87 protein-coding genes and 3 riboswitches (1 of these 90 running past the window's edge) are annotated in these 115,343 nt (G+C 55.2%); of the genes, 45 read left to right on the plus strand and 42 right to left on the minus strand.

The window, feature by feature from the left end:
- Window positions 1-639: 639 nt before the first annotated feature.
- The 5 genes from B7444_RS06820 to B7444_RS06840 all read left to right on the plus strand — a co-directional run bounded on the left by B7444_RS06820 (window position 640) and on the right by B7444_RS06840 (window position 9,926).
- A complete protein-coding gene (locus B7444_RS06820; protein ID WP_048855141.1) occupies window positions 640-3,741 on the plus strand; it encodes a TonB-dependent receptor domain-containing protein in 3,102 nt (1,033 codons plus the stop codon).
- 373 nt (window positions 3,742-4,114) lie between these two features.
- Window positions 4,115-4,381 (plus strand): metal-sensing transcriptional repressor, encoded by a 267-nt coding sequence (locus B7444_RS06825; protein WP_007283305.1) that lies wholly within the window; start codon window positions 4,115-4,117, stop codon window positions 4,379-4,381.
- Between the two features lie 19 nt (window positions 4,382-4,400).
- Window positions 4,401-5,684 (plus strand): TolC family protein, encoded by a 1,284-nt coding sequence (locus B7444_RS06830; protein ID WP_016737990.1) that lies wholly within the window; start codon window positions 4,401-4,403, stop codon window positions 5,682-5,684.
- On the plus strand, window positions 5,681-6,835 hold the full coding sequence (locus B7444_RS06835; RefSeq protein ID WP_007283307.1) for an efflux RND transporter periplasmic adaptor subunit: 1,155 nt from the start codon (window positions 5,681-5,683) through the stop codon (window positions 6,833-6,835). The genes B7444_RS06830 and B7444_RS06835 overlap by 4 nt, the downstream gene beginning before the upstream one ends.
- A gap of 10 nt (window positions 6,836-6,845) precedes the next feature.
- Window positions 6,846-9,926 (plus strand): efflux RND transporter permease subunit, encoded by a 3,081-nt coding sequence (locus B7444_RS06840; protein ID WP_007283308.1) that lies wholly within the window; start codon window positions 6,846-6,848, stop codon window positions 9,924-9,926.
- A gap of 94 nt (window positions 9,927-10,020) precedes the next feature.
- Here B7444_RS06840 and B7444_RS06845 read toward each other — a convergent pair whose 3' ends face one another.
- The 8 genes from B7444_RS06845 to B7444_RS06880 form a co-directional block, all read right to left on the minus strand.
- Complete coding sequence (locus tag B7444_RS06845; RefSeq protein ID WP_007283309.1) at window positions 10,021-11,193, minus strand: FAD-dependent oxidoreductase; 1,173 nt, start codon at window positions 11,191-11,193, stop codon at window positions 10,021-10,023.
- A gap of 66 nt (window positions 11,194-11,259) precedes the next feature.
- Window positions 11,260-13,695, minus strand: a complete 2,436-nt coding sequence (locus B7444_RS06850) for a TonB-dependent receptor plug domain-containing protein (protein WP_007283310.1) — start codon at window positions 13,693-13,695, stop codon at window positions 11,260-11,262.
- Window positions 13,696-13,841: 146 nt separating this feature from the next.
- Window positions 13,842-15,128, minus strand: coding sequence for a cation:dicarboxylate symporter family transporter (locus B7444_RS06855; RefSeq protein ID WP_048855142.1), 1,287 nt, complete (start codon window positions 15,126-15,128; stop codon window positions 13,842-13,844).
- A 211-nt stretch (window positions 15,129-15,339) separates the two neighbouring features.
- Window positions 15,340-16,971 (minus strand): S10 family peptidase, encoded by a 1,632-nt coding sequence (locus B7444_RS06860; protein ID WP_007283312.1) that lies wholly within the window; start codon window positions 16,969-16,971, stop codon window positions 15,340-15,342.
- A 153-nt stretch (window positions 16,972-17,124) separates the two neighbouring features.
- The gene (locus B7444_RS06865) at window positions 17,125-18,531 is read right to left on the minus strand and encodes an 8-oxoguanine deaminase (RefSeq protein WP_007283313.1); all 1,407 of its coding nucleotides are present in this window, start codon (window positions 18,529-18,531) and stop codon (window positions 17,125-17,127) included.
- 106 nt (window positions 18,532-18,637) lie between these two features.
- Window positions 18,638-19,132: a nucleoside deaminase gene (locus tag B7444_RS06870; protein WP_007283314.1), complete on the minus strand. Its 495-nt coding sequence runs from the start codon at window positions 19,130-19,132 to the stop codon at window positions 18,638-18,640.
- Complete coding sequence (locus B7444_RS06875; protein ID WP_007283315.1) at window positions 19,126-20,475, minus strand: amidohydrolase family protein; 1,350 nt, start codon at window positions 20,473-20,475, stop codon at window positions 19,126-19,128. Before B7444_RS06875 ends, B7444_RS06870 begins: the two co-directional genes overlap by 7 nt.
- Window positions 20,472-21,311 carry an aromatic ring-hydroxylating oxygenase subunit alpha gene (locus tag B7444_RS06880; RefSeq protein ID WP_007283316.1) on the minus strand — a complete coding sequence of 280 codons (840 nt, stop codon included), beginning with the start codon at window positions 21,309-21,311 and terminating at the stop codon, window positions 20,472-20,474. Before B7444_RS06880 ends, B7444_RS06875 begins: the two co-directional genes overlap by 4 nt.
- A gap of 128 nt (window positions 21,312-21,439) precedes the next feature.
- On the opposite strand from B7444_RS06880, the gene B7444_RS06885 reads away from it, so the two are divergent.
- The 8 genes from B7444_RS06885 (at window position 21,440) to B7444_RS06920 (ending at window position 28,823) form a co-directional block, all read left to right on the plus strand.
- Window positions 21,440-21,667, plus strand: coding sequence for a hypothetical protein (locus tag B7444_RS06885; protein WP_007283317.1), 228 nt, complete (start codon window positions 21,440-21,442; stop codon window positions 21,665-21,667).
- Window positions 21,664-22,275: a Rieske (2Fe-2S) protein gene (locus tag B7444_RS06890; protein ID WP_048843169.1), complete on the plus strand. Its 612-nt coding sequence runs from the start codon at window positions 21,664-21,666 to the stop codon at window positions 22,273-22,275. The genes B7444_RS06885 and B7444_RS06890 overlap by 4 nt, the downstream gene beginning before the upstream one ends.
- Window positions 22,272-22,832 (plus strand): glutathione S-transferase family protein, encoded by a 561-nt coding sequence (locus B7444_RS06895; RefSeq protein WP_007283319.1) that lies wholly within the window; start codon window positions 22,272-22,274, stop codon window positions 22,830-22,832. Before B7444_RS06890 ends, B7444_RS06895 begins: the two co-directional genes overlap by 4 nt.
- Window positions 22,823-23,932 carry a BMP family ABC transporter substrate-binding protein gene (locus B7444_RS06900; protein ID WP_007283320.1) on the plus strand — a complete coding sequence of 370 codons (1,110 nt, stop codon included), beginning with the start codon at window positions 22,823-22,825 and terminating at the stop codon, window positions 23,930-23,932. The genes B7444_RS06895 and B7444_RS06900 overlap by 10 nt, the downstream gene beginning before the upstream one ends.
- Window positions 23,925-25,511 (plus strand): ABC transporter ATP-binding protein, encoded by a 1,587-nt coding sequence (locus B7444_RS06905; protein ID WP_007283321.1) that lies wholly within the window; start codon window positions 23,925-23,927, stop codon window positions 25,509-25,511. Before B7444_RS06900 ends, B7444_RS06905 begins: the two co-directional genes overlap by 8 nt.
- Entirely contained in the window at window positions 25,508-26,554 is a 1,047-nt protein-coding gene (locus tag B7444_RS06910; protein WP_007283322.1) for an ABC transporter permease, read from the plus strand. The genes B7444_RS06905 and B7444_RS06910 overlap by 4 nt, the downstream gene beginning before the upstream one ends.
- A 2-nt stretch (window positions 26,555-26,556) precedes the next feature.
- Window positions 26,557-27,492, plus strand: coding sequence for an ABC transporter permease (locus B7444_RS06915; protein ID WP_007283323.1), 936 nt, complete (start codon window positions 26,557-26,559; stop codon window positions 27,490-27,492).
- Window positions 27,493-27,605: 113 nt separating this feature from the next.
- Window positions 27,606-28,823, plus strand: a complete 1,218-nt coding sequence (locus B7444_RS06920; RefSeq protein ID WP_007283324.1) for a cation:proton antiporter — start codon at window positions 27,606-27,608, stop codon at window positions 28,821-28,823.
- Window positions 28,824-28,870: 47 nt separating this feature from the next.
- On the opposite strand, the gene B7444_RS06925 is transcribed toward B7444_RS06920, so the two are convergent.
- Entirely contained in the window at window positions 28,871-31,504 is a 2,634-nt protein-coding gene (locus tag B7444_RS06925) for a M1 family metallopeptidase (protein WP_007283325.1), read from the minus strand.
- Window positions 31,505-31,706: 202 nt separating this feature from the next.
- Between B7444_RS06925 and panS the strand changes: the two genes are divergently transcribed.
- The gene (panS, locus tag B7444_RS06930; RefSeq protein ID WP_007283326.1) at window positions 31,707-32,642 is read left to right on the plus strand and encodes a ketopantoate/pantoate/pantothenate transporter PanS; all 936 of its coding nucleotides are present in this window, start codon (window positions 31,707-31,709) and stop codon (window positions 32,640-32,642) included.
- Here panS and B7444_RS06935 read toward each other — a convergent pair.
- A complete protein-coding gene (locus B7444_RS06935) occupies window positions 32,624-33,529 on the minus strand; it encodes a LysR family transcriptional regulator (protein WP_007283327.1) in 906 nt (301 codons plus the stop codon). The genes panS and B7444_RS06935 overlap by 19 nt on opposite strands.
- A 118-nt stretch (window positions 33,530-33,647) precedes the next feature.
- Here B7444_RS06935 and B7444_RS06940 point away from each other — a divergent pair, with 118 nt between their 5' ends.
- Window positions 33,648-34,538, plus strand: a complete 891-nt coding sequence (locus B7444_RS06940; protein WP_007283328.1) for an NAD-dependent epimerase/dehydratase family protein — start codon at window positions 33,648-33,650, stop codon at window positions 34,536-34,538.
- A gap of 38 nt (window positions 34,539-34,576) precedes the next feature.
- Here B7444_RS06940 and B7444_RS06945 read toward each other — a convergent pair whose 3' ends face one another.
- Window positions 34,577-36,295, minus strand: a complete 1,719-nt coding sequence (locus tag B7444_RS06945; protein ID WP_007283329.1) for a M20/M25/M40 family metallo-hydrolase — start codon at window positions 36,293-36,295, stop codon at window positions 34,577-34,579.
- A 138-nt stretch (window positions 36,296-36,433) separates the two neighbouring features.
- On the opposite strand from B7444_RS06945, the gene B7444_RS06950 reads away from it, so the two are divergent.
- Window positions 36,434-36,985 (plus strand): histidine phosphatase family protein, encoded by a 552-nt coding sequence (locus tag B7444_RS06950; protein WP_007283331.1) that lies wholly within the window; start codon window positions 36,434-36,436, stop codon window positions 36,983-36,985.
- Here the strand turns inward: B7444_RS06950 and bluB are convergent.
- From bluB to cobT, 5 genes are all read right to left on the minus strand, one after another.
- Window positions 36,975-37,613 (minus strand): 5,6-dimethylbenzimidazole synthase, encoded by a 639-nt coding sequence (gene bluB / locus B7444_RS06955; RefSeq protein WP_007283332.1) that lies wholly within the window; start codon window positions 37,611-37,613, stop codon window positions 36,975-36,977. The genes B7444_RS06950 and bluB overlap by 11 nt on opposite strands.
- Window positions 37,610-38,353: a CbtA family protein gene (locus B7444_RS06960; RefSeq protein WP_007283333.1), complete on the minus strand. Its 744-nt coding sequence runs from the start codon at window positions 38,351-38,353 to the stop codon at window positions 37,610-37,612. Before B7444_RS06960 ends, bluB begins: the two co-directional genes overlap by 4 nt.
- A 15-nt stretch (window positions 38,354-38,368) precedes the next feature.
- Entirely contained in the window at window positions 38,369-38,593 is a 225-nt protein-coding gene (locus B7444_RS06965) for a CbtB domain-containing protein (protein WP_035730313.1), read from the minus strand.
- Between the two features lie 36 nt (window positions 38,594-38,629).
- Window positions 38,630-38,768, minus strand: a riboswitch (cobalamin riboswitch).
- Entirely contained in the window at window positions 38,765-39,532 is a 768-nt protein-coding gene (cobS, locus tag B7444_RS06970; RefSeq protein ID WP_007283335.1) for an adenosylcobinamide-GDP ribazoletransferase, read from the minus strand. It overlaps the preceding riboswitch by 4 nt.
- Entirely contained in the window at window positions 39,529-40,590 is a 1,062-nt protein-coding gene (gene cobT / locus B7444_RS06975; RefSeq protein ID WP_007283336.1) for a nicotinate-nucleotide--dimethylbenzimidazole phosphoribosyltransferase, read from the minus strand. The genes cobS and cobT overlap by 4 nt, the downstream gene beginning before the upstream one ends.
- Window positions 40,591-40,593: 3 nt before the next feature.
- Here cobT and cobU point away from each other — a divergent pair, with 3 nt between their 5' ends.
- The 8 genes from cobU (at window position 40,594) to cobJ (ending at window position 49,681) form a co-directional block, all read left to right on the plus strand.
- Window positions 40,594-41,181, plus strand: coding sequence for a bifunctional adenosylcobinamide kinase/adenosylcobinamide-phosphate guanylyltransferase (gene cobU, locus B7444_RS06980; protein WP_007283337.1), 588 nt, complete (start codon window positions 40,594-40,596; stop codon window positions 41,179-41,181).
- A 37-nt stretch (window positions 41,182-41,218) separates the two neighbouring features.
- A riboswitch (cobalamin riboswitch) is annotated at window positions 41,219-41,452 on the plus strand.
- A 121-nt stretch (window positions 41,453-41,573) separates the two neighbouring features.
- Window positions 41,574-41,966, plus strand: coding sequence for a DUF1636 family protein (locus B7444_RS06985; RefSeq protein ID WP_007283339.1), 393 nt, complete (start codon window positions 41,574-41,576; stop codon window positions 41,964-41,966).
- Entirely contained in the window at window positions 41,963-43,015 is a 1,053-nt protein-coding gene (gene cobW, locus B7444_RS06990) for a cobalamin biosynthesis protein CobW (protein WP_007283340.1), read from the plus strand. Before B7444_RS06985 ends, cobW begins: the two co-directional genes overlap by 4 nt.
- 7 nt (window positions 43,016-43,022) lie before the next feature.
- Entirely contained in the window at window positions 43,023-46,391 is a 3,369-nt protein-coding gene (gene cobN, locus B7444_RS06995) for a cobaltochelatase subunit CobN (RefSeq protein WP_007283341.1), read from the plus strand.
- Entirely contained in the window at window positions 46,388-47,572 is a 1,185-nt protein-coding gene (cobG, locus tag B7444_RS07000; protein WP_007283342.1) for a precorrin-3B synthase, read from the plus strand. Before cobN ends, cobG begins: the two co-directional genes overlap by 4 nt.
- Window positions 47,569-48,210 (plus strand): precorrin-8X methylmutase, encoded by a 642-nt coding sequence (locus tag B7444_RS07005; protein WP_007283343.1) that lies wholly within the window; start codon window positions 47,569-47,571, stop codon window positions 48,208-48,210. The genes cobG and B7444_RS07005 overlap by 4 nt, the downstream gene beginning before the upstream one ends.
- Window positions 48,207-48,932 (plus strand): precorrin-2 C(20)-methyltransferase, encoded by a 726-nt coding sequence (locus tag B7444_RS07010; RefSeq protein WP_007283344.1) that lies wholly within the window; start codon window positions 48,207-48,209, stop codon window positions 48,930-48,932. The genes B7444_RS07005 and B7444_RS07010 overlap by 4 nt, the downstream gene beginning before the upstream one ends.
- Complete coding sequence (cobJ, locus tag B7444_RS07015; RefSeq protein WP_007283345.1) at window positions 48,929-49,681, plus strand: precorrin-3B C(17)-methyltransferase; 753 nt, start codon at window positions 48,929-48,931, stop codon at window positions 49,679-49,681. The genes B7444_RS07010 and cobJ overlap by 4 nt, the downstream gene beginning before the upstream one ends.
- On the opposite strand, the gene B7444_RS07020 is transcribed toward cobJ, so the two are convergent.
- A complete protein-coding gene (locus B7444_RS07020) occupies window positions 49,654-50,415 on the minus strand; it encodes a cobalt-precorrin-6A reductase (RefSeq protein WP_035730279.1) in 762 nt (253 codons plus the stop codon). The two genes, cobJ and B7444_RS07020, sit on opposite strands and share 28 nt — an antisense overlap.
- Window positions 50,416-50,444: 29 nt before the next feature.
- On the opposite strand from B7444_RS07020, the gene B7444_RS07025 reads away from it, so the two are divergent.
- Genes B7444_RS07025 through cobM form a run of 3 tightly spaced genes read left to right on the plus strand, consistent with a single transcriptional unit; the run spans window position 50,445 to window position 52,812 of the window.
- Window positions 50,445-51,665, plus strand: coding sequence for a bifunctional cobalt-precorrin-7 (C(5))-methyltransferase/cobalt-precorrin-6B (C(15))-methyltransferase (locus B7444_RS07025; RefSeq protein ID WP_007283347.1), 1,221 nt, complete (start codon window positions 50,445-50,447; stop codon window positions 51,663-51,665).
- A complete protein-coding gene (locus B7444_RS07030) occupies window positions 51,662-52,048 on the plus strand; it encodes a cobalamin biosynthesis protein (RefSeq protein WP_007283348.1) in 387 nt (128 codons plus the stop codon). Before B7444_RS07025 ends, B7444_RS07030 begins: the two co-directional genes overlap by 4 nt.
- Entirely contained in the window at window positions 52,045-52,812 is a 768-nt protein-coding gene (gene cobM / locus B7444_RS07035; RefSeq protein ID WP_007283349.1) for a precorrin-4 C(11)-methyltransferase, read from the plus strand. Before B7444_RS07030 ends, cobM begins: the two co-directional genes overlap by 4 nt.
- On the opposite strand, the gene B7444_RS07040 is transcribed toward cobM, so the two are convergent.
- Window positions 52,776-53,948 carry a cobalt-precorrin-5B (C(1))-methyltransferase gene (locus B7444_RS07040; protein ID WP_007283350.1) on the minus strand — a complete coding sequence of 391 codons (1,173 nt, stop codon included), beginning with the start codon at window positions 53,946-53,948 and terminating at the stop codon, window positions 52,776-52,778. The genes cobM and B7444_RS07040 overlap by 37 nt on opposite strands.
- Between B7444_RS07040 and B7444_RS07045 the strand changes: the two genes are divergently transcribed.
- The 3 genes from B7444_RS07045 to B7444_RS07055 are packed head-to-tail and all read left to right on the plus strand — an operon-like array spanning window position 53,942 to window position 57,341.
- Window positions 53,942-55,264 (plus strand): cobyrinate a,c-diamide synthase, encoded by a 1,323-nt coding sequence (locus B7444_RS07045; protein ID WP_007283351.1) that lies wholly within the window; start codon window positions 53,942-53,944, stop codon window positions 55,262-55,264. The genes B7444_RS07040 and B7444_RS07045 overlap by 7 nt on opposite strands.
- Window positions 55,261-55,869 (plus strand): cob(I)yrinic acid a,c-diamide adenosyltransferase, encoded by a 609-nt coding sequence (gene cobO, locus B7444_RS07050; RefSeq protein ID WP_035730282.1) that lies wholly within the window; start codon window positions 55,261-55,263, stop codon window positions 55,867-55,869. The genes B7444_RS07045 and cobO overlap by 4 nt, the downstream gene beginning before the upstream one ends.
- Window positions 55,870-55,898: 29 nt before the next feature.
- Window positions 55,899-57,341, plus strand: coding sequence for a cobyric acid synthase (locus B7444_RS07055; RefSeq protein WP_007283353.1), 1,443 nt, complete (start codon window positions 55,899-55,901; stop codon window positions 57,339-57,341).
- 6 nt (window positions 57,342-57,347) lie between these two features.
- Here the strand turns inward: B7444_RS07055 and cbiB are convergent, their stop codons facing one another.
- Window positions 57,348-58,340, minus strand: a complete 993-nt coding sequence (gene cbiB / locus B7444_RS07060; RefSeq protein WP_007283354.1) for an adenosylcobinamide-phosphate synthase CbiB — start codon at window positions 58,338-58,340, stop codon at window positions 57,348-57,350.
- 36 nt (window positions 58,341-58,376) lie between these two features.
- Between cbiB and cobD the strand changes: the two genes are divergently transcribed.
- From cobD to B7444_RS07085, 4 genes are all read left to right on the plus strand, one after another.
- Window positions 58,377-59,414, plus strand: a complete 1,038-nt coding sequence (cobD, locus tag B7444_RS07065) for a threonine-phosphate decarboxylase CobD (RefSeq protein ID WP_007283355.1) — start codon at window positions 58,377-58,379, stop codon at window positions 59,412-59,414.
- A gap of 580 nt (window positions 59,415-59,994) precedes the next feature.
- Window positions 59,995-61,128 (plus strand): acyl-CoA dehydrogenase family protein, encoded by a 1,134-nt coding sequence (locus B7444_RS07075; protein ID WP_035730288.1) that lies wholly within the window; start codon window positions 59,995-59,997, stop codon window positions 61,126-61,128.
- Entirely contained in the window at window positions 61,125-61,862 is a 738-nt protein-coding gene (locus B7444_RS07080; RefSeq protein ID WP_007283358.1) for a PIG-L deacetylase family protein, read from the plus strand. The genes B7444_RS07075 and B7444_RS07080 overlap by 4 nt, the downstream gene beginning before the upstream one ends.
- Window positions 61,852-62,466: a class I SAM-dependent DNA methyltransferase gene (locus B7444_RS07085; RefSeq protein WP_035730290.1), complete on the plus strand. Its 615-nt coding sequence runs from the start codon at window positions 61,852-61,854 to the stop codon at window positions 62,464-62,466. The genes B7444_RS07080 and B7444_RS07085 overlap by 11 nt, the downstream gene beginning before the upstream one ends.
- Here the strand turns inward: B7444_RS07085 and B7444_RS07090 are convergent.
- Both B7444_RS07090 and B7444_RS07100 read right to left on the minus strand, forming a co-directional pair.
- Window positions 62,354-63,445: a glycosyltransferase gene (locus tag B7444_RS07090; RefSeq protein WP_007283359.1), complete on the minus strand. Its 1,092-nt coding sequence runs from the start codon at window positions 63,443-63,445 to the stop codon at window positions 62,354-62,356. The genes B7444_RS07085 and B7444_RS07090 overlap by 113 nt on opposite strands.
- 720 nt (window positions 63,446-64,165) lie before the next feature.
- Entirely contained in the window at window positions 64,166-71,629 is a 7,464-nt protein-coding gene (locus tag B7444_RS07100) for a GH36-type glycosyl hydrolase domain-containing protein (RefSeq protein WP_231502949.1), read from the minus strand.
- A gap of 2,026 nt (window positions 71,630-73,655) precedes the next feature.
- Between B7444_RS07100 and glgP the strand changes: the two genes are divergently transcribed.
- The 3 genes from glgP (at window position 73,656) to B7444_RS07115 (ending at window position 78,016) form a co-directional block, all read left to right on the plus strand.
- The gene (gene glgP, locus B7444_RS07105; protein WP_007283364.1) at window positions 73,656-76,163 is read left to right on the plus strand and encodes an alpha-glucan family phosphorylase; all 2,508 of its coding nucleotides are present in this window, start codon (window positions 73,656-73,658) and stop codon (window positions 76,161-76,163) included.
- Between the two features lie 49 nt (window positions 76,164-76,212).
- Window positions 76,213-77,706, plus strand: coding sequence for a CHAD domain-containing protein (locus B7444_RS07110; RefSeq protein WP_231502956.1), 1,494 nt, complete (start codon window positions 76,213-76,215; stop codon window positions 77,704-77,706).
- A 109-nt stretch (window positions 77,707-77,815) separates the two neighbouring features.
- A complete protein-coding gene (locus B7444_RS07115) occupies window positions 77,816-78,016 on the plus strand; it encodes a hypothetical protein (protein ID WP_007283366.1) in 201 nt (66 codons plus the stop codon).
- An 8-nt stretch (window positions 78,017-78,024) separates the two neighbouring features.
- On the opposite strand, the gene B7444_RS07120 is transcribed toward B7444_RS07115, so the two are convergent.
- The gene (locus B7444_RS07120; protein WP_007283367.1) at window positions 78,025-80,301 is read right to left on the minus strand and encodes a TonB-dependent siderophore receptor; all 2,277 of its coding nucleotides are present in this window, start codon (window positions 80,299-80,301) and stop codon (window positions 78,025-78,027) included.
- 340 nt (window positions 80,302-80,641) lie between these two features.
- Window positions 80,642-80,843: riboswitch (cobalamin riboswitch) on the plus strand.
- Window positions 80,844-80,937: 94 nt separating this feature from the next.
- Between B7444_RS07120 and B7444_RS07125 the strand changes: the two genes are divergently transcribed.
- The 4 genes from B7444_RS07125 to B7444_RS07140 are packed head-to-tail and all read left to right on the plus strand — an operon-like array spanning window position 80,938 to window position 85,863.
- Window positions 80,938-83,163, plus strand: coding sequence for a TonB-dependent receptor (locus B7444_RS07125; protein ID WP_007283369.1), 2,226 nt, complete (start codon window positions 80,938-80,940; stop codon window positions 83,161-83,163).
- A 2-nt stretch (window positions 83,164-83,165) separates the two neighbouring features.
- A complete protein-coding gene (locus B7444_RS07130) occupies window positions 83,166-83,924 on the plus strand; it encodes an ABC transporter ATP-binding protein (protein ID WP_007283370.1) in 759 nt (252 codons plus the stop codon).
- A complete protein-coding gene (locus tag B7444_RS07135; protein ID WP_007283371.1) occupies window positions 83,921-84,871 on the plus strand; it encodes an ABC transporter substrate-binding protein in 951 nt (316 codons plus the stop codon). Before B7444_RS07130 ends, B7444_RS07135 begins: the two co-directional genes overlap by 4 nt.
- A complete protein-coding gene (locus tag B7444_RS07140) occupies window positions 84,868-85,863 on the plus strand; it encodes a FecCD family ABC transporter permease (protein WP_231502957.1) in 996 nt (331 codons plus the stop codon). The genes B7444_RS07135 and B7444_RS07140 overlap by 4 nt, the downstream gene beginning before the upstream one ends.
- Before the next feature lie 6 nt (window positions 85,864-85,869).
- Here B7444_RS07140 and B7444_RS07145 read toward each other — a convergent pair whose 3' ends face one another.
- A complete protein-coding gene (locus tag B7444_RS07145; RefSeq protein WP_007283373.1) occupies window positions 85,870-86,625 on the minus strand; it encodes an SDR family oxidoreductase in 756 nt (251 codons plus the stop codon).
- Window positions 86,626-86,665: 40 nt separating this feature from the next.
- Window positions 86,666-88,006 (minus strand): GntT/GntP/DsdX family permease, encoded by a 1,341-nt coding sequence (locus B7444_RS07150; protein WP_007283374.1) that lies wholly within the window; start codon window positions 88,004-88,006, stop codon window positions 86,666-86,668.
- A gap of 410 nt (window positions 88,007-88,416) precedes the next feature.
- Here B7444_RS07150 and B7444_RS07155 point away from each other — a divergent pair, with 410 nt between their 5' ends.
- On the plus strand, window positions 88,417-89,415 hold the full coding sequence (locus B7444_RS07155; RefSeq protein ID WP_007283375.1) for an LLM class flavin-dependent oxidoreductase: 999 nt from the start codon (window positions 88,417-88,419) through the stop codon (window positions 89,413-89,415).
- Here B7444_RS07155 and B7444_RS07160 read toward each other — a convergent pair.
- Genes B7444_RS07160 through B7444_RS07200 form a run of 9 tightly spaced genes read right to left on the minus strand, consistent with a single transcriptional unit; the run spans window position 89,407 to window position 98,709 of the window.
- Window positions 89,407-90,624, minus strand: a complete 1,218-nt coding sequence (locus B7444_RS07160; protein WP_007283376.1) for a tetratricopeptide repeat protein — start codon at window positions 90,622-90,624, stop codon at window positions 89,407-89,409. The two genes, B7444_RS07155 and B7444_RS07160, sit on opposite strands and share 9 nt — an antisense overlap.
- Window positions 90,621-91,484, minus strand: coding sequence for an alpha/beta fold hydrolase (locus tag B7444_RS07165; RefSeq protein WP_007283377.1), 864 nt, complete (start codon window positions 91,482-91,484; stop codon window positions 90,621-90,623). The genes B7444_RS07160 and B7444_RS07165 overlap by 4 nt, the downstream gene beginning before the upstream one ends.
- Window positions 91,477-92,514: a P1 family peptidase gene (locus B7444_RS07170; RefSeq protein ID WP_007283378.1), complete on the minus strand. Its 1,038-nt coding sequence runs from the start codon at window positions 92,512-92,514 to the stop codon at window positions 91,477-91,479. The genes B7444_RS07165 and B7444_RS07170 overlap by 8 nt, the downstream gene beginning before the upstream one ends.
- Before the next feature lie 14 nt (window positions 92,515-92,528).
- Window positions 92,529-93,302 (minus strand): ATP-binding cassette domain-containing protein, encoded by a 774-nt coding sequence (locus B7444_RS07175; protein ID WP_007283379.1) that lies wholly within the window; start codon window positions 93,300-93,302, stop codon window positions 92,529-92,531.
- Window positions 93,299-94,132 carry an ATP-binding cassette domain-containing protein gene (locus B7444_RS07180; RefSeq protein WP_007283380.1) on the minus strand — a complete coding sequence of 278 codons (834 nt, stop codon included), beginning with the start codon at window positions 94,130-94,132 and terminating at the stop codon, window positions 93,299-93,301. The genes B7444_RS07175 and B7444_RS07180 overlap by 4 nt, the downstream gene beginning before the upstream one ends.
- A complete protein-coding gene (locus B7444_RS07185; RefSeq protein ID WP_007283381.1) occupies window positions 94,129-94,962 on the minus strand; it encodes an ABC transporter permease in 834 nt (277 codons plus the stop codon). The genes B7444_RS07180 and B7444_RS07185 overlap by 4 nt, the downstream gene beginning before the upstream one ends.
- Window positions 94,959-95,906, minus strand: a complete 948-nt coding sequence (locus B7444_RS07190) for an ABC transporter permease (protein WP_007283382.1) — start codon at window positions 95,904-95,906, stop codon at window positions 94,959-94,961. Before B7444_RS07190 ends, B7444_RS07185 begins: the two co-directional genes overlap by 4 nt.
- Window positions 95,906-97,384 (minus strand): ABC transporter substrate-binding protein, encoded by a 1,479-nt coding sequence (locus tag B7444_RS07195; RefSeq protein WP_186810560.1) that lies wholly within the window; start codon window positions 97,382-97,384, stop codon window positions 95,906-95,908. Before B7444_RS07195 ends, B7444_RS07190 begins: the two co-directional genes overlap by 1 nt.
- Window positions 97,381-98,709, minus strand: a complete 1,329-nt coding sequence (locus B7444_RS07200) for an LLM class flavin-dependent oxidoreductase (protein WP_007283384.1) — start codon at window positions 98,707-98,709, stop codon at window positions 97,381-97,383. The genes B7444_RS07195 and B7444_RS07200 overlap by 4 nt, the downstream gene beginning before the upstream one ends.
- Window positions 98,710-98,861: 152 nt before the next feature.
- On the opposite strand from B7444_RS07200, the gene B7444_RS07205 reads away from it, so the two are divergent.
- Window positions 98,862-101,219, plus strand: coding sequence for a TonB-dependent receptor (locus B7444_RS07205; RefSeq protein WP_007283385.1), 2,358 nt, complete (start codon window positions 98,862-98,864; stop codon window positions 101,217-101,219).
- A 42-nt stretch (window positions 101,220-101,261) separates the two neighbouring features.
- On the opposite strand, the gene B7444_RS07210 is transcribed toward B7444_RS07205, so the two are convergent.
- The 3 genes from B7444_RS07210 to B7444_RS07220 form a co-directional block, all read right to left on the minus strand.
- Window positions 101,262-103,952, minus strand: a complete 2,691-nt coding sequence (locus B7444_RS07210; RefSeq protein WP_007283386.1) for a TonB-dependent receptor plug domain-containing protein — start codon at window positions 103,950-103,952, stop codon at window positions 101,262-101,264.
- Between the two features lie 100 nt (window positions 103,953-104,052).
- Complete coding sequence (locus B7444_RS07215; RefSeq protein ID WP_007283387.1) at window positions 104,053-104,991, minus strand: FecR family protein; 939 nt, start codon at window positions 104,989-104,991, stop codon at window positions 104,053-104,055.
- A complete protein-coding gene (locus B7444_RS07220) occupies window positions 104,988-105,476 on the minus strand; it encodes an RNA polymerase sigma factor (RefSeq protein WP_231502958.1) in 489 nt (162 codons plus the stop codon). The genes B7444_RS07215 and B7444_RS07220 overlap by 4 nt, the downstream gene beginning before the upstream one ends.
- Window positions 105,477-105,649: 173 nt before the next feature.
- Here B7444_RS07220 and B7444_RS07225 point away from each other — a divergent pair, with 173 nt between their 5' ends.
- Window positions 105,650-107,245: an alkaline phosphatase D family protein gene (locus B7444_RS07225; RefSeq protein ID WP_007283389.1), complete on the plus strand. Its 1,596-nt coding sequence runs from the start codon at window positions 105,650-105,652 to the stop codon at window positions 107,243-107,245.
- Window positions 107,246-107,259: 14 nt separating this feature from the next.
- Here B7444_RS07225 and B7444_RS07230 read toward each other — a convergent pair whose 3' ends face one another.
- The 6 genes from B7444_RS07230 to B7444_RS07255 all read right to left on the minus strand — a co-directional run bounded on the left by B7444_RS07230 (window position 107,260) and on the right by B7444_RS07255 (window position 114,383).
- Complete coding sequence (locus B7444_RS07230; RefSeq protein WP_007283390.1) at window positions 107,260-108,480, minus strand: Bcr/CflA family efflux MFS transporter; 1,221 nt, start codon at window positions 108,478-108,480, stop codon at window positions 107,260-107,262.
- Window positions 108,473-109,219 carry a DeoR/GlpR family DNA-binding transcription regulator gene (locus B7444_RS07235; protein WP_015074222.1) on the minus strand — a complete coding sequence of 249 codons (747 nt, stop codon included), beginning with the start codon at window positions 109,217-109,219 and terminating at the stop codon, window positions 108,473-108,475. The genes B7444_RS07230 and B7444_RS07235 overlap by 8 nt, the downstream gene beginning before the upstream one ends.
- A 126-nt stretch (window positions 109,220-109,345) precedes the next feature.
- On the minus strand, window positions 109,346-110,791 hold the full coding sequence (locus B7444_RS07240) for an outer membrane beta-barrel protein (protein ID WP_007283392.1): 1,446 nt from the start codon (window positions 110,789-110,791) through the stop codon (window positions 109,346-109,348).
- A 51-nt stretch (window positions 110,792-110,842) separates the two neighbouring features.
- Complete coding sequence (gene eat / locus B7444_RS07245) at window positions 110,843-112,207, minus strand: ethanolamine permease (protein ID WP_007283393.1); 1,365 nt, start codon at window positions 112,205-112,207, stop codon at window positions 110,843-110,845.
- Window positions 112,204-112,998, minus strand: a complete 795-nt coding sequence (gene eutC / locus B7444_RS07250) for an ethanolamine ammonia-lyase subunit EutC (protein WP_035730293.1) — start codon at window positions 112,996-112,998, stop codon at window positions 112,204-112,206. Before eutC ends, eat begins: the two co-directional genes overlap by 4 nt.
- Window positions 112,999-113,000: 2 nt before the next feature.
- Window positions 113,001-114,383, minus strand: coding sequence for an ethanolamine ammonia-lyase subunit EutB (locus tag B7444_RS07255; RefSeq protein WP_035730295.1), 1,383 nt, complete (start codon window positions 114,381-114,383; stop codon window positions 113,001-113,003).
- A gap of 182 nt (window positions 114,384-114,565) precedes the next feature.
- Here B7444_RS07255 and qhpR point away from each other — a divergent pair, with 182 nt between their 5' ends.
- On the plus strand, window positions 114,566-115,343 hold the 5' portion of the coding sequence (qhpR, locus tag B7444_RS07260) for an AraC-like transcriptional regulator QhpR (RefSeq protein ID WP_035730301.1). Its footprint extends 284 nt past the window's final position; 778 of the gene's 1,062 nt are visible here — the first part of the coding sequence; the start codon lies at window positions 114,566-114,568; the stop codon falls past the right edge of the window.

Genomic DNA, 115,343 nt, shown 5'->3' on the forward strand with positions numbered 1-115,343 from the left:
CATGCGCAGAAATGCTCACCCGTGATTTTCCAAACAGGCTCTAATATTTGTCCACGCACCGTTGTGCCTTTGCAGCTTTTCGGCATTCATCTTTTGGGGGCGTTAGACTGAGTAGCGGAGGGCAGGATCGTGGCGTTGAATCTTCACGATCGTTGCATCATCCATGGCTGGCTCGTCTGATAGTCGTTAATATTAAGTAGGAAGAGACACTCGCAGTTAGTATTTGAGGTATAGGAGCGCCGTCATGTTCCGATGAAGCTTGATGATATTGAAATGAAATGAAATCAATAAAAACTCATTATACTAGCAAATGTAAAAACTGGAGTGCTTTCCGCTCAACAGTTTTGATACATGCGCATCGGACTTAATTTTTCCAAAATTTTTGCATTATTTTTGATCTGCTCAGATCTTTGTAGCAATCGGGAGTAAATGTTTGGCAAATGTTTTTGTCGTGTTGATATGTAATCCGAAACAATACGGTGCGGAACCAAGTGTGTCGAATTAACAACGAATTTTTCAAAGAATCTCAAAGCTGTGTCGTTTTGCAATAATATAATTGTCAGAGATTGAAACGTTAAGCATCATCTTGGAAGTCGCGGATACGGTCCGTAATCCCAGAATGCAAAGATTAACAATGCCATGCTAATCCATTCGAAAACGCATCGAGCACTGCTGCTGCTCGGAGCAACAGTGCTGTCTACCCAATCTGCGTTGGCGGCAGCCACTGCGTCTCAGGCAACAAGCCATAAAAAAACGCATCATCGTACACCCTCAACGCCTGCTCCTGCGGCAAGCGCCAATCCCTTGGTAACGACCCAGAGTTCGACAGCGGTACCTGATTCTGGAGTGGCATATCCAGGTCGGAAAACCACAATTACCCAGGCGCAAAGTGATACGGCGCAGCTTCCTGCTGCCCCTTCTGGGAACGAAAGCATTGTCGTCACTGGTACGTTGTTTCGCGATCCAAACACGCACAGTTCTTCGCCAATCACGCATCTTACGCGTCAGGATATGCAACAGCGTGGTTTGAAGACAGCGACCGATGTTGTGCAGCAGCTCTCTTCAAATGGTGCAGGCAACCTGACCAATGCCTGGTCTGCTGGTGGTGGCTTTGCTGCTGGTGGCTCAGCGCCTTCGCTGCGTGGTCTCAGTACCGACTCAACGCTGGTCCTCATGGATGGTCAGCGAAACTCGTACTATCCTCTGGCGGATGACGGCGTTCGTAACTTTGTGGATACGAACTGGATTCCGCAGTCGATCATCGAAGCTGTTGACGTGCAGCAGGACGGCGGCTCAGCAACATATGGTGCAGATGCCGTCGCCGGCGTCGTGAACTATATTACCCGCAAGGAAATCAAAGGCTTCGAAGGCAACGCGGAAGGGGGACTTTCGCAGCGTGGAGACAGCGGTCACCAGCGCCTTTACGCAACATTCGGCCACGGTGATCTGCACCGTGATGGCTATAACTTCTACATCAATGGTGAATATCAGCAGGACGATCCACTTTATTATCGCCAGCTTCAGTCTCCGTACAATAATGGCGATCTTACTGGTCTTGGTGGCGTCAACGGAAATACCAACGCCCTTTCACCCGACGGTACAATTAACTCTACTTTCTTTAGTGCGACGCCTGCCGCTGTCGTACGACCCGTAACACCAGGGGCCACGCGGGGAACCGGGCCATACACCCTACTTAATCAGTCCGCAGGGTGCAGTTCCGTGGGACAGCTTGTTTCCGGAAATCTGGTGAGTGCTCCAGGCGGTGCTACCCAGACATGCATGCAGAATTCGCAGCAATATGCACAGGTCGCGCCTGACCAGCGCCGTATCGAAGGCACGGCGCACTTTACGGCGAATGTCACGGACCGCTCTCAGCTGGTTGCAATGTTCAACTGGTCCCAGACCCGCACAATCACCACCGATAGCCCGTCAGCCATTGGTGTCTACACACAGGGTCGCCTGGCAACATCCAGCCTGACGCTGCTGCCCGTAACAATCAATGGACAGCTAAATCCGAATAATCCTTATGCGGCTCAGGGGGAACAGGCCCAGATTCTCGGAACGTTCGGAAACGTCATTCCTACTACGACACAGACAACACAGAACTATCGTGGATCTGTCCGTTATTCGGGATGGGAGCCTTCCAAATGGGGTTCTGACTGGAACTATGACGTCAATTTTGTCGGCATGAATTCCCTGCTGGATCAGACCTACACAGGTGTTCCAACCATTAATGGCATCAACAACGCCATTAATAATGGAACCTATAATTTTGTGGATCCCTCTCAGAATTCCCGTGCAGTCCTGAATTCAATTTTTCCTGTAAATACCATTCACGCGCGAACACAGGAATATTCAGGTGAAGCGACAGCAAACAAGGGTCTGTTTAAGTTGCCCGGTGGTATGGTGAAGCTTGCCATCGGTGGAAATATCCGTTGGGAATCCCTAAACGATCCAAGTGCAAACCCCATCAATTACAGCGATCTTGGGGCTCAATACACCAGTAAGATCAATCCGGTCAGTGCACAGGGGCAGCGTTGGGTCGAGGCGGGATTTTATGAGCTCGACATCCCGGTTGTGAAGATGTTGGATATCAACACGTCTGGTCGTTACGACAACTACTCTGAAGGTTTCCATCATTTCTCTCCAAAAGTTGGAGTTCAGTTCAAACCGTTCAGGGAGCTGACCCTGCGTGGTACATTCTCCAAGGGCTTTCGTGTTCCGAGCTTTGCTGAAACGGGCGGTAAGACTGTCGGGTACACAGGTTGGACCGTTGATAATCCAGCGTGGCAGGCCTCTCATGGTAACAATGCGTATTCGCAGGGTACTAGCATTGGCCTTCAGAATGTCGGAAATCCTAACCTGAAGCCTGAAACTTCCACCAATATTTCAGCTGGGCCAATCTTCAAGCCTACCAGTTGGATGACACTGGATTTTGAATACTGGTATATCAAGAAAAACAACTATATCACTGGCAATACACTGGCTGCAAGTTCAGTTGCGAATTCCTGGCTCAACTGCGGTAACACGTGCCTGCCATCAGGAATTACTGTTACTCCCAATCCAGTTGACCCACAGTATCCGGATGCCCAGCCATCTCCAGGTATTATTAGTGCCCAGTACGTTAACGCCCGTAGCCTTATGACGGATGGTTTTGATTTCGGTATCGAGGTTCATCACCGTCTGCCGGGTATTTTTCACGATGTAATGTGGTACAGCAAGGGGCAGGGAACGTACGTACGTCGTTTCAACCAGACCAATCCTGACGGGACGGTCTATCGTTTCGCGGGAACGCTTGGTCCGTATTCTGCGGTGTCTGCATCTGGCACGCCTCACTGGCGCGCAAACTGGTCTAACACCCTGACCTGGAAGAATTTGGCTGTCACTCCGACCGTCTACTACACCAGTGGCTATAAGACTGTTGCTGATGACTCAGGTTCTTCTGCGCTTAATGCAAATGGTGTTACCTATAGTCGTTCTTGCGCAGGTACCTTGTCGGGAAGCACTAATAATAATGCGCCGACGACGCAGTGCAAAGTTAAAGGATTTTGGGACGTTGATCTGACTGTCAACTACAAGGTCAACCAGAGGTGGTCTGTTTACGCAAACGTGTACAATCTGCTCGGCTTCCGTGCTCCGCTCGACTATGCGACGTATGGTGGCTATCTTTATAACTCGTCATGGACACAAAAGGGTATAGTTCTCCGTTCCTTTCAGTTCGGTGTAAATGTGGCGCTGTAAAATTGCTGCATAATTGATATGGAAATGCAGGAGTTGGCGCTCCTGCATTTTTTTTGCTCAGCGCCTAAATGCTTCCGAAATCGATTGGAATGCAGATGGTAGCCAGAAAATTCATTTTCCTTCATTATTTATCCAAATAATAAAAATAATAAATATTTATAATATATAATTTACACTTATTATATTTTTTATTGTTAATATGTTTGTTTTAATACTGTATTGTATATAAAAATATAATTACAACCATCCGTTGCTATCTTGAAATTTCTTGACAGACAAGACTAATATGTTCCTGTTTCGTACCGAAATATGCAGGTGTATTCGTTAAGATGGTCGACTTGACATACCCAGTCCCCTAGGGGATAGGGGGTTCATGGTACACGAAACACATGTTCAGATTCTTCAACGTCTGAAGCAGGCCCATGGGCATCTGGCCAAGATCCTTGAAATGATGACAGACGAAAGGCCGTGTGGAGAGCTCGTACAGCAGATTCAAGCGGTTGAAAGCACGATTCATAACGCCAAGCGTCGTTTGATCCAGGATCATCTTGAACATTGTGTGGTGGATGAAGTCGCAGACGGAAACATGAGCCGTGAGACCGCCATACGAGAATTTGCCGCTCTCGCAAAATATCTCTGATCGAGGAATGTTCGTGCTTATGTTCGGTCTCACATCGAACTTTTTCCTTGGTAATCTCAGATGCATTGGTAGCGCTCTTAGCTTTGCAATACTGCTTCTGTGCTCCCCGGCGCTGGGGCAGACGTCAACTGGAGAGATTTCGATATCAGTTCATGAAGCCATCGCGATGGCTTGGAAGAACGACCCTGTTCGGACTGAACTTCAGACCAATCAGCAGTCAGCGGACGCACGTGCCAAAGCCGCTCAGTCCTGGTTTGCCGGCGGCCCTACTTTGAGCGCCGATTATTACGATGATCGCATTGGCGGTTCCCATTTAGGGTACATTACCTGGCAAGGAAGCGTCTCTGTCCCGCTTTGGCTTCCTGGGCAGGGGACGGCGACAGAAAATGTGGCTCATGCCGATGCTCGTACTGCGCTGATGAGGCTTGACGTAGAAAGAATGGCTGTAGCAGTCCGTGTTGTGGACGCGGCAGGGGCAGCCAGTCTGGCGAGAAAGAGAGAAACTGCTGCGTTATCAACGCTTTCGGCACTTAAACGGGTCTCTGATGTTGTATCTCGTTCGGTTCGTGCAGGAGAGTCTGTCTCCGTAGATAGTCAGGCGATAATGGCGCAGCTTGCGGATGCGCGGAGTGAACTCGAGAGTGCAAGGGAAGAAATTTCCACCTCTCGTACTGCCCTCCAAACCCTGCTGGGTATTGATGGTATTCCCGACATTACGCAGGCCGATCGTCGTTGGCTGGTGTTGACGCGCGCCAACAACCTGCGCTGGGTGGAAGACGACGATCCTCGGGTCCGTGCCGCACATCAGGAAGTTATCGCTGCGCAGGCGCAGGTCCATTTGGCACGTGCCAGCTTCATGCCGAACCCTGAAGTGGGTGTGGAAGCGCTTGATCAGGCACAATATGGAAGCCCCTGGGACACGCAGGTTGGCTTTAATGTCCGCGTTCCGTTGCCGAATGCGGTTACCACCACGCCTTTAACATCCGCTGCACGAGACCGTCTTGCCGCTGCCAGCCGACAGGAAATCCAGGCCCGTCGGGCTGTTCAGAATGAAATGGCACAGGTCCGGGCTCGTTTAGAAGCTGCGACCATAACGCTGGATGACGCTCGTGTTTCTGCCAGCGCCATGCTCCGCCGTGCGGATGCAATGGAACATTCCTGGCGGTTGGGAGAAAGTCCTTTGATTGAAGCCCTTAGAGCCCGCACCGATGCTTATCGCAGCATTCTGGCTCTCAACCGCGCCGAAATCGCGTGGCATGGGGCCATCATCCGTATCGGAATTGCGACAGGAACGATGCCATGAAGAAGATCACCTGTCTGGCAGGACTGCTGATGGCTGGCTTTGTCCAGCCCGTCAGAGCAGAAACACCCTCTTGGCTACTTCCTTTAAAGGTTGATCCTGCTGCGCAGAAAAACGCAAATTTTCTGATTTCTCCAGCAAGCTTTGGCGATGTGCATGCCACCATAGCCGCAATGGCTACTGTCACCGCAGACATGTCACGTGTCGTGGTGATCCGCCCGGCAGGTAGTGGAAAGGTCACGGATGTTCTGGTCACTCCTGGCCAACGTGTTCATCAGGGACAAACCCTGATAAATTATACGGATCACACCCTTCATGAACTCCACTTGCAACGCATGCAGGCGCAGGCGGCTCTCGCCTCCGCAAAAGCCGCAGTAGTTGAAGCAGATCAGGCTTACAGACGCGGGCTAACCCTGGCTGGAACAACGGTTTCGACCGGAGAGGTCAAGCGGCGACTGGCTGCTCTTCAGCAGGACCGCAGTGTTGTCGTTGCGCGTGAAGCCGATATGGGAATAATCAGACACAGGGTGAAAGAAGAGTTCACATCCGTTACGGAGAAAATTGTTCAGGATGAAGCCTCCAGTCTGATTTCACCTGTTGATGGTGTTGTGCAGACCGTCAATACATCTGCGGCATCTGATATCAATCCTGGAGAAGCGCTCGCTACTATCGTCGATCTTTCGACTGTCTGGATCGTGGCCCAGGTCCGCCCTCAGGAGGCTTCCCAACTGGCGATTGGTGACGCTGTCTCTGTAAGGCCTTCAGGGGATGCATTTGCCAAACCATTCATTGTGCGAATTACAACCATTGATGGTCTGACGGACCCGGTGACAGGACTGGTGCGTGTCGTCTGTGTGGTAAAGTCTTCGGAGGGGCAACTGCGACCGGGAGGTATGCTGGATGCTTCGATTAACACAACCCGGACAGTTCATGGCCTTGTTGTGCCGGCTTCTGCCATCGAGCGGGTGGATGGTCACACTGTTCTCTATGTCAAAACTGGCCAGCAGGCGTTTCAACCTCATGAGGTAAAGCTACTGCTGGAAAATGATGAACAGGCCGTCGTGGAGGGGGATGTGCCGGAAGGCGCCTTGATCGTGGGCAATGGAAGTTTCATGCTGAAAAGCATGGCTCTCCTTGGAAGCGACGAGGACTGAACGCACTGTCATGCTGAAATTTTTTCAGACGAACCGTTTCGTCCTGCTGGGGCTTGTCTGCGCCATGCTTGTTGGGGGACTGCTAACGATCCCCGGGCTGCCTGTTGAGCCAGAGCCTGAAATATCTCCAAAGCAGGTTCTCGTGTCCGTCACAGCTCCTGGGCTTGCAACGGAAGAAGTGGAAAAACTCATCACGTTTCCCCTTGAAGCCAGCATGACCGGGATACCTGGCGTGACGGACCTCAGATCTGTTTCCCGCAACGGTGTTTCCGTCGTCTATCTTCAGTTCGACGATCATACGGATATTGACCTTGATCGCACACGCGTCAGTGAGCGGATGCAGACTGCCCGCGAAACGATCACGGTCCCAAACATCTCCGTCTCCATGGGACCGCTTGCCACAGGCATGGGCGAAATCATGCAACTCCAGATCAAGGGGGAAGGTTATTCTCCCATGGATCTTAACCGCCTGATGCGGTGGACTGTGGTTCCACAGCTCAAGCTGGTTCCGGGTGTTGTGGACGTCAACGTCAATGGGGGCTCGGAAGAAACATATCAGGTGCTTCTGGACCCTGCGCTGCTTCGTGCCTTTGGTGTCACTGTGAGTGACGTCTACAAGGCGGTCGACGAGAATAACGCCTCCGCCGGAGGCGGCTGGATTGCGCACCATGCGGAACAACAGGTCGTGGTTGGTCGCGCTCTTGTCGGAAGTCTGGAGGGCTTCGGGGCTATTCCCGTGCGTATGGGTCCCAACGGCAACGTCGTTCGTCTGAGAGACGTGGGACAGATTACCAAAGGGCCTCGGACAAGACTTGGTGCCGTGACCCGGGACGGGCAGGGCGAAATCGTCATTGGTGTGGTTCTCATGCAGAATGGCGCCAGTTCCAATGCCACACTTGCGGCGATCAACGAAGCCTTGCCGGGGATCCGTCAATCGCTTCCGGCAGGTGTAATCCTCGATCCGTTCTATACGCGCTCGACCCTGACCGGTGAAACGATTGATACGGTCAAGGAAAACCTTGCCGTCGGCGCGGCACTGGTGCTGTTCGTACTGATCGTCGTTCTGGGTGACTGGCGCGCAGCGCTTGTCATTGCCTCAGTCATTCCCGCTGCCCTGATCTGTGCTATGGCAGGCATGAGGTACTTCGGTGTTTCTGCCAATCTTCTGAGCCTCGGGGCAATCGATTTTGGCATGATCGTTGACAGTTCCCTGGTGGTCGTTGAGCATCTTCTTGCCATCCGTGGAACGAACAGGGATCGGGCAGCCCTGCCTGATCTGGCGACAGAAGCTCTTCGCGCTGTCATTCGTCCCGTGACGTTTGCGATTTTCGTGATCATCATGGTGTATCTGCCCATCCTGACGCTTCAGAGCATCGAAGGGCGCATGTTCATCCCGATGGCGCAGACCGTCATCATGGCACTGCTGGCATCGCTGGTTTACTGCGTGATCTGTATCCCGGTTCTGGCTGCACTCGTCATGCACCGAAGCCCCCTCAACCATGAAACACGCTTTATCCGAACCCTGCGTCGCTACTACGAGCCAGCGCTGGCATGGAGCGAAAATCATGGCAGAACCCTGATTGCCATTACTGGCGGAGCGTTCTTGGTCTCAGTGTTTCTCGCCAGCCGTCTCGGCGGAGAATTCGTGCCGCAACTGGATGAGGGGGCATTGCTGGTGACAACTACTCGCCTTCCCAGCGCTTCGCTTGCGACTGTCCTGGCTGGCGTGACGCAGCAGGAAAGAATTCTCAAATCCTTCCCGGATGTTGAGACTGTTGTCAGTAACACTGGTACGTCCGCCATCCCGACAGACCCAATGGGGACGGCAGAGACGGACACCTTTGTGTTTCTCAGGCCTCGCTCTCAATGGACGACGTCCTCCACCGAGGCCGGGCTTGTCGAGAAGATGAGTGCGGAACTGAGCAGACAGATGCCTGACGCCCAGTATTCCTGGACACAGCCGATTCAGATGCGTATGGACGACCTTCTGTCGGGCGTTCGCACCCAGCTTGCCATTTCGATTTATGGCGATGATCTGGATGTTCTGAACCGGCTGGCCCAGAAAGTCACGACCGTGGTGCGGGGCATACCGGGAGCGGCAGATGTCGCGTCAGAGAGCGAGGGAACGGTTCCTTACCTCCATGTGGATGTGGATCGGGATTCTGCGGCGCGCCTGGGTGTTTCCGTTGGGGATATTCTTGCCGAAGTTGAAGCGATCGGCGGTCATATCGGTCGACCTGTCACAGTTGAAAACGCCATTATCCCAACGCAGGTCCAGTTCCGGAACGGCGCCGTAAATTCTCAGGACAGGATTGCCCACCTTCAGGTCCGGCGTGCGGATGGTGCGGGTTGGGTGCTTCTGGCAGACGTCGCCCATATTTCCCTTGTGGACGGGGCGTCCCGCATCGACCGGGATGGGACGCATCGGCGCGTGATCGTTCAGGCTAATGTGCGTGGCCGGGATGTGAGTTCATTCGTGGCAGAAGCTCAGGCTGCGGTTACGAAGCAGGTCAAGCTGCCTCATGAATATCGCATGAGCTGGGCAGGTCAGTTCAGGAACCTCCAGTCCGCCATGAAGCGTCTGGAAATTGTAGTTCCGATTGCTTTGGCTCTGATTTTTGGCCTGCTGATCGCAGCACTCGGCTCGTTCGGTGCAGCGGCGCTGGTGTTCATCAATCTGCCTGTGGCCGCGACAGGAGGTATTCTGGCGCTTGTTCTGCGCGGGCTGCCATTCAGCATTGCCGCCGGCATCGGGTTCATAGCGCTCTTTGGAGTGGCGATCCTGAATGGCGTGGTGTTGCTGAGCCAGATCCAAACCTTTCGTCGGCAAGGCATGGGGGCCGCCATGGCTGCGTTTTCCGCAGCGCGTGCGCGCTTCCGGCCGGTGATTGCAACAGCCTCCGTTGCAAGTCTGGGGTTCTTTCCGATGGCGTTTTCCGGGAGTGCCGGGGCAGAAGTCGAACGTCCTCTGGCGACCGTAGTGATCGGCGGCCTGATATCCTCGACACTTCTTACGCTTCTCGTTCTTCCAACGCTCTATGCACGGTTCTTCAAGAACAAATCCGAGCAGCCGACAGACCCGCAGGTCTGAGGGCAAAAAAAAGAGGGATACCCAGTATTTCGCCTGGGTATCCCTTCCTCCGGGTCATTATGAATATTTCTATGGGTTCGGAGCAGAAACCCGATCAGACAGTATAGCCCATATTTCTATACAGCCCGTTGATGACCAAAACACTGCGATGGGCTTCCGTCAGGTCAGGTGTTTCGTCGGTGCGGTTGTATCCAAACCCCATATCATCACCCATCGATTGAACAACAATTCCATCCCGCCGAGAGACGACATAGACGTTCCCGAAGCTCATACTGCACAAGGCTTCCGGCTGTGGGATCAACCACGCGATCTGGCCGCGGACAGGAACAATGCTGTTGTCGTTCCAGAGCGCACGTGCCCCATATCCTGTACAGTTAATGAAAACAGGCTCGGGAAGGGCGGTCAATTCGGAAGGATGATGCAAGGTCATGGTCTTGATCTTGCCGCCACGTTCCAGAAACTGGCGTAGCAGATAGTCCGAATAGCTTGTGACGTTGAAAATCAGATTGGGTTTCTTGTGGACTTCTGAATAGGGGAGCCGAGTGTCATCAACCTTGATCAGGTTCCCCTGAGGTTCAATGTCCTGAATGCGGTCATCCAACCTGGCAAAGCCGATAGGGTCTGCGTGCACAGGAGCAGGGTCTCGGGACTTCATGCCATAAAATGTATCCCACTCGATGGGATTTCCGGGCAGCCCCTGTAGGTTCTGGTAACAGGAGAACGAATACCGCGCCATGGTCTCCCATCTGGCGGAAAATTCCGGTGTCATCGCATCTTTCTGGGCGATACGGGAGGAAGGTGTCCAGCTTCCCGAAGCCCGTGCTGAGCGAACGAAAGGCGGAAGAGCGTCTGCATAGATCGTGACCTGCGCTCCAGCTTGCTGAGCCACAATAGCAGTCGTGAGACCAATGGCGCCGCAGCCTATAACGCCGATTTTCCGGGAACTGACTGGTAACGCCCGTTCGACAGCCAGCTTGGCACTCCCCCAGGAAAGCGACCATCCGCTTCCTCCGTGTCCATAGTTATGGACCACGGTTTTGTGCCCGACCTGTTCGACGCCTAGACGGGGGCCCGCCGCACGGAACGGACGAAGACAGACCGTAATGCGGTCAATCCTGTCAGTGCGTGCCCGGATGACCGGTATAGAACGAACATCCGCATCCAGATCCAGATTGCGAACACTTCTGTTCACACATCCCGGCAGGCTGAAAAGACCTATCAGGGATGCGGCACTGGTCAAAGCATGACGACGGGAGAGAAGATGCATTGAGGCAGAATTCCAGTCAGGAAGGGGAGTGGATCATGATCCCGGATTGATACGGGATCAGAATTCTCAGAAGGACGCAGCGGCCTGAAGATAGTAATAGGCGCCGTTGAAATCCATTTGGGAGGACGAGACATAATAGCGCGTGATGCCATACAGCGTATTCATGGCCGGAACCTTGCTGGGGCGGACATTGAAGATATTGTTGGCCCCAAGCGAGATATGCCAGTGGTCATCCGGGCGATATCCGACTTCGAGATCCGTCGTCCAGCGCGGTGCGTTAGTGAATTCGTTAAAGATCGTGTTGGAGTAACGCAGTTCCGGCGGGGCTTCGTTGGAATAGCCCAGGAGAACCTTGGAAGATCCCCAACGGCTCTGACGGATGTTCACGTCCCATTGGCCCAGTGTCCAGTTTGCGTTCAGGATGATTTTGCTTCGGGGAGAGCCGGTCGTCAGGGTGGAAACACCGCTTGTGCTCAAAAGTGAGTTGCCGAGCGTGTCTTTTCCAAGATGATGCATGCGGACGCGGTTCAGGTTGATGGCTGCCGTCCAGAGAATCTTTCCGTATTGGTGGAAGTCCGTTCTGTAATCACTCGTGATGTCCATGCCCTGGGTACGGGTTGAGACACCGTTTGAAAAGTACTTTGCACTGACGCTGCTGGTGATGATTCCGCCCGGCAGAGTAATGCCTTGGGATTCAATAGCATCAAGCGCGGCCTGACCCGTATAATTGCCCCCGGCGATGATCTGGTCCCGAATATTGATCTGATAGACGTCAACAGCCACATGCCAGTTGGTGAGGGGGGTGAGAACGATGCCGCCGCTGGCATTGGTGGACCGTTCAGGTTTAAGGGCGCTGGCTCCAAGATTGCGGGCGGCAATACTGTTGACGGCAAGCTGCCCGCTTGCACTCGTAGGGGCGATGTTGAGGTTGCCGTAATATTCCTGGGCAAGAGAAGGGGCACGGAAGCCATTACTGATGGCTCCGCGAACGGCAATCCGCTTCGTAAAGTCGTAGCGGGAGGCGATCTTGCCGTTAAATGTATGTCCGAAATCGGAATAGGTTTCGTATCGACCAGCCAGATCGACGTCGAGTTTCTTTACCGGGTGCACGTCAAGATCGACATAGCCTGCATAAACATTACGATGCGAAGACCCTGCGTTAACAGGCTGAAGCCCTACGAACCCGGCCGCGCCCCCATAACTGTAGGACGCCTCATCGCCCGGAACGATCGTGTAATCCTCGTACCGATGCTCCGCGCCGAGTGCGATGTTGACCGGCATGTTCCACATCTTGAAAAGACGATGCAGATCGAAGTTGTTCGTCCACTGTGAGTCCCTGTACCCAGCAGCATAGAATGTCGTCGGTGTAGAACCGGTTGCGGCGTACAGACCAAGATTGGCAGTGCTGACATTGTGAATATCCACAATATCGCGACCGTAAGTCGAGCTCAGATCGTAATTAAAACCGAGAAACGTCTGCCCTTTAATACCAATCGTGGCGCCGTAATCATCTTCATCGTTGGTCTCAACGGGAGAAAAACCATTCGGATAGTAGGATGGGAGTGCACTCGGGAGACGGAAATACTGGAAAGACTGTGCATGGCGATGCGCGTAAGTTGCGTTGCCGTAAAGCTCGATGTTGTCCGTCAGACGCTTTCCAAATTCCAATCCCATCGTGCCGCGTGTCTGCTCGGGGCGACCAAGCATCTTGGTGCTGACCTCGCCGGTTCGGTCATCGGGGGAGGAGCGATTGGTCATATCCGTATGGATATACTGCCCGCTGAGATGAATATAACCGTCACCCAGGAACTTGAAACCACCATCAAGGTTCACATTGCTCTGCCAACCATCGCCTTTGTAAGCATAGGCGCCTGTCTGGCCGGAAATATTGAAGCCGTGGGGAGTTTTCTTAAGGATGATGTTTACCACGCCTGCGATGGCATCAGAGCCGTACTGCGCGGCAGCTCCATCTCGCAAAACTTCGATATGATCAATCGCCCCAGCCGGGATCATGTCTATGTCTACGGGAGTAGAACCCTGCTGGAGCCCAGCATTCGCGTAGATATTGGACGTCGTATGGCGACGTTTTCCATCAACGAGCACCAGGGTGTAGTTAGGATTCAGGCCGCGCATACGGATTGAATCCGTCAAAGCGCCCGTATCATACCCCATGGACTGAACACTGATCGACGGTACGGTTCTTGCAAGTGCGTCCCGGAGGTCGACCTGACCTGTCCGCTTCAGGTCCGCCGCGCTGATGACGTCAATCGGGCTGGTGCTAGAGCGTGCGGAGACATGGGCCGCACGGGTTCCCGTCACGATCATGTTCTCATCCTGAGCAGCCGCGGCATGAGAATGGCGGGATTTCAGGGCACTGGCTTTTTGGACCTGCTTTTTCTCTGTTTTTACGGTGGGAGAGGCTGCCGTATCCTGACCATAGGCCGAACTGGCCATCAGGGCGATACAAGCTACAGATCCAAGAAGACCACGCGCAGTCTGCATCACAATAAAACCCTCTGTTTTTTCGTGGTTTCGAGGGAAACCATCACATTCATTCCGACGTCATACTGACAATCACCGAAACGGACCAGAAATGAAATTCTTAAAAATCACATGACTCATAACCCTGGGTTAAGGGTGGGATGGATCTAGTGCATCCCCAGCACACGCTTTGCCTGCTCCAGATCAATCTTCTTCTCCCAGCGACCTATCACCACCGGCGCCACACAATTTCCCGCAAAATTTCCCAGCGCTCGAGCAATCCCTATGAACCAGTCGACCGCTAACAGCATCACAAGACTGGCGACTGGAATGGAAGGAACCGCAGCAAGCGTTGCCGCTAGAACCACGATCGCAACACCCGGCACGCCATGAGCCCCTTTGGATGTGAACAGTGCCGTCACAAGCATGGTCCCAATCTGCCAGAAAGTAAGATGAGTTCCCGTAGCGTTCGCAAGAAAGATGACGGCCAGGCCCAGATAGATGGAAAGGGCATCCAGATTGAAAGAGTAGCCTGCGGGAACGACCAGACCCACAACCTGCCGTTCAACCCCCAGTGCTTCAAGCTTTTCCATAATTCGGGGAAGAACAGCGTCAGACGTCGTGGTCGTCAGCACGATGGCGCTTTCTTCACGAAAATAGCGAGCAAAACGGATCGGATTGAGACCGCATATTTTGAGGCAGCTACCGAGTACGCCAACGATGAAGAACGCGATCATGACAAAATACAGCAGCACGAAGCTCGCCAGATGCAGAACTGTACCGAGACCATAGCGCGCTGTCGTGGTCACCATAGCGCCAAAAACGCCAAGAGGTGCCAGGCAAATAATGAAACGCATCATTCGGGAAAAGAGAGCTGACAGGCTTTCCAGAAGTGTAATGACTGGTGCAGCAGTTGCACCCATCTGGTTCAGACAACAGCCACACAGGATCGCCAGGAACAGGATCTGAAGAACGTTCCCATCCGTAAAAGCGGAGACAGGGGTGTGAGGGATCAACGACAGCAGAAAGCCGCTGACGCCACTCTCATGAAGATGCTTTGCATTGCCGCTATAAGTCGCGACCAGTTGTTCGTCACCTGGAGTTGGAACAAACCGTATGCCTTTGCCTGCCCCCAGCAGCATGGTTATGCCAACGGATACGAACAGCACCAGTGTCGTCATAGCTTCAAAATACAGGAGCGCTCGACCGCCAAGGCGTCCAACCGTCTTGAGAGATCCTGCTCCGATAATGCCTAGAGCAACAATACAGAAGAGCAGAGGGCCGACTGCCATCACGATCAGTTTCAGAAACAGATCAGTTGTCCAGCGAACATCCGGGGCAACGGAAGGCGCAAAAAGCCCCACCAGCAGGCCCAGAATAGTCGCAAAAACCACCTGAACAAAAAGGCTCGGAAAGCGGAAAGAGGCAGATGTTCTCTGGGTGTTTCCGCTCATGCAGGGGCTCCGGAAGGTGGCTTCTGAAACTGGGGCGTCCAGACGGGACACTTACCTGAAAGTCAGAAGAATATATTCATTTTCCGAATATGAAGCCATGCAGTTATCTGGATGTCAAACCGATACGAAATCGTTCTGGTTTGCATTGTAATCTCACGCGAATAGGAAACAGTCGGATAGCTTCATGGAACCACCCGACCGATTTCAAACCTTAGCCGTGCGTCTTGTTGATGAAGTTGACGACGTTGTCGTGCAGTTCGGCAAGCGCCGGAGCATGAGCATAGACCATGTGACCGGACTCATACTGGTGGAATTCGATGTTCGATGCCAGCTTCCGGGGGATCGGAAGATGCTGCATCTCGTAGATCCCCTCGAAGAATGGCGTTCCCAGATCGTAATAGCCCTGGTTCAGCATGATCTTGAGGCTGGGGTTCTGCTTCATGGCACTTGCCAGATCGGGCAGAACGTTGGGGGCGCCCTTGGCAGGACGGCCTGATCCGGGCTGCTTGTGCACAAAAGCCCATTTCCCGATCGAATGAGCGCTGACCTTGTATTCCTGATACCCGTCATCAAACGCAGGATTGTTTCCGTAGTGCAGGGTGTTCCGGACATAATCATTGAAGGCCGAAACATAAGCCGACTGCATGGCCGCAAACTGCGGATCGTAATCTGGCGTCTGTCCGAGCGGATCAATCGCGGGTCCAGAGAATCGGCTATCCAGACGGCCCGTATCCATACCGTCGTCGCCCAGAAGGGTCTTAGCGAACTCGCCGCCGCTTACGCGCAGATCGGCTTTCTTGAGATATTCAACTGGCAGGCCTGTGTATTGGTGAAGCTTTTGAGCCGTTTGTTCCAGTTTTTCGTCCGAAATAGATGTACCGTCCTGTAGGGCAGACGTGTAATCCGTCAGGGCGAAGTGTTCGACTTCCGAAAGGAACGGCTTCAGGTCTTTTGGCTGGTTTGGCAACTTGTGGTGATACCACGCAGTCGCGGCAAAGCTGGGAAGAGCCAGAACATAAGGCTGATCGACGCTCGGGTTCGACTTTACGCTGTCGATCGAGTTGTCATAGTCCAGGATCTGGGACAGCAGCATGACCCCGTTCAGATCAACGCCCTTTTCCGACGCCAACTGGTTGGCAATGATTGCCGATCGGGTCGTGCCGTAGCTCTCGCCAAAAAGATACTTGGGGGAGTTGAAACGGTTAAAGCGCGTCAGAAACTGCGCAATAAAGTCCGTAAAGGCTGCTGCGTCCGGGTCTGTGCCATAGAATGCCTTTTCCTTGTCCTTGCCAACAAGCCGTCCGAACCCGGTACCGGGTGCATCAATGAAGACCAGATCCGTCGCATCCAGCGGGCTATCGTTATTATCAATCAGATGATAAGGCGCGGCTGGCGTGTGAGTATCGTCTGCTGTGACAATACGGTGCGGACCAAAAGCACCCATATGCATCCAGACGCTCGATGACCCTGGACCACCATTATAGACAAAGGTGATAGGTCGGTTTTCCGGATGGGTACCCTTCTTGAAATAGGCCACATAGAAGATCGACGCCACGGCATCCGGGTTCTTCTTGTCGGCCTTTTCGTCCTTGCTGCCGGTATCGGAATCATCCCAGCCCTGAGCATGAACGATCAGCGTTCCGGTCACAGCCTGATAGGCGATGTGCTGCCCACGAATGGTTGCGGCCCCATCGGAAACGACCTTCTGAGGCGTTGTCAGAAACCGGGAAGATCCTTCAGGGACCTTGGTGGCCTCTGAAGGAGCCTCTGCACGCGCAGACAAGCTGGTCGCAGTGAATAGTCCTGCGGCAAGGAGAGAGCAGGTCAAAATCTTGGTACGCACGGTGTAACTCCTTACATATTAGGATTATTCTGTAAGGAATACGGGGGCGTTACAAGTTCAGGAGAGATGAAAAGTCTTTCACGTCTCATTCAGTCATGAAACCATTGCTGGGCAATGACAAAGCAACGGCTTTGCCACCGCCTTGTCGCGGTTTTATGTGGGTCCGTTCAAACGCTGGATGCGCATAGCCTCTTTGCGGTGCGCTCCAAGAATGTCTCCAAGATTTTTCAAAACGGGTTGGCCGTTTTCCACCAGGATTTGGCCGTTGACGATAGTTGTTCCTGCTGTTGCAGGAGCGCAGCGAAGCCATGCTTCCACCGGGTCTGTCAGCGCGCCAGCGAGGGATATCTCCGACATTTGCCAGATAACCAGATCGGCACATGCCCCAGGTCTCAGGTGCCCGATTTCATCGTCCCAGCCCAGGCAGGCCGCTCCACCCCGTGTCGCCATATCCAACGCGTCCCGAGCCGTCATCGAGTGAGGGCCATTGCGGAACCGTCCCAGTAGGAGCGCCATGCGGGTCTCCAGCCAGAGCGATGCATGATCGGTGGAGGCCGATCCGTCACAGCCAAGTCCAACCCGCATGCCTCTGCGGCGCATGTCCATGGCATCAGCAGAGCCACCCCCGATCATCATGTTCGAGCACGGACATTGCGCCGTACAGACACCAGCATGCGCGAGGCGATCGATCTCATCGGTTGACGGGTAGATGTAATGGGCAACCCAGGAACGCGGACTGGCCCAACCCACGCGCTCGAAATATTCCGTCGGGGTGCACCCATAAACGTCCGCGCAGTAGCGATCTTCGTCGTGATCTTCCGCCAGATGAGTATGGAGGCGCAGGTCATACCGGTCCGCCATGGCCGCAGACTCCGTCATGATCCGTTCAGAGACACTGAAGAGCGAGCAGGGTGCGAGAGCAACGCGGCCCATCGCACCGGGAGAGGCGTCGTGATACGCGTGCACCAGGCGTTCACTGTCCGCGAGGATGGTGTCTTCATCCTGCACCACCGACGCAGGTGGTAGGCCGCCATCCTCAACAGAACGCGTCATGGAACCACGCGTCGCATGGAAGCGGAACCCGATGTCTTTCGCCGCACGGAACTGCGCATCAATCAGGAACGGCTTAGGATGGACGTACATATGATCCATCGACGTCGTGCAACCACCCATGAGAAGCTCGACCATGGCCACGGCAGTTGAAAGATAAACGGACTCTTCATCAAGCCCCGCCCAGAGCGGATATAGCCCTTGCAGCCACTCGAACAGCGTTCCGTTCGTAACGGGCGCATAAGCGCGGGTCAGGTTCTGGTACATGTGATGATGGGCGTTGATGAGACCCGGAGTTACCAGCTTTCCATCGGCTGAGAGTGTTTTTTCAGCCGGCGGCGGTATTTCGCCAGAATGTCCCACGGAATGAACACGACCATCCTTCAGGGCAATCCATCCGTTTGGGATTTCCCAGTCTCGATCAATGTACAGATAGGCGTTTGTAATAAGGAGGCTGACCGTCATTGCGGCGTCCTTTCCCGATACCATCAGCAAGCCATGACGGATCATGGCTTTCGCAGAAGGCCCTGTTCCGAAGGTGCGAATTCCGGATCGTCATCAAGCTGGTCTTGAACGGGCGAGGAGGTGTCAGCCTAGCATCAGGATTGAGGGGCTGTCACGCCGTATGGGCGTTCCAGAATTCTGCCTGCAGGGCAGCAGCTTCGTCTTCCAGAAGAGGGCCGACAACCTCGACGTTCTGCTGTCCGGCTTCGAAAACCGTTCGACAGGGCAGATCAAACGTCGGATTTTCCGCGTGATTACCTGTCATGTCTTTGAGGCTTTTCTCGGACTGGCCATACACCACGCGCCCAATGCCAGACCAGTAAATAGCGCCAGAACACATCGCGCAGGGCTCGGCAGAGCTGTAGAGCGTGCAACTTCTTAGCCGGTCTACGCCGTATGCGCGGCTAGCCCGACTGGCGAGGAGGCGTTCGGCATGAGCCGTCATGTCACAGCCCTCAGCGCTATATCCGTTGCCCTGTTCCATCAGGACCGTGCCGTCTGCGTCCACAAGGATGGAACCAAACGGGTGGTCACCTTTTTCACGCGATTTACGCGCAACATCAAAGGACATGCGGAGAAAACGGAGATCATCAGTGTCTGTCAGCATGGGGGAGACGCCTTTTCCTTGATTTGACGGCCATTGACCCAGACACGGCCAATGGTCTGTGATGATGCGTGGCAAACGATTTTCTGTGCACAGGTAGCGGCATCGTCTTTCGGACGCAGTCGCAGAGCGCCAGACGTTCCCAGAATTTCTACGGCGTCGAACTTCTGCCCTGACATGAGTTGTCCGGCAGAAATCCCCAGGGCTTCGGCCCCTCCGCGTGTGGCAAGCCAGAAGGCTTCCTGAAAGTCGATCCGACTTTTGGGCAACCCACGCTCTGAGGCGGGAATATGGGGATTTGTGCCGCTTTCCAGCAGACGGGAGGTCAGAACTGCCTGTCGGGCATTTTCAAAAATCGACGGTGAGTAACCGCCGGAAATATCGGTGCCCAGTCCGCAATGGACATGCTCGTCCAGAACATGCCGGAGAGGGAGAGCGGCTCCCGCAAAAAACGCATTGGAAATAGGGCAGTGTGCCAGCGCAGCATTGCGGTTTCCAACAAGCGCCCGGTCGGTCTGATCCAGAAAACCTGCGTGAGCAAGAACCGTATGAGCGCGCAGCAGACCAAAGCGGTCCAGCGCGCGGGTGTCCGTCTGGCCTGTGCGATCCAGAACATGCTGGTGTTCCCAGTCACTTTCAGACGCATGGGTTTGAACCCGAACGTTCAGTTCGGCGGCCAGTGCTCCCAGTCCTTCCAGGAGGGCGTCAGAACACGCAGGGATAAACCGGGGAGTAATGACCGGCTGAACAAGGCCATGTTCGTTACCCGGAAGAGCGCGAACAGAGCCAATGAACCGACGCGTTACATCCAGAGCGTCTTGGGCGCTGACCTGCCGGTAATCCGGCGGGCAAAGGTCCGGGTGATCCATGGCCACCAAGCCGACAAACCCGCGTTGTCCATAGCGAAGGCAGGTTCGGGCCAGAACGAGACTGGCCTCTTCATGGATTGTCGCGAAATAAAGAGCCGTTGTGGTGCCATTTTCCAGCAGGGTACGGACAAGATCGTCATAGACACCTTCCGCAAATGCAGGATCAGCGTAGCGGGCTTCCAGCGGGAAGGTATAGGTGCCGAGCCAGTCTTCAAGCGGTCGGTCCAGCGCCATGCCAGCCTGTGGCCATTGTGGTGCGTGAATATGCAGGTCGGTCAGGCCGGGGATCAGAAGTGTTTCATCGGATAGCCGGACTGCGTTCCTGTGCGCAGAGAGAGCGTCATAGCGTTCTGTACCTAGCGAGTGGCGTTCCTGAATGACGCCTTCTGCATCGACCAGAAAAGCTACGTTTTCGAGGAGAGTGGTCTGGGGCGTTTCCGATGTCAGAACCCGTGCGAGAATGATCGTCTCGGTCACGCGAGCACACCGTAGGTCACGCCTTTTCCCTTCAGCCAGCGCCGATAGGCCACTGAGGATCGATCTGCCATGGTCGGGATCTCGTACTTGCCATCCAGAGGCATCAGGCGGGGACGCTGGTTCTCAAGAATGATCCTGTCCTGCAGGAAGATGAACTGCTGGAACTCCACCAGTCCTTCAAGAGGTGAGGTCTCATCGATCAGGAACATGACGGGATGGGCCCGTGAGCGTGTGGGCGTCATGGGCTGGACGAAGAGAGCAATCACGTCCTGCCGTTCAGGAGATGCGGGACAGGTCTTGTAGAGAAGTGTCGAGAAGGGCGCCGCAACCCGGTAGGTATAATCGGTGAGAATACCACCAGAAGCCGAAAGGGCGGCCTGCGGCTGAAAAAATGTACAGTCTGTTACCCATATTTCTTCGCCGTCTTCACGGGTTTCAATCTGATATCGCCGAACCTCGGTTTCCGGCTCGGCCCCCAGAATATTGGTATGAACAAACGGAAAATGCGCCATGTCCAGAAAGTTCTCAACGACCCGGAGGCCAGACGAGTGAACGGCAATGGACCCACAGCCGACCAGTCTTCGATCCGGCTCTTCCGCTTCAGGGATAGACGGAATATCGCGCACCGGCTCTCCCAGAGATGTCCAGAGATAACCGTAGCGTTCCCGGACGGGCAGGGAGCGGTTTCCGCAAAGAACCTGAAGAGCGCCCTTATCGTCTCGTGAGACGTCGATAAGCCTATCCAGCAGCATCGTCTGGAAATGCGGTTCGGTCAGATCTTCCACCATGGCGAGCGGATACCATTGTGATAACGTCTCCGGATCAACGGTGCTCATGGCGCATGGACCTGCTGCTGGTGGCGGTTGACCGTGAGTTAATCATGACATCTGGTGCGGGTGGAATAAGGAATATTGATAAAACGGAAAATTCTTATTGTGAAATGAGATAAGGAGGGCATGATTATATGGTCCGGGAGATTCGTCTCACAGGGTATTTTGATCCTGAGGCGCTGCAGGCCTTTGCAATGGCCCGAGCAAAGCTTCTGGCCGTGGAGATTACAGAGATGTCCGTTTCACAGTCCTGTTTCGAAGCCCGGATCGTCGGGGAAGAAGCCCTGCTCGGCATGTTTGAAATGTCATGTCTTCTGGGTCCCGCAGGCTGTATCGTGACTGGTGCGGAAGATATCACGTGACAAACTGGTTTCCTCTCGCGCTGGGGATGGATGTCCCGCCAGGAACTGCGGCACCAGCCCGTTTATGCGGGAAGGAAATAGCCCTTTGGCGCGGGGCAGACGGGCAAATTCATGCCTGGGAGGACCGCTGCCCCCATCGAGGCATGCGATTGAGCTTCGGGTTTGTACGGAACGGCAATCTGGCGTGTCTGTATCACGGTTGGCAGTTCGGCGCAGACGCGACCTGCCGTCATATTCCCGCTCATCCTGAGTTACGCGTACCGGGAACAATCCATGCTCATGCGTATCAGGCGGCGGAGCGGGCCGGAATAATCTGGGTTTCCCTGAATGAACAGGCCAGTGCGGACGAACTGCCAAATATGGATGCGTTTGGCGCGAGAAGTATCCTGATTCGAGCGCCTCTGGCCTCAGTGCGTACTGCCTTGGCACTTCCTGATGAGGGATGGGGCTGGCAGGAAGAGTGCCTCGTAGCGGTTCATGAACCCGAACCCGGTCTGACAATGCTGCATATGGCGGCCGCAACGCTGGCCAGAAGACTGGATGTTGCAGACAGAGCCAAAATGACAAGAGATCGTCTCGAAGCACTCAACGAAAAGGTTTCTGCATGAGGCTGCGAGACTGGGCGCTTGATGACCGATGCTATGCCGTCAGGCTGGGCGCGTCCCTGATGGGCGTGAATCTTCCAACCCTCACAGACGCTACCGCCTTGAAAACCGGCCCGGCACTTGAGATTGATGGAGGTATCCTTCATGGCCCCGCTGATATCCTGCAAAGACTGACCAGTCTGCCTGAAGTCTCTCGCGAGTGGCATCTTGGTATCGGGGAAGAGAGGCGGGACGCCTGGGCCGAAAGTGCACTGGAACGGTTTTCGCATCTCCGTCAGACGGCACTTTTGGCTGGGTTACCAACGGAGGGTATTCCTCCCCAGGCTTTCGATCTAATGACGGAGATAGAGGACCGTCTCTCAGACGACCGTCTCCGTGAGCGGCCGTGGGTTTCTGGAAGTCATCCCGGAGTGGCTGATATTCTGCTGTTCCCGATCGCAGCTTTAAGTCAGGATCTCGAAGTGCCACTGGATCTCTATCCAGCGATCCGAAACTTCATCCGGCAGTTCAAAGCGCTACCCGGATTCATGACGATGCCAGGAGTGCCGGAATGTCATTAAAAAACCTGACACGTCTTCCCCGGCGCAGAGCATTGGCCGCTCTCGGAAGTTCACTGCTGCTGCCATCCGTTCTCAAGGCTAAGGCTGCCGAACGCCGTTTCGCACCCATTCGGGAAGAAGATCTTCTGGTTGGCTTCGGGCACACCAGCCCTATCACGGACGGAGGCTGGAGTTACGCGCATAATCAGGGCGTTGAAGCCATGAAGCGCGCTTATCCGGCCGTAAAGACGCTGTTTGTCGAAAGCGTCCCGTATTCTGCGGATGCGACGCGCATCTTTCGCCAGTTCGTGGCGGAAGGGGCTCAGATGGTCATCTCCACATCGAATTATGGTGATTTCATCAAGGACGTTGCCGACCGGGCGCCCAATGTCGCGTTCATGGAATGTGACGGACATACGGTCAGCAACAATCTCGGCTGGTATTACATCACGCACTGGTATGCGAGTTACGTAATCGGAATTGCGGCAGCACGTCTGAGCAAGACAGGGAAACTGGGCTATGTGGCATCGTTCCCGGTACCATCCGTTTATGCGAGCGCCAATGCCGTTCTTCTGGGGGCCAGATCGGTCAATCCGAACGCGACGATGCGCGTGATTTCCATCAACTCCTGGTTTGACCCGCAGGCCGCAACCGAGGCTGGCGCTGCTCTTGTGGACAGCGGATGTGATTTCCTGTGCGGCATTATGGATGATCCGGGTTATCTGCGCGTGGCGGAAAAGCGCGGTGTCTGGGCTGCAATGTGGAACACCGACATGCGGGAGTTCGGGCCAAATGCCTATGTCAGTTCCGTCACGCTCGATTTTGCTGATTTCTATATCCAGCAGGTGGGCGCACGCATCCGGGGTGAATGGGCGCCGGAAGGCCGTTTTCTAACACTGGGCAAAGGTGTTGACCGCGATCCCTGGGGCCAGAATGTGCCGGAGGCGGTGCAAAAGGAAGCTGATGCAGCCAGAGACAGGATGCTCGCCGGATGGTCGCCGTTTCAAGGGCCGATTTATGATTCAGACGGTAAGCTCCGCGTTCCAGCGGGTCATGTCATGACAGACGCTGAGATGTTTGGCTGGAGCTGGCAGGTGCAGGGAGTATCTGGCCTTGGCTGACGTCACACATACGCCCAACGCTCCGCCGCGCCATCTTCCCGCCGGAACACCTCCCATTCTGGAACTGGTGAACATCGCGAAGTACTTTCCGGGTGTCATTGCCAACGAGCATGTTTCCCTGAATGTCTTCCCCGGTGAAATTCACGCACTCCTGGGGGAGAACGGGGCAGGAAAATCCACTTTGATGAACGTTGTCACGGGTCTGTATCAGCCAGATGCCGGTGAAATCATTATTGATGGATATGGCACCACATTTCCGGCACCGGATGCAGCCATAGCGGCGGGGATCGGAATGGTGCACCAGCATTTTCGGCTGGTGCCGCGCTTTACCGTGGCGGAAAATCTGCACCTTGGCTGGTCAGAGACCCCCAGACGTCTTTCGGCAAAAGATATTGAAGCGAGGGCAAAAGAGCTTTCCGCCAGGTTTGGACTGCCCGTGCGCCCGTCTGCTATTGTTTCTTCACTGTCGGCCGGTGAGCAGCAACGGGTCGAGATTTTGCGCGTTCTTTCTCGTGGTGCACGGCTGCTCATTCTGGATGAACCCACAGCAGTTCTCAGCCCGGTCGAGGTCGGCGAGCTGTTTTCGGCCCTGCGTCGGTTTCGGTCTGAAGGTGGGGCGGTCATCATCATCAGCCATAAGCTGGACGAGATCATGGCTTTGGCAGACCGGGTCTCCGTTCTGCGTCAGGGGCGTCTGGTTGGGACCCATCAGGTGGCCGACGTCACGCCCGACAGCCTAGTGACAGAAATGATAGGACGTCCTGTTGCTCTTGCCACGTCATATCCGCGTCAGGGTCCCGTACCGGCGGTTGAAGAGGCAGAACCGCTTTCCCTTCAACAAGTCACTGTCCGCGATAGTGCGGGGGTGGTTCGTCTTGATAACATCAGTCTTTCCCTCCGCCCCGGTGAGATCCTCGGAATTGCGGGTGTCACAGGAAACGGTCAGCCTGAACTGGCAGAGGTTCTGACCGGTCTGAAAGAACCCGAAAGTGGAACCGTCTTTCTGAACGGCAAGGCTGTAAACCGCGCGGACCCGGCCATGTTTGCTCATGCCGGGGTCGGGCATGTGCCTGAAGACCGGCTCAAACGTGCTTTAATGCCGGGTTTGAGTGTCGCGGAAAATATGGCCTTACGGGAATATGACCGTCCTCCCATTGGCGGAAAATTCAGCTTTTCCATGCCGCAGGCCCGGAAATTCGCGCAGATGCTGGCCGACAGGGCAGGTGTCAAACTACCTGGAACGCAGGTTCAGATCCGAGGACTGTCCGGTGGCAATCAGCAACGATTGGTTCTGGAGCGGGAAATCCGGATTGCAAGCCATGTTCTGGTTGCGAGTTACCCAAGCCGTGGCCTGGATATCGGCGCAATATCCGCCATGCGGGACATGCTTGCCCGCGCAAGGGACGCCGGGGTTGCTGTTGTTCTCATGTCCGAAGATCTGGACGAAATTTTTGCTCTCAGCGATCGAATTGCCGTCCTGTATGCGGGGCGTCTCATGGGGGTCATGACGCGTGCGGAAGCAGACAGGGATAGCATTGGGGCTCTCATGAGTGGTCGTAGCCTATCGGAGGCAGCATGAGCGCTGTATCGCATCGCACCCGTCTGACGGTTGTTCCCTCTTATCGCATCGCTATAGGACGGGGTTTATCCATCCTCGCAGCTCTCAGCATCGTCGCCATAACTCTGGCTGCCATGGGGCGCTCTCCCATCGAGCTTGCCGGACTAGTGGTTCGCTCTACGGTGGGATCCCGGTTCGGGATTGAAGATCTGGCCCTGTTCATGACTCCACTGATGCTCACTGGCGCGGCAGTCTGGGTCGGTATCCGCGTCAATTTGTGGAATATTGGTGCGGAAGGGCAGCTCTATGCCGGCGCGACTGCCGCCACGGCGATCGGGCTGTTTACACACTGGCCTGCATTCGTTGCGCTGCCTGCCATGATTGTCGCGGGCATGCTTGCTGGCGCGGCCTGGATCTTCGTGCCGGCCGCGGCACGGGCATGGTTGAGCGTCAGCGAGATCGTCACGTCGCTTCTGCTCAATTTTGTGGCCTCTTTGCTGGTCTATTATCTTGCAACGGGACCTTGGGCCGATCGTGTAACGGGGGCTTTGGCCTCCACCGAGCGTCTGCATATGGCTTTCCCGGAATTCTGGGGCGCCGTCCACCTCGGTTTCATTCTGGCGCTCGCAACAGTTATCGGTCTGGGGGTTGGCCTGGCCAAGAGCCGCTTTGGATACGAAACAGCAGTGTGTGGCTCAAACCCGCAGGCTGCGCATTATGCCGGAATTGGCGTTGCGCCCCGCATCCTGGCTGTTCTGCTGCTGTCGGGCGCACTGGCCGGGTTGGCGGGTGTCTTTGAGGTGGCAGGGACCGTTCACCGGCTTCAGGGGGGCCTCGCCAACAACTATGGCTATCTGGGTATCGTGGTTGCGCTTCTCGCCCGCGGATCGTGCCTTGCGCTGATCCCGGCGGCTCTTCTGATGGCGTTGATCCTTGATACCGGGATCGTTCTGCAGACCACCCAGATCAGTTCCTCGGCTGTTCTGGCCATCACCGGCCTCCTTGTTCTCGCCATCGCGGCGGGAGACGAACTGGCGGCCTATGTCCGCGTGAACAGGACCTGACCATGGCACTTCTCAGCGATCTTCTTGGACATGCAGTGCTTTCTGGTAGCGTTCTGGCGCTTGGTGCCTTGGGCGAGGTGATCGCCGAACGGGCTGGCGTTCTTGATCTCGGCGTCGAAGGACTCATGTCTCTCGGCGCGGTTGTCGCAGTCATGACGGTGACAGCGACGCCTCATCCATGGCTGGGACTGTTGGCTGCCGGGCTGGTGGGTGGCCTTGGGGCGGGTGTGCTGGCCCTTTCCAGCGTGGTGCTTCGCGCCAATCAGGTTCTGTGTGGTGTTGCCATTACTTTCCTGGGGCTTGGTCTGAGTTCCGTCATCGGGCGATCTGTCGCGGGTATTCCGATTTCCGCCGTTTTTGAACCGGTTTCCATTCCGGTTCTGTCCTCTATTCCCGTTATCGGACCTGCATTTTTCAGCCAGAATGTGCTCGTTTATCTGATCTATCTGGTCTTGCCGGCTCTGGTGCATTTCTGGATGTTCCGCACACGTTCAGGCCTGGATCTGCGTGCTGTGGGCGAAAACCCGGCCGCCGCGGACGCTGTCGGTGTACCTGTCATGAGACTGAGGGCGCTGGCTGTCATTCTGGGGGGTGTTCTGGCTGGTCTGGCGGGGGCTGATCTGACGCTTGCGGTTGTGCCGGTCTGGTCAGATGGCATGATTGCTGGGAGAGGGTGGATTGCAGTAGCGCTTGTCATCTTTGCAGGCTACCGTCCCGTTGTGGCTGTTCTCTCCGGTCTGCTGTTCGGGCTGGTGACCGCTGTTGGTTTCATGGGGCAGGCGAGAGGGTGGCCAATAGCTCCGGCGATCCTCAATACGCTGCCCTATCTCGGGACGGTCGCCTGCATCATTGTGCCTATGCTTGCATTTGCGAAACTCAGATCTGCGATGGCTGCCCCGGCAGCTCTTGGAACGCCGTATTATCGTAGCGGAAGATAACGGTCAGAAAGTGATGTAGAGCTATGATTATGTGCTCGGTAATGCGCCAGGTTTGCAAGCAGAGGCCATAATCGCGTACCTTGTCCTTTCATATAGGTATATAGGGGAGGCTGATGATAAACATTACGGCACTTATTGCAGATGCTGCGGTTTTCGTTTTTCTCCCATGGATTTTGTGGCGTGCTCTTCAGAGAACAATACCGATTGTCGTACTGCCAATACTTATCGGTATATTGATTTCTGTTTGGCATTTTCCAGTAAAATCTCTTGGAATCCCTTCTGTTTACGGAAGTGACATTGGCTGGGTTGCAGTTCTCGTTCTGGCTTTTACAGCAGGGCTTGAGATGTGGCAGGCACCTGGGAAAGCCGATGCGGACCATACCCTGCCAGCGCCTTCGCTCAGCCGTCTTCTGGGTGGCGCCGCAGTTGCTCTAGGTGGCCCGCTGCTCGTGGGCTCCATTCTGGCTTATGAATTTTTCCTGCCCCTGCCGGGCTGGCATCCTCCACATGCTCAGCCATGGATTGCGGCAGCTTCAATTGGTCTGTGCATTGCCGTCAGTGCTCTGCCAGTTCTGATTGGCGTCGTTCGGGAGCTCGATGCCTCACAACGCCCACTTGGACAACTTGCTCTGAAGCTTGCGGTTGTAGATGACGCAGCACTCTGGATCGGGCTGGCCGCCTTGCAGGTCGCGGAGCGGGGCACAGCCGCATTACATGGCTGGACCGGTCTGGAAGTACTGGCGATTGCGCTTCTGGTCGGGCTTGCCCTGCTTGGAAACTGGGCATCTCGCCATTTCCGCCATCCGCCGCTGGCTGTGATATGGCTCGCTGTTCCCGTCTATCTCGCAGTCGGGTCCTGGGCGAGTATGCAACTTGGTCTTCACGAATTGATTGGCGCCTATTTTGCTGGCGCGATCATGCCGCCATCCTGGGTCCGTCGCCTGCCCGTCGAAAAGGTCGGCACATTCTCCCTGATCTGGCTTGCCCCGATGTTCTTCGGTCATAGTGGCCTGAACATTGATGGTGACGCTCTGACATGGCCTTCCGTCATCGCCTCACTGTCTCTGGTCGCTATTTCGATCGTGACCAAGATTGTCGCTGTGTACATTTTCCCGCCCGCAGCCGGCCTCAGCCGTCGTCAGGCGTTGAGTGTCGGCGTGCTTCTGCAATGCAAGGGGCTGATGGAGATTGTTGCCGCAACGATCTTTCATGCGCAGGGCATGATCTCGGAATTTGCGTTTGCGTCTCTGATGGTTCTGGCTGTGATTTCCACAGTCCTGACAGGCCCAATGTTCAAGCTTGTCGCACCTCGATCTAAAGTCGAAGCCTGAATAATGGGAGGGTCATCAGATCCTCCCACACTCTATCTTCTTAAAAATCAGTGATGCGTTGAAAGCCAGTCATGGATCTGTGTCTGAGTGGCACGGATGGCGTCCTGACGGGCGTTGATCGTGTTGACGGCCTTGGCCGTCGCAATCTTGGATCCTGTTGTCTTTGTGGACCACGGATCGCTTTGAAGGGCAGTTAGAACCTGCGGGTTATTGGAATGAGCGGCGATCGTGGAGAGGAAGTCGTCCTGTGACCATGGGGCCAGATGCGTGCGGATGTCGGCCTCATGCTCCTTTACCAACTGCCAGACCAGATCCGGGTTTTCGCTGGAGGCCGCAATGACAGCGAGCGAGCGGGCAATCCGTCCATTCGGAATGGCGCCGCTATAGGCCAGTTCAACATTTCGGCGGATCAGATCCGGATTGGTCGTGCTGGCGAGAGCGGCGAAGTATCGCAGCTTCAGCTCAGTTGCCTGCGTCGTGCGAACTTTGTCCGCCATAAAGGACCAGGTCTGCTCATCAGCATTTCTCATGGCAATCGTTGTAACGGTGGCGACGAGGTCAGGACGCAGAGAGGCCGGATTCGCCTTCCAGAGCGCAAAGCGGCGCTTGGCCTCCGCGATGACCTCTGGATCATTGAAGGTTCCGAGAGCGCTGATCACGGATGGACGCAGCATCGTGTCCAGAACGTTCTCATGGGGCTTTTCGTCCCATCCAAGACGCGCCAGAACAGGGGTCAGGCGGCTTCGGGCATAAGCCTGAAAGTCATCGCGATCTGCATTGCCAATCTCGTAAAGATCGATCGTCTCCAGACGGTCGATGATCTCTTCAAGAACGGCAATATCGCTCTCATGCGCTGTCGTCAGACGATCCACGAGATCCAGATACTGAGCCAGCCCTGCCTGTCCCGACCGGAAAAGGGCATACTGGTCCCCAAGCAGGTTGGCGCGGTCAACGGGGGCGAATTTGCTGATGGACGCAGCAAGCGCGCCGAAAGCACTCTTGTCGTAAGAGACGCGATAGTAACCGCTTTCCCCAAGATTCAGCTTGAACGGTGCATCACAATGCGGCGTCGTGACAGTAACGGGCTCTGTTCCCAGGACGAGCGTTTTGGTCGGAAGGTTCGGTCCACCGGCAACAACAGGAACACTCCACGTTAAAGCCTGAGCTTGCGGGTCATGAATGGTGAAGCGGCTCTGCGTCAGCGTATAGGTCGCCTGATCGTTCTGGCAGAACGACGTGACATTGACCTGCGGAATACCCGGCTGTTCCGTAAAGCTGCGAGCGACCTTGGCAACGTCCTCGCCAGATGTGGACGACAACGCATTCCACAGGTCCTGACTGGTGGCGTTTCCATAGGCGTGAGCCTTCATGTAAGCGCGCATTCCATCGCGGAACTTGTCTTCACCCAGCCAGCCCTCAAGCATCCGGATGACCAGTTCACCCTTGCCGTAGCTGATGCTGTCAAAGGCCGAGTTGGCTTCGCTGACGTTATGGATCGTCTGCTGGATCGGATGCGTGGTGGCGAGAGCGTCAATCGCCATCGTCTCTTCGCGGGTGTCATGCTGGCGTGGCCAGATGTCCCACTGAGGGTTCAGCTTGTCCGTGACCTTGATTTCCATCCAGGACGCGAAGCCTTCGTTGAGCCAGATATTGTTCCACCAGCCCATCGTCACGAGATCGCCCGACCACTGATGGGCCATCTCGTGAGCCACCACTTCGTGGATTAGTTCACGAGTGCGGGGCGTGCTGTTCTTCGGATCAAAGAGAAGAACATTGTCGATGTAGGTGAGAGCGCCCCAGTTCTCCATCGCGCCAGCCTGATAATTGCCCGGAATGGCCAGCATATCCATCTTGGGAAGCGGATATTTTACGCCGAAATAAGTGTTGTAATAGGGCAGGATCTTTTGTGCGGACTCAAGCGCGTAACGACCCTGTTCCTCAAGGCCAGCAGGCGCATAGACGCTCATGTCCGTGCCGTCGGCTCCACCATGCACCGCTCCCATATCGCCTGCAACAAGCGCCAGAAGATAGCTGGACATGCGCGGCGTCGGAGCAAAGGAAACGCGTTTGGTCTTCGTATCCTGCTGCGTAGTGCCGATGATGGGCATGTTGCTGACAGCGGCATCATCGAACGGAAGGGTCACATTGAGCTGGAAACTGGCCTTGAATGCAGGCTCGTCCCAGCCGGGAAACATCCGACGCGCATCGGCCACCTCAAACTGCGTCACCAGCATTCGGCGCTTCTCGCCTTTGGCTGAGGTGTAGTCGTTAATATACAGGCCGTTCGGTGTCTTGAGGATCGGTCCCGTATAGCTGATGGCGAGTGTATGCGGGCCTTTAGGAACCGCTTGCTCAAAATGAAGCGTTGCTGTTTCCCCTGTATCGTTCTGGGTAATGGTGGCGTGATGCGTTCCATCCAGAATAGCCGTGGAAAGTTTGAGACCGGCCTGATTGAGAACAATATCCTGCGTATCGGTCAGGACGTTCACGTCAAGGGTTTCCTGCCCTTTGAGGGTCAGGTGCTCGGGATCAGTTTCAAGATCAATGACATAGGTTTCCGGAGCGACCGTTTTTGGGAGCTCTCCCGGCGTCTGCTGGAACGAGAAGGTGCCTTCGGCATGCGCTACCGTGAAGGGCAGGCCGGCAAGAAGGGTACTGAGAGCCAGGAGGCGGCGCATCATGAAGTATGTCCTTGGTCGATAAAAGGAATAGCGAAAACGGCGTATGAAGCTGTGTTTCAAAGGTGATCTGAACGTCGCATACTCGGTTAGGGCAGGAAAGGGCGGAATTGATTGACCAACCGCTCCGTTCTGGCATGTGTCAAAATCTCCCCGATGCCGGTATGAGGAAACTCACTGCACGAGAATGGAGACGCCCCGTTAGATGATGACACGCCTTTTCCCTGTCTGGGCCATTCTGGTGACGGCCAGCGCTATCCTGTTTCCCGCTCCATTCCTGAAGCTTCTACCGATTATTACGCCGCTTCTCGCCTTCATCATGTTCACGATGGGGGTTTCATTAACGGCGCAGGATTTTTCGCGCATCGTGCGTCGCCCTTATCCCGTTCTGGCGGGTGTGGGGCTCCATTATCTGGTGATGCCACTTGCGGCCTGGGGCATTGCCCATCTGCTCGGCATGCCTCCTGCATTGGCGACAGGCATGATCCTGGTCGGCTGCGTTTCGAGCGGCACCGCCTCGAACGTCATGATCTTTCTGTCAAAAGGGGACGTGGCTCTGTCAGTCAGTATCAGCGCGCGCTCAACATTGGTCGGGATTTTCGCGACGCCCTTGCTAACCCGTCTGTATGTCTCGGCGGGAGTGTCTGTTGATAGCTGGGGACTGTTCCGTAGCATCATCACGATGGTCGCATTGCCTGTTCTGGCGGGCGTCATCGTCAATACGCTCTGTCAAACCATGGTAAAACGCGTTGAAGCTGCCCTTCCACCCGTCGCTATGGTCTCTATCCTGCTGATCATCGGCTGCGTAGTCGCTGGAGCCGGACCCTCATTGGCGCAGGCTGGCCCGCTGCTTATGCTGGGTGTCATTCTGCATAACGCTATCGGGCTTGCGGGAGGATATTGGGGAGGAAGACTTCTGGGCTTTGATGAGTCCGTTTGCCGAACACTGGCTCTTGAAGTTGGAATGCAGAATTCCGCACTCGCAGCCACACTGGGCCGTCTGTATTTCTCACCTGTTGCGGCCCTTCCGGGAGCTGTGTTCTCGGTATGGCACAACGTGTCAGGGTCTGTTCTCGCCACATTCTGGGCTGCCCGCCCGTTGAAAGCGAAAAATCCTGATGCTCAGGATGCCGCTAGATAATCCTGAAGGCGAGGGACCATGAAATCCAGAAAGGCCCTTACCCGGGGCGGGCTCTGACGGCCTCCCGGATAGAGCGCATAAATGTCTTCCTCGTCCTGCACGCCCGCATCGGCCAGCACTTCGATCAGCCGCCTCGCCTGAACATCATTCCGCACATGGTATTCCCCCAAGCGCGCCAGACCAGCGCCCTGAACAGCAAGCCTGCGCACGGTTTCTCCATTGTTGGCCAAAAGGGGCCCACGCACCAGCCGGTCGACCTGCCTGCCTTTTTCATGAAGAGGCCAGACAGGCGCGGATCGTTGGAAGTTGAAACCCAGACACCGGTGATGGCTCAGATCTTCGGGTGTCTGGGGCGTTCCATGTCGTGCCAGATAGGCAGGAGACGCCACGATCTTGCGCGGAACAGAGCCAAGATGTCGGGCGGTTAACCCTGAATCCTGTAAACGCCCCACCCGGAACGCGACATCCGTTCGGTCCAGATAAAGGTCTGTCATTTCGTCTGACAGAGAGAGGTCAATGACAATATCCGGGTAAGCATCCCAGAACGCAGGGAGGAGGGGTTCAAGCCCAAGTGCTCCAAATGCAACCGAGGCATTGACCCGCACAGTGCCCTTGGGTCGCATGTTTCCGGTCGTAAGGCTGCGCTCAATGTCATCAAGGTCCGCGATCAGAGCCATAGCACGCGCGTAATACGTTTGCCCTTCCTGCGTCACGGACAGGTGCCGCGTGGATCGCTCAATCAGGCGTAGTCCCAGACGGGTCTCAATGCGTGCAATGAGCTTGCTGACCGTTGAGGGCGTCATTCGCAGAAGACGAGCAGCCTCTGAAAAGCTGCCACTTTCCACAACGCGAACAAAGACCTGCATTTCCCCGACGCGATTATCCATGCAGCTCCACCTATGAATTTTATTCATAGGTTTTGTGCAGATTGAGGGAATTATCAACCCGTAAAGAAAAGATCATCTTTCCCTCACTTCCCAGTCTTCCCGAAGCAGAGGCAAACAGATGAAAATCTTTATCACCGGTGCAAGCGGCTATATCGGGGGTTCCGTCGCAGCCCATCTCGCCGCAAAAGGCCATCAGATCCGAGGACTGATCCGCAATGAGTCCCGGGCGGAAGAACTTCGATCTTTCGGCATCGAACCCATCGTTGGTACCCTCGACAATAGCGCGCTTCTGATTATTGAGGCACAGAATGCTGATGCCGTGATCAATGCTGCCGACAGCGATCACCGTGGCGCGGTTGAAGCACTTCTGAAAGGGCTTGAAGGCAGCGGGAAGCCGTTCCTGCATACAAGCGGCAGCTCTCTTGTCGGAGACGAAGCTCTCGGGGAACCTTCCGATGCCATTTTCACGGAAGAAACTCCCGTGGCTCCGGCTCCTGACAAGGTTGCGCGGATCGCAATCGACACACTTATTCGGAAGGCAGCACCTGGTATCCGATCCGTAGTTTTGTGCAACACCATGATCTATGGGCGCCATCTGGGGCCAGTTTCGCAGAGTGTTCAGATTCCGCCGCTCGTCACACAAGCCCGGGAAAGCGGCATCAGCCGGCATATCGGCCGTAGCCTCAATCGCTGGTCCAACGTCCATATTGCAGACGTTGCCGCGTTATACGAACTGGCTCTTACGAAAGCGCCAGCCGGAAGTTTCTATTTTGTTGAAAACGGCGAAGCCTCATTCCGTGAAATCACGGATGCGATCGGGGCTGCTCTGGGTCTGGGGTCGTCACAGGATTGGCCCGCTGAAGAAGCGATAAAGCGTTGGGGCCGTGAACTTGCGGTATTCGGGCTGAGTTCCAACAGCCGTGTCCTGGCTGACAAGGCGAGGCGGGAACTTGGCTGGAGGCCAGTCCATCATTCAGTGACGGACTGGATCCGGCAGGATATCGCCTGAAAAAGTCCGAGCGGAATGAACCGGTCGGGCCTTATATCTCAGTGAGCCGAGCGGATGTCGTCGCTCTTCTCACGAATGGCCCGGAATTCCGAACCACCCTTCCAGGTTGGCCAGTCATGCGAAAAAGCGGCGCTATAGCCAACCTGACGCACGACTTCGACGTCCTGTGCTGCGCCGCGCACATCCCAATCGGCGCTCCAGGCATCACAGGCCTGATGATAGCAGGCCATGTAAGACGTCAGCCACTTGCTGCCTGCTGCCGTTCCGCCATTCAGCAGATCGAACGGTCCAGCCATATCCATAACGGCCAGAACTGGTACGCCAGCACGAGCAAACGGAAGGTGGTCTGCGCGATAGAACGCGCCACGTTCCGGCATGGCTTCCGGCTGCGTTGTACGGCCCTGCTTCAGGGCTGCCTCAGCAAAGTCATCCTGAAGCGTGTCCTGACCCGCGCCGATGATGAAGGCATTATGAGCGGGTCCAGCCATCTGAAGAACATCCATCGTCAGGTTGGCAGCAGTCTTGTCCAGCGGGGCGAGGGGGTGCGCCACATACCAGCTTGACCCCAGCAGGCCACGCTCTTCACCCGTCCAGGACGCAAAGCTCACGGTGCGCTTTGGCTTCGGACCATTCTTGAAAGCACGTGCGATTTCAAGAACAGCGGCGATGCCCGAGCCATCGTCGATCGCGCCGCGGCGGATGACGGTGTTGCCCTGTGCATCGGTACTCTTTCCAAACGCATCCCAGTGAGCACCGAACATGACGGTCTCATCCGGATAAGTCGCCCCTGTGATCTTGCCGATCACGTTCTGGCTCTGGAGGTGGTCCACCTTGACCGGCATATCAAGCGAGAACGTCGCGTCATGAATATTGACCGGGTGGAAATCCGGCGAACGGGCTTGACGACGCAGACGATCCAGATCGAGGCCTGCCTGTGCAAAGAGCGCATGAGCGGCGTTGCCTTCGATCCAGCCAATCAGCGGGACGGACTTCAGATCCTTATCATCATGCAGGATGTCATATTCCTCACCCTGTGGTGCGACAACGGTGCTCCACGGGTAGGACGCACCCGGCGTGTCATGAATGATCAGCGCACCCGCGGCACCGCGACGGGCTGCTTCCTCGAACTTGTACGTCCAGCGACCATAATAGGTCATGGTCTTGCCGCCAAAACGCCCGGCTACAGGCTCTTCCGGGCCTGCATCAAAATCCGGATCGTTGACCAGAAAGACTGCAATCTTACCGTGCAGATCAACCTGTTTGAAATCGTTCCAGCGCCGCTCAGGAGCCGTAACGCCATATCCAACAAACACCAGCGGAACATGGGACAGGTGCAGGCGCTGAATGGGCTGCAACGTGGAGAGCGCCACGTCCTTGAGCTGATGCAGTTCCATTGTATGACCGCGGGTAGTTACGGTCGCTGTCGCCTTCGGGTCAGGGCGGGTGCGGATCATGGGAACATTCTGCGTCCAGCCGCCATTCTCGCCACCCGGTTCGAGACCGATCTTCTGGTACTGCTCGATCAGCCATTTGACCGTGACGGCTTCTCCTGGGGTACCAGGAGCGCGGCCCTCGAATTCATCCGACGACAGCACACGCATGGTCTCGGACATGCGGGCAGGGTCAATCGGCCCGGAGGCGCCAGTGTTGGTCGCTGCCTGTGCGGTGGAAAGACCTACTGCCAACGGAGCGAAAGCGAAAGCCGCCAGCCCCGTGGCGAACTGTAGACGAAGGCGGAAAGGCAGTGTGTGCATCATGTCCTCAGTGTATGTCTTAACGGCAGATCTGATGAGATGACGTGCACTCTACACATCAGGCGGCTGTTCCGGAAATGGGATAAAATCGCCTGCAGCGCGGGTTGACGAAAAACAGACGCCCCCCCCATGTGTCTTCACATGAAAATTTCCACTCTTCCGGTTCTCCTGTCGCGTCATCCACAGGTTGAGAGTGCCGATGGCGTTTGTTACGGCCGCCAGGACATGACGCTTAAGGCTGGCTGGGAGCCTATTGCATCCGGTTTGCTAACCCTGGCAAAGGGGATCGGCTGTTCCATCGTCTATACTTCGCCCTCCATGCGCTGTTTGGCTGTCGCACGGAAGCTGGCAGAGCATGGTGGTTTGCCAGTCTCACAGGATGAGCGTCTTCAGGAACTGAATTTTGGCCAGTGGGAAGGAATGACCTGGGCCGATGTGCCGCGTGAGGCACTGGATAGCTGGGCGGCCGATCCGGAGCGTTTTTTTCCTCCAGGAGGGGAGAGTGGGACTAACCTGCGCGAGCGAGTGCAGTCTTTCTGGGAAGACCTGATCCGCGCCGCGCGGCCGGCGTTGGTTATTTCCCATGGAGGACCGTTACGTCTGTTGGATGGCTTGGCACGGGGAATGCGCCCTGATCTTCTTGCTCCATCAATGCCCCAGGGAAGCAGCAGGTTATACTACGTCAGCGTCTGATCCACTGGCGGCGTTCAGGGTTTCGCTTTTCCCACCCCATGCGTTCCAGTTCAGGCGTATTGGCCTGTTCCATCGGATACCCGACACAGAGATAGGCGACGAGATCCCATCCCGGTTCAGCCTCCAGTATCGTTGAAACGGTGTCAGGATCCAGAATGGAAACCCACCCGAGCCCGATACCTGACGCGGTCGCCGCAAGCCAGAACGTATGGATCGCCATAACGGCAGACCACGTGGTGGTTTCAGGCATGGTCGCCCGCCCCAGCCCATGCCCTTGATCCGGAACGGTTTCACAAAAGACTGCAACATGGTGAGGGGCGTCATCCAGCCCGGCAAGTTTAAGAGCTGCATATCCCGCTGCCTGCTCACCATCATAACCTTCAAGTGCGCGTGCATTGCACATCTGAAAGCTGTTACGAACCGCCGCTTTCCGCGCTTGGTCTTCCACCAGAACAAAGCGCCAGGGTTCGCTGAGTCCTACGGATGGCGCCAGCGTCGAAGCCTGAAGCAGATCATCCAGAAGTGCGTGAGGGACAGGATCCCGCCTGAAATGACGGACATCCCGGCGCCAGGTGAAAAGACGCTCGAGATCGAGCCGAAATTCGTCAGAAAACACAGGAGACGTCACATTTTTTCCATAGCCGAACCTGTACGGTCGGCTTGTTCATTAAGAATAGGGGCAGCCAGCGGACCAAAAAGCAGACCGATCGTGGCCCAGAGAACGATCTGCATTCCAAGGGCCGCTTCACGAAAGCGCCAGAGAACCGTCGCAGGAAAATCCGTAGGCACTTCATTCATATCAGGCATGCCAGCCTGTGCCGCCGCGATGAGGGCAATAAATACTCCCATGGCGGCAAGCGTTCCATTCCATTGACCGAGACGTCGGATAAGGGGCCGACCGGTCATGAATGCTGCGGCTGCTGCGCATATGGAAAGAAGAATCATGCCGAAATAGCTCTCGGTCCGCAGATTGATCGTTTCCGGCATGCCAACAGCAGGTGGATTGGGAGGGTATTTCAGATCCGGGACAAGCACGAAAACCACAAACGCCGCAACCGCCAGTAGAGCTGATAAAGCGCGAGGCGAAAAGCGCCCGATGCGCCCATAGGCAAATGCAAAAACCGTCGCAAAAATTCCGCCATAAGCCGCACCATACATGACGGCAGCCGTCAGAAGTCCAAAGGAAGCCTGAACGGTTCGGCTGGCCAGTTCAGGTTCCGGGGGCTCTCCAGCGGCCAGATTTTTTGCACTTTCAAAGGCAATGGCCAGATTAATCTGTGATTCACCAAAAATGCGGGCAAACAGGAACGCAACAAAAGCGGCAGCAACCCCGGCAATCATGCCACGGGTCAGAAGACGACCAGCCATGATGAAATCCTGCCGTTAGTGGCAGGGAAACCCGAGGAGATGACGGCCATCATGAACATATTCGTGCACGGCGTGCCCGGAGATCAAGGAGGTTGCGCCCTGTTCTGCTCCCACAAAATAGAGCAGCAGAAGGCTCAGCACGACCGTGAACACGGCCCAGGGTACGAGAGCTCTGATCGGAATGGCGACCGGAGCAGCGATACCGCCGGAATGAGAACTAGAGGAAAGGCTTTGGCTCATGATGGTCTCCGCAAGGAAAATGCGCGTTCTGCGGTGAAAAACTGTTTTGAAAAAGGAGGTCTGACTCCGCATTGCGACAGCAAAGGCGTTACAGTGGCGCGACCGCACCGGATTTTCACCGGTTTCCCCTTATTTCTGATGTCGGCAAGAGTAATCTTCCGCCGTGCCGTGTCAACTGTTCCATACAGCGACGAGCACCGTGAGCACGACACAGTCAGTGATGCTTGCGGTTGCCCCCAGAACGTCGCCCGTGTATCCATTCAGAAACCGCTTAGACACGGCCCTCAAAACGAGTGCCACACATAATGCCAGCAGACATGTCAGCAGAGCGATATGTGATGAGACACAGAGCAATGCGATACAGAACGCCGAAAAAAGGCCGCTCAGCACCTGATCGCGTGTCAGGCCCATCAGCTGACGCGCCAGACCATTCTCACGGGCTGGTTTCATGGTGAAAGGCAGGAGTGGCAGCACTGCCCGAGATAGCGCACCCGTCAGAGCAAGGGCGGGGACTACCAGAATAATCGGCAATGAAGCAAGCGCCATAACACGGATCAGCAGGCAGATCCCCAGCGCCAAAGCCCCATAACTTCCGATCCGGCTATCACGCATGATATCCAGCCGCCGCTCAGGACTAGGGCCGCCTCCACAGCCATCGGCCATATCGGCCAGACCATCTTCATGCAGGCCACCCGTCAAAAGGACCTGTACTCCAACGCTCCATGCAGCCGCCACAGGCGCGGGCACCTGTAGCGCCCGTAAGATCAGAAATGCGACACCAGCCAAAACGCCAATAAATGCCCCGACAAGTGGCCAGCACCAGACGGAGCGAGGTAAGGACCACACCTGCCCACTCACACGCAGCCATCCGAGCGGAAGGCGCGTCAGTAATCCGGCACCGCAGGCAATATCCTCCCGGATGATGCGCCAGAGCTTCATTCTGTAGGACTATCTGATTTCTGGGAAACGGCAGCTTCTGCAAATGTCGCCATGCCGTTGTGGCAGGCTATAGCCCCGCGCAGAAGCGGAATAGCCAGGGCCGCACCTGATGCTTCACCAAGTCTCAGCCCGAAATCGAGAAGAGGCACCAGCGCGAGAGCCTTTGCTAATTTGCGATGCCCTGCTTCTGCCGAACAATGAGAAAGACGTGTATGATCAAGTACTTCCGGAGCTATCTTCACAAGAGGTAGCATCGCCGCAGTACAAACAAATCCATCCAGTAATACGGGGATGCCGTGATGGCGAGCAGCCAGAACGCTTCCCATAATCGCCGCCAACTCGTAACCACCCAGACAACGCGCAACCTCCAGCGGGTCACTCATGGCGCTACCGTGAAGGGTCAAAGCGTCATCAATGACGGCAGCTTTCAGTTGAACACCCTTATCATCCAGGCCAGTCCCACGACCGGCCCAGTCGCTTCCGGATCCACCTAGAAGAGCGGCGCACAATGCTGCGGCGGGCGTTGTATTGCCGATCCCCATTTCACCGGCGCAAAACAGATCGGCATCTTTCGAAACAGCCCGATATCCGTCCGAAACAGCGGATAAGAAACCATCTTCCGTCATCGCAGCAGTTTGCGAAAGATCTTCCGTGGCTTGCAGGTTTTGAAGGCATACCACGTTCAAATTGGCTTCGGCATTGCGCGCCAACTGATTAATGGCCGCCCCACCATGTTCGAAGTTAGCGACCATCTGGCAGGTCACTTCAGAGGGCCAGGGCGAGACACCCCGCTGAACAACACCATGATTACCCGCGAAAATCGTAATCTGGACTTTATCCAGAGTAGGCCGCTCAGTACCCTGCCATTCACCAAGCCAGAGCGCCAGTTCTTCAAGTCGACCCAGACTGCCAGGGGGCTTGGTCAGAACGGCATCCCGTTGCCTGATACGGTTTCCACAGGTCCTGTTTCGCTCAGGCAAGGACAGACAAGCAGCTCTGAGGTCCGCCATGCTGGTGAATGGTATTTCGGGAACGGAAAATGAAGCATCAGTCGGCATGAGATGTCTTTTGTGCTGTTATTCGGGGACATGCAAGATGACGAAAAGGGAGGGATTGTGGTGCATTCGGCTGGCCCGGTAGAGCGCGGGCAGGTTTCGCTTGTTCTGGGGGGCGCAAGATCCGGGAAGAGCCGCATTGCGGAGGCTCTTATCACAAGCCAGCCTGCACCATGGGTCTATCTGGCAACGGGACGTGCCTATGATGATGAGATGCAGGCCCGGATTGATTTGCACCGTGACAGTCGTGGGGAGCTCGGATGGCAGACAATTGAAGAGCCCTATGACATTGCGACCGTGCTTCTTAATGCGGGGCCAGAGCCTGTCCTGATTGATTGCCTTACGCTCTGGCTAACCAACCTTATTCTGGATGAGAGGGACGTTAGCACGGCAACGGAGGGTCTGTTATCAGCGCTTTCCAAGCGTCAGCATCAGACCGTTCTCGTGGGAAATGAAGTTGGACTGGGAATTGTTCCAGACAATGCTCTGGCACGGCGCTTCCGGGATGAGGCCGGTCTTCTACACCAGCGGATTGCCGCCATTGCAGATGAGGTACTTTTCGTCGCAGCCGGTTTGCCGCTGAAACTGAAATGATCGGCCTTCAAGGCTTTTGACACTCCAGGTCACCAGCGATAGGAAGGAACGTGATGGTTCCTCCGACAGGAGGATGAAAAGGGAAGCCGGTGCGGCCAAACAGGTCAAATCCGGCACTGCCCCCGCAACTGTGGACGGTTATCTGTTCTGCCGGCATGCCTCTTGTGGCGTGCGACCACTGGGCCTGGTCCCGGGAAGGTCTGGCAGGAGAGGAGGCGCTGAATGCGTCTCGGCCGTGAGTCAGGAGACCTGCCATCTGAGCCGAGTGTCATGATCCGGCGGGGTGCCCGGACTGTGAGGTCGCGCCAATACAGGCACGTCCCCTCCGAACTGCGGAGGCCTTCTGTCGCGCCTTTTGTTATGCCTCTTCGGGCTGCAAGAGAGACGAAACCATGGTAGAAAACCTGCCTCAGACCAGGCCTGTCCTGCATGTCTGCGTAACCTGCCGCCGTGGATTGCCACTGACGGACGATCCTGTTCAGGGGCGCCAGCTTTATGATGCCTTGACCAGTCACGCCAGGAACGGCGATTTCAGCGTCGAGCCTGTAGAATGTATGGCCACATGTAGCCGCGGGTGTGTTGCGGCGGTTTCCATGCCGGAAAAATGGACTTTGCTTCTGGGACAGCTTGGTCCTGAGAAGGTCGAGGATCTGCTGACATTCCTGAACGTCTATCGGACTTCGAAAACAGGAACAGTCATGCCATCGAAGCGGCCTGCGTCTCTTTCTGATATGATCCTTGCCCGTTTGCCAGCATCTCTTTCTGCCTCACAGGAACTTTCATGATGTCCCAATCCATTTCAGGTGTCGGCCGCAAGATTCCGGTCACGATCATCACAGGATTTCTTGGCGCTGGAAAAACCACGCTTCTTCGGAACCTGCTGGCTCAGGCGAATGGTCGCCGGATTGCCATTGTGGTCAATGAATTCGGTTCTCTTGGAATTGATGGAGAGGTCCTGCGGTCTTGCAGCATCGAAAACTGCCCTGATGAGGACATTGTCGAGCTGACAAATGGCTGCCTGTGCTGCACCGTCGCAGATGACTTCATTCCCACAATGCAGGCTTTGATTGATCGCCCCGACCCACCAGAGCATATCGTCATCGAGACGTCCGGTCTGGCGCTCCCCAAGCCTCTGCTGAAAGCCTTCAGCTGGCCTGATATTCGCACTCGCATGACGGTGGACGGCGTGATCACGCTTGTCGATGCCCCGGCGGTGGCGGCCGGCCGTTTTGCGGATGATCCGGCTGCGGTCGCTGCCCAGCGCGCGGCTGATCCGTCCCTGGATCACGACAACCCTCTCGCCGAAGTCTACGAAGATCAGCTGAACGCTGCTGATCTGATCGTTCTCAACAAGACCGATCTTCTGGAGAGCACCGAAACAGACGCTGTCGAGGCGGCTATCGTGAAGGCTGTGCCGCGCAAGGTGGTGACGCTTCGGGCCGTGGAAGGGCGACTGGATCCGGCGGTTCTTCTCGGGATTGGAGCGGGGGCTGAAGATGATCTTCAGGCACGGCCATCCAATCATGATGGCGCAGATGATCACGAGCACGATGATTTTGAAAGCTTCGTCGTCGTCCTGCCGGAGCAGTCCAGTGCTGAAGCGTTGCTGAAACGTCTCAGCGATGTTGCCGGAACGTTCGATATCCTGCGGATGAAGGGCTTTATGGCCATACAGGGCAAGAAAATGCGTCTGGCCGTGCAGGGTGTCGGCACACGCTTCCGTCACGAATTCGATGTGCCCCTCACAGGCGACAATCGTGATGGGCGCTTGGTCGTGATCGGCCAGACCGGTCTGGATCGTGCTGCCATTGAAGCAGCGCTACTGGCCGCCTGAGTCCGCCATGCATCTGCTGGTCCGGGAACGACATGGAATAGACGATCAGGATGTGGCCGAGGATCTCGGTCATGCATCTGCTGATGTCGTGTTCCTTTCTTTCTCGGATAGCGACCTTCTGGCACTTGAACGAGCATATGAAGACCTGAAAGCACTTTCTCCAGAAGGCGCTGGCTTCTCACTGAGGTTAGTAAGCCTCTCGCGGCTCAGGCATCCGATGTCTGTCGATCTGTATGTGGAGCAGACGCTTTCAGAAGCGCGTTGTGTCGTGGTGCGTCTCTTGGGAGGCGTTGATTACTGGCGCTATGGTGCGGAAGAAGTCCGAAACTCCTGCGCCAGAAATTCTATCCCGCTGGCCTTACTTCCGGGAGATGCGCGTCAGGATGCGCGGCTGGAAGACTGGTCCAATGTTGACGTGGGCATCCATGAGCGGCTGACAGGCTTCCTGAAAGAGGGAGGCCCCGATAACGCCCGTCGTGTACTGCTTCTTATGGCGCATCTGGCTGGTCGTGGCGCGGATCTGGCCGGGACGCCGACGCCTTTACCGCTTGCCGGGCTCTATCGGGCCGGGAAGTCTGATCTTTCCTTGCGTGCAACAGTTGTCTTTTATCGCGCTCATCTTCTCGCTGCTGATACAGCTCCCATCGACTGCCTGGCACACGCGTTGGAAGAGGCCGGACTATCCGCGGATGTGCTGTATGTCTCGTCCCTCAGGAATCCTGACGCCGTAAAATATGTCCGCCGTCATCTGGCTCAAACGCGCCCGGACATCATCCTGAATGCAACGTTTTTTTCTGCCAGGGGCGAGGCAGGAGCTTCCCCGCTGGATCAGGCGGATGCACCCGTTCTTCAGGTCCTGCAACCCGGCTCAACCCATCAGGCGTGGCAAGAGAGCGGGCGCGGACTATCTCAGTCTGACCTTGCCATGCAGGTCGTCCTGCCGGAACTGGACGGGCGTCTCTCGGCTGGGCCAATTTCGTTCAAGTCAGAAACAATTCCCGGTAACGCTGCGAGGCACGATCCTTATCCTGCGGGCATCGCGGCTGTCGTCGCGCAAGCACGAGCTTGGGCAAGGCTGCGACGTCTCAAGCCTACGAACAAACATCTGGCCCTGATCCTGTCTGACTATCCGGGCGCGGAAGGTCAGTCCGCTCATGCTGTCGGGCTGGATACGTTTGCCAGCCTCTGCTCCATTCTGGAGGCGCTGAAAAACGCAGGATATGACTGCGGACCAGCCGAAGCATGGTCCAAAACAGCACTTGTACAGTCGCTGTGCAAAGACGCGCTCAAACAGGTTCTGAGCCTTGAGGATTATCGGACAGCGTTCCAAGCCTTGCCACCGGAGTTCCGGCAGGGTGTGCTAAGCGCATGGGGCGAGCCTCAGGACGATGCGGCTGTTCAAGGTAAGACGTTCTGTCTGAAATTCCTGACGCTGGGGAATATCACCGTTGCGGTGCAGCCGGATCGTGGCGCATCACAGGATCGCAAGACACAGTATCACGACCCTGATACGCCGCCCCGACATGCCTATGTCGCGTTCCACATCTGGCTCCGTCAGGTTTGCCAGACGGACGTGATGATCCATCTGGGAACACACGGCACCCTGGAATGGCTACCAGGAAAAGCTGTCGCGTTATCGGAAAACTGCGCTCCCGCTGCTCTGCGAGGAGCGTTGCCCGTCCTCTATCCCTTTATTGTCAACAATCCCGGCGAAGCTGCCGCGGCCAAACGACGCCTTGGCGCTGTGACCATCGGGCACATGACACCCCCCGTCATGAAGGCGGAACTGGATGCCGGGGTGGCTGAGCTCGAGCAGTTGATTGACGAGTTTGCAGAAGCGGACGGCCTTGACCGTCGGCGCGGTGCGATCCTGCGGCGTGATATTCTGGACCGTGCTTCCAGAATGGGTCTGCTCGCGGAAAGCGGTGTCAAGCCGGGCGAAGGCGATGAAGCCGAGGCTCTGGCCCGACTGGATGCCTATCTCTGTGACGTGAAGGACCTGCAGATCCGCGATGGATTACACGTCTTCGGGAAAGTCGCACCGCATGCAGATAGGCTTGCGACAATGGTGTCCTCAATCGCTCAGGTTTCCAAAGACGACGTAACCGCGCTGATTAAAACCAGTGCGGATGCAGAGATGAACGCGCTGCTTTCTGGACTGGAGGGACGCTTCGTTCAGCCAGGGCCGTCCGGTGCGCCGACGCGGGGGCGAGTGGATGTCCTGCCAACCGGTCGCAATCTGTTCACCATGGACCCACGCGCCGTGCCGACGGCATCTGCCGTCGAACTGGCGAAAGCGCAGGCCCGGCAGATCCTGTTACGGCACCTGCAGGAAGAGGGAGAGCCACTTCAGCGCATCGTCATGGACCTATGGGGTTCCTCCACGCTCAGAACCGGTGGTGAAGACCTGGCACTGGCGCTTCTCCTGATGGGTGTGGAACCTGTTTGGGATTTCTCCAGCGGGCGTGTTTCTGGGATTGAAGTTACGCCTCTGGCTGTTCTGGATCGGCCGCGTGTGGACGTAACGCTCAGGATTTCCGGCCTGTTCCGGGACGCTTTTCCGGGACAGATCGCGCTTTTCGATCAAGCCGTTCAGGCCGTTGCAGCCCGCGAGGAAGATGAAGAGTGGAACTCCCTGGCTGCCAGCGTCCGTCATCTCGAAGGAGAAGAGCGCAAGACGGCAACAGCGCGGATCTTCGGGGCTGCTCCGGGAACGTATGGCACGGGCATCGAGGAGGCGTTGGCAAGAGGAACATGGCAGAACCGGTCTGAACTGGGTCAGTCCTACCTTGATGATAATGACTGGATGTACGGAGGTGGCCGGGACGGCACGCGAAATGCGACTGCGCTGGCAGAAAAGCTCGCACGGACCGACGCCATCCTGCATGTCCAGGATCACGCGGAAACAGATATTCTGGAAAGCCCGGACGTGGCGGCTCATGAAGGCGGTCTCTCAGCGGCAGCCGAGCTTCTGGGGGCCGATCCTGTCCGCTGGCATGGCGACACATCCCGTCCGGAAGCACCACGTCTGCGCGATACCGAAGCGGAAGTCGCACGGATTGTGCGGGGGCGTCTGGCGAACCCGCGATGGCTCGAGGGCATGCAGAGACATGATTATCGCGGAGCAGCAGAAATAGCGCGCGGACTGGACGGACTTTGTGCGTTTGCTGCAACTTTACCGACGCGGTTCGATCACCAATTTGATCTCGTCTTTGCAGCAACGCTCGGGAACGACACGTGTGATAAGTTCCTGCAGAACGTCAATCCTCAGGCAAGGCAGGCCATGCGGGAGCGCTTTCAGGACATGATCCGCCGGGGCCTGTGGCATCCCCGGCTCAACAGTGTAGCAGCGCTTCTGGAAGACGGGCAGCGATGAGCGACACATCTCTGGTTCGTGGATGGTGTCCCGATCTGTTTGCTCCGATGCAGGCGCGCGACGGTTTTCTTGTCAGGATCAGGCCGCCAATAGAGGGGTTTGAGGCTGATCAGGTCCGGGCCATAGCCCTCATGGCTTCAGATCACGGCAATGGTACGATTGAACTGACAAACCGGGGCAACCTCCAACTCCGTGGTTTCTCATTGGACAGTGCGCGTCTGGCAGGTAGAACTGCAATTAAATGCGGCCTTGCGGACCAGAACCCGGCACGGGAGCGCAGAAGGGCGGTTCTGGTTTCTCCGTTGGCTGGATATGATCCTGCCTGCCACCCGGATACAGCCGCTGTTGCCAGGAAACTTCAGGCTGAACTTCTGGCAGATGATCGTCTTGCAAGCCTTCCGGGGAAATTCGGCTGGGGCGTGGATGGGGGCGGCCTATTCCCCGTGGGAGCCATCTCCGCCGATATTGTTCTTCAGGCGAGACCGGATGGGTGGTCGGTGCTTTGCGGTGGTTTTGCGACAAAAGTCCTCGACGAAGCCCAGGCTATAGAGGCTGTGCTGGCTATTTCCTTTGCTTTTGCGTGTCAGTCAGAGGTCAAGCGTCCGGCACATAATGCATCCATCACGAAGGACGTGCTGGAAAGGGTAGGGTTCCTGGACTGCCTCCAAACTATGGCGGCCCCAATTTTTACCTTCCCTGTGGGGAAATTACCTGGACACAGGAGAGGCGTCGGAGTTCCGTTTGGTCGCCTGTCTGCATCCGACCTTTATTTTTTAGCTGAGCAGCTGGGGAAAGACCGCCTGCGCATCACACCCTGGCGCAGTGTCGTCATGCCCGAAAATACCAAGAATCATCCGGGTTTCATCACAGAGGCCACAGATCTGCGTCTCCGTATCGAGGCCTGCATAGGTGTTTCAGGATGTGAAAGAGCAACAGAGGATGTTGCCCAGACCGCCCTGGCTCTGGCATCTGACGTCCCTCCTGGCTGTGTGCTGCATGTTTCAGGCTGCGTGAAGGGATGTGCGCATCCCCGCGTAGCGGATATGACGCTTATTGCCAGAAACGGACGATATGATGTTGTGCGCAATGGGTGCACGAAAGATACGGTCTCGTGGGCTGACAGGAACTTACCCGACATCCGGGTCCTGCTGTCCCGTGAACTGAAGGAGATAAAGGCTTGAGCGCCGGACCTTATTCGTACGACTACATCCGGGATGGCGCTGCCATTTATGCCCGATCCTTTGCCACCATCCGGGCCGAAGCTGACCTGTCTGCTTTCACACCCGAACAGGCGCAGATCGTGGTTCGCATCATTCATGCCTGCGGGATGGTTGATGTTGCAAGTTCGGTCAATATGACAGCTGATCTTGTGAATGCCGCACGAAGCGCTTTGAAGGCGGGTAAGCCCATTTTGTGCGATTCAGAGATGGTTGCCCATGGTATAACCCGTGCGAGGCTTCCAGCAGATAATGCTGTGATTTGTAGCCTACGCGATCCCCGCACACCTGAGCTTGCGCGAAAAATTGGGAATACCCGATCGGCTGCGGCACTCGACCTGTGGGGAGACCAGCTTGAGGGATCTGTTGTGGCGATCGGCAATGCGCCAACTGCCCTGTTCCACCTTCTGGAACTGATTGACGCGGGTGCCCCACGACCGGCGGCCATTATCGGAATGCCAGTTGGGTTTGTCGGGGCTGCTGAGTCCAAGGATGCGCTCGCCGGGAGGCCTGATCTGCCTCATGTGATCGTTCGTGGGCGTCTGGGAGGAAGTGCAATGGCTGCCGCGGCCATCAATGCGCTGGCCAGTGAAGCCGAATGACAGACGCTACGGTCTATGTTGTGGGCGTGGGACCCGGTGACCCGGAACTCATGACGCTCAAAGCGGCTCGGATCATCTCCCAATCTCCCAGCGTAGCGTATTTCTGTCGCCATGACCGTATGGGCCACGCCCGCCGTATCGCTGACGCTCATATTGCAGAAGGGACGCGCGAGCTGAGATTTGCGTATCCGTTCACCACAGAGCGTCAGGTGAATGATCCGTCCTATCATCCTGATATGTCATCTTTTTATGATGACTGCGCGAACCGGATTGAAGCCGAAATTCAGCTTGGCCGGGATGTGGCGATCCTGTGTGAAGGAGATCCGTTTCTTTACGGGTCCGCCATGTATCTGTTTGATCGTCTGAAAGCGGGCACGCCCTGTGAAGTCATTCCAGGCATCACGGGCATGAGCGGGTGCTGGACGGAAGCCGCTCTTCCCATGACCCATGGGGATGACGTGCTGTGCGTTCTGCCTGCGACCATGCCAGAAGACGATCTGACAAACTGGCTTGAAAAGGCGGATGCGGCTGTCGTGATGAAGCTCGGGCGCAATCTTCCCAAGCTTCAGACAGCCCTGAAACGTGCTGGCAGAATGCAGGACGCCGTCTATGTCGAGCGCGGCACACAGGACGATGCCCGCGTCATGCCTCTGGCTGATATGTCTGAGCCAGCGCCGTATTTTTCTCTTGCGCTCCTGCCGGGGCGCCGGGGCGTTCGATGAGCCGCATTTTCGTCATCGGGCTTGGCCCGGGTAATCCGGATCAGCAGACGCCGGAAGCGCGGAGCGCATTGTCGCTGGCAACTGACGTGATTGGCTACGGTCCCTACGTGGATCGAGTGGATTTACCTGAGACTGTTGTTCGCCATCCGTCCGACAATCGGGTGGAACTGGATCGCGCCCGGCATGCCTTGGAACTTGCGGAGCAAGGACGCTGTGTAGCGATTGTTTCCGGAGGCGATGCAGGCGTGTTCGGTATGGCCAGCGCTCTGTTTGAAGCCATCGATCAAGGACCGGAACACTGGCGTGCCACAGACGTGACGGTTGTTCCCGGTGTTTCAGCAGTACTCGCCGCAGCCGCCCGGATTGGCGCGCCGTTGGGTGGTGATTTCTGCGTCATGTCCCTGTCGGACAATCTCAAACCGTGGGACGTTGTCTGTCGCAGGCTGAAACTGGCCGCAGAAGCCGGGTTTGTGATTGCACTCTACAACCCACGCTCCAAAGCCAGACCCTGGCAGCTTGGCGAGGCGCTGGATGTCCTACGAAAAAGCCTGCCTGGTACGGTACCCGTCGCGTTTGCCCGCGCCATTGGCAGACCGGATGAACGGCTGGTTCTAACGGATCTTACGCATGCTGATCCGAAGCTTGTGGATATGAGTACGCTGGTTCTGATCGGCAGCGAACTGACCCGGAAGATTGATCGTCCTCAGGGCGACGCCTGGCTCTATACGTCCCGGTCTGTCCCATCATGACGATGCTTCCGCAGCCATTCGAGCGCATCTTCGATAGTCGAGACCGTCTCTGCTGTGGGCAATACAGGGCGATCAATCATAATCACTGGCAGACCAAGTGTTCGGGCAGCAGCAAGCTTGGCGGACGTAGCCTCAGCTCCAGCATTTTTCGTGACAACCACAGTTACCGCATGGTCTTTCATAAGCGCCATTTCACTGGCAACGGTAAATGGCGGCCGTGCGAGGAGAAGCGTCACCTGTCGAGGCAGGGACGACGGCTTGGGCGCATCAATGCTACGCAGGATATAGTGATGTTGAAAGGCACGCTGAAACGATCCGAGATCCTTCCGACCCGTTGTCAGAAAGACAGTCTGGGGGGCGTCTCCAAGTGCCGCCGCGGCGTCATCAATGTTCGAAACATGCGTCCATTGATCTCCTTCGACTTCCGTCCAGGCCGGGCGGTCTATGCGACGCAACGGAATACCACTGCTGCTACATGCCATCGCAGCATGGCGGCTCATCTGGGCCGCGAAGGGGTGAGTGGCATCTACAACGGCCCCCACGCTCTGAGCCCGAAGAAAATCACGCAGTCCGTCCACCCCACCAAACCCGCCAATTCGCACCAAACCGCTTGGCAGAACAGGATTTTTCGTTACCCCGGCAAGGGAGAAAATGGTGTCATATCCTTCATCGGAGCCAAGTTTTTGAGCCAGCTGGCTGGCTTGGGTAGTGCCCCCAAGAATCAGGACGCGCATGGGATTGGTTCCTTTATCGGAGCAGGCCGATGAAAACTCCATGGCTCAGCGTTATCGGAATTGGCGAGGACGGTGTCGAGGGACTTTCGTCTCTGGCACGCCAGATTGTCGCTCAGGCAGAGACCGTCATCGGCGGAGAGCGTCATCTGAATCTGGCAGCCAGTCTGATCAGGGGAACCGCAGAAAACTGGGGGGTTCCGTTCTCGGATGGGGTGCGTCGCGTTCTCGAAATGCGGGGAAGGCCGGTTACAGTCCTTGCGTCGGGAGACCCATTCTTTTTTGGCGTCGGAAGCACACTTGCAAAGCATCTTGAGCCAGGAGAACTGTTTTGCGTGCCTGCGCCGTCCTCGATTGCATGGGCTTGTGCGCGTCTTGCATGGGCACAACAGGATGTGCGTGTCATCTCACTTTGTGGGCGACCCATCGAGACACTTGCGCCGCACTTACAACCGGCCGCGAGACTGATTGTTCTTTCCGCAGACGGTTCTACCCCAGATACTGTCTGCCGTTTTCTGGTTGATCGCGGCTTTGGAAAATCCAGAGTTCACATCCTGGGGCGTTTGGGCGGACCAGACGAACGCATACAGAGTTGCGTGGCCGAAGAAGGCATCCCCGCTGTCGCTGCTCTAAATCTAATGGGCATTGAAGTCGCGGCGGACGAAAGCACGCGGGTCATTCCTTTGGCTTCCGGCCTTGATGACGCCCTCTTCGAGCATGACGGACAGATTACGAAACGCGAAATCCGTGCCATCACGCTGTCCACACTCGCCCCCAAAGCCGGTGAGGTTCTGTGGGATGTCGGTGCCGGGGCAGGGTCTATCGCCATCGAATGGTTGCTCAGTCATCCCTCAAATCGCGCGATTGCCATTGAACAGAACCCGGATCGTGCCGCTCGTATTGGTCGCAACGCGCTGACGCTCGGTGTTCCCGGTTTACAGATTGTTGAAGGCCGTGCGCCAGAGGCCCTGACGTCTCTGGAGCGACCTGACGTCGTTTTCATTGGCGGGGGTCTGACCAGCGAAGACATCTTCACCCAGGTGAGGGAGGCGCTTCCGATAGGCGGACGTCTCGTTGCCAATGCCGTGACCCTCGAAGGGGAGGCCATACTGGCGGCTCAACATGCAAAATATGGGGGCACCCTAACGCGCATCGGCATTGAACGGCTTGACACTGTGGGCCGTCTGCATGCGTTCAGACCAGCCATGCGGGTGACCCAGTACGCGACCACGGTATTGGGGGAGGATGAATGATTGTTGCCGGAATTGGTTGTCGACCGGGGATCACCAGAGACGCGTTGCTTGCGCTCGTCGAGCGGGTTGCGGAACGTCACACACTGAACCGGCTGGCCGCACCGGCATTTCGACAGGGGGAGCCGGCCATTCCTGCGATTGCCAAAACCTTGAAGGTTGAACTGGTCTGGGTCAGTGCCTTGGACATGACAGAACGACAGGTGGAATGTGAAACCCATTCCGCAATTGCCTTTGAGAAGACCGGATTCAGTTCCGTCGCAGAGGCATGCGCTCTTGCCGGAGCGGGTCCTAAGAGCCGCCTTCTGATCACACGACAAAGCGATAGAGACGTTACCTGCGCGCTCGCAACATCATCAGACATGACAGGGATAGAGAACGGATGACGGTTCATTTCATTGGTGCCGGTCCGGGTGCTGCCGACCTTCTGACCCTACGTGGCCGTGACCTTCTAGCTTCTTGTACGCTCTGTCTCTATGCGGGCTCTATCGTACCTGAGGAAATGCTGGAGCATTGCCCTCAGGATGCCCGCAAAGTGAACACCGCGCCGCTTTCTCTGGACGAGATCGAGCAGGAATACATCCGCGCTTACGAAGCCGGGCAGGACGTCGCGCGTCTGCATTCCGGTGATCTCTCCATTTACAGCGCAATCGCTGAACAGACGCGCCGTCTGGACCGGCTTGGTATCCCCTGGACCATGACACCGGGTGTTCCCGCGTTTGCTGCCGCGGCGTCTGTTCTTGGCAAAGAACTGACAGTCCCAGAAGTGGCGCAGACTGTCGTGCTCACCCGTGTCAGTGGGCGAGCGTCGTCTATGCCTCGGCGCGAAACGCTGGCGGCTTATGCGGCGACAGGGGCGACACTCGCCATCCATCTCGCGGTTCATGCGCTTGAGCGGATCGTAACGGAACTGCTGCCGTTTTATGGTGCAGACTGCCCTGTGGCCGTTGTCGCGCGGGCCAGTTGGCCGGACCAGATCACTGTACGGGCAACACTCGGCACATTACTGGAAAAATCTGCTGCGAACCCGGTTGAGCGCACCGCGCTCGTGCTGGTCGGACCAGCTCTCGGCGCCGAGGGATTTCGCGAAAGCGCCCTGTACGATCCTGAATATCAGAGACGCTTCAGAGGCGGATTACCCACTGGATGACTGCGCCCAACGCACTGACCCTGCCGGTCAAACACCAGAACGTCCAGCACGACATCACTGCCTTCCAGCACGCTGAGCGCAAACTGCCGAGCAGCCTGAGCGATATGATCTCCAAGCGGGATCTCCGCATGGGATGCAAGCAGAAAGGCTTCCGCGACGGTTGGCGCGACGGCAATGGCTTCTGCAAGGTCTGCTCCAGCACCGGCAACAGTGGCAAGTGCTGCAAGGGCAGGCATGTCAGCGCTTCCACGCTTGGAATGCAGATCCATTCGGCCCTGAGCCAGCTTGGTCATTTTCGCAATACCGCCTCCGATCGTCAGACGGGGAACAGGGTGCCGACGGATATATTTAAGAACACCTCCTACGAAATCTCCCATTTCGATCAGAGCGGTCTCCGGCAGACCGTAAAGCGCCTGAACCGCACGTTCGGACACATTTCCGGTGGTAGCAGCCAGATGAGAAAGATTAAGGGCACGCGCTACATCAATTCCTCGGTGAATGCTGTCGATCCATGCCGAGCAGGAGAAGGGAACGACAATTCCGGTCGTACCGAGAATGGACAGGCCTCCGAGAATGCCCAGGCGACTATTCAGCGTCTTCTGTGCCAAAGCGACACCGTTTTCGACGGACACCGTCACTTCCACCGAAACATCCGGCCCGGACACGTCTTCGAGCGCACGGGTAATCATCTGACGGGGAACGGGATTGATGGCGGGCTCTCCGGGCGGCAGAGGCAGGCCGGGGCGGGTAATGAGGCCGACACCAGCGCCCGCCACAAACGTGATGCCGCTTCCCTCTGGCCGCTCTCGGACGGCAGCATGAATCAGAGCGCCATGCGTCACGTCGGGGTCATCACCCGCGTCCTTGACGACGGCCGCCCAAGCGCCGTTTTCGTTAAAACCGTGATTAGCCAGAGCAAAACTGACAGATTGGCCACCGGGAAGCGTAATGATGACTGGGTCGGGGAACTGCCCCGTCTTCAAAGCCGTCCATGCCGCCTTGGCCGCCGCAGTGGCGCAGCTTCCGGTCGTCCAGCCATATCGGAGAGGGGGCGCATGGGCAGTCATCGGGTACAGAATACGATATTTGTGTCTGAAAGCGAGCCACACTCTCAGAGCGGAGGCCAGAAATGACACGCGCCATCATGATTGCTGCCCCTCGCTCAGGTGGGGGGAAGACGACGACGACCCTTGGGTTACTAGCTGCACTACGTGGAAGAAACATTGCCGTACAGGCCGCGAAAACCGGTCCGGACTATATAGACCCTGCATTTCATGAAGTTGTGACGGGACGTTCCAGCCTCAATCTGGACAGCTGGGCCATGACGCCCGACCTGCTGGAAACCATGCTGGCCCAGTCTGCTGAGGGTGCAGACCTGCTCGTGGTTGAATCGGCCATGGGATTGTTCGATGGACTGATCGGGCCGGAAAAGTCGCGCGGGGCGCCGTCGGACATTGCAGCCCGTTTCAGTATCCCGGTTATACTCGTTCTGGATGTCTCAGGGCAGGGACAGTCTGCCGCGGCCATCGCTCATGGCTTCGCAACACTCGACCCGGATGTCCATGTCGCGGGTGTGGTGTTAAATCAGGTCGCTTCTCCCCGGCATCTCTCAATGGCGCGTGAGGCCGTGCTTGCCGCTGGAATTCCGGTTCTCGGTGCATTCATGCGTGATCCCTCCCTGACATTGCCAGAGCGGCATCTCGGGCTGGTACAGGCACGCGAGCAGGCAACGTTGACGGAGCTTCTACAGCGCCTACGAGCCCGGACGGAGGAGGCCCTTGATCTCGATGGTATTCTTCGGGTCGCAGCGCCATTGAAAGCGCAGGACAAGAGAGAGCTTGCTGTCCCGCCACCCGGACAACGGATCGCCATTGCGGATGATGCGGCATTCTCATTTCTCTATGGGCATGTTGCAAAAAGCTGGCGGCAGGCCGGAGCGGAGTTGATCCCGTTCTCTCCGCTTGCCAATGAAGGGCCAAACGACAGTTGCGACGCCTGCTGGCTACCCGGCGGATATCCGGAACTGCACGCAGGCTCTCTAGCGGCGGCGGATCAATTCATCAGCCATCTGGAAGTTTTTTCCAGAACACGCCCCGTTCACGGAGAATGCGGAGGCTTCATGGTTCTGGGTCAGACGCTTGAAGATGCCAATGGCACAACACATCGGATGGCGGGTCTGCTCGGTCACGAAACCAGTTTCGCAAAGCGGAAAATGAACCTCGGCTATCGGGAGGCGACCCTACAAACGGACTGTGCTTTGGGCAAGAAAGGTGCAGTTTTCCGGGGTCACGAATTTCACTATGCCCGCGTGACGAATGCTGGAACAGATCATCCTCTGGCAAGGCTCCGGGACGGCAATGGCAACGATCTGGGGCTGGCAGGCGGGTATCGCGGGTACGTGTCAGGCTCATTTTTTCACGTCATGGCATGCAGGGACAGGGACGCGGCATGAGCAATACGGACGACAACGCCCGACATCGGGAAAAAATGCAGAAACGCAAGGACGTGCAGGACCAGGAAGTTGCATCCAAGACCGTAGAAAAGGGCGTTCTGGCTGTTCACACCGGGCCCGGAAAAGGCAAATCCACAGCGGCTTTCGGCCTCGCTCTGAGGGCTTTGGGTCATGGCAAGCGGGTGGTTGTGGTGCAGTTTATCAAGGGGGCCTGGGTCACGGGGGAGCGCGCTGCTCTGGAGCGGTTTAATGACTTGCTTGAGTGGCACACCATGGGCGAAGGCTTCACCTGGGAGACGCAGGATCGCTCAAGAGACGTCGCAGCCTGCGAGCGGGCCTGGGAGGTAGCGAAGGCTGCCCTTGCGCGGGACGATGTTGGTCTGGTGGTTCTGGACGAACTGAATATTGCCCTGCGTTATGACTACCTGCCGCTCCAGCAGGTTCTGGCTGATCTCAAAAACCGACCCGCCATGCAACACGTCGTGATTACAGGTCGTAACGCCAAGCCTGCTTTGATAGAGGCTGCGGATCTGGTGACGGAAATGACGTTGGTGAAGCATCATTTCAGTGCAGGTGTTAAGGCGCAGGCCGGGTTCGAATTCTGATGGAAGCCCCATCGAAGACACGGGCTCTCATGTTTCAGGGAACCGGTTCCAGCGTTGGAAAATCAGTTCTGGTTGCGGGTATTGCCCGTGCTTTGACGCGGCGTGGCCTCGCGGTGAGACCCTTCAAGCCCCAGAACATGTCCAATAATGCCGCCGTAACACACGACGGGGGCGAAATCGGTCGCGCGCAGGCTCTTCAGGCCCGGGCCTGCGGCGTCGTGCCAACTGTCGATATGAACCCTGTTCTGCTGAAACCGCAGAGCGAGACCGGCTCACAACTGGTCGTCTGCGGAAAGGTCCAGGGAACCGTTCGCGCACGGGAATATCAGGACGTCAAGAAAGCCCTCATGCCCGAAGTTCTGGGCGCTTTTCGAAGACTGGCAGCGGACGCGGATATTGTTCTGATCGAAGGGGCGGGATCTGCGTCAGAAGTGAACCTCCGGGCCAACGATATTGCCAATATGGGCTTTGCTGAGGCGGCGAACGTCAATGTCGTTCTGATTGGCGATATTGACCGTGGCGGTGTGATTGCCAGCCTCGTGGGCACCAAAGCTGTTCTGACGGACGCGGACGCCGCCCGCATCAAGGGGTTTATCGTCAACAGAATGAGGGGAGACGCCTCGCTGTTCTCAGCCGGAATGGCTGTTATTGCAGATCAGACAGGCTGGTCTCCCCTTGGGCTTGTCACACATCTGGCGCGTGTGGGAGATCTGCCCGCAGAAGATGCCTCAGATCTCACTGCCAGCGCCAATGTCTCCGATGGCCTTAGGATTGTCGTGCCGCATCTGCCGACAATTGCCAATTTTGACGATCTTGATCCTTTGAAATCGGATCCGGGCGTTTCTCTGGACATTATCCCTCCCGGTCGCCCTTTACCCATCTGTGATCTCGTGATCCTCCCAGGATCTAAAGCGACCATTTCTGACCTGAGAGCTTTCAGGGAACAGGGATGGGATATTGACCTCAAAGCCCATGTTCGCCGGGGAGGGCGGGTCCTTGGTATTTGTGGTGGCTACCAGATGCTTGGCCGGACGATTGAAGATCCCGACGGGATTGAAGGCCCCTGTGGCATGACAGAAGGACTGGGCCTGCTGGACGTGGACACGGTTCTGACGAAGGATAAACGTCTCACAGAAGTGCGCGGAATGCTCCTACCCGAAGGGGTCGCGATGTCCGGATATGAAATTCACATCGGGCGTACAACAGGCCCGGATTGCGACAGACCTTTTGCTGATCTTGAAGGCCAGCCAGATGGTGCTGTTTCTGCCAACGGACAGGTCTGGGGAACGTATCTGCATGGCCTGCTGTCCGTAGGCAAAGCGCGTGCTGCACTTCTCACGCGGCTCGGCGTGCCGGTAAACCCTTTGGAGGATCAGGAAGAACGTGTTGAAGCGGCGCTGGATGAATGGGCAGATCATCTGGAGACGTGTCTGGATCTGGATGCGCTTTTATCGTTAGCTCAACCCGTCTGATACTCTTCAGAAGCAGACCATTAAAGTCAGGCCAACAAGCACCAAGCCTTGAATAATACACGCCCGACGATAAAGCCGCAGCGCCCTTGCAAGGTCGTCCTGTGTGGCTTCGGACCGCCCATTGCCCATCCAGTAATCCTCAACTGTCACACCGCCATAAACGCGGGGACCGGCGAGTTTGAGCCCTAGCGCGCCTGCCATTGCAGCTTCCGGCCAACCTGCATTGGGCGAGCGGTGATGGCGAGCATCCCGCCTGACAGCACGGAAAGCCCCGGACGGGCTGGCACCGCGCATCGTCATCGCTCCAAGAATAATCCAAAGCGCAGACAGGCGTGAAGCAGGGAGGTTGACCAGGTCATCCAGCTTTGCAGAGGCCCAACCGAATGCGGCATGACGGGGCGTAAGGTGACCGATCATGCTGTCAGCCGTATTGATGGATTTATAAGCAGTAACCCCGGGGAGGCCACCAAGAGCCGTCCAGAACAGAGGGGCGACAATCCCGTCCGAAAAATTTTCAGCCAGACTCTCGATGGCGGCCCTGACCACACCGGCTTCGTCCAGTTGCTCCGGGTCACGCCCCACAATCATGGAAACAGCTTTTCTGCCTCCTGAGAGGCCGTTGGGTTCAAACCCATCGAGAACAGCGCGCACATGTTCCCAGAGGGATCTCTGAGCGATCAGTGTGCTCGCAGCCAGTCCTTCCAGAATGTGTGTTTGCAGAGGTGTGAAAATCAGCCTCAAAAGCTCGAGGCACAGCACGACGACAATGACCGGAATGAGCGTCAGGACGCCCAGCGCAATAACCCCGTAGAACTTTCGCAGTCCTGAAGTGTCCTTGGGATGGTTGAGCGTGCGGTCCAGTCGGGCGATAAGAGCGCCTACCCACGTCACGGGATGGCCTATCAGACGAAACAGCCAGCTCGGATAGCCAAAAATTACCTCGGCAACGCAGGCGAGACAGGCAACGAACAACGTGTGGGACAGGAAGGAGACGCTCATGGACCTGCATATTTCATCCGGATGTCGTGATCTAGCATGACGTCCTCCCTGCTGAAAAACATGCCAGCCCATGGCGGCCAGATCCGTCAGGTCATGCAGCACTTTCCTGAAGCTCCCAAACCTTTCATCGATCTTTCGACAGGCATCAGTCCCTACGCTTATCCTGTGGATCACGCGGAGATGGGGGATTGGACACGCCTGCCAGAAGCAGAGGAAGAAGAGGCGCTTCGCCAGGTAGCGGCTCAGTCTTACGGTGTTCCGTCTTCCGACATGATTGTTGCCGGGCCAGGGACGCAGATGCTCATCGCGCTTTTGCCGCTGGTGCTGAAAATCAAACATGTCACGATTTTTGGCCCAACATATTCAGGACATGAGCAGTCCTGGCGCAATGCCGGAGCCAGTGTTTCGATTGTGACAGATCTCCAATCGTTTGAAGCTTCAGCCGATCAGCAAGACCATGCCTGTGTGGTCTGCAATCCCAACAATCCGGACGGACGCCATCTTTCTCTCACGCAACTTCGCGCTCTGTTGAACAGATGTGCGAAAGTAGGATCGCGCCTGATTGTGGATGAAGCTTTTGCGGATTTTGAAACCGAAAGTGCTGTTTCGCTCCTCCCTGAGTCTGGGCTGACAGTTCTGCGATCTTTCGGAAAAAGCTTTGGATTGCCGGGCGTGCGACTGGGTTTTCTGGTTGCATCTGACGGCGTGGCAAGTCAGATCCGCACAATGATGGGAGACTGGGCCGTCAGCGCTCCAGCGATTTTCGCAGGCCGTCAGGCGCTGGGTGACACGGCATGGCTTGGTCAGATCAGGGCATCTCTTGAAACGGATAGCGCAAGACTCAATGCCGCTCTGGCAAGGGCTGGACTTGCCGTACACGGGTACACGCGCCTGTTTACTCTGGTCAGATCGGAGCGGGCTTCTGATCTCTGGGCGTTTTTGTGTAAAAAAGGGATCGTTACACGCGCCTTTCCTCAACGACCCATGGATTTAAGATTTGGTTTGCCCGGGAGTGAAATGGGCTGGCAGAGACTTGAAGGTGCCTTGTCCGAATGGGGGATCTGTTCCTCATGAAGCTCTTCTTCTTGCATTGTCATTTCCGGGAATGTTGAAGACGCAAGCGGGTTTGAAGCGCGACAAGCAGAATTCAAGCAGATGCTGAGGTGCTCATGTCCTGACCTTATGGCTGAAAGGTCTAATAAAGGGAAAAAATATGGAAGAAACCGGTTTCGGATGTTCAACATGACGAAACAGTTTCTTCGCTTCCCCAGCCTCGCGCTTATTATGCGAAGGCTCCGGACAGAAACAGCCTAAGAGTTCCGTCTGCGTTTGCCTCCTGAAGAAATCCGTCCTGCAAAACGGCAGTGTTTTGAAAAGCTTTTCACGCTGGCTCCGACAGGCGAGCCAGACCGCAGCGCCCGCAGAGGCGGGGGAGAACATAGCGTCCCAGATCCCTGTCGCAATGTCCCAGCAGATCAGATTCCCTGCCATCAGAGCTGTTCTACCAACCGAAATGTTCTGCGCCCTTTTGCATGGGGTCTGCCGGAGACCCTACAACGTACTTAAAAGAGTGAGCGGATAGCGTGTTTGAAGAGGGATCTCTTAACCGGGACCAGACGTTCCTTCACGGAAGCGTATGAAGGAATGCTCGGGTATGTCGGTTGCAGATCAGAGTATGTATGCAGAAAATCTTGCTGACTTCGAATCAAAGTTGCAGCGCTTATTTGAAGAATGGAAAACCAGGCCGCTTTCTGTTCCGGAAAACCAGTTTCCTGCTGATCTTTTGAAGGCACTTCACGCCATTGGTGCATTTGATGCTCTTTTTTCGGCTGAAGAAAACGGGCTCGGACTATGTCAGACCCCTACAGGGGGTCTGACGCTTGTGACCCTTCTAAGGCGAACAGGCTCTCTGAATCTTGCTCTCGGGCGGTGTCTTGAAGGGCACGTAAATGTTGTTCGTCTCGTGGAACTGTACGGAACGACGTCTCAACGCCATGCCCTGAAGCTTCGCCTGAAAGAAGGCAGTCTGGCTGGCATCTGGGTTACTGATGGGAATCCTGCGGTCACCATCGTAAGGGAAGGGCCTAGTTACAGGCTTTCAGGAATTAAAGGATTTGCCAGTGGCATCAAACAGGTCAGTCTGGCGTTAATAACTGCGACCTCTGAACATGGTGATGCAGTCATGGCGCTTGTCCCTACAACTCGTAGCGAACGTCAACGACCTGGACCCGGAACACTCACCGGCATGCAGGCCAGTGGAACAGGGGGCTATGACTTTACCGGTCTCCAGCTTTCGCCTGAGGATCTTCTTGGCTCAGCAGGTGACTATCTGCGGCAGCCCGAGTTTTCTGCGGGCTCGTGGAGAGGGTCGGCAGTCGCTCTGGGAGGGATAGACCGGCTGGTGGACCTGCTCAGGCAAGAGCTCCTGGCTCGAGGGCGAGCTGATAATCCGCATCAACTCGCCCGGATCGGAGAAGCGCTTATTCTTCAGAAGACAGCGTCCATGTGGGTCAAAGAAGCTGCTCAAGCTGCGTATTCCACTCATATGAAATCAGAAGATGTGACCTCAGTCGTCAATCTGGCCCGACTGGCTGTTGAGCGTGCGGCTCTGGATCTGATCACACTTGTCCAAAGAAGTCTGGGTGTGTCGGCATTCATAAAGGGCAATGCTGTAGAACAGGTCATGAGGGATCTGGCGACCTATTTGAGGCAACCCGCGCCTGACGAGGCTCTGACTGAAGCAGCCTCATGGTTTGTTCATCACGACTGGCCGAAGACAGTTCCATGAATATTCAGGAAACTCTGGAAAAATTTGCAAGTTTTCCGGTCGCGTCCTTTGATACAATCGCTCCGGGTACTTCTCTCGTTCTGGCACCCCATCCTGATGACGAAAGCCTTGGGTGTGGGGGATTTATGGCTACGGCAGTAGCACAGGGGCGCCCACCCATCGTTGTGATCGTTTCGGACGGCTCAGCGTCTCATCCGGGGTCCCGTGTATGGCCACCTGATCGGCTGGCACGACAGAGGCAGGAAGAAAGCATCCATGCGGCGTCGCTTCTAGGCCTTTCGTCTGACCGACTGATATTCATGGGCCTTCAAGACACGAAAGTTCCGACAGAAGGAACGGCCTTTAATTCTACTGTCGATGATTTGTGTAGTCTTTTGTCCCATCATCGTTGCGAAAACCTGCTGGTCCCCTGGCGATATGATCCTCACTGTGACCATGAGGCTGTCTGGTTCATGGGGCTTGCGCTAAAAGCCTTGAATCCGGAACTCAGGGTTCTGGCATATCCTGTCTGGGGGCTGACACTTCCACCCGAAATGGACATTCCAGAAGATGTTCCTACAGGCTGGCACCTGAATGTTCAGCCTTGTCTGAGACAGAAACGACAGGCCATTAAGGCGCATCGAAGCCAGAGAGGGTTGGTCGTGAAAGACGATCCGGACGGCTTTGTTTTGCCTGACCATCTACTGGAAAAAATGCTGCAACCCTATGAAATCTTTATCGATCATGAGCAATGAAACATGGAAAGCTGATATTTTCGAGAGCCTGTTTCAGCAGCATCCTGATCCCTGGAGCTTCGAGAGCAGCCTGTATGAACAGAAGAAGCTCAGCAGAGTCTTGGAATGCCTGCCGTCGTCTCCCGTTTCATTCGCCACAGAGCTCGGATGTGCAATCGGGGTTGGCACACTGGCTCTGGCACAGCGTTATCAGCGCGTACTGGCAGTGGATGCTTCGGAAACTGCTCTTGCGATGGCGCGACAGCGCTGTCAGGAACACACAGGTGTCAGGTTTATCAAAGCATTCCTGCCGGCCGATTACCCCGCCACCGACGCGGATGGGTCTGATCTCATCCTTATCTCTGAAATCCTGTATTTTCTGAGCCCTGTAGATATTCATACTCTTGCAGCCAAGGTTACTGAAAGTCTGGTGCCGGAAGGATGTATTCTGATCGTTAACTGGACCGGTCCCACTGATACACCCTGTACCGGCGATGAAGCGGCTGAGAATTTTATCCTGGCATGTCAAGAACATTACTGGCTGCCTGATATGGCCGAACGAAATGAGGGGTATCGAATTGACAGGCTGGCTTTTGTAAAAAATCATCGGGGAAAGAACGCTTAGTGTGTCTGAGATAGTCTAGAACACGCTGGGCCCGTGCAAAGTGCTTTGATAACTCATTTCGGGGTATTCGTACCGAATTTAAGTCAGACGCAGAATATTCCAAGGTATTTGCCAGATTTAGATGATTATACAGAGAGCCTCGCCGGATACGGAGAAGCCGCCGGGAAACAGGCTCGAAAATTTCGTCTATATATTCATCCTGGGCAAGAACCCGCCGTGCCAAAGTTTCGGCCATCCCTCCTTTAGCTCGCCCGGTCAGGCGCGCTGAAACATAAACGATAACTTCGGGCGCATGCCGAACAGGAACGCCATGCCTGCGTAATGCCTGATAAAACTGCCGATCTTCTCCGGTAGGAACACACGGAATTCCGCCAACCTTGCGCCATGCCTGATGCGTCACTGCAATGCTGGCGCCGGAGTGTTCCAGATGGCGCGGCCAAGGATCATGAGGTTCCGGATGGATCAGGAGGGTAATTTGTTCAAGAAGAGCGCCATAGGCCTGCTCTGCCCTTTCATCCTCATGGAGGTGAAAAGGAATTTTTCGGGCTTCTGAAGGAAGAAGCAACGCTCTGCCGAACACGGCTTCGACAGGGTATCGTGCAAAAACGTCCAGTGTCCGGTTTACCCAGTCTTCAGCGGCTTCGCTATCAGCATCCGTGGTGAATAAAAGAGCATCCGGCGAGGCACCCTGTGCCGCAAATGCCATAGCGTCACGCCGCGCGCTACCTGCGCTGGCCAGAGTTTCGGGATAGACTATCCTGACCATCTCCAGTTCAAACGGAAGTACGTTGATGAGAGAGTGTGCCTGATCATAGGTCTGATCAGTCGTATTATTGATCCAGAGTACAACCTTGTCAGGAAGGGTGTTCTGACGTGCAAGCGCCAAAAGGCAGGGTATGATGTGCTCTTCCTCGTTACATACAGGAATGGCAATGATGACTTGCCTTCCCGAAGTGATGAAATGGTTATGTTCACTCATCGCGAGAAGCCATCGCCCTGACGCTATACAGCAAAGTTGTTCTCAATTTGTCGGGTTTTCAGGCGCATCTGGAAGCTTCGGCGGCTGATCAGGTTCAGGAGCCGGGGCGCCTTTCTCAGGAGGGTACCTTTTGTCCGGTTCTTCCTCTTCCGGTGGTTCATCTATGATCGGACTTTTATCCGGATAAGGGTCAAAGGGCTCATACTCATCGGAAGATCCGGGAGCTTTTGCAGGATTTTTTGGGAGTGTGTCGCGTGGGAAAGCCATGATCGCCTCCATTGGTAAGTCTATTCAAAGGTTAAATAGACTAAGAGTTCGCATCACGTTTAAAAGATAAACACGACCTTGTAATTTCAGGTGTCACAATCAGAACTTGACGCTGGCGAACAAACAGGCGTCTTCACTGGTGCATTTTATGTAATCGTCGCTCCGGCCGCAGGCATACGGCGCAGACACAAAGCGGAATGTTGCATCGGTAAAAATAGCCACCCGGTTGCTAACTTGCGTAGCTGTTCAGTCCTTGGAATGCGTGGGGTGATAGGGGGGCATAAGGACAAAGGATCGCTTTTCCGTAGAAACAAGCGTGGCTGCATGCATGAAGCTGCAGGCGGCCACGGTGGTGCAATTTTAAGAAACTGCCTCTACTTTTGACGAAAAGGCCTCAAGCCCGCTGCGTCAGGAATACCTCTTGGACAAAAGGTTCAGACCTTACATTTTGGGTCAGAGGTCTCGGAAGACCTCATTTTTTCTGAGTACCAGATCTATAGTGTGTGTAAGGCCGTCATCTTTCATGTAAATCGGCTCTGTCAAAGACACTGGCTTCCCGTCCGGCATCATGGAAATTACTCCCTGACAGATACGATCAGGATTTTCTATCCGGATATGATATTCAGACGTCTTCCAGCGCAGTCGGACTTCATAGGAGGGCCATTCTGAAGGAATACAGGGGGTCAGGAATAACCTGTCTTCTTCAACATGCATCCCCAGCAGCGTCTCAACACCAACGCGTTGCATCCATCCTGCCGATCCCGTGTACCAGGACCACCCTCCACGACCAACATGCGGACTGGAGGAATATACGTCAGCAACAACGGCATAGGGTTCGACTTTGTAGCGATCAGCTGCGTCTTTGTCTCGTGAATGATGAACGGGATTAAGAGTTGAAAACATCGCATGCGCCGCATCACCATCTCCAAGAAGGGCCGTTGCCATAACTGTCCACAGAGCTGCGTGCGTATACTGACCACCATTTTCCCGAATACCCGGCGGATAGCCCCGAATATAGCCCGGGTCAGGCTCTGAGGTATCAAAAGGTGGGGTCAGAACCATGATAATCTCCCGGTCCAGGTCAACAAGCTGCTCCTGAACGGCCTGCATGGCCTGCCTTGCTCGCTCGGAAGATCCTGCTCCTGAAATCACGGCCCAGGATTGAGCTATAGCGTCAATTCGACCCTCCCTGTTGGCACTACTGCCCAGGGGGCTACCGTCATCAAAATATGCACGTCGGTACCAGGAGCCATCCCAAGCGGCCTCCAGCGCGCTTTCAAGCTCCTTCATGATCCGTGTCCACTTCACGACGTGTTCTGTATCCTGTCGAGCCTGTGCGAGTGGCAGAAATGCTGACAATGTGGCGTGCAAGAACCATCCGAGCCAGACACTTTCCCCGTGTCCTGCTTCGCCCACACGGTTCATCCCGTCATTCCAGTCGCCGGTTCCCATCAGCGGAAGACCATGAAGTCCTCTCTGCAGGCTGTGATCGAGGGCAAGGACACAGTGAACATAGAGAGAAGCCGTTCTATCCGTTACCTCAGGCTGGAGGAAACGCTCATGCTCCCCGTCCGCCAGAAGCGCTGCCTCCAGGAACGGAATTTCTTCATCCAGAACGGTCGTGTCACCACTGACGCGAACGTAGTGTGCGACTGTGTAGGCAAGCCAGGCGCAATCATCAGAAATCCTTGTGCGGACACCGTTACCTTTTTGAGGGAGCCACCAGTGTTGAACGTCTCCCTCTGGAAACTGTCGGGATGCTGCCCGAAGAAGATGCTCCCGCACCAGTTGAGGAGCCGCCAGGACGAGCGACATTCCATCTTGAAGCTGGTCACGAAATCCGTATGCCCCGCTAGCCTGATAAAAGCCTGCCCGTGACCAGATGCGGCTGGAAAGGGACTGATACAGTAACCACCCATTCAGCATGATATCCATGGCACGATCAGGTGTGCGGACCTGAACGACCCCTGTTATCGTGTCCCATCTGCGATGAACTTCCTCCAGAACCGCATCCAGATCTGCGCTTCTGTACCGCCGAACAATCTGACGGGCATGTTCTGAATTTTGACCCTGACCTAATAGAAAGACAATTTCGGTACTCTCTCCGGGTTCAAGTGTAATGACAGTCTGCAAGGCTGCACACGGGTCAATTCCAGCTCCGATGATGCCTTCCAGCGGTCCTCCATGGACAATGGCTCTGGGAGCAGAAAGGGTGCCATTTCGACCAAGGAATGTGCGTCTGTCATCCGTGCTGGAAGTCTGCTGACTGGCCAGATCCGCAAATGCGACCCGTTCGCCAAACGTCTCGCCCCACTTGTTCCTGACAAACAGGGCGCCCGTGTCAGTATCCTGTTCTGTGAAAACAAAAGGTGCGGTCGTACTGCGAGACTGCCCCAACACCCATTCCGTATAGGTTGTGACTCTCAAAGTCCTGGGCCGAGAGGATGTGTTGGTCAGTTTCAGTCTGGAAATTTTTACCGGATCTTCAAGCGGGACATATTGCAGCAGGGTCGAGGCAATATCGTTGGCATGCCGATCAAACTGGCTGTATCCGCGCCCATGTCGGCAAATATAGACAGCATTGTCATCGGGGCAAACCGCTGCCAGAGGGGACCAGAACTGCCGCCTTTCCTCGTCGCACAGATAAAAGGCCTCGCCAGTCGGGTTAACAACCGGGTCGTTAGACCATGGCGTCAGCTGGTTTTCCTTGCTGTTTTCCGCCCATGTGTAACTGCTGCCTTCTGCAGAGACCTGAAAGCCAAAATGGGGATTGGAAATAACGTTGATCCACGGGGCAGGGGGGCGAATTTTCCCACGGAGGATGACGGCATATTCTCTCCCGTCAGATGTAAAGCCTCCATATCCATTTGGCAGCTCAAGCTGAGGTATTGCGGGATTTTCCTGCGGCCCACGGTAAACCTGGGAGGACCGTATGGCAGCCTGTGCAACTTGCGCGTACCGCCTCATTTCAATGTGGGTGAGCTGATGTTGCAGGTTTCCTCCCTTACCTGTCAGCACGACATAAGACACAGAGAACAGAAGCTCCCTGACTGTTTCTGACATGAGGTTTCCCCGCAGAAGACGAACAGTACCCGCCTGTCCGGAAGAACGAACGAGAGCTTCCAGCGCGTGTTGAAGATCCTGCGCATACGACGTCGGATGGTCATTCAGAATGACGAGGTCGAAAGCCAGCCCTTTATAATTCAGGTAGTCATGTGCCGTGAGAACGGTTCGCGCGAGGTCGAAATCCTCATTTTCAGTAATGACCAATAACAGGATTGGCAAATCGCCAGAAACCCCCTGACCCCATAAATCTGCCTGTTTGCCGGCGCCTCGTTTGATGCGGGCAGCAGACGAACGCAGAGTGGCGCCAGGAAACAGAAGATAACCCGCAAGTTGCTGAAACAGGTCCGCCTGCACAGGCTGGATGTCGAGGTGCCGTAAATGAACCTGAGCATGCGTCCAGGCGAGGGTCAGGGCACGATCGAGATCGGCTTCACTCTGGTGACGTTCGATGCTCTGGATGAGCGCTTCGCGTGTTGAAGCAACAATCGTCCAGAATGAAACATGCCGAGCGGATCGCGCAGGAACCGTTAGCGTACACCGAGCAGAGAAAACTGGATCCAGCACTGTTCCGGTTGATCCGGAAAGTGGGCCACTTTCGATGACTGCAATTGGCTCGCGTAAATCTCGTCCACGGCCAATAAATCGGGCACGATCTGTCTCAATGGAAAGATCGTTGCCGCCAACCACCAGATGGGCTGCCCAGATCTCTGCATCAGACGGATTTCTTTTCCGCCGCGTTGCAACGATTGCTCTATAGGACGAGAGATACTCCGTTTGAACAAACATCTTGGCGAAAGCAGGGTGGCTGATGTCCATACCCGGTGGGCACAATGCAAGTTCTACATAAGAAGTTACATTGACCTCGACTGTTGACGGGCTGGAATTCCGAACGGAAATACGACGAAGTTCTGCGTCGTCTTCGGCTGAAACCAGAACTTCCATTGTCGTCGTTAGCTTGTTGTCCTGACGTGTATAGGTTGCACGATCTTCCCTGAACTCAACATCGTAGCTTTCAGCTTTGGTCCCGGATGGCTGGTATCCTGCCGTCCAGAACTGACTGTTTCCTTGCGTCTGAAGGTAAATGTAAGTCCCCCAGTTATCGAGAGTAGAGTCCTGCCTCCATCGCGTGACAGCCTGAGTACCCCATTTGCTGTATCCGGAGGCGGCGGCCGTCAGCATTACGCTGTATCGCCCATTTGAAAGAAGATGAGTGACAGGAGCGTCTGTGTCGGCTGTACGCAGGTGACGGCCACCCGACTGCGACTGTACAGTCAACGCTGCAGGCGCAAACTCTTCTTCTTTCAAAGGTGTTGTAATGGCTCCACCTGTTGGTGCGCGCTCCTGCAGAAGAAGTTCCGCTGCCCCGATAATGGGCTCCGCGTGAAAGCGCGTTCGCATAAGGCCTTTCAGGACCGTATCAGCTATCGCGAGAATGGACATGCCCTGATGGTGGGCCATGTAGGAATGAATAACCGAGACGGTCTGTTTGGGCTGCAGGCGTGCTTTCGTGTAGTCCAGCGCTTCATAAAATCCGTAAGTTCCCTGAGCACCGGCTTCCTGCAGGGCCCGGAAATTCTCCGTGGCCTGGTGTGCATCAACCATCGTAGCCAAGGCAGTCGCATAAGGCGCAATGACAAGATTCTGCGCCAGCCCGCGTTTCATTCCCAGGCCTGGGACACCAAAATCGGAATATTGATAATTATAGTCCAGATCCCGGGCACTATAGGCAGATTCCGAAATGCCCCAGGGTACACCGCAGAACTGGCCGTATTCAATCTGACGACGGACAATCTGACGGCTGGTCTCTTCAAGAAGACTGTCGAATGGAGCAGCCATGATCAGGGATGGCATAAGATACTCGAACATGGACCCCGACCACGAGACCAGGGCTTCTCCATGAGCGACTGCGGCAAGGGGCCTTCCCAAACGAAACCATTCCCACGCTGGGATGTCGCCTTTTGCAATGGCAAAAAAGACAGCAAGTCTGGCCTCTGAAGCCAGCAGGTCGTAGCAATTGTTGTCGAGAGTGCCTTCATTCACAACAAACCCGATCGAAAGTAGTTTCCGCTCGGAATTTCTGAGAAAACCAAACTCCATTTCCAGAGCCATGGTTCTTGCGATTTTTGCAATTCTATGGAGTTCTTCATGCAGTAAAGGGTTATTTTCGAGATCCTTTCGTTCACTCTGAATGCAGCTCTGCGCAGCATGCAGCCAGAAAAGAAGGTTCTCGGCTCCTGTAGCGGACGTGCCTTTTCCAACACTTCCTGCCATGGCCCGTCTTTGCAGAAGATGCGCCAGTTCTTCTGCCTGACTGACGAGTATCTGGACTCTGTATGCAAGCGTGATCTGACTGGCATGACCCTCCTTCATGTCCTGAAGAAGGGTTTCCATGAGTTGCGCGAGTTCGGATGACCGGAAGATCCCGCTCTCCGATGTTGCTTCTTCAAGCGCCAGGTTCAGAGCATCCTGTACACCTTCACGCCAGGTGTCAGACTTTCTTCCTTTCTGAACCCACTCATCGCAGGCACCTGCCAGCGCAATCAGATGGCCAGCGAGATTGCCGCTATCTACTGTCGAAACATAAATGGGGGAGAGCGGAGAAAGGTCAGTAGTATTATACCAGTTATAAAAATGCCCTCTGAAACGTGGAAGCTGTAGCATTGTCCCAAGGGTCGCACTCAGCCGGGACGTCGCGTCTACCACCCCAATCCACCCGAAATCGCATGCTGCAACAACGGACAGAAGGTAAAGTCCCATGTTGGTGGGGGAGGTTCGGTGCGCGACAAGCGGGGAAGGGGTCTCCTGAAAATTATCCGGCGGAAGCATGTGATCCGCGGCAGTGACGAATGTCTCAAAATAGCGCCATGTCCGCCGCGCCTGCATGCGCATGAAAGCCGTTTCGGCCTCCGTAGCCTCAAGCCTACGAGCAGATGCACGATACTGGCTGGCCATCCATGCGATCGCCGGTGAGAGGCACCAGGCCAGAGCAAAAGGAAGAATGACGATCCAGACCCAGGGAGCGGCCACGAACATGACGCCTACGGCCAGAAGACCAGTCAGGACGGCTCCGCTCATCTGACGGAAATATCCCTGAATCTGCTCGCGAGGCGCTTCTGCCGCCTGAGCAGCCGTCACCCATTGAAGAAGGTGCTTCCGTGTAATGAAAACACGGCCCAGTGTTCGAACAATCGCATCGCCCATCAGGCAGGCCTGATCAGCCAGAAACGCAAAGCACAGGGCTGTCGTCAGAACAGTACGTTTGAGATCAACTGTCAGAAGAGAGAAATAGCTGCGAAATGTTTCCCCTCGTCTGCGCCTGATAATATCGACCATAAGGGGCAGGGCTGCCGGAATAACGAGCGTCGACACAATGCAGAGGCTCCAGACAGCTGCGTTATGAAGCCCAAGAAACCAGCCCGCAAAAAGAGCCCCTACAGCCATGGGGGCTGCGAGACTGCGGCGGAGATTATCCAGCATCTTCCAGCGCGCAATGCCTGTAAGGGGGCGAGTTTTTATTCCAATGGTCGGTAAGTACCCCATCCATGAGAATATCCACGGAAGAAGCTGCCAATCTCCACGAACCCAGCGATTGAGACGCGTCACAGAAACCAGATAATCTGTGGGATATTCCTCAATGACCTCGATATCAGTCACCAGGCCGGCTCGGGCAAAAACGCCTTCAAAAAGATCGTGGCTGAGAAGCGTCCCATCCGGCACCCGGCCAGATAATGCCGCCTCGAACGTGTCAATTTCGTAGATGCCTTTGCCTGCAAAAGATCCCTCGGCAAACATGTCCTGATACAGATCAGATACAGCGGCTGTGTAGGGTTCTATTCCATTGGGACTTGAGAACACCCTTTGGAACAGAGTACTTTGGCGCGCTTCAGGCAATGACGGTGTTACACGAGGTTGGAGAACCGCATACCCTTCCGTAACGCGTCCTTCTTCTGGATCGAAACGGGCATTATTGAGTGGATGAGCGATCTTTCCGACCAAACGTCTGACAACCTCGTGTGGAACACGGGTATCAGCATCCACCGTCACGACATACCGGACATCCTGTGGAATGATTTGCTCGGGGAAATTTAGGAAACTGGTGTCTGCTGCGCCTCGAAGAAGGCGGTTCAATTCGTGCAATTTACCGCGTTTACGCTCCCACCCGATCCATTTTTCCTCGCTTGTGCTCCATTGACGCCTCCGATGAAGAAGAAGAAATCTGGTACCAGCAGAGCCTGCCCCATAAGTCTGGTTCAGACGTGTAATTTCTCGCAGGACAATATCAAGAAGATCCTGGTCACCTTTTCGATGTTCTGTAGAAGAGTCTGTCCAGTCTGTCAGAAGTGCGAAATAGATCTCCCCATCTCGGCTAGAGAGATAATGTTTTTCAAGGCGGCTTACCATCTCAACAATGGAGGACCGCTTTGTCAGAAGAGTTGGGACAACAACCATGGTGCGGAGATGCCCCGGCACGCCGTTCTTGAGCTCGAGTGCGGGAAGTTCCGATACTCTGATAACCCACATCAAAAAGCGGTTCATACCAGCAACCACAGCGTCCGTGGCTGGAATAAATCCCAGCAAAATCAGGATGACAGCGGCATGTCCTGAGAGATTTCCGCTCATAACAGATAAAAAGGCTGATAGTAGCAGAAGGGTTAGTAGCGTAACGCCCAGGCTGTATCCCGTTATGCCAATCCGGCGGCATACCTGTCCAATCTTCACACGCAAAGGTGCATGGAACTTCAACTGTGCCTCGAGCCAGGGGCGCCCTTCTGCCAGAAGATAGTAGCCAGGGTCCGCCCGACGTGGATCAAAAGTTGCCTTACCCTTCGATTGTGCAGCAAGAGTCGTCACTTTTTGTGCGATTTCACACTCTGTGTAGCTTGACCCCTTTGCAAGCTCTTCAACAGCTTTACTATATAAATTTCGTGTTGCAGGATCCATGTATTGGAACGCATCATGACTATAAAGTATTTGACTTACAGCGCTTATTTTGTCAATAATACTGTTCCAGTCCAGCGTTGTTGTCAAACGCATACTCGTGATAATATTTCTGATAGTCGCATTTAAACGACTTTGTTCTTGCAGTTCCTCATGAACCAAATGATCGAGGCTAGTTCCCTTTTCTTGCAGAAGTCCTTCCAACCACAAAAAAACCGCGTCTTTCTGGGGATCGCGACCCTTCAAACGATGCGCAAACTGTACAAGAAACGTTGAACCTAGTTTTTCCGTATTTATCTTGGAGAGATTTTTAAGAATTTTTGTATTGCTGGCCTGAATATCTAGCAGCAATGTATTGGCAAGATTATTAGCCTGCTTTTGCTCATGCAGGTTCTGGCAGATTTTGTCTGCTACCCTGCGGAGATTCTCAATCAGAACTATTCTGATCTGGGTAGGGATAGCCCAAAGCTCTCTGATTAATAGAGGCGTACTTTCCTGGTAAGCACTCAAAAACTGGAATATTGTTCTAGTATCAATATGACTGTCTGTATGGGATACAAGAGCCCAGGCTATTTCAAATACTCTCGGGAAGCCTGAAAATGTGCCAGTAGAAATTTCAGGAATATTTTTGTAGGTCTTGGAGGATAAATCAAATTTTACGGCCTGTATCTGCGCATCCATCAGATAGTAGTTATCAATCAGCCATCCTCCTGCGGGTGTAATCTGTTCATTTTTTTCAGATGCTTGAGATAAAATGATATTTGCAGCCAAGAGAACTTTAGCATTATCATTTAGTCGGCTTTGCAAAACGTCATTATACGCACCAATGACGATATCTTTGTGGCTTTTTGCGAGGCTATGGGCGTGCTGTAAAAGTCGATCTTCACTAAAAAGATCAGAGCATATAATCTTTCCGTCATGAAGACGAAACGAATGCGTGGCAATTTTCCTGGAAAAATTGGCCATTTTCTGGGTCCTTCAGGGGGAAATATCACCCGTTTTAGACTGCGTTGTGGAGAGATTTTTCAAACACTCAGCATCAATATATTTATTCGAATAAATGCATTGATGCCGAAAAATTCAGTTAAGAGATAACGTACAGCTAGAGAAAGAGTTACCATTTGCTTGAAAATATTTTTTGAGAAAAGCGAACTTAAAGAAGTTCTTGGTCAGAAGACGTCTCCACGACCTATCCTTTCCAGTTTGAACGTAGAACCGATACAATAAGGTTTATACGTAATTGTTTTTACTGATATATTTTCAGAACAACTTCGAATCATTCTCTTAAATTATAGCTCTTGAGGTGCGTGATCCGGACCTCAAAATGGCTCTGGCTCATTTGCACGGAGCGACCAAGCACCAAATGCCAAGAGATCTGTCTGGTCGTCGATCCTTCTCTGTGCGAAATTATTTCCGGAACAGAAAACGATCGTTAATCCATGCTGCTGCGTCAATAGCCAGGAGAATTGGTTCTAGAATAAAGAGTGCTGCAATCAGGCAGATTAAAATAGTAACACCAAAAGGCATATGGCTTTTCTCCATTTTAAATAGGAAACTTTGACACTCTAAAGCACGTTTGCCACGGTTCCTGCATATATCTGACTGATTTGTGCTCCATGATCACCTCTGAAAAGGGGAATATAATGCGTTATTTTTTACTACTTCTGTTAGGAGCGACGTTCACCCATTTTTGGTTGCGTCGACTCTCCCTCCAACATGTTTCCGTTCTGAAAGCGGCTCAGCCAGCCTTAGGGAAAATATAAGCTTTTTTATCACTAGATCGAGACGTCTCTGCGCCTCACGATTAGGTGCAACATCACGATGCGTATCTCCGTGTTGATGAAGATGTCTTCTCCCATTCTGCTGCGTTATGCTTCCGACAAACGCATCAACCTGAATTGGTACGCACTCTGGTCGATGCCATGGGAGTTTCGGTCTAATGGCTGCAGCATTACCGCGCCCATCACGGGCAACAGAAAATGCCTTGAAAATCTTGGCTCTCGATCTTCACTGGACGTGGAATCATGAAGCTGACCTCCTGTGGCGGAGCATCAATCCGGATCTCTGGGATAGGACACGCAATCCGTGGATTACGTTAACCCGCACATCCAAGTCGGAACTTGCAAAGGCTCTGGCTAACCCGGACACCAAAGCTCTGGTGAAGACCAGTATGGAGGGCCGAAAATATGAACTTGAACGCTCTACCTGGTTTGACCAAAAGTATCCGCATGGCAGCCTCTCGGAAGTCGCTTATTTCAGCATGGAATTCATGCTCAGCGAGGCCCTTCCCATTTATTCGGGCGGTCTCGGCAATGTTGCCGCAGATCAACTGAAAGCGGCCAGCGATCTGGGTGTGCCTGTGGTCGCGGTAGGGCTCCTGTACGCGCAGGGATATTTCCGACAGGAGATTACGCCAGAGGGACTACAAAAAGCCCTGTACCCGTTCAATGATCCGGCTCAGCTTCCCATTCAGCCGGTTCTGACACCCGAAGGCGACTTGTTTCGCCTGTCTGTCCAGACAGCCACAGGCGAAATCTGGTTGAGGGCCTGGAAGGCTGTTGTCGGGCGCGCGACCCTCTACCTTCTGGATACGAACGATCCCGCCAATCCTCCTGCCATCCGGTGCATTACCACCCAACTCTATGGAGGTGATGCAGAGTTGCGGCTGCGCCAGGAAATGGTCCTGGGTATCGGCGGCTGGATGCTCCTGCATACTCTGGGCCATCGACCGGACATCTGCCACCTGAATGAGGGACATGCAGCCTTTGCTGCGCTGGAAAGAGCAAGGTGCCTTGCTGAAGACCTAAACATTCCATTCTCACAGGCACAGGTCATTGCCAGAGCCGGAACTCTGTTCACGACCCATACCGCTGTCCCTGCCGGGTTTGATCTCTTTCCGCCAAAACTCATCGCAAGTCATCTGACGTTCTATTCCGAAACGCGTCTGGGGCTGTCTATTCAGGAGTTTCTGGCCCTTGGCCGGCTCGACCCATCAAACAGGGACGAGTTCTTCAACATGGCCTATCTCGCAGTACGAAGCAGTTGTGCTGTAAATGGCGTCAGTCAGTTGCACGGGGAAGTCAGTCGATCCCTGTTTGCCCCATTGTTTCCACGCTGGCCACAAGCGGAAGTGCCGGTCTCATTCGTGACAAACGGCGTTCATACGCCAACATGGGATTCTGTTGCTGCTGATGACCTCTGGACAAAGGCAGGAGGAAAGGGCCGCTGGGAGGGAACACTAGAAGGCTTGGGAGACGCTATTCGCCAGCTGGATGATGATGTGTTGTGGCAGATGCGATGCACCTCGCGGAATGGTCTGATACAGGCTTTGTCAGAAGAACTCCGGTCCCGGCAATGTACGGTCGGGGAGGAAGGACTATGGTGTTTGCCTAGCCCGGCTCTCAAACCGGATGCCCTGACCATTGGCTTTGCAAGAAGATTTGCGACTTACAAGCGCCCGGACCTGCTTTTGCATGACGAGGACCGTCTGGTCCGTCTGCTGAAAGACACCAACCGCCCCGTCCAGATCATTCTTGCCGGCAAAGCGCATCCGAAAGATATGGAGGGGCAGGCTATGATTACGCGCTGGGTCAATTTCTGCCAGCGTCAGGATATTGTCGGGAAAGTCGTTTTCTTAGCAGATTACGACATGGCTCTTGCCCAGAAGATGGTGCAGGGCGTCGATCTCTGGATCAATACTCCCCGTCGCCCGTGGGAGGCCAGCGGTACTAGCGGGATGAAGGTTCTGGTGAATGGCGGCCTGAACCTGTCGGAGAGGGATGGGTGGTGGGCCGAGGCCTACAGGCCAGAGGTTGGATGGGCATTGGGAGATGGTCTGGAGCATGGCGGCGATCCGGCTTTCGATCACAGTGACGCGCAGGAACTGTATCGTCTGCTGGAAGAACACGTTCTTCCGGAATTTTTCGAGCGAAATGAAAAAGGCATTCCCTGTGCGTGGGTTGCAAAAATCCGGGAGAGCATGGCGCATCTGACCCCCCAGTTTTCTGCCAACCGCACCGTACGTGAGTATACAGAGATCTTCTATCTTCCGTTGTCACAGCGCTACAGGGACCGTCATCTGGGCGTTGGTTCTGGTACTATGGATCTTCACGATTGCCGCAAGAAACTGCTGGAGGGATGGAAAAGTCTCCAGATTGGAGAGGTCGTCATTCCTAACAAGGGGAGCGGCAGAGCGGCTCATGCGTTCATAAATCCGGGGAGGCTCGATCCGGCCTGGCTCGAGGTTCAGTTTTACGCTGAGCCTCTGGAGGGTAGCGTGCGTGTTGTGTCCCTTCGCCGCGCTGAAAATCTTCAGGAAGGGTGGATTGCTTATGAAACGGATGCTGATCTGAGGGGCGAGGCTTCTGATTATACGCTCCGCATTATTCCCGCCACCAACGCTCTGTGTGTTCCTCTCGAAGCGCCTCTTATTCTCTGGCAACGCTAGAAGCAGAGGTTCATGGTGGCTTAAAGGTTATCCGGGGCGGGAGAAAAGAATGATTCGAAATGTTATGCCGGTTCGCCTGACATTCCGTTTTCTGCCAGAGGCATGGCCAGCCATCCGTCACCATGCTGCAATTGCGCCTTGTCTGAAAAACGTCAGGCCACGGCATCGGATCTGGACTTTTTACGACACACCGTCGGCGGACGTGTCTCTCCGTGGTTACGCCTTGTGCACAGGACGTAATGGCCGCCAGTCCGTCCAGAAACTACAACCCGTTTTATGGACGGGGCTGCCGGGCGCTTCGTCCTCCGGATACTGGATCTGGTTCCGGAAGGGGTTACGCCCTGATCCAGACTTACTGAACAATACCCCTTTGGTCGATGTGGACCTTGAAACAGGTCTTTTACCGATTTGCCGGTCGGATTTCTGGGAACTACAGGGACAGCAGAGTACTGGCGACAATATTATCCAGATCACACTTTCGCGTGGGTCTGTGCAGGCGGGAAAGCATTCTGAAACTGTCTGTATGCTGGACTTCGTGCTGAAAGAGGGCCAAGTGGCTTCCCTGTATGAAATGGCAAAAACTCTCGCAGATCTTCCAGTCTGGCTGACGGGGGAAAGTATTCCAATGCAGGGCACCAGACTGGCAAATGCACGGCACCTTCCACTTTCTATAACCAAAGCCAGGTTATCCACCGAGAATGTCACGGTTGGAATGGCATGGACCCTGTTGGTAAGATCCGCCCTGACATCGCTTCTGCTTCATCAGGCATTAACCGAGCGCGGTGATGTTGAGAGCGTGCATCAAATTCGCATGGCGATCCGTCGTTTGCGGACTGTTCTAAGATTCTTCCGCCTGCTTTTACCCAAAAAAGCTTTTCTAAAAGAGGCCGTGACGTTTCAGAAACTTGGACGTAGTCTTGGAGAGGTCAGGGATTGGGATGTTTTTGTAACAGAAATTCTTCCGAATTTTCTTGAGCCGGCAGTTGCAGAACCTTTCAAAATATTTGCCGAAAACAGGAGCCTTGAAGCACGGACGGAGATGCACCAGCGCCTCACAGACCCGTCCGTCACTGCCGCAATTCTGTCGCTTGGGGCCAGTGCTGAAAAGACTGATGATCTCTTTGGTGCAGATGTTTCTTCCTCGTTGCTTGAAGACCACGCGCCGGAATTTCTGGATCGAATGGCACGGAAGGTTCAGCATCGAGGGGCGCACATTTCCCGACTTTCGGACGAGCATCTTCATGACGTTCGTAAAGCACTGAAAGGGCTACGATACAGCGTGGACAATGTCGTAGGGATTTATTCAGGAAAGCGGCTGACTGCCTACATAAAGCATTGCAAGGATCTTCAGGAGGTTTTCGGGCAGTTCAATGATTTTACGATGGCCGAAAGACTTGTCGAGCAGGCTATGAAAGATGCTCCCGATCTTGAAGGGCAGGGGCAAGCGATCCTGGACGCCGCACATCACGCGAAAAAGAAAATCCTGAAGAAGTTGCCCAAGAAGTGGAAAGCTTTTTCGAAAAGTGTGCCGTTCTGGTGCTAGCGAGGTTATTTCCTTCTGTGTGAAGGAAACCCTTCAGGCCTGTCGGTTTTCTGTTTCTAGCAAGTAGCCGCACACTTTTCGTACTTTTAGCACTGCTTGGAGACAGATCATGGCAAAACGCCGGGTTCTTCTGACGATCGTTATCGTTCTTGCTGGCCTTATCATGCTGTTGCTCTGGTCCAGACAAACCGACCCTGGCACCACAGGTCCAGATACGCATACGGAGAAAACTGCTCCGCAGGCGCTGAACATGGTGGCTCCCTATCCATTGAGCCACGTCATATTCGAGCCAGCCTGCAAAGCAGCCTGAAACTCACATCAGAAGTTGGATCTGAGTGTGAACATGAAGTTTCTGGGTTCGCCGTAGTAGTTGTAATAATTGAGGTTGCCGAGGCGCTGATAGTAGCGCGTATTGGCAATATTGTTCAGGGTTGCGGAAAGGGAGAGGTATTTGTTCCACTGGTAACTGGCCTGGACGGACCCGATGATATAACCGCCCTGCGTCACGGTGCGATTAGTTCCGAAAGTACTGGTCTGGGCATTCAGACCACCTCCGATGCTCCAGATATTCTTCTGCGCGCCGCGATAAGGCTCAAAGCGGTAATGCGTCCAGAGCTTCCACAGATGCTTTGGCGAGTTTCCGGCATATGTCAGGCCGGATTGTGCGGCATTCCCGTTATTGACGATCCGATTGTCGTTGAACGTATAGCTGGCATTGATATCCCAGCCTTCCAGTGGCCGCCCAATCAGTTCGGCTTCCGCACCCTGACTGCGGGTCTTGCCAGCGGCAATATAACAGTCGCTCACGTTGCCAGGGCCACAGATGGCATCAAGCGTGTTGTTATAAAGCGCTTCGTTCTTGCGGATGATCCTGTACCCCGACAGTGTCATGCCCAGGTGTTCATGAAAGAATTCGCCTTTGATTCCGCCTTCAAGCTGGTTCCCACGTTCGGGCGGGAGACGGCCAGTCGTATCAAAGGCGGACTGCGGCGAGAACGTGGTTACATAACTCACATAAGCCGTGACGTTCGGCCGCAAATGCAGGACCCCGCCAATATAGGGAATGAGGATTCCATTCTGGTCAATGTCCGTGCTTGTTGAACCGACATACGGGGAGATACGGCGCGTTTTGCTGACATAACCACTGACACGACCACCGAGCAGGAGAGCAAAGCTTGAGACCGGCTTGATCTGCGCCTGCCCGTAAACGCCCCATTGTGTCGAGGGCTCCCAGTAGCGGTTAGTAATGGTGGGTAGCGCCAGAGAGGGCACGGAGCCTGGAGAATTGATGGGAATCCCGGCCAGTGTTGTGACGGTCCGGGAGTTAACGCTGGCTCCCCCCCCTTCATAGACGTAGCGGTTGTAATTGGCGCCCATCATCAAGACATGTTTCTGCCCGAAAAGATGAAGAGGCCCGGTGACATAGGCATCCAGGCCATCATCAGACTCGTTGGTACGAGTGTTGGCTGCCACGAAATTTCCGGTTTTTGCGTTGGCGTTATACGCATTGAGATAGGCGTACTGGAGGGTCGTATCCGCCGTGCGATGCCGGAAACTAACACGTCCGCGCCAACCATGGGAAAACATGTGCTCAAGCTGGGCGACGACTTCCGTCATTGGAACTTCGACCTTGTTCCAGTTGGCACCGATGAAGGTACTGGTAGGTAGTTTCAGATCCGCGCCGTTACTGGCTCTTGGCAGACCAAGATAGCGTGTGGTGTCGTTGGTCTGGGATGTGACGGATACGGTAAGGGTGTCATGATGCGTCAGGTGAACGTCCGTCACGCCATAGATTGTCCAACGGCGGTCGTAGGCTGTGTTGTAGAACTGGTTACGGTCTGTTCCGGCAACCACGAGCCGGGCGGAGACGATTTTGGAGTGCGCAATCGGGCCGCCAACATCAACAGTGGCATGATAGTTGTTCCACGAACCCGCTGAAAACGAGGCATTGCCCTGGAACTCGTCTGTCGGACGCTTGTGTACAAAATTGACACTGCCGCCCGGTGCGCTTGAGCCCTGAAGCATTCCGTCCGGCCCGCGGAGGACTTCAATACGATCGTAAATGGCCAGATCGTACTGCTGGCTGAACGTCAGGCCAGTCATGGCCGGAATACCGTCATACTGTGCCTGCAGGCTAAAACCTCTCGCGCTGTAACCGGCGCTTCCATCACCGTACAGATTGACGTTAACGCCAGCGACCTGTTTCAGGGCGGCATCGACGGTGTTGAGGTTCTGGTCCTTCATCTGCTGGCTACTGAGAACCGAGATGGATTGGGGAACATCCATCGGCTTGAGAAGCATCTTGGTCGTAGAGACAGCCGAGACGGTATAGGTGCCGGTACCGTCCGTTGAGGCGTTCCGATGATGACCTTCAACAAGAAGCTGCTCTATGCTGCTGGGAGTCTGGTTGTCATCCTGATGCTTGGAATTGGAACGCGATGCAGGGAGCGCCTTTTTCCGTCCATCTTCAGACGCCGCCGTCTCGTCAGTCGTAGCGGCAAATGCGCCCGTCCATGACCCGGACAGCAGAATAGCCGTAAATACCGCAGGATAAAGCTTCTTCCGGGGGGACGAGCCCGACAACACAGATTTCATGGAATGGTCTGACCACCTTCAGCGAGAATGAAAGTTCGCGGAAAAGTTATATATGCTTCCGAAACTTTTTTGAGATTGATACGCACTTTCAGAAACTGCAATATCAAAACTAAATATTTTTTCAATGTTAAAACGAAACGATAGGATTTTCCAAGGGTTTCCTGCGAAGTCAGAAACGACAGAAAACCTTTGATATATATACCCTGTAGGGGAATCGTTGGCGCGGGTGTCGTATTAGCGCATCTGGAACTGTTAGTTAACCGGAATGTTGCTATTCGAAACCAAGAAAAATATTGTTATGTTATAACATATATGTTTGACTGTTCTGGAGTTTCGGTTATGTCCTTTGCTCACGGATGGTTCCCCGAGAGGGGATGAAAAGGGAACGCAGTGAAATGCTGTGGCTGCCCCCGCAACTGTAAGTGGTGAGACGTGTCACATAGAGGCTTTTATGCCCGACCACTGAAGCACCTGCTTTGGGAAGGTTCGTGACCTGTCATTGATCCGCGAGCCAGGAGACCTGCCATCGAAAATGGTTACAGACGAGGCGAAAGGGCGGGGTGCACCGGACGCAGTGGGAGGCTCTTTCTCTCACTCATCGTAGTGACGCATTGTTGAGTGAAGTTTGCGTTATCCATGAGGAAAAAGAGTTTTGTCGGTGTTCTGCCTGTTGCGGCACTCACTGTGTTCCAACCGGCATTTGCCCAGACGGAAGACATTCGGAAGGCCGAAACGAAAGCAAGAGAAGAGCATATCACCGCACATGGTCGGTTGCAGTCTCTCAAGGACACGGCGGTGATTGGCGGCCGACTTGGGCTGACAGTCCAGCATAATCCCGCGACCATCAACGTGATCCAGCGGAGTGTCATGGAACAGCGGGGCTATGCTCACGCTGAAGAGGCAGCCGATAGTGCTCCCGGCGTTTCATCAGGCGGCTCTCCCGGAAGCCCGGCTCAGATGATGATGCGCGGATTTAGTGGAAATCAGGTTCTGATCCTTCGGGACGGGATCTATTACGGCCCAACCACGATGGTGAACCGACCACTCAACAGCTTCAATCTGGAAAGCGTTCAGGTTCTCAAGGGCCCGTCATCAGTTCTGTATGGACAGGGCGCCGTGGGTGGCACCGTGGATATGCGCACACGCGATCCTGCGTTCGACGCCCCCCATGCTAACGCGCTTGTGTCCTATGGCAGCTTCAATACATGGAATGCAGGCGTTGGGGGCTCTATCCCGATTAACGATACGCTGGCGATCCGCAGTGATTTCAGCCGAACGTCTTCAGATGGATACGTGGCGGGGGCTGATCCGCATAGTAACGACTTTACAACAACGCTGCTCTGGCACCCGTCCAGCAAATTCACAGCCCGCCTTGGCGTGGATTACCTGACGGATCGGCTTTCAACCTATTACGGAACGCCTCTTGTCCCTTTGTCTCAGATGCAGGATAGGGTCGGTGGGCTGCTATCTTCATCCAAGGGGCTTGGGATCAGTCGGTCTTCATTATGGCGATATTACAACGCCAAGGATGCCAAAGCAGGCTCAGTCAACGTAACACCCACACTGCATTTAACGTGGCAACCTACTGTAAATACAGCTTTTCATAACAAGACCTACGCCGTATATGCCAATCGTAGCTGGAACAATGCTGAATCCTACAGCTATATCAATACCCCGGGTCAGACAGATGCCTCTGGAAATACAATCGCTCCGGGGCGTGTAGGTCGTGACCGGTTCTATGTTTACATGAACCAGCATCAGGTTGGAGACACCCTGGACGGGCAGTTCGATTTTCGTGTGTTCGGGATGAAAAATCGCCTCGTTGTTGGTGGGGATGCCTATTACGTGCGGCTGATCCGAAACCGCGGGTTTCCCAGCGCCGATTATGCGGACAGTGTCTCACTGGCTGATCCGGAACGGACGTCTACAGGCAGCTTCACTGGCGAGTATCCCTACACCAAATCACCCACGACGATGGTTGATGCTGGCATTTTCATGGAAGACGTTCTCACGATCCGCGATAACCTTCGAGTTGTCGGGGGCTTCCGGTATGACTGGCTGAAACTGGATCGGCAGAACTATAGACAGAACGGGACCTTCAACGCAGAGACAAGCTTCAAGGGGACCTATCATCCAGCCAATTTCCGGATTGGCCCGGTTTACGACCTGACGGATAACATCAGCCTCTACGGCGTTTACACGACTGCCGAAGACCCGCCAGGTTCCAACATTTTCCTCGTTAACAAGGGCCAGTTCAGCCAGTTGAGCCGCTCTCGACAGGGTGAGATCGGGGCCAAAGGGTCGTTCTGGAAAGGACATCTCACGTCAACGTTGTCCCTCTACGATATCCGACGAACGCGGGTTCTTGTGGCGACCGGGGTTGATACCGTTGCCACGGCGGGGGTGCAGAAGTCGCGCGGGGTCGAATGGCAGGGTGATCTGACGCTCGGTAAGCACTGGAGCCTCTCCGGGAACGTCGCATATACATGGTCCCGGTATGGGTCTTTTTACCCGTCGGCGACGGTTAATGCCTCAGGTAACGAAGTGCCGAACGTCCCTGCGGTGACAGCCAATCTCTGGGGCGTCTGGTCCCGCGTTGCTGACTTGCCTGTCGATCTGGGTGCGGGGATGCGCTATGTCTCAGCCCGTAAAGGAGACTATTCTAACATACTGAGTTTGAAAGATTATACTCTGGTCAATCTTTTCGCTGCCTGGCATGCCTATCGCGGTGTCACAGTGTATGGCCGGATCGACAATGTGGGTAACAAGCACTTCATCCAGTGGGCTGATACCAGCTATCCAAGTGAAGTAATGCTGGGCGCACCGCGCTCCTTCTCAATCAGCCTCCAAGCCGGTTTCTGACAGTGCCTGACGTCATATTACGGGCAGAAGGATTGGGGTATGACGGCGCGCTGGCTCTGGCGGATCTGTCCGTCAGGGCTGGCGAGCATATTGCTGTTATCGGACCAAACGGAGCTGGAAAAAGCACCTTTCTGAAACTTCTGGCAGGCTTGCTGACACCCTCTCATGGGCAGGTTACACTTGCCGGAAAACCATTAAAAAGCTTTTCGCGGCGTGAGATCGCCCGGCAGGTTGCATGGTTATCGCAGAGCGATGACGTAGCCTGTGAGTTTCTGGTCTCCGATTACATTGCGCTTGGGCGTCTCCCGTTCCAGGAAATGGCCACACCTGCTGAGGATAAGGCGGCAATACGAAGTGCCGTCAAACATTGTGGTGTGGGTTCGTTGATAACACGGGTTATGGGAAGCCTCTCAGGCGGGGAGCGCCAGCGTGTCATGCTGGCGCGCTGTCTGGCTCAGACGCCCCGTATCCTGTTGCTGGATGAACCTACAAATCACCTTGACCTCGCAGCAAGATCAGAGCTTCTGGCCCTGTTGCGAACACTTCCCATAACTATTCTGGCTGTCCTGCATGATCTCTCACTTGTTCCTGACTTTGCAGCCAGAACGGTTCTTTTGAGCGATGGCCATCTGACTATGGATGGACTGTCCCAGCAGGTTCTGTTTTCGACAATGTTTGAAGAGACGTTCAGGTTGAAGGTGCATCAAATTACGCTCGACGACGGTCATGCGTCGCTCCTGTTCAGACCAGAAACGTCGTGAAGAATTCCTTATGGGTTATTGTTCTGGGTGCCATTTTGAGCATCCAGAACGCCTTTTCCTATCCAATAACAATCCAGAGTTGCGGCAAGTCTGTGACGATCACCCACAGGCCAACCCATGCTATCATTCATGACGTCAACATGGCAGAAATGGCCTTTGCGCTTCATTTGCAGCCTTTCATGGCAGGTGTGACAGGCATTTCTGGCTGGAACAAGCGCACGCCCGCATTTCAGAAAGAGCTTGGCTCCCTTCCGGAAATCGCCACACATTATCCGACACTTGAGCAGCTTCTGAATGCTGGAACGGATTTCTTCTTTGCAGGCTGGAACTACGGAATGCATGTCGGAGGAGACGTCACGCCAGAGACGCTGGCCGCACAGGGCATTCCAACCCTCGTCCTCTCCGAAAGCTGCATGAGGGTAGGGCAGGCCTCTGCAATTCCCAGTCTGGAGTTACTTTATAAAGATGAAGAGAGTCTGGGACAGGCCTTTGACCGTAGCGTAGAAGCTCAGCACTTGATAAGCGGCTGGAAAAGCCGTGTTCAGGTTGTTCAAAGACGGCTTGCGGGGCATCACCCTGTGCGTGTGTTCCTCTATGATAGCGGCCGGGATCGTCCCTTTACTGCCGGAAAATATGCTCTCGCGACGGAGTTGATCCGTCTGAGTGGAGGACAGAATATTTTTGATGATCTGCAGACAAACTGGGGGTCGTCATCGTGGGAGAGTGCAGCGGTCAGAGACCCTGAAGCTATTCTCATCGTGGATTACGGCAACGGTATCGCGGATAGCTTGAAGTTTCTGCAAAACAATCCTCTTCTGATGGAGAATGCAGCTCTGAAAGCCAATCGGGTTCTGGCTGTGCGCTATGATGAGATGACACCGTCTCCGGCCAACATTGATGCAATCGAAAAAATGTCAGTGTTTCTGCATGCAGAGACCGCCCCGTGATCCAACAGATTAGTGTTTGTGCTGCCATCCTCATGGTCGTGGGGCTGGGTATCCTCGAAACTGTGCTGGGCAGCGCTTCCATGTCCTGGGGCGCATTGAACGCAGGTTTCTGGGCTGGCCCGCACAGTCATGATATTGCCGCTCGCATTATCTGGTCCCTGCGAATACCCAGATTTTTCCTTGCATTCCTGACGGGGGCCACTCTGGCTGGAGCGGGCGCGCTTCTTCAGGCTGCGACCCGAAATCCTCTGGCAGACCCTTTTCTTTTCGGTCTGTCTTCCGGGGCTGCGACGGGAGCTGTCGCAGTCATCGTTTTATGCGGTGACCTGCTTGGCATCTGGACGGCTGCTGTCGGCGCCTCAGTGGGAGGCTTGTTTGCCACAGGTGCACTGCTTCTGCTGATTGTGTTCAGAAGGAAGAAAAACCTTGGTGTGTCAACCGAGCGTGTACTGCTGTCAGGGCTGGCAGTCTCATTTTTCTTTTCAACGCTGACGAACCTCCTGATTTTCTGGGGCGACCGAAATACAGCGCAATCCGTACTATTCTGGACAATGGGAAGTTTCTCAGGAGCCTCCTGGTCAGCGTTGCCAATCGTCGGTCTTGGCTTTCTGCCCGTCGTTTTGTGCGGTCATACCTACCGACGAGAGCTCGATGCCCTGATGGCCGGCGAAGAAACGGCTGCGTCCCTAGGCATCAATATTCAGAAACTCAGGCTATGCGTTCTTGCACTTTGTGCCTTTGGCTGTGCCATGACCGTCGCCCTTTGTGGCCCGATCGGTTTCGTAGGCCTGATTGTGCCACATCTTGTCCGCCCAGTCTGGGGAAGCTCCCTGAAAAGGAACTTCATGCCAGCCATTGTCGCCGGAGGTATGCTAACGGTCATGGCAGATATCCTTAGCCGCTGCGTGCTGCCGTCTCAGGAACTGCCAGTTGGAATTGTTATTTCAGCAATCGGCGCAGCATTTTTGCTGGTTCTGCTACTGCGCCGGTAATGGTCCTCAAAGAGAGACCGTAATCCCGCCATCCACATACAGAACGTGGCCGTTTACGAAGGACGAAGCCTGCGACGCCAGAAAGATACAAGCTCCGGTCAGCTCGTCCAATTGTCCCCATCGCCCGGCAGGCGTCCGCTTTTCCAGCCATTGTGAGAAGTCAGCGTCTTTGACCAAGGCTGCATTCAAAGGAGTATCGAAATACCCTGGCGCAATCGCGTTGCATTGCAGACCGTGCCTTGCCCATTCCGTGGCCATGCCCTTTGTCAGATTACCAACCGCCCCTTTGGTCGCGGTGTACGGCGAGATGTTCGGGCGGGCGAGGACTGTCTGCACGCTCGCGATATTGATGATCTTGCCACTCTTTCGGCCGAGCATATGTTTTGCGACTGCCTGCCCAACATTGAAGATGGAGGTCAGATTTGTCTGGAGAACCTTCTGAAACATTTCCGGCGGAAAATCTTCCAGCGGCGCCCGATGCTGCATTCCAGCATTGTTGACAAGAATATCGATCGGGCCTGTTTCAGCTTCAAAGCGATCAATCGCAGCTTTGACCCCAGCATGATCCGTGACGTCAAAAAGCAGCGTTTTCACCCCACCCAGTTTCTCAGCCGCAATACTGAGTTTTTCTGGATCACGACCACTGAGAACGATGTCGGCTCCGGCTGCCTGAAGGCCTTGCGCGAGACTGAAACCAATGCCCTGAGACGAGCCGGTGATAAGGGCACGGCGGCCGGTCAGATCAAAAAGAGAGGTACTCATTGCAAAATCTTTTCCCTGTCTATGCTCATTAGAGCCGCTGTCAGATGATCAGTGATGCACCGAGGCAGAATGTCAGCCCCAGAACAGCAATGATCGTTTCCAGAACAGACCATGTCTTGATCGTCTGAGGGACGGTCAGACCAAGATATTCCTTCATCTGCCAGAAACCGGCATCGTTCATGGGACCAAAAGCGACGGAACCTGCCCCCGTGGCGATGACCATCAGTTCAGGCGACACACCCTGCGAGTGAGCGAGAATTGGCCCGGCAATGCCAGAAGCCGTACTCATGGCGACAGTGGAGGAACCACAGGCCACACGGACGATCGCTGCCAGAAGCCATGCCAGAATCAGAAGTGGCACATGCGCACTGACGGCGGCATCTGTAATGGCTTTGGATACACCGCTGTCGATCAGTTCACGCCCAAAACCACCGCCCGCACCCACCAGCAGCATGATAAGCGCTGTTGGAGCAAGGCATTCATTCGTGAAGCGCAGGATCGTCTCGCGGGAAAAGCCACGTGCCAGCCCCAGCACATAGAAGGACATGACCGTTGCCAGAAGCAGTGCGATGTCGGTGTTGCCAATGAAGTGCAGGAGTGTGTTGAGCATGCTCTTTGGCGTCGTGAAAAGATCTGCCGCTGATCCGATCAGCATGAGGATGACCGGGCAGGTGATGGTGAGAACCGTGATGGTGAAGCCCGGCAGATCAGCAGGAATTTCACGGCTGACGAACTGAGCTGCCAGCGCATTCGTCTCAGTGATGGGAACGCGTGGGCTGATGAAACGCGCAAAAAGTGGGCCAGCAATAGCAGCGATCGGCGTTCCCAGAAGAACACCCCAGAAAATCGTTGTTCCTGTGTTCGCATGATAGGCGGACAGCGCCAGGAGTGTCGCGGGGTGAGGCGGGATCATCGCATGCGTGACAGATAGCGCTGCTCCCATCGGGAGTGCCACCCGAAGGATGGATGTGTCTGTCCGCGCGGCAAGCACGAATGCCAACGGGAACAGCAGCACGACCCCGACTTCGAAAAAGACCGGTAAACCGACCAGCAGGCCGATCACCATCATGGCCCAGTCAATCCTCTGCCGTCCGGCCCGTTCAGAAATGGTCAGGGCAATCCGGTCCGCACCGCCAGATTCCGCAAGCATTTTTCCAAGCATGGTGCCCAAAGCGATGATCGTTCCCACATGTCCCAGCACATGCCCTGCGCCAGCTTCGAAAGACGCCACAACCTGATTGGGAGGCATTCCGGCACATAAAGCGAGGAGGAGTGAAACGCTAAAGAGAACGATAAAGGGATTCAGACGAAAACGTGCAATAAGGACAACCACGGCAATGATTGCGGCTGTCGCCAGCAGAATGGCAAAGGTTGTTGTCATATGGAACGCAGCCCTGTCAGAACGAGAAAGAGGTTCGGAAACGAGAGTAAAAAACAGCGAAATCAGGTCTCCCGAACATTGCCGGCATCACCCACAGACCCATACGCCCGATCCCTGAAAATTTTGCTGTAAAGTCTGCGTCATGAACGCAGTAGACGTCTGAACACGGGGTTCGCCATTACGGAAAAATGGAAAATAGGAAATATGGAGAGCCGAGTTTCCTCAAACTCTTCCTGCATTTTTCCCATTTGTCTCGTCATTCGAGAAACCCTGGTGATGACAGGATGTTGAACGCAACGTATGCGATCACACGGCGTCAGGATTCTGGCGAAAGGGGCACTATGCCGTAGTCTTGGTTGTTCCATGCTATTTTCACTGCTTCGGCGCCATAGCTTTCAAGGACAAAGACCATGATCCCATTTTCTGTTCTTGATCTGTCGATTATTACCCGGGGTTCTGGTCCACGTGAGGCGTTCCGCCATTCAATTGATTTTGCAAAACGGGCTGAAAGTCTTGGCTTTCACCGATACTGGCTGGCCGAGCATCATGCGATGCCGGGAATTGCGTCTGCTGCCACGGCTGTTCTGATCGGGCAGATCGCAGGGGCAACGACCCGTATCAGGGTAGGGTCGGGCGGGATTATGCTTCCCAACCATTCACCACTGGTGATTGCCGAGCAGTTCGGAACGCTGGAAACGCTGTTTCCCGGCCGGATAGATCTCGGTCTGGGCCGCGCACCCGGAGCAGATCAGAGAACGGCTCGTGCGCTCCGCCGTGATCCTGCTGCGCCTGACCGTTTTCCTGAAGACGTTGTGGAACTGCTTCATTATTTCGAGCCATCCTCTGAAGAAGATACTCATCTTATCCGAGCCGTGCCGGGTGCCGGGCTTCGCGTGCCGGTCTGGATTTTGGGCTCGTCTCTGTTTTCCGCCGTTCTGGCCGCCCAACTGGGGCTTCCATATGCGTTTGCTTCCCACTTTGCCCCGGCACAGATGGAAGAAGCCATTGCCCTCTATCGCTCACGTTTCGAGCCGTCAGAACGATGTGCCAAACCGCATGTAATGCTGACAGTGAATGTCATTGCCGCAGACGAGGAGGCTGAGGGAAAGCGCCTTGCAACGTCGCTTTATCAATACTTCATGGCGCTCAGGCGCGGACGGCCGATTGCGTTTCCGCCACCAGTCAGCAACATACTGTCTCTTTGGTCTGCCGAAGAGCAGATCATGCTGGAGCAGACATTATCTTACACATTTGCGGGCTCAAAGGAGACTGTCTCCGAGCAGATCCAGTCCTTTGCTGTTCGTCATAGGCCTGATGAACTCATGATCGCCGTACCTGTTCATGACCATGACAGCCGGTGCCGCTCGCTAGAGCTGACGGCCAAAATCAAGTCCGGGATTTCAGTCTGAAAGCCGACTTAACTGGCGCGTGATATCCTTCCCGATCTGCATGAACAGATCACGTTGGGCATGGCTCCCACCTATATCCTGAAGGTGAGGGATCGCAGTTTTGAAATATCCCTCAGCAGTGACCGGATCATTGGCCAGGTATGCCTTCAAACCGCGCGCCACCGGAATGCCGACGAGATCCCAGGCTCGCTGATCAGGAAGGTCCCTGCCTGAAAGATTTTCAATGCGCTGGAGCAGATGCTCTCCCTCCGGTCTGCCAGCTTTCAACAAGCCATACAGATACTGCAAACTCAGGAAGGGCTGGCTGACATCGTTCTGCCGCGGAGCAAGCCATTCTGCGAGATCTATCCAACGCTGGCCCACATCGGCTCCTGCAAGTTCAAGCCTCACGAGCAGGGACACAGCCCCCACCTGATCCTGTGAAAAACTGCGTTCTCTGCTCCAGCAGTGCTCATCATAGATCTTGAGCGCGTCTGTTTTCCGCTTCTGAGCCAGATAAAACAGAGCGAGATGCCACCAGAGATGCGTGTACATGAATGACGTCAGGTGTTTCCAACCTGCTGACTGCGCTTCAAGGAACTCAATGCCTTCCTCAATTCGTCCCTGTGTCAAAAAGACATGCGCCAGAGCGTGTTGTGCCCATGGCTCGGATGGGTCCATCTCAAGGGCGCGTTTTGCAGAGCGTTCAGCCGCGTCCAGGTCATGACACTGCTCGAAACCGAAGGCGAGCATTCCATGCAGCGCAGCCACATCTCCGGCCGCCTTCTCGCTGTTCTGGGCGACAGCCAACATATCCGTGAAGCGACCCCGGATAAAATCATGATACTGCCGGAGTTTCAGCGTTACCAGATCACGAGGCCACTGAGACAGGATGGTATCCGTCAGTTCAATAATACGGTCCGGCTCTTCCGCGATGGACGCTTCCAACACAGCGAACAGCAGTTTTTCACGAGGGAGTGCCTGATCACATGAGACCTTTGCCCGGTCTCGATAACGAAGCGCGTCCGCAGGAATATCACCTGTTTCAGACAGCATCCACAGAAGCCCGGCATAAGTATTGGCCAGACAATCGTCGGATTGATCCGCGATGCCAAGGATTTCCACCAGCCTGAGATCATAGCCGAGATAGCCCAGGATGAAGGCATTGATCCCGTGCAGCGTCTTCTCGTTTGTGGTGGAAACTTTGTTACCAAGAACATCCTGACTCATGGGCGCGTATCCTGCTCAAAGGAAAGACGCTGTAGGGCGCTTTCAATAAAGCGGTTCACAATTGCAGGCTGCTCCAGCATGATCTGATGTCCGCAATTGGCAAGGACCTCGAGAGAGCTTTGCGGAATAAGTGCATGAATTTTCTGTATTTCTACGAGTGGAACAATACCGTCTTCCTGCCCGGCCAGAATATGAACCGGTCTGCCAAACTGTCGCAAAATCCTGGTGTCGACGGGCTGTGCTCCTGAACGGATAGCATTAATCATGAAGAGGCTATTACGCTTTGTAGCCTTACGTTCAGTCTTCAAGATGGTCGGATCAACGCCTGGGGCCCACGCCAGAGCTTCAAAGCGCTTTTGCAGGAAGGGTCGCGCAAAGGATGCCAGCCAGAATGGCAGTCGGTCCATCCAGTTGCCGAACATCGGCCCTTTGAGAGAGGGAGCAAGAGACGCAGGCCCGAGAAGGATGAGTTCATCGACAGGAATAATCTGCTCAGCTTGTAGCAGACCCGCAATCCATTCCAGGGTTACGCGGCATCCGAATGAGTGTGCGACGAGGATGCGCTTTGATGAAGGATGAGCTTTCAGTATCGAAGCAAGATCCTGGACGGCATAAGAGCTCAGAAAGGCCTGCTCATGCTGGGAGCGCGCACTGTCGCCATGACCGTAAGCATCCCATGCGACAAGATTGACGTTTTCCTGAGAAAAACGTTCCCATTGGAAACGCCATTGCTGTCGGTTTCCGCCTAACCCGTGAACGAAAAACAGCGTCGTGTCGCTGCCCTTCTCAAGCACAGACAGGGCCAGTCGACGTCCGGGAACACGAAAAAAATCCGTAGCTGCGGAAAAAATATCAGCCATGATCCGCATTTCCCTGTTTTGTGGCAAAACGTTCCTTCCATGTCGGAAGAAATGGCTCTCCCGGCAAGGGCGAGGCTTCATAAACGCCGCGAGCAATGGCACGAGCCGTGACCTGCGTCGCTGCGTGCAGGATTTCCGTCCATATTTCCACAGAAGCCGGGGCTGGCGCGCCCCCCGTTGAGACACCGAAGACCGCATCGCCGTCCTGTGGCAGATGGGCCGGAAATACACCACGTGCGACCCCATCCTGAGCCAGAATGGCAAGACGCTTTGCCTCAGCTTTTGTCAAAATCGCATCGGTAGCGATGACACCGATCGTCGTACCTGCCACATAATTCGGCTTCATACGCAGACGAAGATCGCTCTCTGTCAGCCGTGACGGAAAACCCAAGCCGCCGAATTCATCACCCTGTTCAAAAGGAGCGCTCCAGAAATGTGGTCCGTCGCCAATTGTTGCTGTTCCGACGGCATTGACAACCATTAGAGCAGCAACAGTATGACCTGACGGCGTGATTGTGCTCGCAGACCCCAGCCCCCCTCTCAGAGGCGTGGTGGTCGCCCCGGTTCCGGCCCCGGTAGTACCGAGCGCAAACTGGCCACCTTGCGCGGCTTGAGCGGCCTGATAGCCCAGTTCTGCATAGGGGGAGTACCGGCCCCAGTCTTTGTCGCCGCCATTCACAAGATCAAAAAGGCTTGCCTGAACAACGATGGGGACGCGGACCTGTTTTTCGGGTGTCGGCAAATGTGCGGCCTGTTCCCGCAACCATGCCTGCACGCCCGAAGTCGCATCGAGACCGTAGGTGGAGCCGCCTGACAGAACGATTGCATCAATGCCACTCACAATCATTTCCGGTTCCAGCAACGCATTCTCCCTCAATGCTGGTGCTCCCCCCAGAAAACTCCCGGATGCAATCGCTGGCTGATCGAAGAGTATGGCAGTCACACCCGTTCTCTGGTCAAGGTTCTGGACATTGCCGACGTGTATGCCAGGTACGTCTGTAATGAGATTATTGAGCGGGCGAAGGGTCATTGTTTGCGTCGTTTTCAAAGGCTGGCGGCAATAAGGTCGCGGGTCGTGGACTGTTGAGGGTGATCCAACACTGAAAGAGTGGGGCCGGTTTCCACAATCCTGCCCTCATCAAGAACAGCAACACGATGAGAAATATGGCGGATAACCGCTAGATCATGGCTGACAAAAATGTAGGAAAGACCATGCCGCTCCTGAAGGTCCAACAGCAGGTTCAGGACTACAGCCTGCGTCGAAACATCCAGAGCAGAAACTGCCTCATCCGCGATAATGACCGAGGGGCGCGTCACAAGGGCCCGCGCAATGGCAATCCGCTGCCTCTGCCCACCGGAGAACATCCGCGGATACCGCTCGGCGCCATCCTGTGGAAGGGCCACATCTGCCAGCACCTCAAGAACACGGCGTTCTTTTTCTTCGTTGCTCAGGGCCATCTGATGAAGAGGCTCTTTCACAATCTGCCGTACGGTCTGGCGAGGGTCGAGCGCCCCTTGAGGGTCCTGAAAGATCATCTGGATCTTTGGGCGAATGTCTTTCCTGACCTGACCTGCAGCATCGCGTAGATCCTTGCCTTGAAACAGGATCTCACCATTTTCTGGCTGTGCAAGCCCTGTCAGAATACGGGACAGGGTTGATTTTCCGCTGCCGGAAGAGCCGACAATGCCCAGTGTTTCCTGCTCTGCCACATGAAGGCTGACGTCCTGTAAAACTGTTTTTCTACGGGAACCAAAGACAGAAGATGTGTGTCCGGATACGCTATATTGAATGTTTCTCGCTTCCAGCAGAACGCTCATGGCTGAACGCCTTCAGAAACGTCCACGGGAACAGGAATACGTGTCAGAGGTGGATGATTGGTCCCATGCAGTGACATGCCGAGAAGCGCCCGAGTATAGGGATGTCGAGGTGTATCAAATAGCTGTTCCGTCTCGTTGCTTTCAACAAGGTGGCCCTGCTGAAGAACCAGAACGCGCTGTGCCTGACGTCTGATGACACCAAGATCATGGGAAATCATGAGAATCCCCATTTCATGTTCAACCGCCAGTTCCTGCACAAGATCCATCACCTCTGCCTGTGTCCTGCTATCCAGAGCAGTTGTGAATTCATCAGCGATGAGGAGAGCAGGTTTGCAGGCAATCGCCATTGCAAGAAGAACGCGCTGACGTTGCCCGCCTGACAGTGCGTGCGGATATGACTGTGCCGACACGCCAGCATGGCTCAGACCCACACGATCCAGCAACTGCTGGACATGCGTTGCAATGTCTGGTGACGAAAGCGCCCCGTGAAGTTTGAGCGTATCACCGATCTGTTTGCCGATACGGCGGATCGGGTTGAGCGCTGTCATAGGCTCCTGGAACACCATGGCGATGCGGCGTCCGCGCAGATCACGGAAATCGCGCTCGGGAAGGGCGGCAAGATCCTGCCCTTCGAAAATAATCTGCCCAGAAGTTTTGAAGCCGTCCGGGAGAAGCCTCATCAGAGCGCGGGCCAACGTTGATTTTCCGGAGCCGGACTCACCCGTTACAGCCACGGTCTCGCCAGCGCTTACAGTAAAGGACAGGGGGTGAAGAATGGGTTTCGCCCCAGCCAAAACCGAGAGTTCTCGAACAGAAAGAAGATCTGTCACGGCAGGCGCTCCTCGTTACGAGCAAAGGGGCGTTCAAGAAGATCTCTCAAACCATCTCCAAGAAGGTTGAACCCAAGAACGAGCACCATGACCGTGACACCGGGCACAGCAACCAGAAAGGGATGATCAAAAATGTGAATCTGATAGGATGCCAGAGCCCGCCCCAGATCCGGCTGAGGCGGGGGAGCGCCGAGCCCCAGATAGGACAAACCTGCTTCTGACAGGATCGCCAGAGCCAGAGACGTTGATGCATGAACAATCAGGATCGGCGCGATATTGGGAAGAACATGGCGGATTGTTACCGCGACTGAACCAAAGCCTGCCATTCGTGCGGCTGAGATGTAATCCAGAACAAGAATGGACTGTGCAGCCTGCTTCGTAATGCGGATCTGTGCGGGAATGCCGAACAGGACGATGGCCAGAATCTCGCCTGTCGCGGATGCACCCTGTGCGGTCACAAGCATGGCCGCAATAAGAATAGGGGGAAACGCCAGGCCAAGATCTGTAGCACTCATCACGGCCCAACCTCGCTTGCCACCATTCGCGCCAACAAGACCCAGAATGGTGCCAATAACCGTTGCGAGTACGACGGAAAGCAATGCAATCGCCGTCGTATTGAACGCCCCCGTCAGGACATAGCTGGCAAGGTCTCGTCCAAAAGGGTCAGTTCCCAGAGGATGAGCCAGAGAAGGCGGAGCATAACGGTTCGGGATGTCGATGAATGGGGCGTGACCGCCGTGCCAGATCCAGGCCATCGTTGCAGGAAACAGGCATCCGAGAAGCAGAACGCTTCCGGCAATCAGGCTCTTTGGAGCGCCACGCAAAATCATGCGCTACCTCCTGCCAGACGCGGGTCCAGCCAACGAATGAGGATCGAAAGGAACAGGTTCAACAACAGGACGCCGGCAACAATCAGCATGACAAGGTTCTGCACAACCGGAATGTCTCGCTGATTGACAGCCTCCAGAAGTAGTTTTCCGCAGCCCGGGATGTTGAATACGTTCTCTACGATGATTGAGCCTGTTACGAGAACAGGAAGCTGAATACCAATCAGGGTCAGAACAGGAATGACCGCATTGGGAATTGCAACGCGCCACAGAACCCCCTGTCGACTATAGCCTTGGGCTCGAGCGGTGCGGATGAAGTCCTGTTCCAGTGTATCGATCAGGGACGACCGCATGAACCGGGCAATGATTGCAGCCTGCGGAATGGCGAGGGCGATTGCTGGCAACGTCAGGGCGCGAAGGCCAGAAAAAACGCCATTGTTCCACCCACTGAATCCCCCTGCGGGAAACCAGCGCAGGGTCAGGGAAAAGAGAAGGGTCATCATCATGGCAAGCCAGAAATCCGGAATGGATTTCAGCAGCTGAAGCAGCGCCATCAGTGTCAGGTCCAACCGTTTCCCACGGTTGGTTGCGGCGACGGCTCCCACCGGAAGGCCGATGAGAAGAGCCAGAACGGTGGCAAGCATGATGAGGGGCAGAGTGCTTTGAAAGCGCTCAAGGATCAAACCAGAAATCGGTACGTCATAGACGTAACTCGTTCCTGCATTTCCATGAAGAAGACCAACAATCCAGCGAAAATAGCGGGCGACAGGAGACGCATCGAGCCCGAGTTGGTGATGGAAGGCGGCAATGCTCTCGGGGCTGGCGTTCAGACCCAGCATCACAGTCGCAGGATCTCCAGGAAGCAGGCTGAGGAGAACAAAAACGATCACGCTGGCAATCGCCAGCACGGCAAGCCGTCCGAAAATAGTTTGAGCAAGACCAGTCATTATGGTTCCCAGGAAACATCAGCCATGGGGCATGCGGCGATCTGCTGATCTGTCCACAAGCCTGAAATATGACGGTTCATGACCGTGTCCCGAGGGCGGGAGTACAGGAAAACATTGGGTTCATCCTGTGCAAGCCGGTCCTGCATGGCAACTGACAAACGATGTCGCTCTTCGGGGTTTTCCGTTCCCTCATACCGCTCAAACAAGGCGTGGAACTCAGGACTCCTGTAGTGGAAGTATATGGACTCCCGGTCATAGATACCAATGTCATGCGGCTCGGTATGGGCAATGACTGTCATATCAAAAGCACCTTGCCCAAAAACCCGACCAAGCCAGGTTGGCCATTCAAGAGGTTGCAGCGTCACAATCAGGCCAACCTGCTCGAGATACGCGGCAACGATTTCGCTGGTATCCCGCGCATAGGTGATTGGCGGATAGGAGAGGGTGAGCTGCGTGCCGGGCCGAATACCAGCCTGCTTCAGAAGCACGCTGGCACGTTCGGGATCGTAGGGATAGCGGTCAGGCAGCGCGGCATAATCCGGATCGTTAGGTGCCATATGCGATTGCAGAACCGTGCCGTCACCATCTGCGCCAGCCTGAACGAGAGCTTTACGATCAATGGCGTATGCAATCGCCTGACGGACCCGAATGTCATTGAAAGGCCTGCGCGCGTTATTGAGAGCCAGAATGGCCTTGAACGGAAATGTACCGCGCACAACACGAAGGCCCGGATGGTCAACAAAGCGGCTCAGCACTTCCGGAGCAGGAAAGGACGGATAGGCATCCAGTTCTCCAGCGAGAAGGGCGTTACTCGCCGCCAGAGGATCAGGCATGAACCGAAAAGTGACCGTCTTCAGGATAGGCGCTTTTCCCCAGTAATCCGGATTTCGCGACAGCGTGACATGATCACCTCTTTGCCACTCCTGAAACCGGAAAGGGCCAGTGCCGATTGGATGACTGACGTTTTTATCTGCTGATACCGGTGACAGAATGGAAGCATCATTCCACGCCAACTCATAGGTAAAGCTGCCATGAGGTTTCTTCAGCGTGACATCCACATGGGATGCATTCGGGCAGGCGATATCGGCGATATTCGTGAAGAAACTGCGATCCGGGTTTGTGCTGTCGGCCGCACCTGCGCGAAGAAGCGAAAAACGGACATTCTCACAGGTGAGGGGCGCCCCATCGTGAAAGTGAACATTATCCTGCAAGGTGAAGTGATAAACACGTCCATCGTCTGAGACCGTCCATGCACGCGCCAGAAGAGGCTGCACGTGACCATCACGGTCAAGCCGCGTCAGGCCTTCATAGATATTGTTATACGTGATCGTGCCAACCGCCTCACTCGGTGTGCGTGTCGGGTCCAAGCCAGGCGGCTCAATGGAAACACCGATACTCATGGTGTCGCGCGGTTCAGCAGACACCGATGACGCCAGGCCCAAACCCGCTATGGACAACAGAACGAAGGCTGACTTCATGGGGTCTCGCCGGGCGCCGGGCGCTTCAGTCCCAGATGCTCGCGCAGGGTTGATCCCTCATAAGCGGTGCGGAACAGGCCGCGACGCTGTAGCTCAGGCACTACGTAGTCCACGAAGATCTCCAGACTCTGCGGCAGGATGGGCGGCATGACGTTAAAGCCGTCGGCTGCGCCTTCCACAAACCACTCTTCAAGCTGATCTGCAATCTCCTTCGGCCCACCATAAATAGACCAGTGCCCACGTGCGCCGCTGACTTCCAGATACAGATCCCGCAAGGTCATGTTCCGGCGTTTCGCCATCTCGACCAGAAGCGTCTGACGGCTACGGTTCCCGTTGAAATCTGCCGGGGCTTCAGGAAGCGGCCCATCAAGAGGCAATCCGCGAAGATCGGTGCCGGTCATACCTCCGAGAAGAAATAATCCAACATCCGGATGCGTCAGGTCATCGAGTTGTGCCCGGAGATCCTCTGCTTCCATCTGCGTACGCCCCACGAGGGGATAGACGCCCGGCATGACTTTCAGGGATGCTGGATCACGACCAATTTCCCGCATGCGGCGATGAAGATCGAGACGGAAGGCCTTTGCTTCTTCAAGGGTCTGCTGTGCCGTAAAGACCATTTCGGCCGTCTCTGCGGCAAGCTGACGGCCCGGCTCGGAAGATCCTGCCTGAACGAGGACAGGCCTGCCTTGCGGAGAGCGGGGAATATCAATCTGCCCTGCAGCCGAGAGAAATTCGCCCTTGAATTCGAAGGGACGTCGGCCTTCCGGCTGGAAGAACTCTCCACTCTCTGTATCGCGCAGGAAGGCTCCGTCGTCCCAGCTATCCCAGAAATTCTGCACGATCTGAGCGAATTCACGAGCCTGCCGATAGCGATCTGCATGAGGGACATGGCTTGGTCGGCCGTAATGAATGGACTCTTTGACGTTAGCCGTTGTGACGAGGTTCCACCCCGCACGGCCGCCACTGATCTGGTCAAGGGAAAGAAACTGGCGGGCCAGATGATAGGGCACTGAATAGGTCGTGCTGACCGTACCGATCAGGCCGATCTTATTCGTTGTGGCGGCAAGAGCAGAAAGAAGCGTCAGAGGCTCGAAAGATGCCGCATATGTCATGCGGCGGAAGCCATCGATTGTTGCTTCGTCGATGGAGCTTGTAAAATCAGCAATAAATACGGCATCGAAGAGCCCGCGCTCGGCAAGACGTGCCTGTTCGAGCTGCCGCTGGAAGTTACTGCCAGCGTCCGCGGCCGAGCCCGGATGGCGCCAGGCTGCCGCATGATGGCCGGTAGGAAGAAGGAATGCGGCAAGTTTCATCTGGGGAGCCATGGAGTTCGATCTCTTGCTTTATCGCGGTCAGAAACACAAAAAAATGTTGCGTTCGCAGCATAACCTGTTGTGTATCGTTTTTCTATCCCTTAAACGCAATTAGATAGTTGTTTTATATAACAACTATAAATATTAGTTATTAGGCGCAACCGATGCACGACGTTCATACTGCTCCGTACCGCAGAAATGCCCTCCTTGTCCGTGGGCGGGTTGCTCTTATCTCCAGCGTAGCACTGCTGCCATTCTGGAATATTGCAGCAGCCGCGGAAGACAGCGCTTCAACCAAAAAGCCAGCTCAGGTTAGCACGCGAAAAGGGGAGCCGCTCTCCTCCAGAAACGCGCATGCGCGCCCGGCATTGAAGTCTCAGGATCATGAAGCCTCCCGCGTAGAAAATGTAGTCGTGACATCTGAACGACATGCAGACAGCCCGCAGAATATTGGCACGTCCATCAGCGTCGTTTCTGCAAAGATGCTGGAAAATCGAAACATCAACAACGTGTTCGACCTCCAGTACGCGACCCCGTCGCTTCAGATCCAGCCGTCCTATGGCAGCGGGCAGTATACCTACACGATCCGAGGCGTCGGATTTAACAATTACGCCAGCAACAACTCCCCCACGGTTGGTATCTATATCGACGAAGTCGCCAATCCTGTTCCGTTCGGCATTAACGGGATGATGTTTGATATGCAGCGTATTGAAGTCCTCCGCGGGCCTCAGGGTACGCTGTATGGACGCAACACGACGGGCGGGGCGATCAACTACATCACGAACAAGCCAACCGATAAGCTGACAGGCGGTGTGGCTGCCCAGTATGGCCGCTTCGAGAGTGGCAAGATCGACGGCTATATTTCCGGACCGATCAACGACAAACTCAAGTTCCGTCTTTCCGGGGAAACCCAGCAGGGGGGCGCCTGGCAGTACAATCCGGAAGCACAGGCGCATCTCGGAAATGTTGATCGAGGTGCTGCGCGTCTTCTAGTCGATTACGCACCATCAGAAAGCTGGAAACTGGAGTGGAATCTGCATGGAAGTCGGGATCGGTCTGACGGCACGGGTCCCTATGCGTGGAGACCTATCACAAGTCTGAGTTCGACCCATCCAATGCCTGCTTCGGCAAGTCGTTACAACACACGCTGGGGCACATCAGCTCAGTTTGCCAAAGAAACCGGACTAACTCCCGATCAGAAGCCCTATAGTCATATTGATACAGGTGGCAGCAGTTTGCGTGTTGAAAAGCACCTGCAAGATTTCACAATCACAAATCTCGCCAGCTATGATTACATGCAGCGTAACGAATACGACAATTTCGATGATTCTTCTCTGTCACTTGCAGATGTGAAATTCAATACGCGGGCCAGTGTGGTGTCTGATGAATTGCGTTTCTCATCCAACACAACCGGCAGGCTACACTGGATTGGTGGTATCTACTATGGTTATCAGTGGCTTAATGACCGATATCAGTCAGGATTTCAGGCTCTTTACAACACGGATGGCGACGTCCGTTACTCGCAGACGGTCAATACCATCAGCGGCTTCGGTCAGGTGACATATGATCTGACACCCAAGCTTCAACTGGTAGGCGGCATTCGCGTAGAGCATGAGAAGCGCACTCTGGACAACGTCTACGCGCATTACCTTGTTAATGGCATTGTCACCAACCCGCAGAACGCCTTGTCGCAGCAGTCTCAGTCCTACACGTTGCCGTCTGCAAAATTCAGCATTCAGTATCACCCCTTCAGCCACGACATGGCGTATTTCACCTTCAGCAAAGGTGTGAAATCCGGTGGCTTCACGGTGTACAACTCATCTGACGTCACGCAGATGACCAATCCATTCAAGCCCGAGCAGCTTTACTCATTCGAAGTCGGAAACAAGCTGATTCTGCCAAGATATAACCTGCGGGTAAATGCTGACTTCTTCTATTATGACTATTTTGACCGTCAGGTTCAGTCCATCGCCTACAGCCCGACGACAGGCTCTGCGATCGGTCTGTTCGTGAATGCTCCTCGTTCCCACATGTTTGGTGGCGAATACGAAGTCGAATGGTCCCCAATCCCGGGACTGCATGTGGCCCAATCCGGCGCCTATGTTGAGGGTGCTTACGACAAGTTCAGTGCTGTTACGAGCTCAAAGCAGGTCAATGGGGTCTGGGTCGGTGTCTCACAGGACGTTTCCGGACGCAGTATCGAGGTCCCTCATTTCACAGCCAATGGCTCCGTCGATTATACATGGCGTGTTGGGAAATATGATCTTGTTTCCGGCGTGGATTACAGCCTTCGCACCACGAGTACGGCTCTGAACTCAGCCAATACCATTCCAGGATATACGTTGTGGGGTGGGTATGTTTCCTTCGCGCCGCACAAGGGGCACTGGAAGATTGAGGGCATTGGTCGAAACATCACCAACAAGCACTACGACGTAACGCGCGGTTACTTCGTGGGCGGCGACAACATTGCCGTTGCTGGCCGCCCGGCAACCTGGGAAGTTCGCGTCCGCGCAGACTTCTGAGCTTGAAAAGGGATGGCACTGAAAGCCATCCCCTGGCGGCTTTCAGAACGAGGCCGCCACCGTTCCGAAGAACATACGTGGAGGCGTTGGATAACCCACATAGGTTGATCCATCTCCGGCGGTAATTGTGGACCAGGAACGGGTGTTCGTCAGGTTGCTGACGTTGAACTGGAGTTTGAGGCTCTGCATGTGAGGAATGTGCTTGAATGTATATCCCGAACTGAAGCCGAGTTGGAACCGTGGCGGCACCATGACGGTGTTCGTGATCGTTCCTGGCCGAACACCCATATAGGTTCCGAAGAGCTGAGCATTAAAGCCGGATTGATTGTAATTGATGGCGAACTTGTCAGACCAGATAGGAATGGCGGGGACTTTCTCGCCTTTTGTGGCGTAAAGCGTCGAGCCGTCCATGAAATCGCTTCCGTAGATGCTGCTGACATAAGACACCGCATCATAGACATAAAAGTGCCCACCGAACCGTAGGGTGAAAGATAGATCCATCCCATTTGTCGAGACGCTGCCAAGATTGGCAACAGTACCGCCTACGCCTGAGATGCCCTGATTGGGCGGCTTGATCGCACCAAGACGATTGAAGAAATCAACATGGTAATATTCAAGCTGGCCACTGATTCCGGTCAGTGGGCCAAGAAATAGCGGACGATTGGTACGAATGCCTGTTTCATAAGTCCAGGACGTTTCCGGCTTTCCTGTTTTCTTGAAGTCTTCAAAGGCTTCCTGGCTCGTGACCGCCCAGGGTGAGGTAGTGCTGTAACCTGTCTGGGCAAAGGAATTCATATTTTCCTGAATATTGGCGAAGAACTGCTCATGAGGTGTAAAATTCCACAGAGCGCCAAAAGCCGGAAGGAACGGCTTGTAAGACGGGATCGTCCCACCCGCCACTGTATGAGTACTTGTATCAACAATGGTCTTCGCGCGTGAAACGGACGATGCCAGAGATTGCGGAAGAGCAGCAATCGGGAGGGTGCCGTTCGTATAAACCATTTCGGATTTGAACCCTGCTGTCAGGGTCAGATGAGGCGTCACCTTCCAGCTATCCTGCAAGTGCGTGACAAACGTGTTGGTATAGAACGCATTCATCCACTGCGTAAAAAGCGGGTTGGTCGCACGCTTGTAGGGTGTCAGCGTGTCTGTTGCAGTCAACGGATACCAGAGGCGTCCCTGCGTGTTGTTATTGCGCTCGTACCAGCCACCAACTTCAATATTATGCTGGCCAAGATGATAGTGCAGGGTGCTGGTCAGGCCGCCGCGATAATCTTCGTATTCCGTAGTCCGGACCGCAAACCCGGTCCCACCTGTCGCATTCCAGACTTTCGGATCAATACCTGCGACACTGTAGGTGAACTGACCGTTCTTGATATATTTTGAGCCTGTCGGATCAAGGTAACTTCCAAGAATAGTCAGGATTGCGTTGGTCCGGATCGATGTTGCGACGACGCCGGCACCATCATCATAATGAAAGTAGAGCTGGTTATCCCATGTCAGGTTTGGAGAGAACCGATGTGAGATTTTCAGATAGGTGAGGTAATCCGTCCGCTGGGCTGCCGAGAAATAGTATTTGTTATTGGGCGTTCCAGGTGCGGCTGACTTGGATGTCATGGCAGGATAATTGGCCATGGCGGCGTTCAGATCCGGGTAAAATGCACCGCGGGCATAGAGGTCAGTGGGAGCGGTCAGGCCCTGTGTGTTCGGCTCGGCTTTGTTCTGCCAGTCAAAATAAGCCGTGATGGTTGTGTTCTCACCCTTATGGATGAATTTTCCATCAACCTGATAGCCACCCTGCCGGTTTCCTTCCCCAAGGTTCCACGGTCGTGCGTCCTGTCGTGAAAAAGAGACGTATGCAGAATTGCCGCTACCGAAGTTTCCGGTATCAAGCCGGGCATAAGTTCGGAACGTTGAATAACTCCCGAAGGTCTGGCGGATCGTGGCACCTGCCTTGGCTTTTGGATCGCGGGTGTTGAACTCAATTGTACCACCGAGATTACTGGTCGAGGCCGTTCCAAGAGCACCAGCACCCGACGAAAGGGACGTCTGGCCAATATCTTCGCTGATCGCAGCACGTTGCGGAGAAAGACCGTTGTAATTGCCGTAAGCGCCAGCTCCCAGAGGAACGCCATCCAGCGTGTAACCGATCTGCGTATTGGAAAATCCATGCACGTAGATGCTGGAGTTCTGCTCGTTATTGCCCCAGGGATCAACATTGGTGAATGTCACGCCAGGCAGAAGATCAAGAGCCTGCATCGGGTTCTGCCCCGGCATCATCTCCTGCATCTGGTCACCGCTGATGCTCAGGACAGACCGTGTTCTGTGGCCCGTAGCAACAATCTGCTCAATATCGCTTGCTTCCCGGACGCGAGGGGCACGCCTTGCTTTGGAGGGCCGCTTTGCGCCCGTTACTCGCCGGACAATCATACCGCCACCCGGAGCGACTTCCATCGTCAGTCCGCTTCCGTTGAGCAGCTTTCCCGCTGCCGCATCCGGTGTCAGTGAGCCACTGACGGAAGGAGCCTGAAGATGCTCGACCAGATCAGGAGAGAAAAGAATGCTTTGCCCGGTCTGTCGGCTCAGGGATTCCAGCGCCTGTGCCATCGGCTGCCGGTCAATATGAACATTTGCAGCCACTGCGGGAGCAGCAACAGCAGTATGGGTCAGAATGGTCATTCCCACAGTCAGGAGCAAAGCTGCGCGAAGGGGGCACCGGGCGGTCACGGCCATGTATTCTCTATCCTGTTGGCGATCGCAGAAGGCGGTCTCCACAGGAAGACAATTACAATCCGAAAAACCTCAGGACATTTCCCGCGTTTTCATGAAACCGTCACAATGGCCGAAGCGTATATAGATTGCCGTGCTCTTCCAGTTTGACGGGGAGCAGGCGGGGCAACATGCGTAAAAACATATCGCCTTGCGAGACGAAATAGACCCCACTCAGCTTGAGATTTTCCAATGCCGGAGAGGCAATGGTGATCTGTCGGGTTGTGTATCGCTGGATCTGTGAAATGGCATCCGGCAAGGGTGTATTCCGGAAAATGAGCCTTCCTGTCTGCCACGATAAAAGCGCTTCAATATTGGGATAATCGACACTTATTTGGCCGTTCTGGAAAATCCGTAACCGCTGACCCGTCTTGATCCACACATCCTTCGACGAGGCCGCGCCCTTGCGCAGAAGAACCTGCCCCCGAACCGCAGTAATGTCGGTACATTTACTGTCTGTGCGGATATTCGTTGATGTCTGCTCCGGCAGATGAACCGTAATGTTCCGGGCTGACAGATGAAACGCGTTACGGGTGCGAGGCAAAAGAAGAACCTGTCCCTGATCCAGCCGCGCCCGACCGCCGTCTTCCGACAGAACCATTCGGCTTCCGGAATCCAGCAGGCAGGTCCCGTAATCTGGCAAAGGTGTTCGCAGTGTATGGCCGACAGCTGTCTGCAGGACGCGGGAGGCCTTGGCACTCCTGTTCATGGGAAACAAAGCAGCAGTCCCCACAGACGCGAGAACCAACAAGACACGCCGCCGCATCTGGCTCTGGCATACATCAGGAACCATGGCAGTTTGTAGGATGCCTTTTGCCTGCACCCCACCGCCCAGTTCCCAGTAGTCTGTCAGAAGCTCCACAGCTTCCGCTCTATCGGTGTCACCACGCATCCATTGAACAAACTCGGCGCGGTCCTCCTCGGTACAGTTATCGGCATGCAGGCGCGCAATCCATTCCGCTGCACGCTCTTGGGTGGCGAGCAGATTTTCAGAGGGGATCACTGGTCCATCCATGAGGAAAGAAAGACGAGAGCCTTGGCGATATGTTTTTCAACGCTGCTTTCGCTTATTCCTAAGGCTGCAGCAATCTCACGGTATTTCATTTTTTCAACACGGTTCAGCAGAAACGCCTGACGCGTTCTTTCTGGAAGCTGCTGACATCCGTCGTGAAACTGTTTCATTCTTTGGCTTGCAGCATAAGCCTCTTCCTGAGAAGGCGCAGGGTCCCGCAACTCCAGGATCTGTTCCTGTTCTCCCGTGGTCGACACAGTGCTCGAAGCGGCTTTTTTCAGATTATTCAGATGAAGATTAAGAGCACTTCTGGTGATGTAGGCCTCCGGGTGCGTGACCTGCCCCTGCGAACGCTCGTAATAGTTCGCAAGAGCGGTCTGAAGATGATCCTCGGCATCATCCCGATGCGTGAAGGTTCTGATGCGACGGCGCAGACGCAGCCATTCCTGCTGACAGGGAAACCAGTTTTCCGCCAAGGGTCGTCTCATTCCGTTCGAAAGATGGACAGCGTGCGGCGATGCATTACGGAAATTGTGTCGACAGGTCTGTGACAGTTTCATGAAGAACGATGCCAGGGCATGGGCAAACGAACCGATCCGCTGTCTTGAGTGAACAATCACCGCTCGACTTCAGCGAAAGATCCTGAACGATGTTTCTGAACCGCAGACGCGTACTGACCGGCCTTGGGGCGGGTCTTCTGCTCTCCTATCGCCTTAGGCAGCTTTCCGCCGCGTCCCCCCATAATCTGGACAGGAAACCCGCGTTTGACGTGTCTCCCTTCCAGCTTGGTGTGGCTTCAGGAGACCCGACAACGGACGGTTTTGTCATCTGGACGCGCCTTGCTCCAAAGCCGATGGAAGAAGCGGGAGGGCTGGAGCACCTCAAGCCTGTTCTGGTGGACTGGGACATCAGCGAAGACCCGAAGTTCTCCACGGTTCTCCACACAGGTCAGACCATCGCTCACCCTGAACTGGCGCATTCCGTACATGTCGAGGTCGAGGGGCTACAGCCCGATCGTCCCTACTGGTATCGCTTTCGCATCGCCGAATATGAAAGTCCGGTTGGTCGCGGGCGGACGCTACCTCTGCCAGGTACTGCGGTTCAGCGCATCCGGTTTGTAGCTGCGGGCTGCCAGCACTATGAGTTCGGGTATTATTCCGCATGGCGCGCCATTGCGAATGAGAACGTCGACTTCATCTTCCATTATGGCGATTACATTTACGAAGGCGCGGATATCGGCGCTGGCGTTCACACGGTATACGGTAAGCCCTTCACGGCAGTTCGCCGCCATTTCGGCCCAGAAATCTACTCATTGGACGAATACCGTCGGCGCTACGCACAGTACAAGATGGACCCCGATCTTCAGGCTGCTCACGCCGCCGCCCCATGGCTTGTCAGCTTCGACGACCATGAGGTGGACAACGACTGGGCAGGAGACACGGATCAAGACGGAACACCGCCAGACCTGTTCCGCATGCGCCGCGCCGCGGCCATGCAGGCCTATTATGAGAATATGCCGTTACGCGCGAGTTCGTTGCCTGACGGGAGCCACATGCAGATATACCGGAGCTTCCGCTTTGGTGATCTGATGAACACGTTCGTGCTGGATACGCGCCAGTACCGCAGCGATCAGGCCTATGGTGACAAGGAGGCTCCGCAGGGGCCGGATGTCTGGTCACCGGAACGCACAATGATGGGCGCTCAGCAGGAAGAGTGGCTCTTCAACGGATTGAGCAACTCCGAAACCCGCTGGAACCTGCTGGCCCATCAGGTCATGGTCATGGATCTCGCTCACCGGAAGTCAGCCCATTCCGAGCTGCTTTACAGCATGGATCAGTGGTCGGGATATATGCACAGCCGAAACCGGCTACTTCAGTTCATCGGAGATCATTGTCCCGGCAACGTCGTCAATATCACAGGCGATGCACACCGGCATTACGCTGGCAATCTCGTGATAGATCGTGACAAGCAGAAGCCAGTCTCTGTCGAGTTTCTGGCGACGTCCATTTCTTCAGGCGGTGACGGTGTCGGGGATAATGATGCACACAGCCAGTCCGTTCGCCGTGAGAACCCGCATCTGAAGGCTACGACCGACAGGCGTGGCTACGTGATCTGCGATGTCGGTCGGGACGTCTGGCGTGCAGATCTCAAAACTCTGGATCAGGTCAGCCGCCATGATGGGCAGCTTTCAACCTATGCGAGTTTCGCCGTAGAGCGTGGGCATCCGGGTCTCGAAAAACCCTGAGATAATTTTTATATTCAGGGCGTTACCTCGCCCTGATGACGGGATGTCAGTCGGAAACAGGCAAACAGTCCGGCCAGTGACGTCAGCAGCAGGACCAGCCCCATGGGAAGAGCGCTGGTCTTGCTTAGCCCAACCAGTGGGGCGGCCACACCGCCCACCAGAAGATTCAGTGATCCGAGGATCGCGCTGGCGCTTCCCGCGCGGTGGCCCTGCTTTGCGATAGCAAGAACGAAGGTTGCCGTCAGGATCATTCCGATACAGGTCATGTATAGGAAGATCGCAGCTACTAGCAGGAAAAGCGGACCTTTAAAGACGGCAATCAGCGTAATAAGAGCGGCTGCGACGGTGATGCAGATGACCGAGGCACGCAGGAACGTATTGGTGCGTGTCATACTGCCAGCCCGTCCAATAAGCCAACTTCCGCCTACCAGTGCCAGGCCGTTAATCCCGAAGAGGATACTGAAGGTCTGCGGCGTTACACCGTAGATATCCTGATAGACAAAAGGTGTTCCCGCCACATAGGCGAAGCTGCCGCCATGAATAAGGCCAACGGTCAGAGCATAGCCGATGAATTCACGATCCGTCAGCAGGCTATGGAACGTTTCCATTGTAGCGCGAGCCGAATTCGGAAGGCGTCTATGCAACTCAAGAGTTTCGGTCAGTCGAGCGGCGACCAGCCCCAGCGCCAGAACGCCAACCCCGGTCAGGAACCAGAACATGGTGCGCCATGTCGCTGACGGTAAAGCTAAAATTGCGCCACCCAACATAGGTGCAACCATCGGAGCAACCGCGTTGATGATCATCAGTCGCGAGAAGAAGCGTGCGAGTTCCGGGCCATTGAAGACGTCCCGAACCACAGCGCGAGAGAGCACCAGACCTGCCGAAGCTGTCAGGCCCTGCAGGAAACGCGCGATAATGAATGTAGTGATGCTGGATGACACTGCACAGAACAATGAGGACAGGGCAAAAAGAGCCATCGCCCCCAGAAGCGGAATTTTCCGTCCGCGGGAATCACTGAAGGGACCGACCATGAGCTGCCCGACCGCAAGTCCGATCAACGTACTGGTCAGGCTGAACTGAACGGCCGTTTCACTTGTCTGGAAATCATGCCCGATATTTGGAAAACCGGGCAGGTACATGTCGATATTGAGTGGCCCCAGACACGTCAGAAGCCCCAGAATGATGATGAGATCACGCTGGGCAGGACGAGCTGTTTCGGCTGAAGCATCAGTCATGGACTGGAACCTTGAGAATGGACACGCCTGAGGCGGTCATACGGGAGAGCTCGTCGGAAGGGGCATCTTCCGCAACGATGAGGGTGTCAACGGCATCCAGCGGTGCAACCGGGAATCGGCCACCTGATCCGATCTTGCTGCCCTCGGCCATGACCACGACGCGTTCACTTCGACCGAGAACCTCACGCTTGAAAGCCGCCTCTTCAGGATCCCACACGCTTGGCCCTTCCGCGGAAATTGCCCACACACCCAGAGAGCAGAGATCGAACCGGTAATGCTGGAGCGATTGAACAGCCACCGAACCCGTGACCCCTCCGGTCGCGCCATCAAGACGCCCACCAATCATGATGGTTTCAATCTGGCTTGCATCATTCAGAGCGACTGCCACCGCCGGACTGGAGGTCACGACCGTGAGGGGCATATCGCGCGGAAGAGAGGTCGCCAGAGCAATATTGGTGGAACCCGTATCGATGAAGGTTACCTGTCTGGCTTTGAAAAGATGGGCAGTCTGGCTGGCAAGTGCATTTTTGAGGACAACATTTTCGCCCATTCGCGTACGGATATGGGACGCATCCGGCTGCAAACGGAGCGCGCCACCATAAACACGCCGACATTCACCAGCTTCCGCAAGTTCGCGCAGATCACGCCGGATCATATCAACCGGAACATGCCATTCAGTAGCGAGATCGGCCGCGAGGACGCGCCCGTGGCTTCGTAAACGAGCACGAATCTGGCTCAAGCGTTCGTCTTTAAGAATGGAATCTGCTCCGGACGGGCGTAAAACACGCGCAAACCGTCACAAACACGCACAACCTGTCAAGAAATTTCGTACTTGGATACTTTCGCAAGTAGCAGGTGTGGCAGATCAGAAACTCAGCACTGCGTCCAGATTGAACCAGAGCATGTTGCTGGTCCCGTTATTGACGGCCGTGGCAGACGTTGCGGCAGCCTGATTGAAGGGATGAGTTCCGTTCAGGGACTTGTCCAGACGAACTTCGGGGCGAACAGTCAGCTTGCCGGCGCCAAGGTGTCGGTTGATAAAGGGCGGTCGATAGGCCACGCCGATTGTCAGGGCACCATAGGTTGTGGGAGGCGCGCCGTAGTAGAAATAGGGCCGGTTTCGCAGGGCATTCGTGTACGACATAGTGCCAGGATACTGATTGATGATCCCGCCGGTATTGTCGCGGAAAATTTCACCGCGAACGTTCAAGGTCAGGGACGGATGAATGTCCCACGACAGATAGGAGGTGACTCCATAGGCATCATCACGAGACGCATCATCATGAAGGTAAAGCGCTTCCGCCATCAGCGAGAGCGTCTTGTTGACATGATAGGTAGCCAGAAGGCTTGCATTGTATTGCATGAGGCCATTTGCGGCCTTGCCGATCCCAGAGCTGGTCCAGCCAGCGGGAGAGGTTCGCCTGGCACCATTATTACCCTGCGGTCCGAAATGGCCAATGGCGTGCAGGTTCAGTTTACCACCCATCAGGTTGTTCCAGGCAAAGCCGAAATATCCTTTAGGGCGACTGTTGTTCCCGGCCTGACCAAACGTCGTGGAATTCCCTGCATCAATACCGAGGATCCAGTCCATGTGCCGACTGAGATGCATCGTCGCAATGATGCCAACCGTTTCGAAAGGAACGATATAGTCTGACGCGTAGTTGAAGGAATAAAACGGCCGGGCCAGGGCAGGCGTGCCTTCGGCGCCAATCAGGGCATACATCTGTCCGGCCTGAAAATCGATGCCATGACGGAAGATCCACGGTGTATGAACGTCAATATGCGCCTGTGTGGGCGCCCATTGGTAAAGGCCGGTAAGCGTACCGTCTCCCATGCCGATTGTCGGATCAAATCGCGCGTCTGATCCGTACATGACTTCAGCCACAAAGCCGATCCCGTAACCGCCACCTACGGACGTGATGGGATGGGAGATCGAGCCCATGATCTGGTTGAGCGTCACGGTATTGGCACGGTCCAGATAGAACTGGCCGAAGTTTCTTCCAGACCGTGTCCATGGATTGCCGCTGATACCGGCCTCAACAGTCAGATGACCGACCAGACCATCCCAGTAGTACAGGGAATGTCCGGCCTTGGGTGAGAACAGATTTCCCGTTTTCAGGGCCGGAATGTCCGGATCTGTACTGTCAGCCTGATGAGACGTTGACGGCAACGACGTCGGTGGATTGGGATTGGGTGTTCCGTCAGGCGTAATGGCTGTGTTCGACGTGGCTGCCGCCTGAGCATGGGCGAAAGACGGGAGGGCAGTTCCAACGAGCAGGCAGAAGACTGCCAGGACGTGTTTGTCCGACACGCGAAATCCGTTCCTGAAAGTTTCGGGAGGAGCAAAAAGAAGAGGGCAGGCTCAGACCTCTGACGGGATCCGCGCCTGTGCAGCCTGGTATTTTCGCATGAAGAAAACGCTCAGAGCCGCCATGAACGCGATGTAGATCGCGCAAACTTCAGGGTTGTAGTACGTCACGGCCGCCAGAAGGATGACCGCGCCGGTCAGGGCAATGCCCGGCAGAACGGGATAAAATGGTGCACGGTAGGTGCGGGGCAGGGATGGCTCTGTCCGGCGAAGGCGGAACAGGCTGACCATGCTCAGGATGTACATCGTCAGAGAGCCAAACACCGACATGGTCACGAGTGTTGCGGTCAAAGACTGGCCATGAACCGAGAGAACATCATCGGAAAAAATAGCTGCAATTCCGATGACACCGCCGGCAATCGTTGCCGTATGGGGTGTGTGAAAACGCGGATGGATTTTTCCCAGAACTGCCGGAAGAAAACCCGCACGCGCCATGGCAAAGATCTGCCTTGCGTAACCCATGATAATGCCATGCAGGGAGGCGACAAGGCCGAACAGCCCCAGCCAGACCAGCATATGAAGCCATCCACTATGCGCACCCACGACGTGCTTCATGGCCTGTGGAAGGGGATCGTTCAGGTTGGCAAGAGCATGCCAGTCTCCGGCCCCGCCAGCAAAAACCATGACGCCAAAGGCTAAAATGACAAGCGTGAGAACACCGGCGACATAAGCAATCGGGATAGAGCGGCGCGGATTACTGGCCTCTTCAGCCGCCATGGCCACACCTTCGATGGCAAGAAAGAACCAGATGGCAAACGGGATGGCCGCGAAAATGCCTCCCATGGCTTCCCAGCCGAAATGGGGCGCTCCGCCCCAGCCGTCATACAGGAAATTGTCCCATGAAAAGGCAGGGGCAACGACGCCCATGAAGACGAGCAACTCAATAATGGCGGCAATCGTGATGAACAGCTCAAACGTCGCCGCGATGCGCACGCCGACAATGTTAAGGGCCATGAAGATCACATAAGCGCCCAGAGCCGCGACTTTTGGTGAAAGATGCGGAAACTGGACATTCAGGTAAGCGCCGATGGCGAGAGCGATGGCAGGCGGTGCAAAAATGAACTCGACCAGAGTGGCGAGACCTGCAATCAGGCCGCCCCAACGACCAAGTGCGCGGTGACTGTAGGCAAATGGGCCACCAGCCTGTGGGATCGCACAGGTAAGCTCCGTGAAGCTGAAAATGAAGCTCGTATAGACAAGGGCGACAAACACGGTGGCGATCAGGAAGCCAAGTGTTCCGGCCGTGGCCCATCCATAGCTCCAGCCGAAATACTCCCCGGCAATGACAAGACCAACGGCAATGCCCCAGAGATGAAATGCACTCAGGGACTTGTTGAGATGCGTGGGCGCATTGCTCATTGGTCGTTGTCCTTTTCCGGAAGGGGCTTGGAAGTTTCGAGGGCTGTGAGTTCAGGAGCGGCATCTTTGAGACCCACGCCTGTGAGTTTCAGGTGCCTGGCTTCCCGCATCAGCCAAGCGAGTTTTGTTGCCGCAGCAGGGACGGTCATACCGTGTGGGTGAATGTTGGAGAGGCAGTTCCGGGATGAATCGGGACAGCCCACATAGGGCGCGTAGGTTAGATAGACACCCATACTGTCGGCCACGCTGAGGCCAGGTCTCTCGCCAATCATCATGACAACCATCCTCGCACCAAGCATCACGGCAATGTCGTCGCCTAGAGCGACGCGGGCTTGGGTGGCAATGACCAGAGGCGCGACGGTCCAGTCAGCAAGCTGGGCCTGCATGGTCCGAAACAGGGGGATGGCGCTCTGCTGTGTGGCAAAGGACGACAAGCCGTCTCCTGCGACGAAAACCACATCCCAATCACCTTTTGGAAGCGTAACAGCAACTTCCGGGTCAAGCCGCCGTCCGAGATCCGGGCGGCGCAAATAGGTCGAACGGTCGGGCGCGCGGCTCTGAACGCAATAGTATGGCTCGTTCCCTAGAAAACCTGTCAGAGCTTCAATATTCAGAGGCGTATGAACGGCATCCCGTGCCTGGGCGTGGGACGCCTGAAAATCCAGAACATCGTCGGTTTTCAGAGCGTTTCCTGTGCGACCCAATCCAATCCTCGCACGGGTCAGATGGCGTAACTCCTGCCATAGCTCTGGCGTCCGTGATGATGTGGGGATGATACGGTCGTCAGTCATGGTCAGCGCACCATCTGACCAAGAAGGGTCTGTCCGGGCGGAACGTCCAGAACTCTGTCATGCCGTGCATCATAAAGGCCCATCCGTTCCAGCCAGTCTGCAAATTCCGGAGCGGGCTTCAGGTTCAGCAACTTGCGGAGACTCAAAAGGTCGTGAAAGGACAGGCTCTGGTAATTGAGCATGATGTCATCCGCGCCCGGTACTCCGATCAGGAACGTGATGCCTGCTGCCCCCAGCAGGACCATCAGATTATCCATGTCATCCTGATCGGCTTCGGCATGGTTGGTGTAACAGGCATCACAGTCCATCGGCACGCCGAGCAGTTTGGCGCAGAAATGATCTTCCAGCGCGGCCCGAATGATCTGTTTGCCGTCATAAAGATATTCTGGCCCGATAAAACCGACGACCGTATTCACCAGCAGAGGATTATAGGCCCTTGCTACGGCGTAGGCGCGGGCTTCCACGGTCTGCTGGTCCACGCCGTGATGCGCTTCGGCAGAAAGTGCAGCGCCCTGGCCCGTCTCGAAATACATGACGTTGTTGCCAAGAGTACCCCGATTGAGAGCCAGGGCTGCCTCATGGGCCTCTTTCAGAATCCCGAGACTAACGCCAAAGCCTTCATTGGCTTTCTGTGTCCCCGCAATGGACTGGAAGACCAGATCGACCGCACCGCCACGGTTCATGATCTCGAGGGTGTTGGTGACGTGGGTGAGAACACAGGTCTGGGTGGGGATGTCGTAACGCTGGCGGGCGTGGTCGAGCATCTCCAGAAGAGCGAGGCCGTTCGAGACGCTGTCGGTGGCAGGGTTGATGCCAATGACGGCATCCCCCATTCCGCGCAGAAGACCATCCAGGGTTGAAGCCGCAATGCCCTTCAGATCATCGGTCGGGTGATTGGGCTGAAGGCGCGTCGCCAGACGGCCTTCAAGACCAATCGTGTTCCGGAACTTCGTGATGACGCGGATCTTGCGGGAGACCGTCATAAGATCCTGATTGCGCATGATCTTGCTGACGGCCGCAGCCATTTCCGGGGTGATTCCGGCAGCAATGAAGGACAGTGCTTCAGATGTGGCGGCATCGGATAACAGCCAGTCCCGGAACCCCCCGACCGTCAGGGACGCCACCGGCGAAAATGCCTGAGTATCATGGGTATCCACGATCAGGCGCGTAACGTCATCCGCTTCATAAGGGATGAGCGTCTCGTGCAAAAACGTGCTGAGGGGGAGGTCAGCCAGAGCATAGCGGGCGGCAATCCGCTGAGCGTCAGAGTCGGCAGAAAGACCGGCCAGTTCATCGCCGGAACGCGCCGGAGAGGCCTTGGCCATCAGGGTTTTCAGATCCCCGAACGCGTAGCGCTCCCCTCTCAGGGTGCATCCGTAAGCCATGGCCACAATCCTGTTTCTCTGATCTGTGCGAACTCTATCAGAAGACGGTCTAGGTTTTGTCCGTTAGCGCAATTATATCTTTTTCGGATTGATCCTGGCTTGACGCCAGACGACAAGGTTTTGACATTTGACAACAATCCGCCCAACACTTCGCGTTGAGTGAGCAGCAACACGAAGATGCGATGTCATCCTTTTCAAAGTCTCCTGAAACAGAGGCCCATGTTCTCGCCGCAGCCGCAGCCGGGGTGGAAGATTTTCTGACATCTCAGGGCGGGGACATGGAACGGATTGCCGGACGTTCCGGCCTTTCAACGCAGCAATTTGCCTTACCGACCGACGCACTGAACCTTGCGGCCTACTGCCGTCTGTTTGCCGAAGCCGAAACAGAGACGCACAATGGAAATATCGGTTTGCGCTTCGGCCAGCAGTTCAAACCCCACCAGCTTGGCCTCATTGGCTACATCGCACTGTGTTCAGAGACCGTGGAGCAGGCCGTCCGCAATCTGGCTGCCTATTTCGGGTATCATCAGGCCTCTACCGTGACATGCCTGACCGAAACGGCAGAGACGTTTCAACTCGACTACATGATCACTGACCCGACCATTCAGCATCGCCGCCATGATGCCGAACTGACGATGGGTATGTTTGCCAATATCCTCCGGACAGCGCTGGGTCCGGGCTGGACCCCACAGGCTGTTCTGTTCGCCCACGACCAGCCGGAGCAGGCGGGAGAACATCGCGATGCTTTTCAGTCCGATGTCCGTTTTTCGGCAGGGCGGAATGCGCTGATCTTCCGGAGAGACAGGCTGGAGACGCGGATGCCGGGAGCAGATGCCGGTTTGTTGCAGGTCATGAAATCGTCTCTGGTGACACTAACCCGAAGGTCAGAGAATGCTCTGTCAGCACAGACACCGTCTCTGAGACAGCAGGTTAGCGCGCAGATCAGGGCTAGCCTGCCAC

This window comes from Gluconobacter thailandicus F149-1 = NBRC 100600, assembly GCF_000964465.1.
GTDB lineage: Bacteria > Pseudomonadota > Alphaproteobacteria > Acetobacterales > Acetobacteraceae > Gluconobacter > Gluconobacter thailandicus.

Coding starts and splice junctions, on each gene's coding strand:
- B7444_RS06820 (WP_048855141.1), top strand. CDS start 640: ATGCTAATCCATTCGAAAACGCATCGAGCACTGCTGCTGCTCGGAGCA.
- B7444_RS06825 (WP_007283305.1), top strand. CDS start 4,115: ATGGTACACGAAACACATGTTCAGATTCTTCAACGTCTGAAGCAGGCC.
- B7444_RS06830 (WP_016737990.1), top strand. CDS start 4,401: ATGTTCGGTCTCACATCGAACTTTTTCCTTGGTAATCTCAGATGCATT.
- B7444_RS06835 (WP_007283307.1), top strand. CDS start 5,681: ATGAAGAAGATCACCTGTCTGGCAGGACTGCTGATGGCTGGCTTTGTC.
- B7444_RS06840 (WP_007283308.1), top strand. CDS start 6,846: ATGCTGAAATTTTTTCAGACGAACCGTTTCGTCCTGCTGGGGCTTGTC.
- B7444_RS06845 (WP_007283309.1), bottom strand. CDS start 11,193: ATGCATCTTCTCTCCCGTCGTCATGCTTTGACCAGTGCCGCATCCCTG.
- B7444_RS06850 (WP_007283310.1), bottom strand. CDS start 13,695: ATGCAGACTGCGCGTGGTCTTCTTGGATCTGTAGCTTGTATCGCCCTG.
- B7444_RS06855 (WP_048855142.1), bottom strand. CDS start 15,128: ATGAGCGGAAACACCCAGAGAACATCTGCCTCTTTCCGCTTTCCGAGC.
- B7444_RS06865 (WP_007283313.1), bottom strand. CDS start 18,531: ATGATCCGTCATGGCTTGCTGATGGTATCGGGAAAGGACGCCGCAATG.
- B7444_RS06870 (WP_007283314.1), bottom strand. CDS start 19,132: ATGCTGACAGACACTGATGATCTCCGTTTTCTCCGCATGTCCTTTGAT.
- B7444_RS06880 (WP_007283316.1), bottom strand. CDS start 21,311: ATGAGCACCGTTGATCCGGAGACGTTATCACAATGGTATCCGCTCGCC.
- B7444_RS06885 (WP_007283317.1), top strand. CDS start 21,440: ATGGTCCGGGAGATTCGTCTCACAGGGTATTTTGATCCTGAGGCGCTG.
- B7444_RS06895 (WP_007283319.1), top strand. CDS start 22,272: ATGAGGCTGCGAGACTGGGCGCTTGATGACCGATGCTATGCCGTCAGG.
- B7444_RS06900 (WP_007283320.1), top strand. CDS start 22,823: ATGTCATTAAAAAACCTGACACGTCTTCCCCGGCGCAGAGCATTGGCC.
- B7444_RS06910 (WP_007283322.1), top strand. CDS start 25,508: ATGAGCGCTGTATCGCATCGCACCCGTCTGACGGTTGTTCCCTCTTAT.
- B7444_RS06915 (WP_007283323.1), top strand. CDS start 26,557: ATGGCACTTCTCAGCGATCTTCTTGGACATGCAGTGCTTTCTGGTAGC.
- B7444_RS06920 (WP_007283324.1), top strand. CDS start 27,606: ATGATAAACATTACGGCACTTATTGCAGATGCTGCGGTTTTCGTTTTT.
- B7444_RS06925 (WP_007283325.1), bottom strand. CDS start 31,504: ATGATGCGCCGCCTCCTGGCTCTCAGTACCCTTCTTGCCGGCCTGCCC.
- panS (WP_007283326.1), top strand. CDS start 31,707: ATGATGACACGCCTTTTCCCTGTCTGGGCCATTCTGGTGACGGCCAGC.
- B7444_RS06935 (WP_007283327.1), bottom strand. CDS start 33,529: ATGGATAATCGCGTCGGGGAAATGCAGGTCTTTGTTCGCGTTGTGGAA.
- B7444_RS06940 (WP_007283328.1), top strand. CDS start 33,648: ATGAAAATCTTTATCACCGGTGCAAGCGGCTATATCGGGGGTTCCGTC.
- B7444_RS06945 (WP_007283329.1), bottom strand. CDS start 36,295: ATGATGCACACACTGCCTTTCCGCCTTCGTCTACAGTTCGCCACGGGG.
- B7444_RS06950 (WP_007283331.1), top strand. CDS start 36,434: ATGAAAATTTCCACTCTTCCGGTTCTCCTGTCGCGTCATCCACAGGTT.
- B7444_RS06960 (WP_007283333.1), bottom strand. CDS start 38,353: ATGGCTGGTCGTCTTCTGACCCGTGGCATGATTGCCGGGGTTGCTGCC.
- B7444_RS06965 (WP_035730313.1), bottom strand. CDS start 38,593: ATGAGCCAAAGCCTTTCCTCTAGTTCTCATTCCGGCGGTATCGCTGCT.
- cobS (WP_007283335.1), bottom strand. CDS start 39,532: ATGAAGCTCTGGCGCATCATCCGGGAGGATATTGCCTGCGGTGCCGGA.
- cobT (WP_007283336.1), bottom strand. CDS start 40,590: ATGCCGACTGATGCTTCATTTTCCGTTCCCGAAATACCATTCACCAGC.
- cobU (WP_007283337.1), top strand. CDS start 40,594: ATGTCTTTTGTGCTGTTATTCGGGGACATGCAAGATGACGAAAAGGGA.
- B7444_RS06985 (WP_007283339.1), top strand. CDS start 41,574: ATGGTAGAAAACCTGCCTCAGACCAGGCCTGTCCTGCATGTCTGCGTA.
- cobW (WP_007283340.1), top strand. CDS start 41,963: ATGATGTCCCAATCCATTTCAGGTGTCGGCCGCAAGATTCCGGTCACG.
- cobN (WP_007283341.1), top strand. CDS start 43,023: ATGCATCTGCTGGTCCGGGAACGACATGGAATAGACGATCAGGATGTG.
- cobG (WP_007283342.1), top strand. CDS start 46,388: ATGAGCGACACATCTCTGGTTCGTGGATGGTGTCCCGATCTGTTTGCT.
- B7444_RS07010 (WP_007283344.1), top strand. CDS start 48,207: ATGACAGACGCTACGGTCTATGTTGTGGGCGTGGGACCCGGTGACCCG.
- cobJ (WP_007283345.1), top strand. CDS start 48,929: ATGAGCCGCATTTTCGTCATCGGGCTTGGCCCGGGTAATCCGGATCAG.
- B7444_RS07020 (WP_035730279.1), bottom strand. CDS start 50,415: ATGCGCGTCCTGATTCTTGGGGGCACTACCCAAGCCAGCCAGCTGGCT.
- B7444_RS07025 (WP_007283347.1), top strand. CDS start 50,445: ATGAAAACTCCATGGCTCAGCGTTATCGGAATTGGCGAGGACGGTGTC.
- B7444_RS07030 (WP_007283348.1), top strand. CDS start 51,662: ATGATTGTTGCCGGAATTGGTTGTCGACCGGGGATCACCAGAGACGCG.
- cobM (WP_007283349.1), top strand. CDS start 52,045: ATGACGGTTCATTTCATTGGTGCCGGTCCGGGTGCTGCCGACCTTCTG.
- B7444_RS07045 (WP_007283351.1), top strand. CDS start 53,942: ATGACACGCGCCATCATGATTGCTGCCCCTCGCTCAGGTGGGGGGAAG.
- cobO (WP_035730282.1), top strand. CDS start 55,261: ATGAGCAATACGGACGACAACGCCCGACATCGGGAAAAAATGCAGAAA.
- B7444_RS07055 (WP_007283353.1), top strand. CDS start 55,899: ATGTTTCAGGGAACCGGTTCCAGCGTTGGAAAATCAGTTCTGGTTGCG.
- cbiB (WP_007283354.1), bottom strand. CDS start 58,340: ATGAGCGTCTCCTTCCTGTCCCACACGTTGTTCGTTGCCTGTCTCGCC.
- cobD (WP_007283355.1), top strand. CDS start 58,377: ATGACGTCCTCCCTGCTGAAAAACATGCCAGCCCATGGCGGCCAGATC.
- B7444_RS07075 (WP_035730288.1), top strand. CDS start 59,995: ATGTCGGTTGCAGATCAGAGTATGTATGCAGAAAATCTTGCTGACTTC.
- B7444_RS07080 (WP_007283358.1), top strand. CDS start 61,125: ATGAATATTCAGGAAACTCTGGAAAAATTTGCAAGTTTTCCGGTCGCG.
- B7444_RS07085 (WP_035730290.1), top strand. CDS start 61,852: ATGAGCAATGAAACATGGAAAGCTGATATTTTCGAGAGCCTGTTTCAG.
- B7444_RS07090 (WP_007283359.1), bottom strand. CDS start 63,445: ATGAGTGAACATAACCATTTCATCACTTCGGGAAGGCAAGTCATCATT.
- glgP (WP_007283364.1), top strand. CDS start 73,656: ATGGCTGCAGCATTACCGCGCCCATCACGGGCAACAGAAAATGCCTTG.
- B7444_RS07110 (WP_231502956.1), top strand. CDS start 76,213: ATGATTCGAAATGTTATGCCGGTTCGCCTGACATTCCGTTTTCTGCCA.
- B7444_RS07115 (WP_007283366.1), top strand. CDS start 77,816: ATGGCAAAACGCCGGGTTCTTCTGACGATCGTTATCGTTCTTGCTGGC.
- B7444_RS07120 (WP_007283367.1), bottom strand. CDS start 80,301: ATGAAATCTGTGTTGTCGGGCTCGTCCCCCCGGAAGAAGCTTTATCCT.
- B7444_RS07125 (WP_007283369.1), top strand. CDS start 80,938: ATGAGGAAAAAGAGTTTTGTCGGTGTTCTGCCTGTTGCGGCACTCACT.
- B7444_RS07145 (WP_007283373.1), bottom strand. CDS start 86,625: ATGAGTACCTCTCTTTTTGATCTGACCGGCCGCCGTGCCCTTATCACC.
- B7444_RS07150 (WP_007283374.1), bottom strand. CDS start 88,006: ATGACAACAACCTTTGCCATTCTGCTGGCGACAGCCGCAATCATTGCC.
- B7444_RS07155 (WP_007283375.1), top strand. CDS start 88,417: ATGATCCCATTTTCTGTTCTTGATCTGTCGATTATTACCCGGGGTTCT.
- B7444_RS07160 (WP_007283376.1), bottom strand. CDS start 90,624: ATGAGTCAGGATGTTCTTGGTAACAAAGTTTCCACCACAAACGAGAAG.
- B7444_RS07165 (WP_007283377.1), bottom strand. CDS start 91,484: ATGGCTGATATTTTTTCCGCAGCTACGGATTTTTTTCGTGTTCCCGGA.
- B7444_RS07170 (WP_007283378.1), bottom strand. CDS start 92,514: ATGACCCTTCGCCCGCTCAATAATCTCATTACAGACGTACCTGGCATA.
- B7444_RS07175 (WP_007283379.1), bottom strand. CDS start 93,302: ATGAGCGTTCTGCTGGAAGCGAGAAACATTCAATATAGCGTATCCGGA.
- B7444_RS07185 (WP_007283381.1), bottom strand. CDS start 94,962: ATGATTTTGCGTGGCGCTCCAAAGAGCCTGATTGCCGGAAGCGTTCTG.
- B7444_RS07190 (WP_007283382.1), bottom strand. CDS start 95,906: ATGACTGGTCTTGCTCAAACTATTTTCGGACGGCTTGCCGTGCTGGCG.
- B7444_RS07195 (WP_186810560.1), bottom strand. CDS start 97,384: ATGAAGTCAGCCTTCGTTCTGTTGTCCATAGCGGGTTTGGGCCTGGCG.
- B7444_RS07200 (WP_007283384.1), bottom strand. CDS start 98,709: ATGGCTCCCCAGATGAAACTTGCCGCATTCCTTCTTCCTACCGGCCAT.
- B7444_RS07205 (WP_007283385.1), top strand. CDS start 98,862: ATGCACGACGTTCATACTGCTCCGTACCGCAGAAATGCCCTCCTTGTC.
- B7444_RS07210 (WP_007283386.1), bottom strand. CDS start 103,952: ATGGCCGTGACCGCCCGGTGCCCCCTTCGCGCAGCTTTGCTCCTGACT.
- B7444_RS07225 (WP_007283389.1), top strand. CDS start 105,650: ATGTTTCTGAACCGCAGACGCGTACTGACCGGCCTTGGGGCGGGTCTT.
- B7444_RS07230 (WP_007283390.1), bottom strand. CDS start 108,480: ATGACTGATGCTTCAGCCGAAACAGCTCGTCCTGCCCAGCGTGATCTC.
- eat (WP_007283393.1), bottom strand. CDS start 112,207: ATGAGCAATGCGCCCACGCATCTCAACAAGTCCCTGAGTGCATTTCAT.
- eutC (WP_035730293.1), bottom strand. CDS start 112,998: ATGACTGACGACCGTATCATCCCCACATCATCACGGACGCCAGAGCTA.
- B7444_RS07255 (WP_035730295.1), bottom strand. CDS start 114,383: ATGGCTTACGGATGCACCCTGAGAGGGGAGCGCTACGCGTTCGGGGAT.